This is a genomic window from Corallococcus carmarthensis (assembly GCF_003611695.1).
Taxonomy (GTDB): Bacteria; Myxococcota; Myxococcia; order Myxococcales; family Myxococcaceae; genus Corallococcus; species Corallococcus carmarthensis.
This window is the reverse complement of sequence record NZ_RAWE01000002.1, coordinates 55,497-164,450: the sequence shown is the minus strand read 5'-3', so window position 1 is coordinate 164,450 and position 108,954 is coordinate 55,497. Positions and strand designations below refer to the sequence as shown.

The window sequence follows — 108,954 nt, the reverse complement described above, 5'->3', positions numbered from 1 at the left end:
CCAACTGACATTCCCCCACCCCCTTGCCCCTTTCCGTCGATATGTCCGGCCCCCAGGCGCGTTTCCCGGGAAGCCCGGGGCAGGAACGGCCCCCGGGGGACGAGCGCGGCTCGCAACGGGAAGACGGCATGGATGCAGCCGTACAGGGCTTGGGGATGACGACCCTCCAGTCGCGGCAGGACACAAGCAGGGCCGCGCGGCCGGCGGCGCCGGACGAGGAGGCCTTGTCCCGGCGGGCGCTCGCGGGCGAGCGGGCCGCGTGGGACGCGCTCATCGCGCGGCACCAGCGCCGGGTGGTGGTGTCGCTGCTCGCGCGGGGCATCCGGGTGGACCGGGCCCAGGAGCTGGCGCAGGAGACCTGGGCGCGCCTCATCCAGCAGCAGCAGCGGGGCCTGCTCGCGGAGCTGCGCCTGCCGCACCTCGCGGTCGCCCAGGCGGCCTTCCTCGCCTCGGATGACGCCCGGCGCACGCGGCGAGAGTCGGTGGACGGCGCGGTGGAGGACCTGCCGGAGCGGCAGCAGCCGGTGGACCCCGCGCAGTCCGCGGAGAAGCGCCTGTTGTCGGAGGAGCAGCTCGCCCGGGCGCGCGACGCGCTGGAGCAGGTGTCGCCGGGCGCGCGCAACGTCTTCCTCCTGGCCTGTGACGGCCAGGGACTTCCCCATGCCGAGGTCGCCTCCCGCGTCGGGCTGTCCGTCCAGCGCGTGCGACAGATTTTGTGCGAGGTCCGCAAGAAGCTGCGCACCGCGCTCGAAGAGGAAAACCATGTCTAGCGCCACGTCCCATCTCACCCGCGAGCGCACGGAGCAGTACCTGCTGGGCGCGCTGCCGCCCGAAGCCGAGGCGGAGCTGGAGGCCCACACGCTCACGTGCGAGCCGTGCGCGCGGCTGCTCCAGGAGGAGGCCCTGCTGGAGGAGCAACTGTACGAGGTCGCCGCCGCCACGCCGCGCGACGCCGTCGTGGTGCGCCCCGCGCGCTGGCACCGTCCGGCCGCCGTCGCCGCCGCGCTGGTCGCGGTGGCGGCCTCCGTGTTCCTGCTGCTGCGGCCGGGCGGGGAAGCGGCGTCCACGCCCGTGACGCCCCTGGAGGCGCCGGTCGTCGCGGTGCTGGACGTGGATGAGGCTCCCCGGGACATCGTGGTCGCGTGCCCGGATCTGGCCACGCAGGAGCACTGCCTGAGGTCCGCGAGCGCGCGCGGGCTGCTCGTGTATCACCCTGGTGGACAGGGCGAGGTCCCCCGCTACGACGCGTCCAGCGGACGGACCCCGGTGGCGCTGAACTCGCGGCCGGCCGCCCTGTGAGGACTTCCGCGATGACCTTCCGAACCCGCATCCCCGGCCTGCTGCTGGCGCTCTGGGCGCCCCTCGCGGCGGCCCAGACACCGCCGCCCGCGGCCTCGGCCCCCGCGACGCCTCCCGCCACTTCGGGCGGCATGCCCGCCGCGTCTGACACCACGCGGGCGAAGCTGCCGCAGGGCTGGTACGTCACGGAGAGCGCGCCCCAGCACTTCGAAGCGGGGGTGGACGACAGCGCCCCGTGTGAAGGCACGCGCAGCGCGTTCCTGCGCTCGCGCACCCAGGCCACGGACAGCTTCGGCACCTTCATGCAGGCCTTCAGCGCGCAGGACTTCCGGGGCAAGCGCCTGCGCTTCTCCGCCGCCGTGCGCCACCTGGACGTGAAGGGCTGGGCGGGGCTGTGGATGCGCGTGGAGGGAGCGGACCCCAAGCAGCCGCTCGCCTTCGACAACATGCAGTCGCGCGCCCTCGTGGGCACCCACGGCTGCAAGCGCTACGACGTGGTGCTGGACGTGCCCCAGGAGGCCACCACCATCATGGCGGGCCTCATCATGAGCGGCACCGGCCAGGCATGGCTCGGCGGCGTGCGCTTCGAAACGGTGGACGCGTCGGTGAAGTCGACGGACCTGCTCGCCACCCCTCAGCCGCTGCCCTCCGGTCCCCAGGGCCTGGAGGAAGCGCCCCGTCCCCAGGGTGGCGCGAATGCCCCCCTGGGACGCGTGGGCACCGCCTGGTTCGACACGCAGCGCGTGCAGACGGAGACTCCGCTCGTGAAGGGCAAGGACGCCTCGTGGAAGGGCGAGTTCGGCGACGAGCTCTTCGAGCACGGCATCGAGGTGAACGGCACCTACGAACGGCGAGACCTCGCGGTGAAGGTGCGCGCCGGCGGCGCCGCCACCCTCATCGAGGGCACCTGGGGTGGAGAGCGGCTGTACATCCGGCTCGCCTCGGACTCGCTCGCCATCCGCTGGGGCAGCGACGACCAGCGCTTCCAGCGGGACCTGAGCGCCGCCACGCCGAAGGGCTGCAACGCATATCTGCAAACCACGGGGCGCTTCGAACGGCAGGGGCTGGAGGTGTGCGGCGTGGCGCTCGCCACCCGGCCGCCGCTCACGCAGCTCGTGGCGGCCTTCCTGTCCGGTGGCGTGCGGGCCGGCGCCTCCCGGCGCCCTCTTCCGCTGCCCCGCCAGCCGGTGCGCTCGGCCCAGCCGTACGACTCATCCGGCCGGGACGTGCCGTCCTCCCAGCTCCAGTGAGACAGGGCGGAGGCGGAAGGTTTCCACCCTCCGCCGCTCCGCTCCGCTTCAGAACGCGAAGTCGCGCTCCAGCGTCTCCTGCCCGGCCTGCACCGTGAGGTGGGCCGCGTGCGCGCCGGTCGCCAGCGCCGAGGACAGGTCGAAGGACAGCCCCTCCGGCCCCTGCGTCGGCTTGAGCGACGGACGCCCGGGAGACAGGAACACGGCGGCCGTCACGGCGCGCGTCCCCAGAGGCTGCACCAGAAGCCGCACCCGCTGACGCTCGCGCACCAGCACCACGCGGAAGTCGCGCCGCTCCTCCAGCACCTCGCGGTGCTCCGGCAGGCGGGCCGCGCCCGGGCGCCGGGCCACATCCGCGCGGGAATCACGCGCCGCGCGCGGGGCCTGCGCCCCGTCCTCATCCAGCTCCAGCGCCTCGTCGATGGCGGCGTCGCCCTCTTCCAGCGCCAGCACGGCCTGCGCGCACTCGCCACAGCCAGCCGTGTGGGCCTCCACGCGCTCGCGCTCCTCGCGGCCCATCTCGCCCGAGTCCAGGCGCCACAGCTCGTCGTCGGTGAGGTGACGGCGCGGGGGCGAGTCCACCACCGCGGTGTCCGCGCGGTCCGCGCGGCAGCTGGCACAGTCCTTCAGGTGCTCGGGATCCTTCATGGGGCGGCCCGTCCAGGACGCCACCAGGTCATCGCAACCGGCCCGCGCGGAGAACCACCAGGCGCCGGGGCGCTCCACGGGGTCCAGCAGGTCGCGCTCGGCGCGGCGCTCGGTGTTGAGCGGGATGAACCAGCGCGCCCGGGAGCGCAGCGCGGTGTCCAGGTGGCCCAGCGCCCCAAGGAATCTCTCGCGAGCGGCGAGCGCGTCCCCGTCCAGCGGGCCCTTCAGCAGCTCCCAGGTGGCGAGCGCGCGGGCGGCGGAGGCGGCCCGGTCCCGGGCGGCCAGTCCTTCCAGCGCGGACGTACGCCACAGCTCCGCGTCCTCCCCCTCCTCGCCCAGCGCCACCTCCATCGACTCCTCGGCGGCACGCAGGAGCAACGGCTGGAGCGCCTGCGGTTTCTGCTGGCGCACCCAGGTTTCCACTTCGGGGCGGTCCAGGCCCTTCAAGGCCTCTTCCACCCCGTCGGTGCCGAGCCGGTCCGAGCGGCGCAGCACATCCCCCACCACCTCCAACAGCTCGCCCACCGGGAGGGGGCCCGCGCCCAGGCGCGCGTACCGGGCCTGGTAGCGGGACAGCGCGTCGCCCTTCATCGCGACATCCCGGGCAGGGCGGAGGACTTCAGCCCCCCGCGGGGCATCACGACGGCTCCTCCGGCAGTCCGTCCCGCTGCAACTCCAGCAGGTACAGACGCAGGTATGCCTGGGCGCGGCTGACGCGCTTGTACGAATTCACCACGCTGATGTTCAAACGCCGTGCGCATTCCTCGTGATCCTCCACGTCCTCGTGGTGATACAGCTCCCATGCGGAAGCCTCCTTGGGGTGCTCCTGCTGGAGCCTGGCGTAGGCGGCCCAATACAGCTCCTGCGCCTCGGCGCGCTCCTCGCGACGCCGTGCGCCCTCCACCGCCCGGGCCACCTCGGACGGGGTCTCTTCCATGACGTCATCGGGCGACACCGGCGCGGGCGCCAGCTCCTCCCGGTGCCGCCGGTAGAAGTCGATGGCGACGTGCTTGACGATGCGCAGGAAGAACGTCTTGGGAGACGCGCTCCTGCCCGGCATCTGCTCGGACACGCCCCGGAACTGATCCAGGCCCCGGTCGAGGAACTTCCCCACCGCGTCCTGGAAGAGCTCGTCGGCGTCCGCCGGCGAGCCGCGTCCGTAGCTGCCCTGAATCCTGCTGATGACGTAGCGGGCCGGGCGCGCCCACCGCGCGCACAAGGCCCCCAGCGGGGTCCCCACGGCCTCGCCCGTGGCGCGGCGGCGGGACACCTCCGCGAACAATTCCTCATCCGTGAGCTGCTCGTACACCGGGAGACCCTGGAGGCTGTCCCGGGACGTCCTCATCCCGAGAGGTTGGGTTACGGGGATGTGGCGCGGCAAGGTAGCACGTTGCATCCGCGGACAGCCTCCGACTGGTTACCCGAACCCCCGACTCCGGCTCCCCGCGTTTCCTGACACGTTTTTTTCGCGGGCCCGCGAATGACGCGGCGGGTCTCCTCCATGAAGGCGCCAGGCGGCCTGGGGCAGGCCCGCAAGGCCCCGGAAAAAGGCCTGGAAATACGCCGTCAGGATTTCCGCCAGGGGGGCGTCCAGGGGCGCATCGCTTTCGAGCGCCCGGCCGAAGAGGCCCTACACGCCGTGGTTCGACTCCACCCCTCCGCTCGCAAGGCGGGGGGACCGCCGGCGGTCCGGCACTGAACTTGGGTTTCAGACAACCGGCTTCCTCACTCGGGCGCTCACTTTTTCCCTCCCAACCCCAGGCGGCCCTTCCGGGCATGCCTCCGTCCCGAAAGGGGGACGACCGCCATGACCACCGCTCGCACCCAGACGATCCTTCCGGAGACGCAGCGCGGACCGGCCGAGCGGCTGCTCGACGTCGTGCTCGGCGGCTCCGCCCACCTGTGGCACCACCGCCCCGGCCTGGACGTGAACGGCACCTGGGTGGCCGCCGCCGGCGCGGACGCCAAGGCGCTTTCGCGCGGCCGCAAGGTGGCGCCGGGCCTGTTCGTGCCCGCCGCGGTGAAGCTGTACGGCCAGCTGCTGGAGCTCCACCGCCTCAACCCGACGCTGATGGCGCACTTCGCGTCGTACGCGCTGACGCAGACGGACTGGCGCGACCTGAAGGTGGCCACCTGCGCGCTGATGCTGGTGCAGGAGCACGCGGGCCAGCCCGTGCGCGACGGCCAGGGCGCTGTCGCCTTCCACGACGACGACTACCGCGCCATTGGCGAGGCCATGGTGCTGCACTACGTGCGCCGCTCCACGCGGATGCTCACGCCCAAGGCCGTCTTGCGCGTGGCGGAGCTGCTGGAGACGCCGGAGATCGCGCGCCTCAACCGCGCCGCGGGCTTCGGAGATCCGGCGTCGCGCAAGCCGCCGCTGGGCCGCTGGAAGCGCGTGGCCCAGAAGTGGCTGGCCGCGCGTGAGGCGAACCTGCCCATGCTCCAGGGCCTGGTGAAGGCGGGCTACAAGGAGACGCTGAAGAAGCTGGCGCGCAAGGCCGGCTACAAGCCCCAGTCGCAGGGCTTCTTCGAGGTGCTCGGCTGGAAGCAGAAGCAGGCGGACGGGGGCCACCGGCAGGTGGGCCTCCAGGGCCTCGTGTTGGTGAAGCGCGAGCGCTTCGACGGCCTCTCCGAGGCGGAGATCTGCGAGTGGATTGAACTGGAGCGGCTCTCCTACAAGGAGGTCGTGGGCCGGTTGCCGAAGGACGTGGGCCTCACGCCCGCCATCCTGGCGACGCTGCTGCCGTCGTTGTCGGACCGCGACCTGCGGCTGATGACGCCCACGCTGGAGGACCTGGGCCTGTTGCAGGAGCCCTCCGTGAAGGCGCGCTGGGAGCGGGCGGTGGCGAACTCGACGGATCAGCGCTCGCTGAACATCGCGAAGAACGTCCGGAGCGAGGACGTGCGCCGCAAGCTGGAGGAGGCGAGCGACAACGCGGTGAAGAAGGCGGTGGCGGAGGCGACGGCGGAGACGGACGTGCGCGTGATGTTCCTCATCGACAAGTCGGGGTCCATGGAGGGCGCCATCGAGCAGTCCAAGGAGGCGCTGTCGCGCATCCTCGCGGGCTTCCCGATGGACAAGCTGCACGTGGCGGCGTTCGACACCATGGGCACGGTGCTCAAGCCCAAGGCGCCGAACCGCACGGCGGTGCAGCACATGCTGTCCGGGCTGAAGGCGTCCGGCGGCACGGTGCACGCGGCCGGTGTCCACGCGCTGCACCGCGACGGCGTGCGCATCCCGGCGGAGGCGAAGCTGGTGGTGATGGTGGTGGGTGACGAGGCGGGCGAGGCGGGCGACCAGTTCGCCAAGGCGTTCCACGCGTGTGGCTACAGCGTGGCGGCCCTGGCGTTGCTGGTGAGCGTGGCGGGGGCGCGCGGCAGCACGGTGCGCTCGGGCGCGAAGCAGCTGGGCGTGCCCTTCAGCGAGGTGAGCGTGGGGCAGTTCGCGGACCCGTACCAGGTGCCGCGCGTGCTCCAGGCGCTGATGGATGCTCCGCGCGAGGCGGGGGCCAGCCAGTCCGGCTGGGTGGACCGGGTGATGAGCACGCCGCTGTTGAAGGCGGCGTGAAGAAGGAGGCAGGGGCGTGGACTACCGGAAGCTGCTCGGGAAGGTGGAGTCGGCGGTGCTGCCGTATTTCGGCGGCGGGACCGTGGACGCGCCTTCACGCCGCCTGCGCGTCACCCAGCCCGTTGCCCCGGGCTGGTGGCGTTTCGAGGTGAAGGGCCGCGAGGCCACCGCGCGAGAGCTGGCGTCTCCTGAAGGGATGGAGGCACTGCCGCGCGTGCGGGGCCACATCTGGGGGACGCGGCTGGTGCGCGAGGGCGCGGTGGCGGAAGCCCTGGCGTTGATGCCGGAGGAGGAGCCGCCGCGCCTGTCGCCGGTGACGGCGCGCCGCTGGCATGACGGCACGCTGCTCTTCGAGGGCGTGGAGTTCGAGGGCGAGGCGGAGGAGACGGCGCGCCGGGCGCTGGAGGAGAACGGTGCGCTGGGGGACGCGCGAGGCGTCAGTGCGTCGCTGCGCGCGGCGTTCGGCTTCGCGGTGTTGGAGACCGTGTCACGAAGCACGGGCATTCCGTTCGCGCCCGTGGAGGCCCGCGCGCGGGTGCTCGACGTAGCGCGCGAGGGGCGCACGGAGGCGGAGCGCTGCCTGCGCGGGCTCGCGGAGGAGCGGGTGCGTTTCCTCCGGATGCAGGCGGAGCAGGAGTCCCGGCGCGAAGCGGAGGACCGCGCGCGGATGCTCCAGGAGCGCGGCACCTCGGAGGTCTGGCGGGACGCGGAGGGACGCGAGGTCGCACGGCCGTTGTCAGGGCGTGAGCGCGAGCGATGGGAGGCCCTCCACGCCGTGGGGGCCCCCCAGGGCCCCGGTGCGTGGGAGACCTGGCGGGACGCGCACGCCTCCTCCCCAACGCCGGGCGCGCGGCATGGACGGAGCGCCACGCGTCAGGAGCGCGGGCGTGCGGAGCCGGACGCCAGCGCTTGGGTGGAGCGCGCACTGGACAAGGCGGGCGCGCGGCTGATGGCCCAGCGCCGGCTGGGCGACGGCCTCCTGGAGGTCGTCTACACGTTCATGGGCGAGCGCTTCGTCACGGTGGTGGAAGCCGCGACGCTGCGCGTGCGCGACGCGGGCGTGTGCCTGGCGGGCGCGGACACCCAGGTCACGCTGGAGAGCCTGCCGTCCGTGCTCAAGGAAGCCATCGACACGGACGTGCTGGTCATCACCCGGCACGTCTGAAACCCGCGTGTCCGACCGGGCCCGCCCCGCACGTCGGTACGGGCCATTCGGGAGGAAGGACTGCATGTCGACGACGCGCGAGGTGTGCCTGCTCATCGGGCCGGAGGACCAGGTGCTGTGGGGCGATTCCTTCGACGACCCCCTGGCGCTTCCGGACTCGCGGGCGCGGTGGGAGGCCATCTGGAGCCTGCGGGACACGCTGATGGAGATCACCCACAGCCACCCGGAGGGCCCGTTGGGCTTCTCCCAGGAGGACGAGACCACCATGGCCGCGCTCCAGGCGGCGCTGGGCCGGCCGCTGCGCTTCTCCGTGGTGGCCCCCGACGGCATGGTGGTCCGCATCGGCGGCGAGGACGTGCTGGTGCGCGACGAGCCCTCGTGGGCCGCGCCGCTGCGCATCGCTTCGGGCCTCTTGTACGGCCGGCCCCGGCCCGGCCCGACCATCCTCCAGGAGGACGGCCTGCTCCTGGACAGCGCCCACCGCAAGCCGTGACCCGCTTCAGCCCGGCAACAGGATGATGCGGGCAATCTCCGGCGGCGCGGCGACGCGCATGGGCGGGCCCACGAAGCCACACCCGCGGCTGACGTAGAGCTGCGATTGAGCCAACTGGCTCAGGCCCGCGTTCTGGTCGCCCCAGATGAGCCGGCCCAGCACGTTGCCCGGGAACATCTGTCCGCCGTGCGTATGGCCTGAAATCTGGAGCCCCACGCCACGCTGGGCCACCACCTCGAAGTTGGAGGGCTGGTGCGCCAGCAGCACCGACGCGCGGTCCGGCCTGCGCCCCTTGAGCGCCGCGTCCAGGTCATAGCCCGCCTCACCGAACCGGCTCGCGCTCCAGTCGTCCACGCCGATGAGGTCGAAGGACGCGCCCGCGTCTCCAATGGACACGGCGCGGTTGCGCAGCACGGTGATGCCCAGCCCCCGCACGAACTCCGTCCACGCCTCCACGCCGGAGTAGTAGTCGTGGTTGCCGGTGACGAAGTACGCGCCGTGCCGGGCCTTGAGCGCGCCGAAGCCGCCCACGAAGCGCCCCAGCTCCGGCACCGTGCCGTCCACCAGGTCGCCCGTCACCGCGATGAGGTCCGGCTTGAGCGCGTTGGCGCGCGCCACCAGCTCGTCCACGAAGCGGCGCTGCAACACGCCACCGATGTGGATGTCCGTGAGCTGCACCAGCGTGAAGCCCTCCAGCGCCTTGGGCAGCCCGGGCAGCCGCACCGGGATGTCGCGCACGTCCGGCGGATGGAACGCACGCCACGCGCCGAAGCTGCTCACCGTCGCGCCCGCCACGGTGGCGCCCGCCGCGAGCCCTCGCGCGAGGAAGGCCCGGCGCTCGGGCGACGGCGGCTCCGGGACCTTGCGCACGCGGGCGAGCACGCCCCGCACCACGTCCAGCCCCAGGGTGAACATGAGCAGGTAGAGCACCAGCCCCATCCACACCAGCAGCGCGATGCCCGTCCACCACGCCACTTCGGAGGAGAACATCGCCCCCACCATCCGGGCGCCCAGGGAGCCGACGAGCCCCCCGGCGAAGAGCCCCATCCCCGTGCGGCGCAGCCCCTTGCTCGCCGTCACATCGCGCACCAGGCGGCGGTACAGATAGACGTGCGCCACCGCGAGCAGCGTGGTGACCGGCACGAGGAACAGCGCCATCCGGAGCCATTGAGGCATGAGGGCCGTGTTCTACCCGCGCAGGAGCCGGTCCACGAGCGCCACGTACTGCTGCTTCGCCGCGTCCTTCGCCAGCCCCTTGCGGCCGGCCCACGCGTCGTACTTCGCGCGGCCCTTGATATCGAGCATGCCGGGGCGCTTGCCCTGCACGTCCCCTTCGGTGCCCTGCTTGTAGAGCGAGTACAGCTCCAGCAGCGTGTCGTTCGAGGGGGCCTTGGACAGCGTCTTCACCCGGCTCTGGGCGGCGCTGAAATCATCATCGAGGGCCATGCGCGGTCTCCGGCAAGCGTGTGCCGGAGACCTTAACAGCCCTCTTTCACATCGTCGGCAGCCAAAGGTGGCGGATGTCCGCTGGCAGGTTGGCGCTCACGTCCTCCGCCTCGCCTTCGCTGATCTGATGGCGGACGGCGTCCATCACCGCGCGCACCACGGGCTCCACCGCGTCCGGATGCAGGGCCAGGTCGTCGCCCACCTGCTTCAGCAGCTCGTCGCGGCCGAACTTGTCCGGACGGGGTTCGGCGTCGTGGCGTTCGCAGCGGTGCAGCAGCTCCGTGAGCTTGCGCGGCAGCTGCGCCTCCAGGTCGTGCGCCTCCTCCACCTGGATGCGTTGCTCCAGGCCGCAGAGCACGGAGACAGCCGCCTGCTGGGCGACGCTCGGGGACATCCCTCCCCGTTCACAGAGGTGGTCGATGAAGCGGGCATACGTCTGACTGGCCCGCATCGCACTGCGCCGCGCACGCCGCTCCTCGATGGACAGCTCGCGCCGCTCCTCCGCATGCTCCTCGTCCTGGGGTGCACCCGAGCGGCGCTGCGGATCACGCTCTTCAGCCATGGGGGTCCTCCCTGTCGGTCCCGGTGGGTAACAGGGTGCCCATGCCCGTCCCGGAGGGCACGTCATCGCTGCCTGCTGCACTGTCCGCCGACTGCCCGGCCGCTAGGCGGCCACGCGCCGCACGTAGGTGTCCCAGAGCGCGCCGAAGAAGAAGCCGCCGAAGCGGGCCAGGGCCTCCGCGCGGTGCACGCCATCCCGGGCGTTGAGCACGCGCAGGGTGGTGAGCTGGCGGGCGAACTCCTCCGCCGTCAGCCGCAGGAAGCCCCGGCCGATGCACGGGGCCTCGGGCCCTGCCCCCCGGTGCAGGGACACGAGCAGCGTCGTGGTGTCCCTCCACAGGTCCGGACCCGGGTCGTCGTAGAGGTCCTTGTAGCCCTCCAGGTAGTACGCCTCGCCGGACTCGCTGAGCAGGTGGAGCAGGTACTCCATCCGCTGGCCGCCCGGCCGAGCGTGCTCGCGGGTCATCAGGCGCAGCTCGCCACGCGTCACCACCAGCGGGCGGGACGACAGCACCGGCGCCGTCACCGTGCCCATCAACTTCAGGGGGTGGCGCTCGTCGCGCAGCGTCGCGTCCAGGTTCTCCGACGTCACGGTGAGCACGAAGCGCAGGGGCGTGGCGTCGTCGCGCTCCGGGTCTCCGGCCTCCAGATGCGGGGCCTTCACGTCACCGGACACGAAGCCGTGCATCGTCTCCGTGAAGCGGACGCCCACGGGCCCGGGAGCCGGACGGGCCTCCGCCTCCGGCAGCGGCGAGTAGTCGATGGTCCACCCGTGGCGCCGGGCCATCAGGGCGCAGGCGCGCTCGGCGACGGCGGAGATGGTGAGCAGCGGGTTGATGCCCAGCGAGCGCGGCACCACGGAACCGTCGGACACGTACAGCCCCTCGTGCACCGCGCGGCCGGAGGCGCCGGAGAAGACGCGCCCTTCGTGGTCCACCACGCCGTCCTCCGCCCGGTCGGCCATGACACAGCCGCCCAGCGGGTGCGTGCACAAGAGCTCCTTGCCGAAGGCCTCGGACCAGAGCGGGTAGCGCACGAAGGTGCCGCCCAGCGCGGCGGTGGCCCGGCGCAGGCGCTCCTCGATGCGGGTGAGCTGCGGGTCGCGGCCGGCGTCCGGCCAGTGCAGGCGCACGCGGTCGTGCTCCAGCCGCAGCTCGCCCTTGCCCTCGTCGTGCGACATCACCATCAGCGTCTGCGTGTGCTCCACCGCGCCGTGGTCCGGGCCACGCACCAGGCTGTCCGCCTGGCGCAGCCGCTCCTGGACCCAGTCCAGGATGCCCTCGTCGGTGTCCTCGCCCACCAGCGCCGCGGCCCCCGCGAGCGCCGCGGGCATCAGCGACGCGAGCGCGCCGGGGATGACGCCCTCCTCGATGATCATCCCCTCGTCCAGCCGCGCGGTGTCGCGCTGGTCGATGACGCCCGCGATGCAGGGCCCCACCGGGTCCCGCGTCTCGTGGTCCTGCTCGCCGTGGCCCACGCCGTGGACGGGCATGTCCAGGTTGTAGCCGAAGGCCAGCACGTCGCCGTTGCTGCTGAAGCGGTGGCCCAGCTTCGAGGACACGGGCAGACCACGCTCGCGCGAACGCAGCAGGATCTCCGCCGTGCCCATGGTGCCGGCCGCCAGGATGACCCGGTCCGCGGTGAGCCAGGCATCGGGCGCGTCGAAGCGCTCGCGGCCGGTGTTGAGGGGGCGGTAGTAGACGCGCCACTTCGCGCCGTCCGGCACCACCGCGCGCACCGACACCTCGGTGAAGATGCGGGCTCCGTGCGCGTGCGCGTCCGGCAGGTAGTTCATCAGCACGGTGTTCTTCGCGCCGGTGTTGCAGCCCGTGGCGCAGTCGCCGCACAGCGAGCACCCCGGCTGCCGCACGCCCGCGGCGTTGACGCCCGCCTCGAACGTCACCGCCACCGGAGGCCGCGTCAGCCGTCCGCCCAGCTTCTCCGCGGAGATGCCGAACGTCTTGAGCTTCTGCAGGGGCGGATGGTCCTCCGGGTACGGCAGGGGCCGCAGCATCAGCTCCGCGTGCGCGAAGCCGTCTTCCAAGAGGCCGTGCACGTCGGCGCGCAGGGCCTCCGGCCAGCGGGGGTCCTCGAACACGCGGGGGTCGGGCCGCATCGTCACGCCCGCGTTGATGAGCGACGTGCCGCCCAGGCCGCAGCCGTCGATGACGGACACGTCACCGTTGCGGTGGACCTCGATGAGGCCCGTGGGGCTGCCCACGTCCAGGTCTCCCTGGCCCGGGGCGCAGTGGAGCTGGAACTCGGCCACGGCCTGCGCGGGCGTGCGCGGCATCTCACCGGGGTGCATCTCCCGGCCACGCTCCAGCACGCACACCTGCTGTCCCGCGCGGGCCAGGCGACTCGCGGAGATGCCCCCGCCATAGCCCGACCCCACGACGACCACGGGATAGTGTGAGGCCAGCTCGCTCCACGGGGATGACAGCCTGCGCATGCTCACTCCTGGCGGCCTGCCCGCCGCCGTCTTCCAATTGCAGCCTTTTATTCCGTACCGGTGACACCAGGGCGGGGGCCACATGCTGCGCGGTCTAACGGCGCGGATCCACTCCCCGTCCGTCCCGTTCCCCTGCCTGTCCCCTGGGACAGGCGCCACCCTGACCGCCCGGACAGCAGGCGGCCCACCTGATGGGTCGTTCCTGCCGGACAGACGCGAAGGGCGCGGGTCCTTGAGAGGAATTCCGCCGGAGCCCCCCAGGCCCCGGTCCTCCCAATGGATCCGACCGTCGGACCCGTTCGGCCGGTGCGCCGCCGACGGGGAGGCCCGGCAGGGTTCTCGCCTTCTCATCCAGTGACAGGCTTCAAGTCCGAGGTCCTTAGAAGAAGCGGCGCAGCACCCAGGCGCCCAGGCTGAGCAGCACGGAGATGAGGAGCATGGACGCCAGCGGCGCGTAGAAGCGCGTGTGGCCGCTCTCCACGCGGATGTCCCCCGGCAGCCGGCCGAACCAGGAGAAAGCGCCGGCCCACACCAGCAGGCCCACGACGACGAGCCCCAGGCCCACGGCCACCAGCATCAACCCCACGGGCTTCATCCGGGACTCCCCTCCTCCAGCTCCGCGGCCTCGCCCCCCGCGCGGCGGAAGGCATTCACCAGCCGGTGCGCGTGGCGCGTCGTCTCCGGTTCGCGGTAGCGGGGGCTCGCCTTCAACACCCACTCCACGGCGGTGTCCAGGTCCATGCGGTGGCCGGGAGAGACGTACACGGGGCTGACGCCCGCGCGGGTGCGGACCGCCATGCCCACCACCTCTCCTTTGTGGGTGATGGGAGACGTGGCGCCCCGCCGCTCCGCGAGCTTCCCGGGCGTGCCCACCAGCAGCGACTTGGCGCAGCCGATGGACGGGATGTCGAACAGCAGCCCTCCGTGGCAGGCGATGCCCAACCGTCGCGCGTGCGCGGTGCCCTGGCCGTCGAAGACGAGCACGTCGGGGCGGACCGTGAGCCTCTTCCAGACGGCGGCCAGCACCGGCAGCTCGCGGAAGGACAGCAGGCCGGGGACATAGGGGAACGTCAGCAACGCCGTGGCCACGGCGCGGGCCACGGGCGCAAGCGTCGCGGCGTCGAGCACCACCATGCCGCCATAGCCCGTGTCGTTGCCCTTCTCCGTGGAGATGTCCGCGCCCGCCAGGCGGGTGACGCGCAGGCCCGGGGGCGGTTCGAGGATGAGCTGCTCGCGCAGGCGCTTCTGCAGCGCCACGGCCTCCGTGGGCGTCACGTTCCAGCCATGCGGTGCTCGCGGTGACTCCATGGGTCTCCTCCCGTGCACCCAACACTGTGCATCGTCCGGCCGGAAGGTGACCGCCGCTCCCTTCCCCTCCGTCCAGGAGAGGACGGACATAGACTGGGCGGATTGTGAAGGAGTGCGTACAGAATGCGTGGGAATGACTTCGCGGACCTGAAGGCCTTCGCGGCCATCGTGGAGCACGGCAACTTCACGCGGGCCGCGGCGCACCTGCGCGTCTCCCCTTCCGCGCTCAGCCAGACGCTGCGGGCACTGGAGGAGCGCCTGGGGGTCCGCCTGCTCAACCGCACCACCCGGAGCGTCGCGGTGACGGAGGCCGGAGCGCGGCTGCTCACGCGGCTGAAGCCGGCCATGGAGGAACTGGAGGCCGCGGTGGCGGACGTGAAGGACCTCCGCGACACGCCCGCCGGCACGGTGCGGATCCAGGCGGCCCGCTTCGGCGCCATCTCCTACCTGGAGCCGCTGTTCGGGAAGTTCCACGCGGCCCATCCGGACATCGTGCTGGACGTCACGGTGGACGACGCCCTCACCGACCTGGTGGCGGGAGGCTTCGACGTGGGCATCCGGCTGGGCGAGTGGCTGGACCACGACATGGTGGCGGTGAAACTGGGAGGCCACCTGCGCCAGGTGCCCGTCGCCTCTCCGCGCTACCTGGCGAAGCACGGCACGCCCAGGCATCCCCGCGACCTGCTCAAGCACCGCTGCATCAACTGGCGCCAGCCGGGCTCCGGCGGCATCTACGCGTGGGAGTTCAAGAAGGGCGGTGGCGACTGGTTCTCCATCGCGGTGAAGGGGCCGCTCGTCGTCAGCGACCGCGCGCTCGCGCTGTCCGCCGCGCTCCAGGACGTGGGCATCGCGTTCTGGGAGGAGGAACGGGTGCGCCCCTTCGTGCAGTCGGGAAAGCTGGTGGCGCTGATGGAGGACTGGTGCGCCCCCTTCCCCGGCTTCTTCCTCTACTACCCGAAGCAGAAGCACACGGCGCCGCCGGTGCGCGCCTTCGTCCAATTCCTGCGACAGGCGTGGTCCTCCTGATTCTGTACGGCTTTCTTCACAAGCCATGAGGACTGCCGCGCATTCTCAACAGAATCCGCGCCGCTATCTTGAAGCCATCCCAGACACACACGGCTGCAAGAGAGGACATGGCGCCATGGCAACGAACGACTCGAAGGTGTGGTTCATCACGGGCATTTCGCGAGGCCTGGGCAGGGAGCTGGCGAAGGCCGTCCTGGCCCGCGGCGGCGGCGTCGTGGGAACAACGCGCGACGGAAAGTCGGACCTGGCGGCACCCGCTGGCGCGCTGCACGTGCTGCCGCTGGAGTTGACCGACGCGGAGCGGATTCCCCAGGTGGTGAAGCAGGCGCATGCGCTGCACGGACGCCTGGATGTCGTGGTGAACAACGCGGGCTACGGCCTGCTGGGCGCCATCGAGGAGGCGACGGCGGAGGAGGCACGCCACGTCTTCGACGTGAACTTCTTCGGGCCGCTGCACGTGGTGCAGGCCGCGCTGCCCTTCCTGCGGGCCCAGCGCCGGGGGCACATCGTGAACATCACCTCCATCGCGGGCCTGGCGCCCATGGCGGGCTCGGGGCTGTACGCGGCTGCGAAGTGCGCGCTGGAGGGCCTGTCGCTGAGCCTGGCGCAGGAGGTGGCGCCGCTGGGCCTGAAGGTGACGCTGGTGGAGCCGGGCGCGTTCCGCACGGACTTCCTGTCGCAACACTCGAGGCGGGAGACGCGGGGACACATCGAGGACTACGCGACGACGGCCGGCGCGGTGGTGCAGTACCTGGGCAAGATCTCCGGCAAGCAGCTGGGCGACCCGGCCCTGGGCGCGAAGGCCATCGTGGACGCGGTGATGACGGAAGCGCCGCCGCTGCAGCTGGTGCTGGGCACGGACGCGCTGCGCCGCACGCGCGAGCGGATGGGCATCCTGGGCAGCGAGCTGGACCGGTGGGAGGCCGTCACGAAGAGCACGGACCTCACCGGCCCCGAGGCCGCGGGCGCACTGCGTCCAGCCTGACGGGCCAGGTTGTCAGGAAGCGACTGGGGGCGCCGTCCCGGGCCTGGGTTCCCCTTCCTGGAGGCACGCAGCCATGGCGACGCTCAACATCACCTACGACGGACACTCGGCGGACGTGCCGGTGGAGCTGGAGCGGCACATCAGCGACCCGGACGTGCGCCGCATCGCGGTGGAGCTGGTGCGCTCGGGCGGAGTGCCGGGCATGCACCGCTTCCACCTGGGGGACGATGCCTTCCAGCACTACGTCGTGGACCGCTTCCGGGGCCCGCACGGCGAGGAGCGCATCTATCTGCGTCCGAAGGTGCCCTTCGGGGCGTGCTGAGGACGGCCACCATGCGCATCGTCTTCTGCGGCGTGGGGGCCATCGGGTCCGCGACGGCGCTGTTGTGCCGCAACCTGGATGCGACGCGGGTGTTCATCGACTTCGACCGGGTGGAGTCGAAGAACCTGCTGTCGCAGGCCTACGTGAAGCCGTCCGTCGGAAAGAACAAGGCGGAGGCGCTGAAGCTCCAGCTGCACAACCTGCATGGCGTGAAGGCGGAGGCCTTCGGCGTGCGCCTCACGCGCGACAACGTGGAGGCGCTCTGCAAGGACGCGGACCTGCTGGTGGACTGCTTCGACAACCAGGACAGCCGCCAGCTTCTCAGCGACCACGCCCGGAAGGCGGGCACGCCGCTGGTGCACGGCGCCGTGTCCGCGGACGGCACGTTCGGGCTGGTGCGCTGGGACGAACGCTTCACGCCGGACGCAGAGGACACGCAGGGCCAGGCCACCTGCGAGGGCGGTGAGCACCTGCCCCTCCTGGGCCTGCTGGCCGCGACGCTCGCGCGGGCGGTGCAGGACTTCCTCAAGCACGGGGTGAAGCGGGACGCCTTCGTGAACCTGAACGCCGTCACCCCGGTCGCGGGTCAGGGCTGAGCCTTCACGGTCAGCCCGCCCGCGCCAGGGTTTCGCGCTCCTGGTCGAAGCGCACCAGCGCCTGGACGATGTCCTCCTTCGAATCCGTGAGGAGCAGGTGGCGCGCGTACTCCTGCCCCCGGGCCAGGTGCTCCAGCAGCGGGTACACAGGCCGCGTCTTGGTCCAGAACTCGCGGCCCAGGAAGAGCATGGGGCTGATGACGCCCACGGTGTTGTAGTGGTTCTGGCAGGCGTCCTGGAAGATCTCCTGCACCGTGCCCGCGCTGCCGGGTGAGTAGACGACGCCACCCCGAGCGATGGTGAGCAGGCCCTCTTCGCGCACGCTGTTGGCGAAGTACTTGGCGATGCGCGTGGCGAAGGGGTTGGGCGGCTCGTGGCCGTAGAGCCAGGTGGGGATGCCCAGGCTGTCACCCATCGCCGCCGCGTCGCGCAGCGGCCACGTGGCTCGCACCTCGAAGGCTCGCGCCAGCCAGTCCCGGTCCTTGTAGGACGGAGCCCGCGCCAGGACCGCGAGCGCCGCGTCCAGGTCTTCATCCGCCCGCCCCGCGAACCACGCGCCCAGGTGCGTGGCCTCCATGGCGCCCGGGCCACCGCCGCTCACCAGGAAGAAACCCAGACGCGCCAGCGAGCGGGCCAGCTCCGCCACGGAGCGGTAGGACTCCTGTCCTCGCAGCATGGAATGCCCACCCATGATGGCCACCACCCGGCGGGGCTTGCCCTGGTCCAGCAGCGCCTCCTCCAGCGCGTCGCTGATGGCGTGGTCGTGAAGCCGCTGCGCCAGCGTCTCCAGGATGGACGGCGGGTGGGCCCCACCGCGCGAGTTCCAATGCGCGTAGATGCGCGCGTCCAGCGTGTCCGCGTAGGTGTCCGGACGGGTCGGGTCGAAGCCCGCGTACAGCTCCTCCGGCGTGTAGAGGCTGCCCCGGTACGGGCAGTAGGGCAGCCCGGAGAACGGCGGGAACACCATGGCGCCCCGCTCGATGACCCGGGCCAGGGTCGCGGGCTCCAGGAGGCAGCCCAGGAAGACGGTGCCGGTGAGGTCCGCCTTCACGAGCACGTCGCTCCACGCGCGCAGGTCCAACCCCTGGAGGATGACGTTGGCGAGGCTCCGGCCGTCGCGCAGGTGCTGCTCGAACGCAGCCAGAGTCTCGAGTTCCGTCATGGGTGTCTCCGCGAGGTGCGTGTCAGGAACGGATTATCTCCCCGTCAGCCGTCACCAGAAAGGAGGGATGCCCATTGCTGAACCGCAACAAGCAGAACCCGCAGCGACCTGCGACGAAGGTGCCCCCTCCGGAAAGCCTGGAGTAGGCCACCGCCTCCTCCGTGGCAGTCCGCCCGGCACCTGAACATCGCAGCGCCCCCCGGGACTCCCGGGACGGTGTGGACAGGGGCCGGGTTCCCGAGGGGGGACCCGGCCTTTGTCTTGTCCGGGTCCTCCTTCATGGGCCCACCCTTCGGGCGGGGCCTGCCGCGCCTCCAGGGTGATGTCCTCGGCCTTCCCGCGCCCCCCAGCTTGGGCGTCGTGAGGAGGAAGACGCATGGAGCCCACCGAAGGCCACGGCACGAACCTGCGCTTCGCGGTCATCACGCCCAGCGTGAGCGAGCGCTCGAAGTACCTGGCGGAGGCCGTCGCCAGCGTGCACGCCACGGTGCGCGCTCCGTTGGAATTCGACGTGAAGCACCACGTCCACGTCCAACAGGAGCACCTGTCGCCGGGCGCCGCGCGCAACGCCCTCATCCGCGAGTCATCGCCGGAGGCCTGGCTGGTGCCGCTCGACGACGACGATCTGCTGCTGCAGCGCACGCTGCATCACTACGCGGACCTCATCCTCCACCACCCTGGCCGGCGCTGGTTCGTCGCGGACTTCGTCCGCATGGACAGGGACCGGCGCTACCTGCCGGGGCAGGACTACGCGGCCTGGACGTTTCCGTCGTCCCTGGCGATGTTGACCTCCATCTTCCGGGCGGAGCACTTCCTCCAGGGCAACGTCTGTTTCCACCGGAGCCTCTTCGATGAAGTGGGCGGCTACGACGAGACGCTGGGGATGGCGGAGGATCTGGACCTGTACGTGCGCTTCCTCCTCGGCGGGCACCTGCCCTTGCGGGGCGCGCACCTGAGCCACCTGCACCGCGTCCACCCCGGCAACCTCAGCCGGGGTGTGGATGCCCGGCGGCACCACACGGACCTCGTACGGCTCTACCAACGGCACGCCCCGCGCATGGTGGCCCTGGGCGTGCCACCGCCGGCGGCCAGCACTCCCGACCGCTGACGCCCTTCCCGATGGACGCGGATGACTCCGCGCCGCGGCCCGCCGCTCATCATCACGCGACCTGCATTGATCCCGCGGTCACGCTCAGCCGCCTTGTTCCGGCTTGACGGGCGTCTTCTCCTTGTAGGCCTCCAGCTTCGCCGCGTCCTCCTTGGACAGCTTCGGGTCCAGGTCGACGGAGCCCTTGAGCAGGCGGTTGATGCCGCTGTTCTTCACCTCCGCCTTGTCCGCGTAGAAGGTGCGCTGCGGCAGGCCCTGCTCGTGGCGATAGGTGTTCTCCGAAGGCCGCGTCAGCTTGCTCTTGCCGTCGATGAACGCGCTGTCCTTGAAGCCATCCAGGCCCGCCGCGCTCATCTCGCTCAACGACAGGTCCGGTTTGTTGCCGCGCTTCACCGTCGTCTTCGTGTCGATGGTGCCGTCCACGTACTCCCGCGCGTGGTGCAGTTCGTGGAGGAGCGTGGAGTCAGAAGGCTTGTTCTGGGGCGTGCCCCACGCGCCGTACTTCTCCTTGTGCGACGCGTGCTTGGGGTCGGGGATGCCGTCCTGCGGGCTGTACTCCACCTTGGAGCCGGCCTTGATGCCGAACGCCTTGCTCTCGCCTGCCTTGTCCGTCGTGCCGCTCTCGTCCTTCTTCCAGATCTGCACGTGCTTCTCGGTGGTGCCGTTGAGCCCCGAGTGACGGTTGATGCCATTGAGCTCCATGCGGCCCGTCTCCGTGCTGGAGATCTTCTTCAGGTCCTGGAGCGCCGCCAGCGTGAAGCCCTGCTGCTTGTCCGTCTCGCCAATCTTGATCTGCCCCAGCGTGGTGATGCGCACCTTGCGGTTGTCCTGCAGGGCCACCTCCTCCGTGCGCACGGGCAGGCCGGGGCTCAAGAGGTCGCGACGGATGGAGTCGGTGAGCTTCTTCTCGTCGGGCGGCTGGCTCACCGGCTTCGGGTCCCCCAGCGGCTTCTTCATGAACCAGTCGTCCGGCTTCGCCTTCGCGGGGGACTTCGGCGTGGACGGCGCCTGCGGCGCGCTCGCGGTGGGCGTCTTCAACGACGGCAGCTTGAGCTTGGACGGCATGGGGGAAGGCCTCCTCGGGGGATGGAGCGAAGCCTACCTCAATGCCCGCGGTCCCTACTTCAACGCCACCTGACGGCTCGGCGGCTGTGCCACCGGGCGCTGTGGCAGGGCCTTCACGGACGCCTTCGCGCTCGCCACGGCGTCCGAGGTGGGCGCCACGCTGGTGTCCTGCAGCGGATTGCCCAGGCTGTCCGTGTAGACGCCATCCGAGAAGGGGCCCACGTAGAGCTGGGGCGACGCGGGCAGCGCCTGCGTGAGCACGGTGAGGTAGTTGTCCATCTCGTGCCGGATGGTCGCCTCCTGCGTGGTCGTGCTCCCGAGCGTGTTGTAGAAGAGCACGTCGAACTCCACGCCCACCTGCGCGTAGTTCGGCGCCATCCACGACGGCGGCAGCGTGGGCACCACGTCGTACTGGTTGACCACGCGCACCGTCGCCGGGTTCGTGACGTACTGGGCGTAGGCCGTCCCCCACGAATCCGCGAGCCCCGCCTTCGGTGCCGCGAACGTGACGGTGATGACGCTCAGCGACGACTGGCTCACCGCCAGGTCCAGCGCCAGGAGCTCCGCCAGGCCCCCGCCCAGGCTGTGGCCCGTCACGTAGAGCGTCTGGATGTTGTTCCCCTTCAGCCACGCGAACACCTGTGCCTGCAGCGACACCGGCACGCTGGTGCTCGTGCCCGTGTAGATGCCCCAGAAGCCGCTGTGCACCTGCGGCACCGGGGACAGCGCCGTACCGGAGAACGGCACGAAGGACGTGGTGGCGTACTGCTCGTCCGCGCTCGTGTCCGCCGCCGTCACGGTCCCGCGCAGCGCCAGCATCGCCGTGCTCGAATCCGCGTCGGAGGTGAACCACAGGCCAAACGCCTCCGCGACGCCGCCCTTCTGCGGCACCCACGCCGTGAGGTTGTCCGCCTGCGTCCAGCCCGAAGGCACGGAGTAGTCCTTGCCGTTGAAGGCGGAGTAGGCCGCGACCACGCCCTGCCCCATGCCCAGCACCTGGGTCGCGTTCAGTTCGGGCTCGGGCGGCGTGGACAGCGGCTGCGGACGGACGGAGGCAACGGTCGAGGTCGTCATGTGCAACTCCCAGTGAGATGCGGCGGTTGCCTGACCCTGATTGCAGCGCCCATGCCGCACGCCCCTCCCTCGGAAGACCTCGCGGAGAGGGTGTCCTCGCGCGTTTTCGACGCGTCGACCGACACGTCGTCCCGAACACCCGCGCGCCTGATGACTGGAAACATCAGCGCGTGACGGCAGTCACCAGGATGGCTGCCGTTGGCGAGGACGGCGCCACTGGCATTTCAAACAAGATCAACGACTTGCGCGCACCCTGCCGGGGCCGGGGCGTTGGCACATCGGCTGCTATGTGTGTCCTCGTCGCTGAACGCAACACTCACTCCCCTTCCTGAAAAGAGCTCTGCCATGGCCGTCTCCTCCGTTCGCAGCAGCCCCTCCTCCTTCCGTTCCCCCGTGCAGGACTCCGCTGCCTCGCGCCCCACCAGCGCTCCGGGCGCCGTGGGTTCTCCCGCCTCCGCCCAGAAGCCGGGCGGCAAGGGCTCCGACCTGATGTCGGCCCTGAAGACGGACGGCTTCGACGTCGGCGGCATCGGCGGCAAGGCCGCGGAGCTGGGCAAGGTGCTGGAGGGCGTCGCCTCCGTGCTGGGCAGCATCGCCCAGCTGGTGCAGGGCATCACCCAGGGCGTGCAGGGTGTCACCGAGGGCGTGAAGGGCGTCGCGGGGGCCGTGGGTGGCGCCGCGACCGGCGCGCTGTCCCTGGCCCAGTCGCCGCTGCAGGACCTGACGGCCGGCATGAGCCAGGCGCCGAGCCTGGAGTAGCCTGAAGCACCGAAGAAAAGAGGCGTGACGGCGATGAGCCGTCACGCCTCGTTGTCGTCACGTTACGGCCGGACGACCTAGCACTCGTTGATGTACTGCTGGAACGTCGACGTCCTGCCCCAGCTCTCCCACCAGCCGCAGTGACAACCCCGGCCGCCAATCTGCTCCGAGTAGCTGGCGTCCTTGAAGTACATGATCAACGAGTCCGGGCTGCCGGAACAGTCGGGGATCGTCGCCTCCTGCGATGCCAGGTCGGGCCCCTCCTCCTGCTCGACGGGCGCGCCACAGCCCACCGCCATCAACGCCATCGCTGCCAGACCACCGACAATGCTCGCTCGCATGCGCCGTCCTCCGTCAGGGTTGCGGCGGAAAGGCTAACAAGCTCCAGCATTGCTTGGAACACGCGCAAGCCCGGCCCTCTGCGTCACGCCTGCCGACGCATGGCATCATGAGCGGCCCGGGCCCGCGCGGTGTGTCACCGCGCTACTCGATGGTGGCGACCTTGTCGTCCTTGCCGAACTTCACGCGCACCTTGGCCGTCTTCGACTTCCAGTAGGTCCAGGTGGTGGAGTTGAACGACGGCGTCTCATGCGGAGGCGGAGGGCCCCACGCCATGCGCACGGCCTCGCGGCTCATGCCGGGCTCCACCTCCGACGCGGAGACCTTCTTGCGGTCGTCCGGCGACAGCGCCTCCAGCTTGCCGGCCTGGTCCTCCGGCGCGAACGCGGTCTGGAACAGCTTCCAGGTGTCCGAACCCGAGCGCGAGTCGTTCTCGAACGCGAGCTCCGCGCCGGTCTCCACGACCTTGAACTTCACGGAGGACGAGCCCTTGTCCAGGACCTCGACCTTCGCGTTGAACGGGATGATGGGGCCCTTGAGGTAGTTCACCCAGGACACGGTGCCGTCGTCGAAATGGAAGTTCGCGGTCGCGTGGTAGACGGTCTTCTCCACCGGAGGCGCCGGAGCGGGAGCCGGCGCGGGCTCGTCGCCAATCTGCACGACCTTGCCGTCCGGGCCGAAGACGACCTCGAACGTGGAGAACTTCGAGTTCCAGTACGTCCAGCGGCTGCCCTGGATTGACGGCGTGCGGTGCGGCGGCGGCGGACCGGCCGTCAGCAGCACGGCCTCGCGCGACATGCCCCGGGCCAGCTCTCCGGCGCGGACCTGCTTCTGCTCCTCGGGCGTCAGCGCGGCGATGCGCGGGGCGGGGTCCTGCTCGGCGAAGAAGCCCGCGAACAGCACGTTGATGGGCTTGCCCAGGCTCCGGTGCGTCACGAACCGGAACTCGACGCCCGACTCGACGACCTTGCAGCGCACTTCATCATTGTCCCGCTCGAGGACCGCGACCTTCGCGCCCACGGGGATGGCCACGCCCTTGCCGCGGTAGTTCACCGCGGAGAGCTGGTTCTTGTTGAGCAGGAAGGTGGCCTGGGCGAACAGCACCTCCGCCCGAGCACTCATCGCCGTCATCAACCCCAGCGCGAACAACGCGCCGAGAACATTCTTTCGATACACGCAAAACCCCCTCGGGTAGGCAACGGCGCGTTTGTAGTGGTGTCCCACGCACGGCCGCAAGGGGGTTCGCCGCGCCTTCGGAGCGCGCCACCGGGGCGGGCCGAGACCCGCGCCCGGTCCACCCCGCCCTACGCCTTGAGCATGCCGATGACTTCCGACGACGGCATGGGGCGCGAGAACATGGGGAAGTCGTACTTGAGCGCGTTCTTGTGCTCTTCCGCCGAGGTGGCGGCGGCGCAGTCCGTGAGGGTGATGACGTCGAAGCCGTGCTCGTACGCGGTGCGCATCGTCGACTCGACACAGCAGTTGGTGAGGAAGCCGCCAATCACCACCGTCTTGATGCCCTTGCTGCGCAGGATGAAGTCCAGGTTGGTGCTGGCGAAGGTGTCCAGACCGCGCTTGCCTTCAATCACGATGTCGCCCTTCTGCGGCGCCAGCGCGTCGATGATCTGCGCGCCCCAGCTCCCCTTCACGAACGCCTTCCCGTCCACCACGCCCTTCAGGATGCCGTAGGGGTGCCGGGTCAGCTCGCCGTAGCCCTCGGCGAAGGTGATGGGCGCGTGCATCACCGTCACGCCCTTCGCCCGGGCCGCCCGCACCACCGCGAGCGTGTTCTCCAGCATCCCCGTCTCGGCCATCACGCCCTTCACCGCCGGGTGCAGCACCCCGCCCTCGGTGGCGAACTCGTTCTGGTACTCAATCAACAACACAGCGGTGGTCGAAGGGTCGAGCGACATGGCGGACTCCGGGGTGAAGGGCCGGACCATTCCGGGCTTCCGCCATGTTTGTCAGCCATTGCGACAGGCCGTCAAGCCATCCTCTGCTCAGGCCGCGGCGCTGCCGCGCGCGCCGTCCCAGTCCTCCACTTCGTAGAGGAACTTCGTGCCGCCCTTGAGCTTCCGGTTGGCGGACGTGCTCTGGACGAAGACGACGTACTTCTCCAGGCTCGCGGGCCGGATGCGCACCGTCTCTCCCGGCGGCAGGCCCAGCATCTCCCGCGCGCGCTCGCCGCTGTAGAGGTCGCCGGACTTGCGGTCCATCAGCACCACCTCCTTGCGGCCCTGGATGGTCTCCGTCTTGGTGAACTCGTAGAAGCCGCGTCCCGTCTTGAAGCCCAGGCCGTTCTCCGTGACGAACTCCTTGATGGCGCTGTCCGCATCCACCTCCAGCACCTGGAAGCGCCCCGGCGGCACCGACCGAAGGTCCGTCTCGCCGAAGAGCGTGGACGAGGCCCGCTTGAGCATCGTGTTGAACATCGCGTTCAGGCCGCGGTTCATGCGGCCCTCGCGGGACACCTCCGCCTCATACTCCTGGAGCTGCGCGTCCGAGGACTGCTTGTAGCAGACGGCCAGCAGCATGTCGGTGATGTGCGCGAACTGATCCAGGCTCAGGTGGAAGCCGCCCGACTTCTCCGCCAGCTCCTTGTAGAACGACGTCGCGTGACGGCGGTTCAGCGCCTGGACGCCATACACGGGCACGCCCATGGCCCCCAGCGTGGACACCTCCTTGCGCCAGTCCAGCTTCTTCGGGTTGTGCTGGGGCGCGTGCGGCACGTCATCGCCAATGAGCACGAACGCCTTCGTGTAGCCCTTCGTCCAGGACAGGCCCTGGGCCTCGTGCAGCACCAGCTCGTAGCACTCGGGCGCGTCTCCGCCACCCGTCTGGCCCACCTTCTCCACGAAGCGGGTGATGGCCTTGGCGTCGTCGGTGAGGTCCAGCGCCTTGGTCACGTAGGTGGAGCCCGCGTCACAGTAGTCCCCGTGCGCGATGATGCCGATGCGGATGCCCGGAATCTCCTTCGTCAGCCGGGCCACGGCGGCCCCCAGCTTCTTCCGCACCTGCGCGAGACACGGATACATGCTGCCCGTGGTGTCAAAGCTGAAGACGACCTCGACGCGGTTATCAATCACAGACACGGCCATGACGTACTCCCCCTCGTTCGTTTCTCGCTGCGACGGGAAGAACAGTACTCGCGGGGTCTGACATGAAAGGGGGCTCCCGGCGTCGGATTCCGGGCGGCCTCGTACCTCCGTGCGTTGCCAGGACCGGGGGTTCGCTACGTAGTGCCCTGGCGGGGTGTCAGACCCCCGCGAACCACCCAGGGGGCACCATGAGGAACATCGGCATCATTGGAGCGGGCCAGGCGGGCCTGCAGCTCGGCTTCGGCCTGCTGGAGCAGGGCTACGCCGTCACCGTCTACTCGGACCGCACGCCCGAGCAGCTCTTCAACGCCCGGATCGCCGCGACCACCTACCTCTTCGGCCGCGCCTACCAGTACGAGCAGGAGCTGGGGCTCGACTTCTGGCAGGGCCCGGGGGAGTACGCCCGGGGTGGGGACCTGGACGTCTGCGCGGCGCCCGGCCAGCGGGTGCTCCGGGTCCAGGGGCGCATCCTCCATCCGGGCAAGTCCCTGGACCTGCGGGCGAAGTACTCACGCTGGCTCGCGGAGTTCGAGCGGCGCGGCGGCACCGTGGTGGTGCGGGACGTGGACGTGGACGGCCTGGAGGCGCTCGTCCCGGAGCATGACCTGGTGGTCGTGACGACGGGCCGCAACAGCTTCACCCGGCTGTTCGAACGGGACGCCGGGCGCAGCGTCCACACGCAGCCGCAGCGCAACCTCGCGGCAATGATTGTCACCGGCATGAAGCCGCTGCACGAGACGCCCTACCCCGCGCTCAAGTTCATCCTGGCGGCGGGCCACGGCGAGTACTTCTCCATGCCGTACTTCGACCGCATCCGGGGTCCGCTGAGCTGCCTCCTGCTGGAGGCCATCCCCGGCCAGGGAATGGACCGCTTCGGCGGCGTGAGCACCGCGCGGGAAGCCATGGAGCGGATGAAGGAGGTGCTGCGCGAATTCTCACCCTGGGTGGCGGAGCGGCTGGAGGGCGCCTCCATCGTGGACGAGTCCTCCTGGCTCACGGGCGCGTTCACGCCCACGGTGCGCAAGCCGGTGGGCAGGCTGCCTTCGGGCCGGGTGGTGATGGGGATGGGGGATGTCGTCCTGCTCAACGACCCCATCGCGGGCCAGGGGCTCAACAGCGCGTCGAAGCAGGCGCATGCGATGACAAAGGCCATCCTCGCGCACGGTGACCAGCCCTTCAGTCCGGACTGGATGGAGCAGACCTTCGAGCACTTCTGGCGGACGGAAGGCCAATACATCACCGCCTTCACCAACCTGCTGCTCCAGCCGCCTCCTCCCCACGTGCTGCGCTACCTGGGGGCGGCCTCGGCGGTGTCGACGCTGGCCGACACGTTCTTCGACAACTTCGGAGAGCCTCAACGCTTCTGGCCCTGGATTGCCAGCCCCTCCGAAACAGAGGCCCGCATCCAGCAGGCGTCCGCCGCGTAGCGGATGTAAGTCTTTGTCATTCTCACCTGGCCAGTTCTTCACTCCCTGTCCAGGTGGCAGAATCCTGTCAGTCCCGAGACAGGGGTGAACATGACGATTCAATTCGGGTTCATCGACCAGAGTGATGGCGCCAACCTGCGGACGCTTCCCGCGATGATGACGGGCTCCACCTGCCTGACCCAGGCGCCCCTGCCTCCGGGCACCCGGGTGACCGTCATCCGTGACCACGCCCAGGCCCCTGGCTGGTCCTACGTGTCGACCCTGGTGGGGGGCTATCTGCTGCAAGGCTATATGCAGACCCTGCGCATCACGACCGAACTGCCGGAGCCCGCGGCGACCCTCTACCAGGTCCGTCCAGGGGACCGGCTGGAGCCCATCGCCGCGCGCATCTACCGGCAGGCCATCCAGCCGGGACGCGACCTGCGCTTCTACGAGAATGTCATCCATCACGTGAACACGAAGGGTGGCCGCAAGGGGGTCCAGCGCATCGACGGTGACGTCCGGCTGGTCGCGGGCGAGCGCATCTGGCTGGTGAGCATCGCCTTCGCCAACCAGCTCCAGGGAATCGTGTCGAGCGGCTCCATCACCCACGAGGCGATGGCCAAGGCGCGCCGGGCCGCCCTGCACCTGGAGGACGTCATCTCCTCCGTGAAACAGGCGGACCTGTACTTCGGCGAGGTCGCCGGCCAGTACGGCCAGGCCATCAAGGAGCACTGGCTGGAGATCTCCGCCATGGTCGTGGGTTTCATCGCCGCGGAGGCGCTGTCCACCTTCCTGGCGGCGACCCCCACGGGGGTGGGGCAGCTGGCGGCGGCGCTCATCCAGTTGGGCCTGGCGGCGTTCGGCGCCTATGGCCTCGTCGAGGCCGGAGGGGAAGCCCTGAAGCACGCGCAGCTGTGGCTCACCCAGGCGTGGGAGGCCAACGGCTCCCCGGAGAAACTCAAGGAGGCCAGCAAGTCCTTCCTCCGGATGCTGGTGAGCATCGCGATGGCCGCGCTGGCGCTGATGGGCGCGAAGACCAACGCGGGACGTGGGCTCAAGCTGATGACGTCCGTGAAGATCACCCCACCCCGCATCTACATGATGGCGGCGGCGGGTCCCGGCGGGGCCTACGCGGGCGTCCCCGTGTTCCAACCGGGTGCCATCACCGCCGCCCCCGCCGTCCCGCTGCCCTTCAATCCCTCGGGACTCGGCACGCCGCTGATGTCGAAGGCCGTCAAGGAAGGCGGGAGCTCCAGACCGGACACCGAGCCCACCCTGACCGAGCGCACGGTCGGCGACGCCGAGTTGGAGAAGCTGCTGGAGAAGCTTCCCAACTGGGAGAAGCTCAAGGACTTCGTCGGACGCCGCATCCCGAAGGAGGGGACGCCGGAGTTCAATGCGTTCAAGCAGGAGCTCCAGTCCGCGGGCTACCGCCTGGAGAAGCTGAGCAATGGCCCCCAGCCCTATCGCCTGCGCCGTCCGGACGGAAAGGCCCTGGGCGACGAATTCGGGGCGCTCACGGTGACCGAGGACGGGCTGGTGGTGCTCAAGGTCGGCAAGGGCACGCCCCGCCTCAGCGTCTTCACCCGCTACCGGAAGAACTATTTGGATTGGGTGGAGAAGACCCAGGGACCGGCGGCGCGGGCGGCGGCGGAGGTCCGGCTCTCCGCCGGCCATCCCATGCACCACCTCATCCCCGACGCGGTCGCCCAGAGCCACCCGTTGATCCGCACGGCCATGGAGCGGCTCAAGGGTTATACGATTGACCGGGGGTCGAACATCCTCGACATGCATTCCGGCATCAACGTGGAGGGACAGCTCATCCACTCGGGCAGCCACCCGATCTACAGCAAGTTCGTGGAGGCCCGGCTGGACGCAGCCAGGAAAAAACTGCTCATGACGGGCCCCTCCTCCAGTTGGACGCCCAAGATCATCGAGGACGCGATCCTCAAGGTCGAGAACGAGCTTCGACAGGTCATCCAATCCGGCAACCTGAAGGAGCCGGTGATCAAGGTGATCCAGGAGCAGCGCGGCGGTAAGGTGCTCACGGGGAAGAAGCTGGCCTTGCTGGAGCTGTCCTCTCACGGGGAGTCACACACCGCATGATGTATGCATTGACGGCTGACGTCTCCCACTTCGAGGAGGAAGGTGTCTATGACGCCAAGATCATCGAGTTCGACGGCTTCGAGGACGTGACGTTCTTCGACCCCAGCATCGACTATCAGCGCCAGCAGGGCGCGCCCGGGGTCATCGAGTTCGTCGGCAACCTGGAGAACGCCGCCCGGCTCGACCACCTGAGCACCGCGCCCCTGGGGTGGACGCTCCTCTCCCGGCGCATGGTGCGCGTGCTCGAAGCGGTGGGCCGGTTCCCCCACCGCCTCATCCCCACGGTCATCTACTCGGAACACATCAGGCACCTCGTGCGTGACCGGTTCACCCGGCAGCGGACCTGGTATTCGGTGACGGACCCGGCGCTGAAGAACGAGGACTTCGTCATCCTCCAGTTGCTGGAGCAGACCGACTGCCTCGACCGGGAGCACACCCTCGTGAAGGGCGTGCCCTTCCATGAGTGCGGCGAAGAGTTCCTGGGCCCGGAGGAAGCCGAGCCCCTCGTGCTCCGCCCGCCACCCGGAGGCTTTCCTCCCGTGTTCTCCGTCCCCGAACTGGTCTTCTACTGCTTCACCGAGGAGGCGCGGCAGGCGTGTGAGCAGGCGGGACTGAAGGGGCTGTGGTGGCACCCCCAGCCTTGAGCCCGGACGTCCCCACCCCAGGCTGGCTTTGGGTGCCGACCTGCTCCCTTTAGGATGACATCCTCATGGGGAACGCAACTTGAGTGGCGAGGGCTCACGGCCGGTCGCGGCGGTGCTGGTGGGGCTGACGAACTTCCGGCTGGGACGCATCCTGCTGTGGATCACCACGGTGTTCCTGGGGCTGATGGCGCTCGTGCCGGGCCCGGACAGCGGCACCCTGTGGCGAATGGCCGCCATTCCGGGAGTGCTCGCCCTGATAGGGACGGGCACGGCGTGGTGGAAGGAGCGCCAGAGCTCCCGGTCCAGCCCCATCCCGTGGCTGCTGCCCAGGCTGGCCGTGGGGGCCGTGCTCTTCGGCGCCGCCGCGCTCCTGATGTGGTGGCGGCGCCGGCGTGAGCTGAAGGCCGATGTGCCGGTATCGCCGCCCTCCGCCGAACAGGTGGACCAGTGGGCCACGGCTGAGCTGGGCCTTGCGTCCGTGGAGCGCTCGTCATGAGTCACGCGGCGTTGAAGGAAAGGGCCGTGGACGCTGCACCTCCGCGTGAGTCCACGGGGAGCATCGTCCGCGCGGGCTTGCGAAGCCTCGTCGCCATGGTGCCCGCGTTGCTGGGCTCCGGCGTGAAGGGCGCACTGAAGGGCTTCTTCGTCTTCGGGTGCTTCGGCCTGGCGCTGGCCGGTACCTTCTTTCTCGCGCCACGTTGGACGGGCGCGGCCCCGACGCCCGCCTGGTTGAACGTCCTGAGCTTCATGCTCACGCCATTGGCCCTGGCCATCGCCGGAGGCTCCGTGTGGCTGCTCCACGGGGTCAGCTCGCGGCTCTCGAGTGAGGTCCGGGCACGAGGGCTGATGGGCTATGCGTACGCCATCCTCAAGCCCGCGACGCTGCAGGTCGCCCGGCGGCTGCGCGGGGCCGGCACGCCCAGTCGCGCGGAGCTCACGCGGGCCATCGAGCAGTCGGTGGCGGAGCGCATGCGGGAGCCCGAGGAGGTGCGCGAATCCGCCTCCTCCCGCGCCGGATGGTTGGAGGGCTTTCTCATGGACCAGTCCCGCCGGGTGCTGGGGCTCATCGCCCTGCGCGCGGTGCTGACGTCGCCGGACATGACTTCCGCGGTGCGCGAGCTGGAGCTGCTGGCCATCGACCAGCTGGAGGGAGTGTTGGAGGAGACGCTGGAGGACCTGTTCTTCCTCCAGATGGTGCTCACGCTGGGCGCGGGCATCCTCGTCGCCGCGGTGCCCACGCTCCTGCTGCTCTTCCTGCCCCGCTGACGGGGAGCGGGGACCCGCCGGCCTCTGCTAGCCTCCTGCCGTCCCGCCAGGGTGGGACAGGAGGCGACGCCGGGATGGACTCACTGGACGCGCGCATGGAGCGGCTGGAAGGCCGGCTCCGAAGGTGGCAGGGCCTCACCCTCGCGGCCTTCGTACTGGCCGGGGTGGGGCTGGGAACCGCGGCCCTGCGTGATGAAACGCCGCCGCAGCACGCGGGGGAGCTGGTCGCCTCCCGGCTGGTGCTCAAGGACGCCAGGGGCCGCACCCGGGCCAGCCTGGAAGCGAACCGCCAGGGTGGCGCGGCGCTGGTGTTGAACGACAGCGAGGGCCGTCCCAGGGCCCTGCTGGGCGTGGGCGAGGACGACTCGCCCCGGTTGCGCTTCTCCACGGCGGAAGGCGAGTCGCTGGCGGAGCTGATGGTGTTCTCGGACGAGGCGCCGCGCCTGACGTTGTCCAAGTCCGGCGGCGCGGAGCTGTTCTCCGTGGGGCTCCAGGTGGATGGCTCGTCGCGGCTGGAGCTGGCGGACGTGACGGGGAGGCCCCGGGCCATCCTGGGCGCGGACGAGGAGGGCTCGCCCGGGCTGCTCCTGGTGGACCGTCGAGGACAGGCCCGCGTGGAGCTGCGCGTGGGCAGCTCCGACGAGGCGAGCCTCGTGCTGGAAGGCCGCAATGGCCAGGTGTTCCGAGCGCCCGGCGTGCAGTGACGCCGCGTCGTCATTCCAGTGAGCCGCCGGACGTCGTCACGGGCAGGGAGGCACACCGGTGACGGCGCCCACGGACCGCATCCTGTTGATCCTGGACCTGGATGAGACCCTGGTCCACGCGAGCGAGAAGCCCCTGACCCGGGAGGCGGACTTCCAGGTCCTGGGGCACTTCGTCCACCTGCGTCCGAACCTGGAGCCCTTCCTGCGGGAGTGCGCCTCGCGGTTCCGGCTCGCCATCTGGTCGGCGGGGACCGACCCCTACGTGGCGGCGATCGTGAAGCGCATCGTCCCGCCGGAGCTCGAGCTGGACTTCGTCTGGGGGCGGAGCCGGTGCACGTACGCGCTCGACCGGGCCAGCGTCCAGCGGGACGGGTACCTCGACCCGCATGCGCACTACGACTGGGTCAAGAAGCTGCGCAAGCTGAAGCGGCGGGGCTACCAGTTGGAGCGCGTGCTGATGGTCGACGACAGCCCGGCGAAGTGCGTCCACAACCACGGCAACGCCATCTACGTCCGCGAGTACGAAGGCCAGGCGCACGACACGGAGCTGCTCGACCTGGGCCGGTATCTGGCGACGCTCGCGGGCGTGGAGAATGTCCGGTGCATCGAGAAGCGGAACTGGCGCAAACAGCTGTGTCAGGACTGATTTTCCGCCGCGTCACTCTCCCCAAGAAAGGAGTGATGCCCATGACGAAGCGCGACGAGCTGAACCCGAAGCCACCCACCGACATGGACCCCACTCCGGACAGCCTGGACCTGGCCATCGCCTCGTTCCGCGGCAGTCCACCCGGCACCTGACCCACGCCGCCACCCGGTAACCCCGGGACGGGCATGGACAGAGGCCGGGCTCCCGAGGGGGGACCCGGCCTCAGTCATGTCCGGGTCCTCCCTCGAGGGCGCAAACCCCATCGGGATGTAGCTCAGTCTGGTCAAGAGCGTGCGCCTCGGGCGCGCAAGGTCGCTGGTTCGAATCCAGTCATCCCGACTTCACATCAAAGACAAACCCCGCCGGGGTAGCCCAACTTGGTAGAGGCGCCGCGCTCAGAACGCGGAGGTTGCGGGTTCGAATCCCGCCTTCGGCACTGTTTCGCCCTGTATTTACGAGTGGTTGGCGGCGCCCTCCCCGCGTGTCGCACGTATGTCGCACGCCGGAGCGAGCGGACGGTCCAGGACGTTGACCGCTGACCTCCGGCTGTCAGGGCTCAGGTGGGCGTAGCGCATCGTCATTTCGATGGTGGCGTGCCCCATCAGCTCCTGAATCACCTTCAGCGGAACCCCGTTCATCGCAAGGTGGCTCCCGTAGGTGTGCCGCAGGTCGTGCCAGCCGATTTGCCCCACGGCGCGGGCGATGCCTGCATCCCGAAGGGTACGGCGAAGAGGCCCGGCCATTCGGCCTGGGGTGAGGTGTTCTCCATTCTTTTGGCAGAACACGAAGCGGCCCCGCAGGTGCCGGTGAGACTTGAGGGCATCCACCACCGACGCAGGCAGTTCAACTGACCGCTCACGCCCACCCTTCGGCAAGCCCTCAACCCCACGCCAGATGGTTCGGCGGACGTGAAGCGTGCCGCGCGGCAGGTCCAGATCGTTCCATTGGAGCCCGACCAGTTCGCCCTGCCGAAGCCCTGCTTTGACGGCTACCAGCAGCACGGGGCGCCACTCCGGATCAGCCGCGGAGACAAGTCGCTCGGCCTCCACGCGTGATCATCTTTCACCTTGGTTGTTGGGAGGACGGGCAGTGCGCGATGTTGCGCCGCTCTCAATCTCTAAATGGGTGCGGATTCCGGCCGTGGTTCAGGCCGCGCGCTTCGGGACTGGCGAGCGTCAAGGGCTGCTCATGTCAAAATCGCGTTCCCCAAAACTCCTAAACGCGCGTACCTCATACAGCGTTCAAGCCGCGGAGGATCTCCAGACTTCTCGTCGACCGTCATCGCCTCACATGGCAGACTCATCATTCATGGGAACGTGGCTGAACGTGGCCTTCATTCAGTGTGCGGATATAGCTCGGGTAGAGAGAGAACTCTCACGCTTGTTGGTGGAAGGAGGGCGGCGCCTGACAACACCCAAGCCGCGCACTCGGGAACGGCACGACCGCATGCAGTACGGGCTGGGTGACGAGGTGCAGCGCTGGGGTCTGGCGGGTTTTCACGGGGCCCCTGGATGGACCGTCTTGCGCACCGCCCCTTTCGAACTCCTGATGCAGGGAACCCCGCCGCTGCTCGCACGCCTCTCCTCGCGCCTGGGCGTGTCCGCTTTTCAGTACAACATCTATGACAGCACCCCAGAGTTCCTGATGGAGGCGGATGCCGACGGGCGCGTCGAACTCTCGGGATTCGTCGGTCAAGAAATAACGCGCTATTGGAACAGCGAACCGCCGATGGATCGTTTGCAGACACAGTTTCGTATCATCGATCCATCCGCAGTGGCCGCATGGGCAGAGTCGGCCATGCCGGAGGCGCGTGTTACCGGATGGCTCTACCTCTCCCGCGCCAATTCCCCCCTGACGGACTTCGACAAGCTTTGGGAGTCACAGCGGGCGGAGCTCGTGCGATGGCTCGGCCAGCTTGGCATCCGAATCGACCCCGAGAGCCATGAGTGGCGGGTACATCCCGCGCACATTGTTCGCCGGCTCGCTCAAGCTGGCAGCGCGTTTCTTCCCGCTGAAGAGTGCGTAGAGCCGGCCATCAAGACTGTATTTGGCGGACCGAACGCCAAGCACTGCGACAACCTCTTTCTCGTGGAGACACTCGTCCCCCATGCACCCATGCCCGTCGATGGGTTCGTGTTGTACGCGGAAGCGAGCAGCAAGTAGGCGTGGGCGCTTCATGACCGCTGGTGCGCTCCGGGCCATGCCGCCACGCTTCAGCGCCCTCATGATATCCATGGTATTCGTCGATGCTGGCATACTCCACATGCGTCCAGCATTGCCCCGCAGCTCGCTGGCTCGCCTGAAAGGACGTGACCATGCGACTCCGCGCCTGCGCCGCACTCCTACTCTTCCTCTCGGCTTGCGCCACGTCGGCACCGAGCCCAGCAGAGCGCGCGTCCCGGAACCCGAGGATCGCCAATCTCCAGCGTGCGGCGGTGCTGCCGTGGACTGACGGGGGACGGTGCGTCGTCCGTGAGGCTTCCCAGGCTTGGCCTGTGCTGGTGGAGACGTGCTATCGGACTCTCGACCATGACCGGCTCGAGTTCCATGACACCATGGGAAGATGCACGGTCGCGTCCGCTGATGCCGCAGCCGTGGGACTCGGGTTCTGCGTGCTGGCGGCTCCTGAGATTGCCGTGGGCGCCGTGATCGTGCTTGGAGTGGTGGTGGTCGGCGTCGCCATCAAAGAAGCGCTGGACGCGTATGAACTGCGGCACGCCTACCCCGAGGAAGCAGGGACCTCGCGAGGAACGAAGGTGGCATCCCGGGAAGCGGAAGCGCAACGCAAGCCCAGGTTGAAGCCCGAGCCAGCGGGGCAAGACTGGCAGCCCCCGGTGCCACCTGTGCCCGTAGACCGGACGGGGCGCGCCAGTTGCGAACCTGTTCCGGTGCCCCACGCGGGCGAGGATGACCCACACAATGAATGTGCCGACAAATTCCCACCCAACCGTTACCCCGGGATGGACGTGCTCGTTGGCGGTGTGCGCTTCGATGCGCTGCAAGTCGGCGTGCGCGTGCTGTGGGAGATCAAGACGCATCAATTCGACACATACTCCAAATTCATCCGGAGGCGGGAGATCGAGAAAGAGCTGGCGCAGATAGAAAAGGAGCAAGACGCGGCGGCGGCATGCGGATATGGCTACGTGATTGGGGTGAGTACCCAAGCGCACAAGGACGCGTTGCTTGAAGCAGATCCCCTACTTGATGTCGTCGTCACAGGGTGCAAACGATGACCACGCCTGATTCCCTCACCCTAATCGTTTACGCGCCCGCACTCGTGGGCAACGATGGCCGCACGCTGGATGTCATCCATGGGATGGAAAAGGCACTTCCCGGTTTGCGCCTGGCGTGGCACATCCCCGAGAGCGGCCCCCTCATTGCGTTGCCGCATCGCGACGCATGGCTCGCGGAAATGACGCAAGACGGGAAATTCCCCCTTTTGTGCAACGGGGATGAGAGCTACCCCGTGACGATTTCGGGAAGGGGCAGGTCGGGGCGACTTAGCCCGGGTAGACAAGCGCGGCTTGAAGTGCATGCGGAAATACCACTGGACGCACCCGCGATCGCGGCAGCGGCGGCTGTGCTTGAGGCTGTGGCCGAGGGCTCTCACGCGTACTGGGGGCATGTTTCGCCATACGGTTACGGCTCGGAGGTCGCACAGCAGTTTCGCCGTTCGCCTCATGGACCGGAGCGCTCACCCCGTGGGCTTCCCATGCTCAACCTTCCAGAGAAGCTCCCCACGCCTGCGACTCCCTGGTTCCTTGGGTGGCTGAACTATTGGTCTGCCGCCACAGCGAAGACCATCGGGTTCCCGGATCCTGCTCGCGATGCCGAGTTGCTCACGCGGGCGCGGCGTACGGCGTCGAATGGGTGGGTTGTGCAGCTCACGGATGAGCCGCTCGCATACGACAACCCCGCTCACCTGGATGCACTCAAGCGGACCTACGAGCGGTTCCCCGAGCTCGGCGGACGTGCAGCGCCTTGACTCGATTCAGGATCTCGGGATGCCGCTCCGCCTGTAGGAAAGAGACCCACTGCGCGGGCGTCCGCGATGGTAGCCTTCCCATTCGGGAGGTCATGCACCATTGCTCCAACCGTTCAGATTGGCTCTCGCGCTCGTACTTGTCTCGGGAGCTGCTGCGGGGGCTGAGCCGGCCACGGGGGCGCGCGTTGATCGTAAGCGCTCCGTGACCCTCGCCAGCACGCCCGCCGAACCGCTGCCCGTCGTCCATGTCGCGGCGGATGCCCGGACGGTGTTCCTGTTCTCTGCGCCGATCCAGCGGAAGACCGTCACCTTCGACGAATCCCGGATCCGTGTCCTGGACGCGGGCGAGCGGTCGATCATCGTTCAGCCCGTGGCCAACCTTGCAGACGGCGAGCGTCAGGAGATTGGGGTCTTCTTCGCCGACGGCCGAGCGCCCACCCGGGCCGCCTTCGTGCTCGTGACAGACCCGCGCGACGTTGATGCACTGATTGACGTGCAACGCCCGGAGCCGCCGAATACGGCCTGCCAGCCCACGGCCCAAGCCCCGGTGCCGAAGCCGGAAGACTTCGTGCTACTCGGCTACGTGGACGCGAAGGGCGTCACGACGTCCAGCCGCAAAGGCACGCTCGATGCTGTGCAGGGGTTGATTTTGGACAAGATCGTAACCTTTCGGGGCACGGGATGGATTCTGGCGGACGTGAAGATTGTGAACCGCCCTGACCACCCCGCTTGGACACCACGAGAAGCAATGTTCGTGGGGCGAGTCGGCATGCCCCTGCGGGCACGACTCGTAGCCGAGAAGCCGGGTGCAATCCTTCCGGGGGAGAACGGGCGAGTGCTGGCGGTCGTGGAAGTACCCAAGACGAAAGTAGACCTCGTCTTCACCCTGGAGGTGCGTGGTGATGGGGAGCGTCGGCTCACGATTCCAGACGTGCGCTTCCCGAAGCCCTCCGCGGAGGATGCTCAATGAGCGCGACGCTGCTTCACGTTCCGCCCGGTACGTTGATTGACGGGTGGCAGGTTTCCAAGCCACTCGGTGACGGAGGCTTTGCGTTCGTCTTCCTTGGCGAAAAGAACGGCAGGCACCGGGCCATCAAGGTGGCCCAGCACCGGGAGTCCAGCGGCGACCCCAAGCAGACCCATGCCCGGACGCTGCGGGAGTTGACGGCGCTGCTCATGCTGGACCACCCCCACATCGTCCGGCCGCAGGGGTACGGCCTGGCGGAGAGTGGGAACCTGTACCTCGCACTCGACTACGTGGACGGCTGGACGCTCGCGGAGTGGGCGGAGCGCAAGCACCCGACCGTTCGCGAAATCCTCGGGGTCTTTGAGAAGATCGCCGGTGCGCTGGCATACATGCATCGCCGGGGCATCCTGCATCGGGACTTGAAGCTGTCCAACGTGCTCATCCGTAAGAGCGACGGTGAGCCCGTCATCATCGATTTCAGTTGCGCGACCTACACCTTCGCCGAAGACCTGACGGATGGGGGGTTGCCTCCAGGGACAGACCGCTATCGTGCGCCCGAGCAGTTCAAGTTCCTGCGCGAGCACAAGGACGAGCACCGGGCCCGCTACGCCTTCCATGTCGCCGACGAAATCTTCGCGGTCGGCGTCATGCTCCATGAACTGCTGACCGACCCACGCCCGACGGAGTTTCGTCCGCGCTTCGACTTGAACAGCCCTGCCCTCCCACCGCCGCCCCCTCGATTGGCGAATGCGCGGGTGCCAGCGGCCCTGAGCGACCTCGTCGAGACCATCCTGGCCCGAGACCCCAAGGGGCGTCCGGTCGATACCGAGGCGCTGCGCCGCGAACTGGCGGATCTCCGTGGCGAGCGCTCCGCTGAGTATGATGTGCCGGCCCATCCACCCGCTGATCAGCGTCACGGAGGGCCAACACCTGGGGCACTGGCGATGCCCCCCACGCCGCAATCCCTCAAGCGGCATGTGGCCATGATGGAGCGACCGCTTCGCGCGGGAAGGTGGCTCGCAGGCGTCGTTTGTATCGTCGCGCTCGTCATGGCTGCGGCCCTCTGGCACTCGTCAGGGAGCACCACCGGCGGGCCTGCCGGGCCGCACGACGCCGCAGCCCCACGCCCTCCTCCTGCCACCCCCCATTCCGCACCGCCCGAAACACACCCTCCTGCTATGACACCTGCTGGCCCTTCGTCCGTGACAGTCCCGGGGCCAGCCATCGCCGCTGCCCCGAAGGAAGGATCCGCCTTGAAGACCCCAGCCCCCGAAGCCTCGCCCCCAGGACGTGCGCTCCGCCTGCCGAAGAAGTCCGTTGCTGCCGTCGAGTGCGCGTCGCTGTCGCTCGTCGCGGCGCTGGCGGCGGGTTGTCCGGGTGCCCAGATCCGTCCAGAGCGCTTCACCTGCCCGGCTGGGGCGGAAGAGGCCATGCGGGAGCAACTTCACTGGGAGGAAGGGGACAGCTTCTCCCTTCAACTCGATGAACGCCAAGCGGGTTTTGACAATGTATGGTTCACCGCTGGCGCGGATGTGGTGGGGGTGGTCCCCAAAGGCGTCAACGATGACCGGCAGGCGGCGGTCGCCCCCAAGGGCACACGCTTCTACGGCAAGGCTTATTACCTCTCCGACAAGATGGGGCGTGCGGAGGGGCCGGCACTCGTCATCCGGTATGACCGCGTGAAGCTCCCGGGGCAGGAGGAGTACCCCATTTGCTTCGTGCACGAGGGAACTGCCGTGGCGTTCAAGGACGGCAAGGTGATGGCGGTCAATCGAGGCTCCGGGACAGTGGTGGACCGCTGGCCCTGAGCGCGCCCGGGCGACGTGGTGGGTAGGTGCTTGATTTCGCCCCCTCCGCCTCAAACGCGACATGACCTCCCAGGGTCGTTCCACGACGGCCCATCCCACGGGTAACGTCGTCCACGACGCGTCGGCCTTCGGATGCCTGCGCGAAGAGGAGGAAAGAGCATGTCGGAAAGTGAGTTCAGGCTTCCACGCGGGGCGATTCTCTTCACGCGGGATGGCTTCCAGTACGAGTTCCGCGAAGACCTGGGAGAGGTCCACCACGGTCTGAGTCTCCTGCTGGCCCGGCGCCGCACCTCCGAGGGCAACATCCGGGGCAAGGTGCTGCTCAAGGCGGTGGGCGTACCGAAGTTGATGGAGCTGCCTCGCATCAAGCGGGCGCGGGCGAAGCTGGAAGAGCAGGTGCGCCTCGCGACGTACCTCGACCATCCGGGCATCCTCCGTGTCCATGGGCTGCACAAGGCGGAGGGGTGCTGGTACGTCATCACCGAGCATCCGTCGGGGCACAGCATCAACACCCTGTTGACGCTTTCGGGGGAGTGCGGTCGCCGGTTCTCTCCCCTCTTCGCCCTCCATGTCGGGGCGCGCGTCGCCGAGGCCCTGGAGCATGCCCACGAGGCGAAGGACGAACAGGGGCGCCCCCTCAACATCGTCCACCGGGCGCTCGACGTTGAGCACATCTTCGTCGATTGGAACGGCGACGTGCAGGTCTCCGACTTTGGGCTCGCCTTGTCGGACCTGCCCGGTCGCGTTTCGTCCACGGTGCGCCAGCCGCAGGGGGATGCGTTCTACTCCTCCCCGGAAATGCTCCTGACGGGCCGCGTGGATGCGAGAGCGGACCTCTTCGCGCTTGGCAATGTCCTGCTTGAACTCGCGACGGGGAAGAACCTCCTGGATGCCCCGGACGCCTTGACCGAAGAGGTGAAGGACTCGCTTTCAGTCAGGCAGCGCGTGCGGGTCCGACGTGCCGTCAGGAGGGCTCGGCTCGCTGGAAGCCCTGTTGGCGTGGAGGACGCGATCTGGCGCGCGGCGACCTACTCGCAAGCGGACCTGGAGGCGTTGACGGAGCCGCTTCCGCAGGGACTGGGCCTGGCACTGCGCAAGCTCCTCCAGCCCCGTCCGGAAGCCCGCTACCAGACCGCTCGGGAACTGGCGGCGGACCTGCGCCGCTGGCTCGGAGAGGGAGACGCCTACGGTCGGAGGGAAGCGGTATCGGAGCTGCACGAGATGGCGAAGCGATCCCGCGAGGTGATGGTCGAGCTGGGCATGCGGCGCCCCCGTGGCCTCCAGGCGTCCCAGGACGAAATCAGCACGAACTAGCCACGCTGCCTGCGAGGAGGCTCAACTCAAGTCCCGCCATGTTGCACGTATGTCGCATGAAGCTGCGGCATGGGGTGGAACATGGCGGGACAACAGGTCATGCGGCGGGATGTCGAATCCGAGTCGCTCCGAGCGGCAGCGAGGTAAGGGCGCGATCCTGCTGGGAGTTTCGCACCGCCCGGCGCGGGTTCGAATCCCGCCTTCGGCACATCATCTCCCAAGGAGCATGGAGACATGAATCCCACGAGGCATCCGGAGCAGGTCCTGCAGACCCTCCTGGAGCTGCTGGCCGAAGACCCGTCGCTTCGCGTGGGTCAGGCCATCGCCAACGCCACGGCCCGAAGACTGAAGGGACGAAGCGATCCCTTCTCGATCGAGGACGGTGAGCTGCTCAAGGGGTTGGACCAGCTCCTCACGGAGGCCCGCGCACGGAAGACCTCCAGATTGCCGTGACAACCACCCTACGGATTTTCCGCTATTTCAAGTCTAGCGAGATTGCACCATCATTTCTCATGGAACGGCGTGACAGTCATTGCCTGAGGCACGGGTCACGCTCGCGACGTCGCTCCGCTGAAGCGAGGAGGTCATCCGTGATGACATACAAGGTGATGCTGCGTCTGCTCGTGGTGCTCGGAACGTTTGTCATGGCACGCCCTGGAACCGCATCCGCGCAGCAATACGAGGACCACGTCATCCTCCTCCTGGACCGGAGCGCGTCCATGGCACTCCCGGCGGCCGGCGGTCTCACACGCTTCCAGGTGGCGGTTCAGCGAGCCCAAGCCGTCGTCGCGGCCGGCGGCAGCACCCCGCGGCATTACGCGGTGGTGTCCTTCAACGGCGCCTCATACATCATGCACCGGGGCTTCACGACGAACACCACGCTCATCCAAGTCACCCTGAACAGCCTCCAGGTGGGCATGGAGTCGGCACCGGTGGCACATGCCATCTGCGGCTCGGTGGACGAGCTCCTGGCCTACCGTCCCCAGGCTCTGGCGCGGAAGCGGATCGCCCTCTTCCTGGCCTCCGAGGACACCGGCACTCCCACGTCCTCACAGTGCTACGGACCGGCGAGCACGACCCCGTATCCCACGCCGACGCCCGGCTCCTGGCAGTACAAGGTCCGCAACAAGCTGGTGTCGGGGGACCCCAACACCGTGGGCAATCCCCAGTTCCCTGTCGTCCAGGACTTCGACATGCTCATGCCCGGTCCTTTGGAGTGAGGAGGAGTCATACAGAGCTGAGGACGGTCCAGTTGCAACCACGCAGCGACGTCCTTCTCCTTCAGCCACGCCAGGAGCGCTTGCGTGCGACGCAGCACGTAGAACGCATCCAGCACAAAGCCAAAAGGGACCTCCGTCCTCGGACGCCGTCGCCAGGAGCCGCTCCTGGCTGCTGACGGTGGCGCAAGCGCCCAACGCATCCAAGGAATTCCGGAACTTCACTTTTAGCGTCATTTTCTGTATTGATACCTCCTGGAGGGGGTTTCAATGCAGATGACGATTTCACGCCCATGGCTGGGATTGGCCCTGGGACTGATGTTGGGGATGTGGCCTCGCCTGGGAGCGGCACAGCTGGCGCCCACGGGTGGCCATTACGCGGCGCGTGCTTCCGACACCGGGACGGAGCTCGGCGCGGTCAATGCTTCCGGAGGCTACTCCGCCGCCATTCCCCTGGACCTGCCGGGTTCTCGCGGCGGTCTCCCCGTCCCCGTCTCCATCGGCTCTGGCGCCCCGGGCGTGGGCGCGGTGGGCCTGGGCTGGGACATCCCGCTCACCTACATCCGCCGGGACCTGTCCTTCGCCCACCGCAAGCCGCGCGTGGGCACGGGGGTCCCCGCGGGCCGTGAGCAGGTCACCCTCTCCCTCCAGGGACAGACCCTGGAGCTGTTCCCCCGGCAGGTCTCCGCGGGGCCGCCGCAGGTGCTGCACTGGGGCGCGCGCAACGGCGCGCCCGACCTGCTCCTCAAGGAGGTGGAGGGCGCCTGGGTGATGTACGACGGCGAAGGCTGGACCTGGACCTTCACGCAGCCCGCGCTGATCTACGGGGCGGGCCTCTGGCTGCTGACGTCCATCACCGGCCCGGACAACACCGCCGTCGAGCTCACCTACGACATCTCCAGCGTCACCACTCCCGGCGGGGGCGCGGGCACCACCATCGACCTGCGACAGGTGCGCTACAACAAGCACCCGTCCACCAACTGCTTCAAGAACGAGGTCACGCTCAATTACGGGGCCCCGGTCTCTGCGCCCCTCTCGCTGTCCCTGCTGGGCACCAGCGCCGTCCTGGCGCGCGTGCGCACGCTGAACACCCTGGACGTGTCCAGCCGCGCCACCTGCGCCAGCTCCCCCCAGCGGCTTCGCACCTATTCCTTCGCCTACCAGCCCGACGCCGACACCCGGCTGCCCCGCCTCGTCTCCGTCAACGTGTTCGGCCGCCAGGGCACCCCGGAGCAGTCCGTCGCGCTTCCCGTCGCCTCCTTCACCTACGGCGTCGCCACGACCAGCGGCAAGCTCACCTACGCCAAGACCGCTTCCATCCCGATGCCCTCGGGCGTGGACACCTCGAAGATCTCCAGCACCGGACGCGATGGCACGTACCTGCCGCCGCTCACGTCCGAAGTCGGCTCCGCGACCTGGCAGAGCCTCACCGACGTCACGGGGGATGGCCTGCCCGACTTCGTCTACGCCAAGAGCGGCAAGCTCTGGGTCGCCCTCAACAAGCCCGGCGGGGCGGGAGCCACCACCCTGGGCACCGTCAACGCCCAGCTCGCCGACGCCACCTTCGCTTCCGGCCCCTTCGGGTCGATGAGCGCCACGGAGATGCGCTTCCCTGCCAACCCCGCCGCCAGCGGCAAGGACCGGGTGTGGCGTCAGGCCCTGGACGTCAACGGCGACGGCCGCGTCGACTTCATCGACGCCGGCGAGTCCCCGTACAAGTGGGTCGTCTACCTCAACACGCCCGGCACCGGCTCCACGGGCATCCAATGGCAGCGCCGCACGATTTCCGTCAGCGCGCTCTACAACCACCTCGCCGGCCTGGGCCACTCCCTCAGCAATGGCTACCTGCCCCTCTCCAGCCGCTTCAGCGGCCGCGACCGCGTGGTCCGCCTGTGCTGGAGGTGGAACGCCAGCCTCACGAAGTGGGAGCAGACGTCCTCGAGCACTCCGGGGTGCGGCCCCACGGGCGCGGTGGCGTCCGCGGACCCGGAGAAGACCTACACCGAATGGGAGGTGACGGACGTCAACGGCGATGGCTTCCCGGACGTGGTCTTCAATTCCTCCCCCATCGAGGTGAAGGCCTACGCGCCCGGTTACAACGGCGGCAGCGATGGCCAGATTGTCTACGCGGATTTCGCCGTCAAGGTGCAGCCCACGCTGACCGACGGGAACGCGGTCCAGGCCGTCTTCAATACCTACGGCGTGATGCTCTCCGACAGCGTCACCGCCTTCTCCTCGCCCATCACCCTCAAGCCGAACGCCGCCTGCGGCGTGGGACTGTGGACCACGACCAACGACTCCCAGCTCGTCAGGTGCGGCCTCTCCGACGTCAACGGCGATGGCCTCCTGGACCGGGTGGAGAACTTCACGGTCTCCCTGGGCACCGGCAGCGGCTTCAGCGCCGTGACGCTGACGCTCCCGTCCCAGGGCATGCTGTCCGTGCAGGAGAACGCCCAGGAGCGCATCTGCACCTGGCCCAATCCGGATCCTCCGCTGAGCACCCCCTACGGCTCCGGCCAGACCCAGGGGCTGCGCGACCTGACCGGCGACGGCATCCCCGACTACGTGGCCAGCAGCATCGTCAATTCGGCCGTGCAATGGACCGTCGCGGTGGGCACCGGCGCGGGCTTCGCCCCGGCCGTGAACATCGAAGTGGCGGGAAGCGGCTTCTCCCTCTCCAACCAGACGGAGCGCTGCGACGGCCTGACGTCCTACACCGGGAGCGGCCTCTATGACCTCAACGGCGATGGCAAGCCCGAGGTCGTCCGCCTCAACGGCACCAACCTGGACGTCTACCAGCTCTCCGGCGGAACGCGCCCCGGCAAGCCCGAAGCGGGCCGCCTCATCCGCGTGAACAACGACTCCGGCGCGTTCACCACCATCGCCTACCGCTCCGCCAAGGAGGACGGCACCACGAAGCATCAGGTGCCCTTCCCGGAGGTCGTCGTCTCCTCCGTCGTCACCACCGGCGGCCTGGGCCTGGGCGGCACCCTGGCGGAGACGCGCTACGCCTACGGCGGCGCTGAGCTCGTCTACGACTCCGCGCTCCACGCCTTCACGATGCCCGGCTACCAGCGCTCGGTGTCCATGAACACCGTCACCACCCAGGGCAGGGGCGAGGGCTACGCCACCCTCACGGACACGTATCCGCAGCCCGCCTTCGACAACACCTCCCCGGCCGTGCGCTTCGCCCGCGCCCTGCTGACCGGCAAGGTGCGCGACGTCACCACCGTCACCACCGCCAGCCTGGACCCCTGGACACTGCTGGCCACCGACCTCACCACCTACGGCAACCGGCTGAAGGCCTCTCACGTCGAATGGGGCACGAAGTACTTCCCAGAGGCCGTGCCCGCCGGCACGCCCAACGAGGGCCTGGACTGCTTCGAGCTGGCCTATCCGCTCGACTTCCCGGCCTCGTACCTCGTCGTCAACGGCGGCTACGACGCCTGCCGCGCGCACGGCTTCGCCTACGAGCGCGTCACCGACTCCTGGCGCGGCAGCGCCGCGCCGCCGTCCACGGCCAACGTGGCCACCCGTTCAGAGGCGACGGACGTGGACGACTACGGCAGACCGCTCAACGTCAAGCACCTCAACGACGTCTACCGGAACGATGACGACCTCTGCGTGGAGACGAAGTACGCCACGCCCACCAGCACGGGCGCGGCCCCCCGGGTGCTCCACGCCCCCATGAGCCGGCGTTACTGGACGTGCGACAAGACGCCCTACGTGACGTACGCCTCCGAGTCCTGGCGCTACGACGGACTGGGCTCGGGCAGCGTCTCCGTGGGCCACCTCACCTCGCACCTGCGCGACCGGCGCGATCTCACCACCGGCGCGCTGCTGAACACGGTGACCGAGTACACCGCCGACTACGACGCCGCCGGCAACCCCGCCACCGTCACCCGGGTGCGCGAGGACGGCGCCACGCGCACCGTGAAGTTCACCTACGACGCGTTCGGGCTCGCGCAGGTGGAAGAGCGGGTGGACGCCACGGGCATCCCGACGCTCAAGACCACCGTCAGCGTGGATCCGCTCAGCCTGGTGGCACAGCTCGCGACCGACCCCAACCAGACCCAGTACGGCGTCGACCGGGACGGCTACGGGCGCAGGGTGCGCACCACCGCGCAACCCCCGGGCGAAGCCCAGGGCGTGCTCACGACGACCCGCTACCTGGGCTTCACCGGAGCGGATCCGCTTGGCCGTCGCGTGGTGGTCAAGACCTTCAGCGATCCCGTGACGCCTGGCACCGAGGACAGCGCCGTGGGCAATACCAGCACCACGTTCCTGGACGAACTGGGCCGCACCCGCCGCACCGAGTCCCCCCTGGGCAGCGACTACGGCACCGAGGTGATGATCAGCGGCGCGCGCACCTATGACGAGCTGGGGCGCGTGGTGTTCGAAGCGGACCCCTACCCGGCCTCGCAGAACGCGGCCACCGCCTACGGCACCAGCGCCTTCTTCAACGTGGATGGCTCCCCGTCGTGCACCGTCCGGGGCAACGGCCCGCAGGCGTACACCACCACGCCCAACGTGGGCACCGAGCTGCTCCCCACCTGCTACTCGCGCAGCTTCGCCAACCACCTGGAGACCGTGTCCTTCCGGGACACCGCGTCCATGGTCTCCACCGCGCCCCAGGTGAACGTCCTGCGCTCCTCCACCCTGACGGCGGTGGGCCGGATGCTGTCGCGCACGACGACGAAGAGCGGCACCCCGCTGGAGCACGCCACCTTCACCTATGACCGGCTGGGTCAGCTGACGGGGATGACCCGCTACCTGGATCCGGTGGGCCTCACCGGCCCGGTGACGTGGTCGTGGGTCCAGGACTCCTTCGGCCAGCGCCTCTCGTGGCAGGACCCAGACAGCGCCTTGAAGACGGCGAAGTACAGCGACTGGGGCGAGCCGCTGGAGGTGAAGTGGACCGAGTCCATCACGGCCCCCACCGGCGAGCGCAGCCAGCTCTCCCGGTACGACGCCCAGAGCCGCATCACGCACTCGGAGGAGCGCACCAAGGGCGTGACGGAGCAGGACACCGTCTACGACTTCCTCTACGACTTCGGCGCCAGCCCCACGTCCCTCGTCACCCCCACCTACGTCCTGGGACGGCTGGCCCAGACCAAGTCCTCCCTGGGCGAGGTCTTCTACAGCTATGACGCCTACGGCCAGTCCAACGCGCGCGTCTACACCGACGCCCAGGGCACCTACTACGTGGAGAAGAACGACCTGCACGCGGACGGGGAGCTCGACGCGTTCACGCTCTACCTGCCCGACACCGGCTACGAGAAGGAGGTGACCTGGTACGCGTACGACACCGCGCGCCGGCCCATGTACGTCAAGTACGAGGGCCCGGACCTCAGCCAGGAACTCTACGTGGCGAAATCCATCGACCCGTTCGGCCGGCCGCGCAGTGCCGTCCACGGGGGCGTGGTGGAGTTCATCGGGGACTACGCCGACACGGGGCGCCGGCTGCCGCGCAGCATGACCCTCGCTTCCAGCTACGGCTCCCGCGCCATCGGCATTGCGTCCTTCGACGCCGTGGGCCGCGAGCTGGTGCGCACGGAGACCGTCAACGGCGTCTCCCCCGGCGTGAAGACGAACAACGCCTACGACACGCTCGGCAGGCTCGCGACCTCCAAGCGCTCCACGGGCAGCACCTACTTCGCGGACTGGAGCTACACCTACGACGCGCTGGGCAACGTGCTCACGCAGAACGACCTGCTGGGGACCGCGGATGCCGCGATGAGCTACGGCACCGTGGACCGCGACCGGCTCTGCCGCATCGGCTACGGCAACGGAGGGCTGGGCGGCACCGCCTGCAACGTCACCCATGACAGCTCTGGCAACGTGCTCACCCAGCCCACGCGCACGGGCCTGCGCCAGCTGTCCTATCTGCCCTCCGGCGACGTGCGCTCCATCTCCGCGCCCGAGGGCACCGCCACCTTCCACACGGGCGCCATGGGCAGCCTTCGGGAGCTGGACCTGCGCGTCGCGGGCAGGGACGCCCGGCACGAGTGGGGGTTCGGCAGCCACCTGGAGCTGAAGGACCAGGTCATCGACGGCACGAGAACCCAGGTCCTCACCCGCCACATCCCGGGTCCGGGCGGCATCGTCGCCACCCGGCAGGGCTTCAAGGGCCCCTGGCGCTTCCCCTTTGGAGAGATGCGCGGCGCGCGCTACTCCGCGGACATCCAGGGCAAGTTCATCCAGGACGTGGACTACCAGCCGTTCGGCGAGGCGAAGTCCACGGGCTCCGTCTCACCGGGCGCCCTGCTCTACTCCAGCGACCAGTGGAACGGCGGTGAGGCCCTGGAGTCGCTGGGCGTGTCCCAGCTGGGTGCCCGCATCTACGACCCGGTCATCGGACGGTTCTTGAGCCGGGATCCGCTCCTCGTCGTCCGCACGGCGGCCACCACCCATCCCTACGCGTTCTCGATGAACGACCCGGTCAATCGCGCCGACCCGTCAGGCATGGATTCGGGGTGCATCGGCGCGGAGTGCCGGGGCCCGAATGGCCAGGGCTTCCCGGGCATGCCGGGCGGCGGAGGCGGCGCCAGTTCCATCAACAACCCGGGCTTGTACTTCCCCTCCGCGGGCGCGTCCGGCGGCGGCGCGAGCCCCCAGGCGGCCAGCCCCATCTCGGCCACGGCCACGTTCTCCCAGGGTCCCCAGACCCTGGATGGCGCGATCCTGAAGCTCATGGTCATCACGGCCACCGGCATCTCCGTGGGCCCCTCCTTCAACTTCGACTCCATGGCGGCACATGGCTTCACGCGCAAGGAGGCGGTCGAGCGGGTCCTCGCGACGGAGGAGGGCGCGGAGGCCGCCGCCGTCCAGGAGAACGCGTGGCTCGACCGGTGGTCGAGCTTCTCGCAGGGCTTCGGCGACTCGGTCCTGTTCTGGTGTCCGGGCTGCACGCAGAACATGCGCGACAGCTGGGGCGTCACTTCCGGCGGGGACAGCTGGTACTACGCGGTGGGGAGCTTCACCGGCATCATCGGATCCTCGTTGGGGACCGCGAGCATGTCGGGGGTCGTCAGGCCTCCCAAGGCCGACCTCGTCGCGGATTTCGAGCAGTATCAGAGAGTCAATGGAATTGATCTCAACGCCTTGACCATCAACCCAACGCAATGCAGAACCAACTGCTCGAAGGTGGTTGCCGCTGTCGACTCCACGTTGGCGGGGACCCCGAAGGTCGCGGCCGCCAGTCCGACGACCCCGCTCAATGTCGTGCAGCAGGAGTTGGGCGGTACGTTCGAGAGCATCGAGGGGAAGCGGGCCATCGAGAAGACCGTGACGGCCTGGGGCCCGGGCAGCCGCGGGGTCGTGGCCGGGGTGTTCAAGAGCGACCCGACGCAGGGGCATGTCTTCAACGTCTTCAACTTCGCGGGCAAAAGCTTCTTCCTCGACTCCCAGAGCATCTGGAGGCCCACCGTGAACTGGAAGAGCTACGGCGAATTCATGCTCATGCGGATGAAGTGAGTCCCCCGGGGAGGAGGAGGCCACGTGCCTCCTCCCCGGTCCTTTCGTCGCCCCACGGGGACTCGAGGTGGGCGCAGGTCAGCCCTCTGGCAAGCCCCCTGAACGGTGACAGGCAGTCTTCAGGCTTATTCTAGTTTTAAATGCTTTGCTGATTGGTGTATGGGGCCGCCATGTCCCTGAGATACCGACTCGCTGGCCTGCTGTGTGCCCTCTCATTCCTTACAAGCTGCGAACCGCCACCGGAGGTGGAGCTTGACAGTCAGGTGCTCGTCACCCGGCCGCAGGAGCAGCCCCTCTATCTGAAGACCGATACCGTCTGGGCAACGGATGCGATTCCGGTGTGCTGGGAGAACCCCACGGGCGCCGATGCCGCGGCGCGGGCCTGGACCCGCGACGCGGTCGAGCAGTCCTGGGCCTCCGTTTCCGGCATCCAGTTCTCGGGGTGGGGGACATGCCCGACGTCTCCGTTCATCCCCTTCCCGGGGCTCCGCATCCGGATCAACGACGAGGGTCCGCACACGAAGGGGCTGGGCAGCGCCCTGCTCGCGCTGCGGCCCGGCATGGTGCTGAACTTCACGTTCAACAACTGGAGCACCAGTTGCCAGTCCCGCCTCGAGTACTGCATCCGCGCCATCGCGGTCCACGAGTTCGGACATGCGCTCGGGTTCGCGCACGAACAGAACCGGCCGGACAGGCCCAGCACCTGCAATGACGTGCAGGGAACCAACGGCAACTCCGTCCTGGGTCCCTACGATGCGTTCTCGGTGATGAACTACTGCAACCCCTGGTGGAACAACGACGGGGAGCTCAGCGCGCTCGACGTCGAAGGCGCGCAGCTGGTCTACGGCGCCACCCGGACGGGCTTCGCGGCCACCTGGGCCACCTCGAACATCGGGGACGGGCCCATCGCCAACGCCTGGCTCGACGCGGATCTGGACGGGGATGGCCGGGGCGAGGTCCTCCAGGCCTTCAACAACAACGGGGCGCTCGGCTTCATCGTCTACCGATGGAATGGCTCCGCGATGACGCGGGCCTGGGCCACGTCCAACATCGGCCAGGGTTCCAACGCCGTGGCCTGGCTCATCAATGACGTGGATGGTGACGGCCGTGACGAGGTCGTCCAGGCCTTCAACATCAGTGGCCGGCTGGGCTTCAACGTCTACCGGTGGAACGGCAGCGGGCTCGTGCAGCTCTGGGGCACGCCCAACATCGGCCAGGGCTCCGGCGCCGTCGCGTGGCTCTCCAGCGACGTGGATGGCGACGGCCGTGACGAGATCGTCCAGGCCTTCAACAACACCAACGGCGCGCTTGGCTTCATCATCTACCGGTGGAACGGCAGCGGGCTCGTGCAGCTCTGGGGCACGCCCAACATCGGCCAGGGCTCCACCGCCGTCGCCTGGAGGACTGGTGACGTGGACGGGGATGGCCGTCAGGAAATCATCCAGGCCTTCAACAACAACGGCGCGCTCGGCTTCATCGTCTACCGGTGGAACGGCAGCGGGCTCGTGCAGCTCTGGACCACCAGCAACGTCGGCCAGGGTTCCAACGCCGTTGCCTGGCTCATCGCGGACGTCGACGGGGATGGACGCGATGAGCTGGTCCAGTCCTTCCAGAACACGGCCACCGATGGCCTGGGCTTCATCCTCTACCGGTGGAATGGGGGCCTCCAGCCGGCATGGACCACCCGGGACAGCGGGCAGGGCTGGCGTGCCGTGTCCTGGAAAAGCGCGGACGTGGACGGCGATGGCCGTCAGGAGCTCATCCAGGCTTGGGACAACAACGGGACGCTCGGGCTGACGGTCTACCGCTGGAATGGCAGCCGGCTCATGACGCAGTTCCGCAAGGCGAACACCGGGTATGGCTCCGGCGCCGTGGGCTGGTTCGCCCGGGACCTGGATGGAGACGGGCGAGCGGAGCTGCTCCAGGGCTGGAACAACAACGGCGCGCTCGGCTTCATCCACTACCGCTACGGCCCGTGAGCCCGCGGGCAACGCCGCCTCCTTCCGGTCCTACCGAGGCCGCCAGGGGGCGCCTTTGCCTCCGCCCACCGATTCATGAGATGGCACGAGCGTGTTCGACCCCATCACGCTCGACCAGCTTCGTGCCTTCGTTTCCGTCGTGGAGGAAGGGAGCTTCTCCGCGGCGGCGCGCAAGCTGCGCCGGGTGCAGTCCGCCATCAGCACGTCGATGGCGAACCTGGAAGCGCAGTTGGGCGTCACGCTCTGGGACCGCACGACGAAGGTGGCCCGCCTGACCAACGAGGGCCAGGCGGTGCTCGCGTCGACGCGGCGGGTGCTCGCCGAAGTGGACGGCCTGCGGCGGCTCACCACCGGGCTGACGATGGGGCTCGAAGCGTCCGTGTCGCTGTGCGTGGACGCGTTCTTCCCCCTGAAGGCGCTCATCGACCTCTGCGGTGCCTTCACCCAGGAGTTTCCCGCGGTCGATCTGCGCATCGACACGCAGGTCAGGTCCGCCGTCTCCGCGCGCGTGCTGGACGGACGGGCCACCCTGGGCGTGGTGAGCCCGGAGGGGATGGCGCGAGGGCTCGAAGCGCAGGCCCTGTCCCCCATCCGGATGCTCCCCGTCGCGGGCCCGGACCACCCGCTCGCCGCCATCCAGGGACGCATCGCGACCCGGCACTTCGCCGACGCGATCCAGATCGTGCTCTCCGAATGCACCGACGACGGCGTCAGCGATCAGGTCGGGCTGTCGCCGCGCGTCTGGCGCGTGGGCGACCTCTACACCAAGCACGAGATGCTTCGCGCGGGGCTCGGGTGGGGCAACCTGCCGGAGCACCTGATCCGCGAGGACCTGCGCGCGGGCACGCTGGTGGCGCTCCGGCCCGCGGCCTGGGGCAACCATGCGCGCGAGCTCAACCTCGTGGCCATCTACCGGAGCGACACCGAGTTCGGCCCCGCGCATCGCTGGCTGCTGGAGCAGCTCACCCTGCTGTGCGCACGCGAGGCACGCCGCCAGCGGTAGGCCGGTCCCCCTCACGCACCGTCGTGCACCGGCCGCATGTTGGCGCTCCACAAGGCCCACATGCCCGCGCACAGCACGAGGCTGAGGGGCAGGCGCCAGAGCGCGACGAGGGTCGCCACCAGGTACACCGGAAACCCGAGGCGGTAGTGCCACGTGAGCCGCTGTTCCAGCGCTCCCGGGAGCGCCTGCCGCCGCAGCAGGTGCCAGAGCAGGTTGAAGGCCCCGTTGATGAGGACGAACAGGCCCGAATAGAGGGCCCCGGCCATGGAGCCCGACGGCTCCGTCAGGTGCGCCGACAGCAGCGCCGTCGTGAACGGCACCAGCGTGGTCAGCAGCATCAGGAGCCCGTTCGCGAAGAGCACCGGCGTGTCCACGCGGCGCACGAACTTGAGCAGGCCGTGGTGGTCGATCCACATGATGAGGACCGTGCTGAAGCTCGTCACGAACGCGAGCCAGGTCGGCCACCTGGCGGCGAGCTGCCAGAGCAGCGCGTGGGAGTCCCGGGCGGAGTCGGTGAGCTCCGGCTTCAGGTCGAGCGCCAACAGCGTGATGACGACGGCGAAGACGCCATCGCTGAAGGCCTCCAGCCTCGCGCTGTCGGTTCGTTCGGTGTCTGGCATGGCAGGGCCTGTCACACCCGGCTGCGCACCCACAGCGCGAGTCCCAGGGGCGCGAGGAACGCCGCGAACCCCAGGTGCTGGACGCCGAACGCCCCACCCAGGCACCCCAGCGCGAACGCCAGGATGATGAAGCCCAGGGAGCGGTGTTTGACCGCGTTCTCGGGGGCTGCGGGGAGCACCTTCTCGACGAACCACTGCGTGACATTGCCGGTCATCACCGTCGTCATCGGCCCCAGCGAGGGCGATACCCGGTGCATCGCGTTCTGGATGCCCATGGCGATGACCGCGAAGACCACGACGAGCTGGTGCGCCGCGGGCCCCTTCACCAGCAGGGGCACGCCGGCCGCCAGACCGAAGGCCACCGCCTGGAGGAGCAGCAGCATTCGCGCGGAGCGCTCCACCCGGACATGCAGGTGCGTGGCCAGGAAGACGGACAGGACGAAGATGGGAAAGGTCGACAGCTTGAGCCATTCATCGGCCTTGGCGTTCCGGGCAAGGTCCGCCGCGAGCACGACGAAGTTGCCGGTGACATGCGCGCAGAAGATTCCTCCCGCGCCAACGAAGGTGACGGCGTCCGCGTAGCCCGCGACGAACGCGAGCGCGGCGGGAACCCAAACGGACTGGGACGAAGGACTGGGAGGCATCGAGCTGGGACCGTGGGTCAGTAGGTGAAGGTCGTCCATGTTCCGAAGAAGTCCACGTCTCCGCCAGTGACCGCCCGCAGCGCGGGCCCGGCGAAGACATGCGAGTACTCGGCGTTGAACTGGACGTGGCGTGTAACGCGATAGCCGAGCGACAGCGAGAGCTGCGCGCCGGTGTATCGCGCCGTCGACGCAGAGGGCGGCACGAGCACCTCCCCCGGCGGCGTGTAGACGGCGTCGTGGACCGACTGCCGGAAGAAGAAGACCGAACCCGCCTCCAGTGAGACGGCATCGCGCTCCCACTGAACGAGCGGATGCACTTCGTAGAGGTTCGAGGGGTAGATCAACGGCAGCGCGCTGAAGAAGGTCTGGTTCGGGAACCAGGCATGGAAGGTGGAAACCCGGCCGTCGCCGGCGCTGCGGTCACCGCTCAGCGCATCACCCCGCACGCCCACCCGCAGGGGCGCGAAGGGCAGCCGCTGCCACAGGCCTCCCGCCAATCCCCAGGCCAGGACCCGGTCACCGCCCACGGTGCCCGCCTGGATGAGCGCATGCCCGATGTACTCGAAGCCGCTCCCGGTCTCGCCGAACGCCCGCACGCCCACCATGTGGCGCACTTCGCGCCCCTCCACCTCGCCGTAGGTCACCGAAGGCCGGTCGCGCCCGAGATAGAAGGCATCGAACGAGAACTGCTTTCGCGGCAGGACGTCCACGGTCGCGTAGACGCCCCAGAACCGGCTCCGCCAGGAGGGCGCATCATCGAGCACGCCCCGCTCCAGCTGGGGCACCACGCCGCCAAAGCCCTCGACGTTCCAGCCGTCGCCGGTGGCCGAGAGGCGGGCAAGGTCGAACGCCTGCCGGACATTGGTCCCATCCCGCGTGCTCACCCACCGCGTCGACCCCAGCGCCATCTCCTGGCGTCCCACGCGGGCGACGAAGCGGACCTCCCGGGCCCTGGCGCGCCACTCGACGAAGGCCTGCTGCACGTCGAACAGGTCGCTTCCGGGCGGCGCGTCCCGGGACGGAGCCCCGAGCGCGAAGTGCGCCCCCAGCTGGACAAAGGCCCGCAGCGGTCCCGCGTGGGCGTCGACGTGCAACAGGTTGCGCGAGAGCAGGACGCTTTCGGGGAGCGGCCCCTCCCGTCCCTCGGTCAGCTCGTAGCGGAGCCGATGCTGGCCTCCGAACGAGAGATAGACCTGCTCCGCGAGCGGGACGTACTTCACGCGGTCGAAGGGATCATCCCCGGGCCGCCGCAGCGGATCCGCCCAGTCCTCGAGATAGCGGATCCCCGCGTACCGGGGCGCCTCGCGCGGCTCTGGCACGTCCTCGGCGTGGGCCGACACCGACAGGATCAGCAGCCCGGGGACGAGGCGGAAGAGTTCCCTATTGAAACGACATGGCATGGGGAGGGCCGCTCAGAACGCCCAGCAGGAGCAGCCCAGGAGCCCCCAGAACGCCGGCTCCTCCGCGACGGGCACCGGCCGCCGCCAGGCCGCCGTGCCGTGGGCATGCACGCCACACGCGTGCGGCGCGGCATGGACTGGCGCCGCGTCGTGCCCACCCCGGGCGTGCGCCGTGGCCTGCACCGCGCCGCCAAAGGTCCGGACCGGAGACCAGTCCGGCATCGCCGGGGGCAGCGGCGGCGCGAACTCCGCGAAACCTCCGGAGCCATGCACCACCTTTCCGCCAACAATGGTGAGCACGGACTCCAGGCCGGCGATGTCGTCGGCCGCGACGCGGAAGTAGTCCGCCGAGAGCACGGCCAGGTCCGCGAGCTGCCCCACGGCGAGCTGCCCCTTCTTGCCCGTCTCGGATGAGAACCAGGTGTTGCGCTCGGTCCAGAGCCGCAGCGCCGTCTCCCGGTCGAGCAGCGCGCGCTCGCCGTACAGCGGAGTCCCCGCGACGGTCTTGCCGGTGACCAGCCACGACAACGAGACCCATGGGTTGTAGGACGCGACCCGCGTGGCATCCGTGCCGGCCCCCACCGGAACACCCGCGGCGAGCATGCGGGCCACGGGCGGAGTCCGGCTCGCGGCCACCGCGCCATAGCGCTCCACGAAGTACTCGCCCTGGTAGGCCATCCGGTGCTGCACCGCGATGCCGCCGCCGAGCGCCGCGATGCGGTCGATGTTCCGCTCGGAGATGGTCTCCGCGTGGTCGAAGAACCAGTGCAGCCCCTGGAAGGGCATGTCGCGGTGGACCCGTTCAAAGACATCCAGGGCGCGCGAGATGCTCTCGTCGTACGTCGCGTGCAGACGCCACGGCCAGCGGTTCTCCACCAGCACCCGGACCACCTCCTCCAGCTGTCCTTCCATGTCCGCCGGAAGGTCCGGACGCGGTTCGCGGAAGTCCTCGAAGTCCGCGGCGGAGAACACCAGCATCTCCCCCGCGCCATTGTGGCGGAAGTGGTCGTTCCCCTGCCCCGGCTGGACCATCCGGGTCCACGCGCGGAAGTCCGCGGCCTCGGCGCCCTTGTTCTGGGTGAACAGGTTGTAGGCGATGCGCAACGTGAGCTCGCCCGCGTCCGCGAGCTTCCGCACGACGGCGTAGTCGTCAGGGTAGTTCTGGAAGCCGCCGCCCGCGTCGATGACGCCGGTGATGCCCAGGCGGTTCAGCTCGCGCATGAAGTGGCGGGTGGAGTTCTCCTGATACTCCTGGGGCAGCTTCGGGCCCTTCGCCAGGGTCGCGTAGAGCAGCTGCGCGTTGGGCTTCGCGAGCAGGAGTCCGGTGGGATTGCCGTGCCGGTCGCGCTGGATTTCGCCGCCCGGCGGGTTCGGTGTGTCGCGGGTGTATCCGCACGCGCGGAGCGCCGCCCCGTTGAGCAGCGCCCGGTCATAGAGGTGGAGGATGAAGACCGGCGTCTCCGGCGCGACGGCGTTCAGTTCCTCCAGTGTCGGCAGGCGCCGCTCGACGAACTGGAACTCGGTGAAGCCCCCCACCACCCGCACCCACTGCGGCGCGGGGGTGACGGCCACCTGCTGACGCAGCATGCGCATCGCATCCGCGAGCGACCGGACCCCATCCCAGCGCAGCTCCAGGTTGTAGTTGAGCCCACCCCGGATGACGTGGGTGTGGCTGTCGATGAGGCCGGGCACGACGCGCCGGTCCCCCACGTCGATGATCCGGGTGGCCGGGCCCCGCGTCGGGAGGATGTCGCGCGCGGCGCCCACCGCGGAGAACCGCCCGTCCGTGATGGCGACGGCTTCGGCCTCGGAAGCGCCAGGGTGCAGCGTGGTGAACCGGCCGTGGTGCAGGATGAGGTCAGGGGCCATGGAGCGTGTCCCTTCAGGGTTGAGGGCGGGTTGGCGGAGCGCCCACTGTAGACGCGGGGGGCACTCCCGTGACCTTCGGAACGCACTCCTCGGCGAACCACGCCGCGGTGAGCGGTTCACGGCGGAGCAGCCGGCGGCCGACGGGCACCAGCTGCTCCCCGAGCAGGATTCCCAGCAGGCCCGTCAGCGCGACGAGCGGCGGCGCCGGAGAGCGGACTCCGAGCAGACCGTAGAGGAAGCCAATCAGCGTCCCCGCGGCGATGGACACCAGATAGATTTTCATGAGCATCGACCCGACGCGGAAGACACTGGGAGTCAGTGACCGCCTTCGCCCCCACCGAACATGGTCTTCGCGTAGAGCAGGCCGAGCCCATAGGCGCCGCCCGACTCCTTCGCGAGGTTCACGACGGCGTCATACGTCTTGCTCCGGGCCCAATCACGCTGCAGCTCGAGCAGGTACTGGAGCGAGGTCATGGGACGGACGCCGGCCTGAATCATCCGGGCCATCGCGCGCTCATGGGCCTCCGTGGAGACGTCACCGCACGCATCGGCGATGACGTAGACCTCGAAGCCCTGATCCAACGCCGACAGCGCGGGACCGACGATGCACACCGACGTCCATAGGCCCGCCAGGACGATGCGCGACTTCCCGATGGCGTTGACGCGCTCGGCGATGCGCGGATCCTCCCAGGTGTTCATCGAGGTCCGGTCGATGAACTCGGACTCCGGAAACGCTTCCTTGATCTCCGTGAACATCGGGCCGGAGAAGGACTTCTCCGCGACGGTCGTGAGGATGGTGGACACGTTGAACACCCGCGCCGCGCCGGAGATGAGCGAGACGTGCGTGCGCAGCTGGTTCGCGTGGATGGAGTGGGTCGCGAAAGCCATCTGCGGCTGGAAGTCGATGAGGATCAGCGTGTGGTCGCCGGGGTTGAGCAGCGTCTTGCCAGGGGATGCGGTCGCGGTCGCCATGTGGAGTGCCCTTCCGTGGAATGGGGACACCCTCGCCTGCCCGCGACGCCATCACAATCCGCAAACTGGAGATGATTCCCATCGATTCCGGAGATGGCGCGGGGTGCGGATCAATGGGTCGTCTTGACAAGTTAGGAGTCCTAACTTACATCAAGGGCATGACTGGGAAGCTACCGGCGTACTTCGACGAGAACAGCGAGCCGATCTCCGCGCGCATCGCGACCGGGCTGCACAAGATCGGGCTCGCGATGAAGCAGCAGTCGTGGCAGCAGGCGAATGGAGCGGGCCTGTCCGCCACGCAGGGGCAGATCCTCGCCGCGCTGGTCGCGGACGGGCCCCTCACCGGCAAGGAGTTGAGCGAACGCCTCGGCGTGACGCTTCCCACCATCAGCGACTCCGTCCGCGTCCTCGTCGAAAAGGCGCTCGTGACCCGCTCCGCGGACCCGAGGCACCCACGCGCCAGCCTCCTGACACCGACGACGGAGGGCGCCGCACTCGGTGCCCGTGCGCGGTCGTGGCCCGAGTTCATGGCGGACGCGGTCGCGGACCTCTCCCCGGAGGAGCAGCGCGCGTTCTTCGCCGGCATCGTCAAGATGATCCGGATGCTTCAGGAACAGGGGCTCGTTCCAATCACTGGCATGTGTGTTACCTGCACGCACTTCCGGCCGAACGTGCGCCCAGGCACATCACCGCATCACTGTGCCTTCGTGGACGCGCCGCTCTCCAGTGAGCAACTGCGCATCGACTGCCCGGAGCATGAGCTCGCGGCTGAGCCGGCACGACGAGCGGTCTGGGAGCAGTTCATGCGTCGCGGCTGACGCCAATCCGTCTCACATACGAGCGAACACGAATTCCGCGGCCATTCCGGCCGACGGCGACAGCGGAGCTTTGCTCCACGAAGGAGAAGAAGAGATGAGCAATATCCCCGGCTATACCCTTGGCACGTCGTCCGTTTCGCGTTCTCCGGTGTCCCTCACCGACTTCGAACAGATGAAGGCCAGCGTCCTGTTCGGCGAAGAGGACGTGAAGTACCTCCGCATGTCACACGACATCGTGAAGGGGCGCGTGGAGGCCATCCTCGACGTCTGGCATGGGTTTGTTGGAAGTCAACCGCATCTGCTCGCCTCGTTCAGTGGAAAGACAGACGGTAAGCCCCTGGGCGACTACCTCGCCCCCGTCCGCAAGCGCTTCGGCCAGTGGATTCTCGACACGTCAAATGCCCGGTACGACCAGGCCTGGCTCGACTACCAGCACGAGATCGGCCTGCGCCACCATCGCGTGAAGAAGAACAAGACAGACGGAACCCCCTCCACGGACCTCGTGCCGTTCCGGAACCTGTTCGCGCTCATCTTCCCGGTCACCTTCACCCTGCGCCCCTTCCTGGCCGAGCAGGACCACTCCGCGGAGGACGTCGAGAAGATGTATGCGGCGTGGGTCAAGTCGTGCCTGTTGCAGGTGACGCTCTGGGCCCACCCCTACGTCAAGGACGGGGACTTCTGATGACGCCGCGCCCCGCACCGGCGTGGCGGACGACGACCGACTGGCTCAACACCCCGGAGACGCTCACGCTCGAGCGACTCCGCGGCAAGGTCATCCTCCTCCACGCCTTCCAGATGCTCTGCCCGGGATGCGTCGCCCGAGGCATTCCACAGGCACAGCGCGTCGCGGAAGTCTTCGCGGGTGCGCCGCTCGTCGTGGTCGGGCTGCACACGGTCTTCGAGCACCACGAGGCCATGAAGCTCGAGTCCCTTCGGGCGTTCCTCCACGAATACCGGGTGAGATTCCCTGTGGGCGTGGACGCACCCGGCGAAGGCGGAGACCCCATCCCACGGACCATGAGGGCGTACGCCATGCAGGGAACGCCAACGACGGTCCTCATCGACGCACAGGGACGTCTTCGCCGGCAGCTCTTCGGGGTTCACGACGACCTGCAGCTGGGCGCCGAGCTGCAGACCCTGCTGCTCGAGGCCCATACGGGCCAGGCGTCCGCTGCGCAGCGGCCTACAACCCAGGTGCTTCCCGCCGCGGGCTGCGACGACAGCGGCTGCGCCGTGCCTTCGGATGCCGCGCAGGGCTGACACCAGACCACATGGAAGGCATGCCCGAGCCGCAGCCCGAGCTCCGGCTTCGCGACGCGAGACCCGGGCCCGGGCCGGCATGCCGTCGTGCCCGCCCGTGCGTAGGTTCCCCCGGTGCGCCACGGACCTTCGAGCCCTTCCCACGAGCGCTGCCGGGTCGGCTGTGCCGGCTGGAGCCTGTCGAGCGCGGTGGGTGAATCCTTCCCCACGACGGGGACCCACCTGGAGCGCTATGCGCGCGTCCTTCCCGCGGTGGAGATCAACTCCTCCTTCTACCGGCCGCACCGGCCCGGCACCTACGCCCGCTGGCGTGACAGCGCTCCGGAGACCTTCCGCTTCGCGGTGAAGGTCCCCAAGGTCATCACCCATGAGCTGCGATTGCGCGACGCGCGCGAGCCGCTCGAGCGCTTCCTGGGAGAGGCGGGCCACCTGGAAGCAAAGCTGGGATGCCTGTTGGTGCAGCTGCCCCCCAGCCTCCAGCACGAACACGAAACGGCCCGCGCGTTCTTCCAGTCCCTGCGGGAGCGGACCCCGGTGGACGTCGTGTGCGAACCCAGGCATCGGACCTGGTTCACGGACGAGGCGCGGCAGGTGCTGGACGCCGCACGCATCCGCTACGTGCGAGCGGATCCGCCCGCGGTGAGCGCGCCCCCGCCACCCGACGCGGAGGTCGTCTACTACCGGCTGCACGGCTCGCCGAGGATGTATTACTCCGAATACCCTCCCGCGTTCCTGGAGGACCTGGCCGTGGAGATCTCCGGCCACGAGCAGGCCGGCCGCCGGGTGTGGTGCATCTTCGACAACACGGCGGAAGGCGCGGCCCTCCCCAATGCATTGTCATTGCTGCATCGCGTTCCGGAGTCCGCGCCGGGTTCGACCTCCCCGCGCGGAGCTACGCCGCCACGCAGGTGAACACGGCGGCGTGAGGCTGGCGCAGGTAGGCGTCCCAGTAGCTGGCGCCCATGGCGGAGAGCCCCTCGGGGGAGACCTCCGGCCTTCGCCAGGTGATGTCCCGGAAGCCCGCGTCCCGGAGCGCGGCCTCATAGGTGGGACGCGACCAGTGGTACGCGACGAGCGTGAAGGGCAGGTCGGGGAGGATGCCGGACAGCCGCGCCTCGTCGCCCTCCTGGCCGCGCGAGTGGACCTCGAAGCCGTAGGGCCGGTAGTAGCCGGGGTCCGCGAGCTGGACGTCGGGGTTCATGCAGATGGACACCAGCCGGTTTCCCGGCGCGAGCGAGCGCCGGAGCATGGCGCACATCGCCCCCAGGTCCTGTCGCGTGGGCGCGTAGTGCAGCAGGTACGTCGCCACCACCACGTCGAAGAGGCCCAGGGCTTCCGCGTGGGCCGCATCCTGGACGACGTATTCGATGCCCAGCGGGGACTCGCGCTCCAGGTGGCACGCGTAGTCAATCATCCCCTGGGAGGCGTCGACCCCGAGGACCCGGCTCGCGCCGCGCCGCTTCAGTCGCCGGCTGTAGAGCCCGGTGCCACACGCGACGTCCAACACCGTCCTGCCCGCGACGTCGCCCAGCGCATTGAAGAAGGTGAACTCCTCGAAGTACTTGCGGTAGGGCGCCGCGGCCGTGGCCTCGCTCAGCTTCGCCAGCAGGTCGTATTGGCTGCTCATCGTCGGTCTCCGTGGCGGGACAGTGCCGCACCGCGCAGCGTCGCATGGAGCAGCCAGGCAGTCCGCTGCGCCCCGGGGCTCCCGGCCCAGGGACGAAATCCGTTTTCGCTCCGCGCTGGCGCCCATTAACCTGGGTCCCCCAGCAGCCCTGTCCCACCCTGGAGACGAGATGACGACGCGCGAGTATCCCGAGGAGCAGCTCCTGGCGTTCGTCCAGGCCATGGCCAACGTGGCGGCGAGCGATGGCCGCGTCACCGAAGACGAGCGCCAGCAGCTCGATGACGTGGTGCGGGGGCTGGGGCTGTCGCCCCGGGATGAACAGGTCGCCGCGGTCATCGAAAAGGAGTTCAAGCAGCCCGGCAACCTCACGGACATCGTCCGCAAGATCGAGGTCCGCGAGCTGCGGGTCTCCCTGCTGCGCATGCTCGTCGAGGTGGCGTGCGCCGACGGCGAGATCGCGAACGAGGAGCGCGCGGCCGTGAAGGATGCCGCCAGCGCCTTCGGTTTCGACGTGTCGGCCGCAGACGCGCTCATCGGATGGACGCTCGACTCCATCAAGCTCGAGCAGCGCGAGCAGGAGATCATGGCCAAGCTGCTCTGAAGCGCGGCGGCCCCTGCATGATTCATCGGCCCCCCGGCGCCTTGGATCCCCTGCTGCGCTCCGGCCTCGTCTTCGCCGGAACGCGCGACCCGGCGCGCCCCGGCCCTGGCAACGCGCTGGTGACGGCGCTGGAGCTGGCGGGGCTGGACCTGTGGGGCACCCAGCTGGTCGTCCTGTCCGCATGCGACACGGGCCGAGGAGACGTCCCGCTCGGGCAGGGCGTGTACGGGCTGCGCCGGGCCTTCCTGGTGGCGGGCGCGGAGACGGTCGTGACGAGCCCGTGGAAGGTGGAGGATGAGACGACGAGCGCGCTGATGGAGCTCTACTATCGCCACCTGCTGGCGGGACGGGGACGGGGCGAGGCGCTGCGAGAGGCCATGCGCGCACTCCGTCAGCACCGGCCCCATCCCTACTACTGGGCGCCCTTCATCGTCGCGGGCCGGGATACACCCCTGCGGGGACTCACCGCCGGCGACGAGGCGCGAGTCACGAAAGGGCCGGCCGGGGTGGAGCCGTTCGTCCCGGCTCCGTGAGAGGCCTGCCGCGGTCGCAATCCCTGCCGTTCCGCGAAGTCGTCAAACGGCTCGCCGAAGAACAGCGTCAGAGCAAACGCGCGGATGCCGCGAGCGCGAACACAACGACCCGGTGCTTCATGGGGCGAAGTCGAGAACAGGCGAGACACTGAGCGTGGTGGATGCCTCGCTGGGGCCCTTCATGCCGCTTCCCACCGTGAACCGCTGGAGCAGGAGCACCTTCGTGCCACTCACGAAAGCGCCCATCACCTTCAAGCTGGCATGGCCTGCATAGGAGGCTGTGTAGGTGCCCCAGCTCTCATGGACAGGCTTGCCGTCGGCCAGGACGGTCACGATGAGGATTCGATCGTTCGCTTCGTCGCAGTGCGACGCCTTGACCTTCTCAGGCTGCGCCTCGGCGTCGCACGCCTCGTCCTTTTCGACCGCCTGAAGAACGACCGTGCGGTCGCCGAGCTTCAGGGACATCCGCCCCTTGGCGTCCGGCGTTGCCGTGAACGGGACCTCCTTGTCCATGGGCATGTTCGCTTTGGCGAACGCCGCCTTGGCCTCGGCGAGTCGCGCCTTGGAGACGGCAGGGGCCGTACACCCCGAGGCATGGTGCGTGGGCTCATAGACTTCCCACGATTCGTCGTCCGCTCCGGCGCGCAGGAGGGCGAGCATCACGCCATCGAACGGCGTCTTGTTCATGCCAGCGTACTGACAACGCGCGGGCGTGATGCGTTCGGTTCCAACGCTCGAACCATCCAGTTCGTCGTATGCCTTCGCGGTCGTCACGACCTTGAGGCCCACGAGGCCGCGATTCACGTCGACACCCAGCAGCGAAAGCGACCGGACCTCGACCGCCCCCGACGCGGCAGTCACTCCGGAGTCCACCGGGCTCGAAACCAATGGGGGGACCGCCAGGGCAAGACACATCAGGAGGATGTCCATGGAGCGTCATCCTACCGGTCGTCTCTCCGGCGTGGAGAAACGGCCCGGGAGGCGCGCCCCCCTGAACTTGACACCCGGGGAGGCCGCGTACTAACAAGTATTTGAGTAAAAACTCGATAACTCCATGGCCCGCCCCGTCTCCATTCGCGACGAAGACATCCTCGACGCCGCGCGGGAGATCTTCCTGGCGCATGGCGTGCGTGCCACCTCCGCGATGGTGGCCGAGCGGGCGCGCGTGTCCGAGGGCATCATCTTCCGCCGGTTCAAGACCAAGGAAGGGCTGTTCCGCGCGGCGCTCGACGTGGACCTCATCCCGCCCCCGGAGGTCGCCGAGCTCAAGGCACGCATTGGCGTGGGCTCCGTGGTCGAAAACCTCCAGGACGCGGGGGTCGCGCTCGTGGGCACCCTCCGGGTGATGATCCCCCTGTCCATGCTCGCGCTGAGCAACCCGAGCGCCCCCGCCGCGTCCGGCGGCTCCGCGAGCACCTCGCATCCACGAGACCCCTACTTCGACTTCCTCGTGGCCTATCTCCAGGGTGAGGTGGACCTGGGTCGCCTCCGGGCCGTGGACCCCGAGGTGTTCACCTACGCCTTCCTGGGCGGCCTCAAGGACTACGTCGTGGGGCAGATCTTCCGCACCCCCACCACTCCGTTCAAGCATCCCACGGCGCCCCTCTTCGTCCGGAGGCTCCTCGAGTTGCTGATGCACGGAGCCCAACGCCCGGCCGAGCCGGCCACCCGCCGCTGAAGCCCTCCGCATGACGCCCCAGGCCCCACATCTCCTTCGCTCGTCAAATTATTGAGCAGGAGCTTAGTAACACCTGCCTCCATGGGTGGTTCACAGGAGTCGCCATGTTCATGATGCTCTACATGCTCATGCTGTTGCCGCAGGGGACGCCTCCCAAACAGGAGCCCGCGCGCGGAGGCGAGGGCCGCCCGGCGAGGAAGTCTCCCCTCCCGGCCTCCAGTCCCCGGAAGCCCCTGGTGAAACACCGTCAAGAAGGCCGTCGCACCGCGCGCAAGCCGTGACACGCGCGTGAAATCGCTTCAGCCGCGGAGGGTGAGGGCCGGCCCCACCGCATTGTCTGCATCCCTTCAATCGCAGTGCAGCCCATTCCGAGGAGGCCGCGCCGGACCATGAACCTCACCCACGCCACCACCCTGTTGTCCCCCGTCCGCAAGGCGCCCTCCCGTGCCCGGAGTGAGGGGACCCGCCTTCTTCTCTTCACCGCCGCCCTGCTGTCCGCTGGCACCACGAGCGCGCAGACGTCGGAGGACCGCGGCTACGTGGGCTTCACCTTCACACGCGGCACGGAGATTGGCTCGCAGGGCGATAAGCTGGAGGGGCACCTCCAGCTCGAGGTGCGCCCCTTGCTGCCCTCCTTCACCCTGGGCCAGACGCGACTCGTTCCGCTGCTGGGGTTCGGGGGCCAGTGGATTGAAATGCAGCGCCGGGGCCGGCTGCTCACCGCTCCGGAGGGAAAGCTGGGCGGCAAGTTCCAGAACTTCCAGCTGGGCCTCACGCTCGTGCGCCCGGTGGCCCCCCGGTGGCTGCTGATGGCCGGAGCCTCGGGAAGCGCGAGCACGGACTTCACCAAGGACTTCAACCTCGGGACGGACGCGTCCTGGTCGGCCTTCGTCATGGCGAACTACTTCATTGGCGGAGACCCGAGGATGACGCTGACCCTGGGCCTGGCTTCGCAATATCCGTTCGCCATCGTCCCCATCTTCCCCCTGGTGGGCTTCGCCTACCGCAAGGAGCCCTACATCCTGGAGGTGGGATTTCCCCGGGCCTCGATGCTCATGAAGGTGGGCAATGGCTTCGAATGGGGCTTCACGGGCGCATTCGACCTCCAGGTCTTCCGCATCCAGCCACCGGGCAACAGCCCGCTGGAGGGTGCCTTTTTCGCGCGTGAGACGTCGCTGCGTTTTGGCCCCACCATGAATGTCCGCATGGGCACGGACAACCTGTGGCTGAGCTCATCCGTGGGCGTCGACTTCATGAATGACTACGCCCTCCTCGACGAGGACCGGAAGCGGATCTCCTCCACCTTCTCCCCCTCGACGAAGCCCGCGCCCTATCTGCGGATGATGCTGAGCTGGCGCCCGACGCATCCCACGGCCTCGAACAGCCGGCCTGCCGGCAACCCGGCTCCGTGACCCCTACCGTCCCAGCCGGGCCGCCAGTTCGAGCCGGGCCGCCACGGCCAGCGCATCCGCGCGGTTGTTCTCCACGTCATCCGAGTGGCCCCGAACCCAGTGCCAGGTCACCTGATGGGCGCGGACGGCGTCCAGCAGCTCGCGCCACAGGTCCGCGTTGGACACGGGCTTCTTGGCTGACGTGCGCCAGCCATTGCCCTGCCACGCGTCCAGCCACTTCTCCGCGAAGGCGTTGCACACGTACTTCGAATCGGTGAACACCTGGACGCGGCACGGCATCTTCAGGGCCTTCAGCGCGACGAGCGCCGCGGTCAACTCCATCCGGTTGTTGGTGGAGTCCGCCTCCGAGCCCTGGAGCTCCTTGCGGTAGTCCTTGCGCTCGGGAGCGATGAGGATGGCCCCCCAGCCTCCCAGGCCGGGGTTCGGCGAACAGGCGCCGTCGCAGTAGATGTGGACGAGGGGGAGCGACATCGAACGCGCACCCTACTCCATCCCTGAAGGCACCGGGCCTGCCCTGGACGCTGTGAACGCCGGCGCGCTATGGCTTGCGCCTCCCCACCGGAGGCACCGCACCATGGCCGCCCAGACGTCGCCCCAGGAAATCACCACGCAGGTGCGCGAACGCATCGTCGACCTGGCCCGGCAGGGCGGCTACTTCGACACGGTCCTGGGCGCGGGCCCGGAGCTGGACCGGCTGAAGCACTACCTGCGCATGCTCGCGGGCCAGGTGCCCACGCCCCCTGCGCGGCCCGAGCAGTCCCCCACCATCTTCCCTCCGTTCCCCGGCCTGGATGAGCACCCGTGGCGCGACCCGCCGCCCCCGGCCGCGCAGGCGCTGGAGGGCTGCCTGGCCGCCGTGACGCGCGACCTGGAGCGGTTGGAGAACGCGGACCTGCTGCACTACGACTCCGGCATCGTCGGCACGGGCCGCTGGTCCGTGCACCCCATCTACTTCGGCGGCGAGCGCACCGACCGCCTCTTCTGGCCCCAGCTCGCCATGGAGGAGACGGCCGCCGCGGTGCGGTCGCTGGACGGCGAGTGCACCGGCTTCCCGCTGGCGGACGTGCTCTTCTCCTCGCACGCGCCCGGCACCACGCTGACGCCGCACTGCTCGTGGGACGGCTTCCGGATGCGGCTGCACCTGGGGCTCAAGGTGCCGGAGGGCTGCGGCATCCGCGTGGGCTCGGAAGCCCGGCACTGGCAGCCGGGCCGCGTGCTCACCTTCCACGACTCCTTCGAGCACGAGACCTGGAACCGGGGCACCGAGCGCCGCGTGGTGCTCATCGCGGACTGCTGGCACCCCGGCCTCACCCTGCCCGAGCGCGAGGCCCTGCTCGGCCTCACGCGCAAGTTCGAGGTCCGCGCGATGCTCGCCCAGCTGCGCGTGCCTGAAGCCATGTCCGAGCCCCTCCTCGTCCGCTTCGCCGAACAGGAACGCACCGACGCCCAGGTGCGCCGCTTCTGGCGCATGTGAGCCCGTGCCACGGCCCCGGAGGCTAGATTCAGGGCCGTGAGCGCCTTCCCGACCACCCTCCCCTCCGTCGAAGCCATCCCCTTGCGCGGAGGTCCCACGCTGCGCTGGGGCGTGCTCGCGCCCGGCCGCATCGCGGGGGGCTTCGTCTGGGCCCTGCACCGGCACACCGACCAGCGCGTCCACGCGGTCGCCTCGCGCGCCCCCGAGCGCGCCCACCGCTTCGCCGCGCAATACGGCGTCGCGCGCGTCCACGAGTCCTACGAGCAGCTCGTCGCCGACCCGCACGTCGACATCGTCTACGTGGCGTCTCCCCACAGTGAGCACAAGCGCCAGGCCCTGCTCGCCATCGCCGCAGGCAAGCACGTCCTCGTGGAGAAGCCGCTCGCGCTCAACGCTGGCGAGGCCCGTGACATCGCCCGGGCCGCTCGCGCCGCGGGCGTCTTCGCCATGGAGGCCCTGTGGTCGCGCTTCCTCCCCCAGACGCTGCTCATCGAACGGCTGCTGCATGAAGGCGTGCTCGGAGACCTCCAGCTCGTCATGGCGGACTTCGGGGGCCGCTTCGACTTCGACCCCGAAGGCCGCATCTTCAACCCCGCGCTCGGCGGTGGCGCGCTGCTCGATATCGGCATCTATCCCATCTGGCTCGCGCACCTCGTGCTCGGCCCGCCCCCGCATGTGCACGCCACGGGCTCCTTCACCCAGACAGGAGTGGATGGACAGGCGGCCCTCGTCCTCACCTATCCCCAGGGTGCGCAGGCGCTGCTGCACACCACCCTCTTCGCGGAGACGCCCCAGGAGGCCGTCATCGCGGGCACGCACGCGCGCCTCGAAATCGACTCGCGCTTCTTCACGCCCGGCGGCTTCACGTTGAAGGCCGCCAGGTCGGACCAGCGGCTGCGCTGGACCGACCCGTCCGGCCTCCACGGCAGCGAGGGCCTCGCCTGGCAGGCCGCGGCGTCCGCACGTCACGTCGCCGAAGGGCGCACCGAGTCGCCCCTGCATCCGCTCGCGCACAGCATCGCCCTGCTCGAAACCATTGACGCGGCGCGAGCACAGCTCGAAGCCTCCCGCCATGACGGGCTGCGGCAGAAATAACCGGAAAAGCCACAAAACGATTATTCCTGTAACCTGAACCGTCACAGTCACCCGACGACAATCATTGTCATTCCAGGGCTTGCAAAGGCATGCGCCGTGGTCTGTCCATTGCAGATGGCTGCCGCCCGCTGTCCACACCCCAAGGAGACACGAATGTCGATGACGCGCGCAGGCATGTTCATGGGCCGGATGCTGACGGCCACGCTGGTGGGAGTGTTCGCGGGCTGCCAGGGGGACCCCGCGCAGGAGTCCGCGCCGGCCTCCACGTCACAGGAGCTCATGGCGGCGTCGAGGAACTGTGTGCAGCGCTTCGAAGGCATCACCCACTGTGCCACGGGCAACGCGACGCTGAAGTCCACCGACAAGGGCCTGGAGGTCACCGGCCTGGCCAAGCTGGGCCAGGACGGCGTCGCCGGGGTCGTGGGCCGCGCCGAAAGCTGGCGGCAGCAGTCCATCGTGGAGTTCGGCGCGAGCACCGAGGGCGTGACGTACTACGGCCGGAACGCGGATCAGGTCATCAGCACCATCGCGATGGCGCCGGAGCCGGGCGTTCCGGGCGGCATGCGGGTGCTGCCCACGTTCACCGGAAGCCCGGGCGGCTCCGGTTACGTCATCACCGTGCGCAACCAGGGCGAGCAGGTGGCCCGGATGCTTCCGCACGGCTGGTGGAACTGGACCTCCTTGCAGATCTGGGCGTACATGGACCGTGAGCGCCACCCGGACCTCTACTTCGGCCAGGAGGGCATGGCCGTGAACACGGGTGCGGGCGTCATGGGTGCCTGTATCTGGCGTTTGCGCTTCCAGGAAGGCGCGTTCCAGGTGACCCTGGAAGACGGCAGCCAGGTGACGGGCGATGAGATCGAGTTCGTGGAGCAGCTCGCGGACGGTGCCTACCCGTACTCCTACTTCACGCACATCGGGATGACGGGCGCGGTGGACAAGCTCACCATCGTGGACGAGCACATGACCCAGTCCTCCAAGTGAGGTCCCCGGGCCCGCGTCCGGCATGGGCGCGGGCCCGCTGTTATGGTCCGCGGGCCGATGCCGGGACCTCCCCATCCCCCGGCACATGCTTGGAGGATGTCATGGGATTCCTGCGGCCCCACACTGAACGCATCTACGCGCTGCTCCGGATCATGGCCGGATTGATGTTCATGCAGCACGGCCTGCAGAAGCTCTTCGGCTTGTTCGGCGGTGTGCCCGCCGGGGCGCCCCCCTTTGTCGTCTACGGCGCGGGAATCATCGAGTTCGTGGGCGGCGCGCTCATCGCGCTCGGGCTGTTCGCGGGCCCCGCGGCGTTCATCGCGAGCGGCACGATGGCGTTCGCCTTCTTCCTCGGGCACGTCGCCCCCAACGGGGGCAACCTCATCCCCATCCTGAACCAGGGCGAGCTCGCGGCGCTCTACTGCTTCGGGTTCCTCTACATCGCCGCGCGCGGCTCGGGCATCTGGAGTGTGGACGCCGCGCGCCAGGGCACACCCCGCCCGTAGGCCCTCGGGCGGTGGGCCGCCCGCGTGATGAACGTCCGCCCGACCCGACGGAGAGGGTGCGAGCGACCACACCGGGCGGCGGGGGCCGGAGGGCCGCCTTCCGGAACGTGCGTCGAGGGGCCAACCTTCCTTTCACACGCTCCGCACGGCCCTGAGTGCGTGTGATAACGAACGCTCTCGATGAGCTCCTCGACCCGCCCGCACGCGCCGGCCCCCAGCGAATCCGAGACGCCGGACGCACGCCACCGCGCGGGCTCGGAGGAGCCCTTCATCCAGCACGGCGGCGAAATGGGCGCCCTGATGCGGGCCCATGACTGGTCCACGAATTCGCTGGGCCCGTTGGAGCAGTGGCCCCAGTCCCTGCGGACCTCGGTCAGCACGATGCTGCGCTCGCCCTACCCCATCATCCTCTTCTGGGGCCCCGAGCTGCGGATGCTCTACAACGACCCGTTCCGGCCCATCCTGGGGGCGAAGCACCCCCAGACGCTGGGCGCGCGCGGGAACGAAGCGCTCGTCGAGGAGTGGGGGCAGCTGGGACCGCTGATGAAACGCGCCCAGGACACGGGCGAGCCCATCTACATCGAGGACGGGAACGTCAACTTCGCGCGCCGCCCCGGCGGCCTGCGCGAGGAGTCCTACTTCACCTGGTCCTACAACCCGACCATCGGCGAGTCGGGGGAGATCGCCGGCCTCTTCGCCATCGCGAGCGAGACGACGCGGCAGGTGGTGGGTGACCGCCGGCTGGGAATCCTCCGGGAGCTGTCCATCCGGATGGCCCTGGACAAGAAGGTCGAGGACATCTTCCGCTCACTGGAGGAGGTCCTGTCGCAGGCGGCGCACGACGTGACCTTCGCGCTGCTGTACGTCGTCAAGGCGGAGCAGGCGCGCCTGGTCAGCTGCGCGGGCCTGGGTCGAGGGGAGGCCGCCGCGCCCCTGACGCTGGCGGTGGACGCGACCTCCTCCTGGCCGCTCGCGAGCGTCGTGGAGTCGCGGCAGGAGGTCCTCGTCGAGGACCTCGCCCAGCGCTTCGGGCCCCTTCCTGGCGGGCCCTGGCCGGAGCCCACGACGCGTGCGCTCATCCTCCCGGTGCCCATGGGCGCGGACGCGGAGACCACGGCGGTGCTCGTGGCCGGACTGAGCCCCCTGCGCGCGCTGGATGACGAGTACCGCGGCTTCCTGCAGCTGCTGGCGCGGCAGCTCGCCGCCGGCATCTCCAGCGCCCGCGCCTATGAAGAGGCGAAGCAGCGGGCCGAGGAGCTGGCCCGGCTGGACGCGGCCAAGACGGCGTTCTTCAGCAATGTCAGCCACGAGTTCCGCACGCCGCTCACGCTCATCCTCGGCCCCGTCGAGGACGCGCTGGCGAAGACGACGAAGTCGCTGGAGGGAGAGTCGCTCGACCTCGTGCGCCGCAATGCCTTGCGGCTCTACAAGCTGGTCAACACCCTGCTCGACTTCTCCCGGATGGAGGCGGGACGGGCCCAGGCCAGCTACGCGCCCGTGGACCTGTCTGTCTTCACCACCAGCCTCGCGAGCGCCTTCCAGTCCGCGGTGGAGAGCGCGGGCCTGCGGCTGGTGGTGGACTGTCCTCCGCTGCCCGAGCCCCTCTACGTCGACCCGGAGATGTGGGAGAAGGTTGTCCTCAACCTGCTCTCCAACGCGGTGAAGTACACCTACCACGGGGAGATCCGCGTGAGCCTGCGGTGGGAGGACGCGCAGGCCGTCCTTCGCGTCGAGGACACGGGGGTGGGCATCCCCGAGGAAGAACTCCCGCGCGTCTTCGAGCGCTTCTACCGCGTCCGCGTCAGCCAGGGCCGCAGCCACGAGGGGACGGGCATCGGCCTCGCGCTGGTGCAGGAGCTGGTGAAGCTGCACGGGGGCAACGTCGGCGTGACGAGCCAGCTGGGAAAGGGCACCACCTTCACCGTGCGGCTGCCACGAGGGACGGCCCACCTGCCCCCGGAGCGCGTCGAGCGCACGTCCCCCCAGCAGACCCCGGTGCCGTCGGGTGCCGCGCCCTTCGTCGAGGAGACGCGCCGCTGGTCCACGGACGTCACCGCCACGGACACCGGCGCCCCGCCCGCCGTGGAGGCCCCCGCGGTGGAGGTCTCCCCGGAGCTCGCGCACTCCCGCATCCTCCTGGTGGACGACAACGCCGACCTGCGCTCCTACGTCACGGGGTTGCTCAAGCCCGGCTTCCCGCACGTGGAGACCGCCAGGAACGGGCAGGACGCGCTGGAGCAGGCGCGCCTCCGTCCGCCGGACCTCATCCTCTCCGACGTGATGATGCCGGTGATGGATGGCTTTGGCCTGGTGCGCGCGCTGCGCGCCGATGAACGCACGCGCGCCATCCCCATCATCCTGCTGTCCGCGCGCGCGGGCGACGAGGCCACGGTGGAGGGGCTGCAGAGCGGCGCGGATGACTACCTGGTGAAGCCCTTCTCCGCGCGCGAGCTGCTGGTGCGGGTGCGCACCCAGCTGGACATGGCCCGCGTGCGCCGGGAGGTGGTCCGCAACGAGGTGGAGAGGGATTCGTTGCGCGAGTCCGTGCGGACGCGGGACGAGTTCCTCCGGCTCGTCAGCCACGAGCTGCGCACGCCCGTGAGCGCCCTGTCGCTCAACATCCAGTCCCTGGTGCGGAGCCTGGACGTCCCGGCCGCGGACGTGACGCCGGAAGCCACACGGGTCAAGGCGCGGACGACGGAGAAGCACCTCCAGCGCCTGTCGCGGCTGGTGGAGCAGCTGGTGGACGTGTCGGAGTTCGTCACCGGGCCGCTGGACCTGTCACGGGAAGCGGTCGACCTGGCGGAGCTCGCGGCCAACGTCGTGGCGCAGGCGCAGGAGAAGGCCCTTCGCGCGGACTGTGTCCTCACCCTGGAGGCGCCCCTTCCGGTGGTGGGGAGCTACGACCGCGCCAGGCTGAGCCAGCTGCTCGCAAGCCTCGTGGACAACGCGCTCAAGTTCGGGATGGGCAAGCCCGTGGAGGTCGCCGTGGCGCGCGCGGCGGGCCGGGTGAGCGTCGCGGTCCGGGACCATGGCGACGGCATCGGGCCGGATGACCAGGAGCGCGTCTTCGAGCGCTTCGAGCGCGCCGTCCCCGCCAATCACCACGGCGGCTTCGGCCTGGGCCTGTGGATGGCCCGCCACATCGCGGAGGCCCATGGTGGGAGCATCCACCATGAGCCCACGGAGGGCGGAGGCGCCACCTTCACGACGGTGCTGCCGCTGGACGTGCCGCCGGGAGGATGACCTCCGGTCGCTGGAGCACAGCCCCCTCCAGCTGTGCTAATCCCGCGATGGCCACAAAGGCATTGGTCCCTCACTCCAGCCCGGAAGACTTCCATGGCAGGCAGCAGCCTGATTGCGCTCATCGACGACATCGCGACCATCCTGGATGACGTCTCCATCCTGACGAAGGTGGCGGCGAAGAAGACGGCGGGCGTGCTCGGGGATGACCTGGCGCTCAACGCGCAGCAGGTGACGGGCGTGAACGCGGACCGCGAGCTGCCGGTGGTGTGGGCGGTGGCGAAGGGCTCGCTGGTCAACAAGGCCATCCTGGTGCCGGCGGCGCTGGCCATCAGCGCGCTGGCGCCCTGGCTGGTGACCCCGCTGCTGATGGTGGGCGGCGCCTTCCTCTGCTTCGAGGGCTTCGAGAAGATCGCGCACAAGTTCCTGCACAGCCAGGACGAGGACAGCGCGCACCAGGCCGAGCTGCGCGAGGCGGTGGCGAACCCGAACGTGGACCTGGTGGCCCTGGAGAAGGACAAGATCAAGGGCGCGGTGCGCACCGACTTCATCCTCTCCGCGGAGATCATCGCCATCACGCTGGGCACCGTGGCGACGGCGGACTTCGCCACCCGCGTCACGGTGATGGTGGGCATTGCCCTCATCATGACGGTGGGCGTGTACGGGCTCGTGGCGGGCATCGTGAAGCTGGACGACGCGGGGCTGTACCTCAGCCGCAAGGGCGGAGGCTTCGCGAAGGGCCTGGGCGCGGGCATCCTCCGCGCGGCGCCGTTGCTGATGAAGTTCCTGTCCGTGGCGGGGACGGCGGCCATGTTCCTGGTGGGCGGCGGCATCCTCGTGCACGGCGTCTCCGGCCTGCACCACGCGGAGGAGTCCTTCACCGCCTGGGCCGCGGCCGTGCCGGGCGTGGGCAGCATCCTGGGCGGGCTCGCCCCCATGCTGCTCAACGCCGCGGTGGGCCTGGGCGCCGGCGCCGTGCTGGTGCTGCTCTTCACGCTGGGCCAGAAGCTGTTCAAGGGCCGGGGCGCGAAGAAGTAGCGCGCATCACCGGAGCCGGGGCGCCAGGCGCTCGCGCACGAACGACTCGAACGTCGTGGGCGTCGTCGTCTCCGGGGTGCGCGGCTCCGTGGGCCGGTAGTCCTTCTGGGCGAAGGCCTTGAACATGCCGGCGTAGGCGTCAGCGACGGAGGGACTCATCCCGCGCTTCAGGAAGGCGTCGCGGATGGCCTCGGGAGGAACCTGCTGACACCGCATGGGCGTTCCGAGCACGCGCTCCAGGATGCCCGCCAGGTCGTGCGCGCTCAGGTCCTCCGCGCCGTGCACGCCCCGGACGTGATGGCCAGTCCAGGTGGAGTCCAGCAGCCACCGGGCGGCCACGTCTCCGACGTCACGCGTGGCCACCAGCGGGTACTTCTTGTCAGGGGGGAGCAGGGTGAAGAGCTGCCCATGCTTCAGCGCCTCCACCGACGTGAAGAGGTTCTCCATGAAGCCCGCGGACCGGAGCACCACCGTGTGCGGCGCGGCCGCCTCCAGCACCTGCTCCACCTCGCCCGCGAAGGAGACATGGCCCAGGCCTGAGCGGTCCGCGCCGTGGCTCGATACGAAGACCACGCGCTGGATTGTGTTCTCCTGGAGGGCCCGCGCCGCGTTCCGCGCCAGGTCCAGGGTGTGGGCCCTGAAGTCCCGGGCGTCGAAGGTCGTCGGCGTCAGCCAGAGCAAGGCGTCGGCGGCGCGGGTCGCACGGGCAACGAAGGCGCCATCCTCCAGTGACCCCTGCTCCACCTGGACCCGGGAGCGGAGGGACTCCGGCAGCTTCTCCGGATGGCGGACCAGCGCGACCGTCCGCGCCCCCGCCTGAACGAGCTTCTCCAAGGCACGCCCCGCGACGTTTCCCGTGGCTCCCACCAGTGCGATCTTCATCGTGACTCCCGTCTTCGTTGAGTGGCTGCGGTGGTTCGCAGTGCCTTGACTCTCCGCGTAATGGTGACAGCCTGTGGCACCTTTGATGAAAGAGACCCACGAGAGCGTCAGTGAGCGCCTGGACCGGCTCCTGGGTCTGCTCGCCTCCCAGCGGAGCTGGAACGGCCCGCGGCTCGCCGAGGAACTGGGCGTCAGCCTGCGCACCCTGCGCAGGGACATGGCTCGGCTCGCGGCTCGCGGTGTTCCCATTGAAGCGGAGCGGGGACGCGGCGGCGGGGTCCGGGTGCCGGCGCGCATGGGTTTGGGCAGGCTTCAGCTCAACCACCGCGAGGCGCTCGACCTGCTCCTGGCGCTGGCGATTGGTGAGCGCATGCGCTCTCCCCTGCTCCTGTCGAGCCTCAAGGGCCTTCGCCAGAAGATCGCGATGGCCTTCCCTCCGGAGGAACGAAGCCGGGTCAACCGCCTGCGCCGCCGCATCCTCCATGGCCCGCTCGCGTCACAGCGGGTCTCCGAGACCTGGGAGAGTCCGCGTCCCGCGGTCCTGGGGCTCGTGCAGGACGGCTTCTTCGAGCAGCGCACCCTGGAGGTCGTGTACCGGAGCGCGCGCGAACGGACCACGCGGGTGGTGGAGCCCCACTACCTGATGCTGGCGTGGCCCGCCTGGTACCTGCTCGTCTGGGACCACCTCCGTGACGCCGTCCGCATCCTGCGGCTGGACCGCATCGAGTCCGCCCGCCTCACGGACAAGACCTTCCCGCTCCGCGAAGCCGACGCGATGCTGCTGGTCGCCAGGGACCTCTTCGCCTCGGTCTGAGCTGCGTGGGTGGGATTGCAATAAATCAGTAAATCGTGCATTCACGGGCATTGGATGTCTTCACGAGTCCGGCAGAGGGGGAAGTTCCATGCGATTGAATTCATGGCTGCGGGGCAGCCTTGTCTTGTTGTGTCTGAGTTGTGGTCCCACGTCGCCGGAGGACGCTCCGGAGCCCGAGAAGGCCCAGGCCCGGACCCGGGCCGAGCAGCTCGTGGCGGAGCGCGGCTTCGACCTGCGGGACGTGTCACTGGTGCCGGACGCGAAGGGGGCGCGGCAGGCGCTCCACTTCCGGGGCGTACCGGTCTGGGGATTGGAAGCGAAGACGACGCTGGACCAGACCTTCTTCTCCAACGCCCGGTTCCAGCCCACGGGCGCGGTGGAGACGGAGGCCCGGCTCACCGAGGCCCAGGCCCGGGACGCCGCGCTCGCGGCCCTGAAGGACCCCACCGCGCAGGTGGACTCCGCGCGGCTCGTACTCCTACCCATCCAGACGCGCCAGCTCCGGAAGGAGGCCGCCGCGCGGGTCGCCGGTCCTCGCAACGCCGAGGACTTCGAGCGGGTGGTGACGGGCCTGCGGCTCATCTACCGGCTCAAGCTCACCACGGGCGGGGACCTGCCGCGGCAATGGAGCGCGCAGGTGGATGCACGCACCGGAGAGGTGCTGCGCCTGGAGCCGCTCGAACACACGGGCTTGCAGGGGACGTTCAAGAAGGCCCGGGGGACGGGTTACTACGCGGGAACGTTCAACATGTCCGTGTTCACCGAATCCCTGGGGAACGTCACCCGGCTGCGGGACGTGTACACCAATGATTACTACGCCTATGTCCCTCAATCGGAGAGGAGCGGCACCTGGGAGCTCTATTACACCCCGGACCTGTATCTGGGTGACGGGCTCCGCTACAGCGGAGGGGGCACGCTCGGGACCAACGGAGAGACCGCGGCGGTGGACGCCTACTACGCCGTGGGCCTGGCGTGGACCGTCTACGAAACCTTCCTGGGGCGCGCGGGTCCGGCGGGAAACGGCATACGCTTCGAAGTCCAGGTGCACGCCAACGTCGCGAACGCCTACTACTTCCCCAGCGTGAGCAGGCCGAAGGTCCGGTTCGGCTACCGCAGCCTCAGCGGCAATCCCAAGACCCCGCTCACGACCACCGACATCGTGGCCCACGAGTTGGCCCATGACTTCTTCGCCCGGGAGCTGGCGGGGGACCCCTCGGATGTCCCCACGGAGTATTCGGAGCGGGCCGGGCTCAACGAGGGCACGGGAGACATCTTCGGGTTCGTCACCGAGCTGCTGCGCGACGCGAAGCGGATATCATCGACGTCGACGAACATCGATGGGGTGGTGGTGAAGCCCTCGAACCTCACCATGGGCGAGGAGACGGGCGAAACGTCCCGCAGCCTCCTGGAGCCTCAGTATCCGGAGTGGTTCGACTCCATCGGCGCCGCGAATGAGCACAACTCCTCGGGCCCCCTGAGCCGGATGTTCCTGCTGCTGGCCTATGGTTGCGCCAGCCAGACCACGAGCCCGTGGCACTGCGAGCTGGTGCCCGCCGGGTTCAGCGGCCTGGGGCCCACGGAAGCCTTGCGCATCTGGGCGCAGGCGGTGCAGCTGATGCCGCTGGACACGGACTACGTGCAGGCCCGCCAGGCGGCGCTCGCGGCGGCGACCGCGCGGGACGGCGTGCTGAACGGCCCCCGGATGAAGACCGTGGCCCGGGCATTCGCGGCCATCAACGTCGGCTACGCGCCGGACTCGGTACCTCCGCAGACGACCCTGAGCTGCCGGCAGCTGAACCAGGACATCGAATGCACAGGCACCATCACCGACGCCGAGGTGCCGGGGCAGTACACCACCGCGCCGCGGCTGGTGGTGGACGGCGGCGCGCAGATCAAGTCGCTGTCCGGCTGGCAGTTCGAGCAGGTCCTGCCGGGCGCCGCGCTGGCCCATGGCAACCACACCATTCAACTGCAGGCCTGGGACTTCTGGGGGAACCTGGGCACGACCACGGTGACGGTCGCGATGGACAAGCTGCCGCCCACCTACTCCGTACTCCGCTCCGGGACGCCGAAGCAGCCCCGCTACTCCGTCACCGCGAGCGACGCCTCCGGAATCCTCACCGTGGACTTCGGCGCCGACGGACAGTTCATGTACGGCATCTTCGAGCCCCCCTATGAGCAGGTGCTGGACACCTCCACCTGGACGGATGGCACCCATGACGTGTTCATCAAGGTCTACGACAAATACCTGAACACCGCCGTCCACCATGCCGACCTGAAGGTGGACAACACGCCGCCCATCTTGACGATGACGGTGGGCACGGGTGACGAGGCCCCGTTCCCGGTGAACATCACGGTGTCGGACATCTCCGCGGTGTCACGGGTGGACTTCAAGGTGGACGGCATCGTGTTCGCCACGAAGACAAACGACGCCACGACGTATCAGGCCGACTACACGCCGCTGGATGAGCTGGTCCACAACCTCACCGTGGAGGTGACGGACGCCTTCGGCAACAAGGGGACTACGTCCGGGGGGGCCCCGCTCGACCGCAGGCCCCCGGCGGTGACGTTCGCCAAGACGCAGCTGGGCTCGCTGGTGCGGCTGACCGTCAGCGCGACGGATGGCTGTGGCCTCGTGTATCCGTATGCGCTGTCCGTGGACGGGGCGCTGGTGGCGCAGCCCACGACACCGTCCTACGTATTGGAGTTCGGGGACGCGATGGCCGCGGGGACGCACACGTTCCAGGCCGTCGTTCGCGACCAGTGCGGCAACACGGCGAACTTCGTGACCACGTTCCTCAAGGACCTCACCCCGCCGGTCATCACGGGCATCACCCGGGACGACACCCTGCCGAAGAAGCCGAAGTTCACCGTGCAGTGCACGGACACGGAGGGCGTGCACCACGTGGAGCTGCGCGAAGGTGGCGTCGTCACCCAGACGGACACCACCGCGCCCTATGAGTTCGTGGTCGACACCACGGGCCGGGCGGACGGCGACTACTCCCTGCTGTTCCAGTGCACGGACATCAACGGCGTCTCCAGTTCGCCGGAGACGCGCACGGTGACGGCGGACAACACGGGGCCCACCCTCACCCTCACGGTCTACGGCGCGGGCCGCTCGTACCTCATCTCCGCGGAGCCCGCGAGCGACCCCCGCGGCATCAAGTCCGTCGCGCTCAGGGGAGGGCTGGTAACGCCCACCTTCTCCACCACGCTGACCCAGGCGCCCTGGTCGGCGTGGTGGAACATCCCTGGCACCACCCTCATCAAGTCCGACCTGCCGTTCTGGGTCGACGCCACGGACAAGTGGGGGAACACGTCCAGCAGGTTTCTCTATTGCGCGGTAGACACCTCCTCCACCACGCAAGCGTATCGGACCTGCCACCCGTAGCGAGCCGCCACGGCCCGGGAGTCCGTCCCCATGGAAGAGGGGGGCATGCTCCCGGGCCCAGGAACGCCGAGCCCCCTGCGCTGACGGACGGCCCGTTCGCCGCACGCGGGGGCCCGTTCGCCGCAGGCCCGTCACCACCGGCTGAACACTTCCCCAGCGTGGCGTCAGCGCAGGCACGGTGCCCCCGTTCACCTCCTGCCCTGAGGGCGCTCCATGCCGCGCAAGCTGCTCGTGTCGTCGTTCCTGTTCGTCGCGCTCACGTGTGCTCCCGCCCTTGCCGCTCCGGTCGCGGCGACCCTGCCCAGGGACCGCCACAAGCAGGTGGATGTCCTCTTCTCGCAGTGGAACAGCAAGACCCTGCCCGGCTGCGCCGTGGGCATCTCACGCGACGGCGTGCTGGATTACGCGCGAGGCTACGGCATGGCGGACCTGGAGCACGACGTCCCTGTCACGCCGCGTTCGGTCTTCTCCATCGCCTCCATTTCCAAGCAGTTCACTGCCTTCTCGATTGGACTGCTGACGCAGGAGGGCAAGCTCTCCCTGGACGATGACATCCGCAAGTACGTGCCGGAGCTGCCCGCGTATGAAAAGACGATCACGCTCGCGCACCTGATGCATCACACCAACGGGCTGCGTGAGCAGGGACAGTTGCTGAATCTGGCGGGCTGGCGCGGTGATGACGTGTCCACCGAAGCAGACGTCCTCTGGGCGCTGAGCCGGCAACGCGGCGTGAACTTCGAACCGGGCACGGAGGTCCTGTATGGCAATGCCGCATACACGTTGCTAGCGGTCGTGGTGCGGCGCGTCTCCGGTCAGTCGCTGCGAGCTTTCACCGACGAGCGGATCTTCAAGCCGCTCGGCATGGCGGACACCCACTTCCGCGAGGACCACACCGAGCTCTTTTCCCGGCGCGCCTGGGGCTACACCTCCCGCGAGGGCGGTGGCTGGCGCCTCAGCGTCTCCAATTCCGACCATTCTGGCGCGAGCAACCTGTTCTCCACGATTGGCGACCTGCTGAAGTGGGAGCAGAACCTGCTCGACGGGCGTGTCGGCGGGCAGGCGTTGGTCGCTTGGGCGCGGACCTCTGGCAGGTTGAACGACGGCACCGCGACGGGCTACGGCGGCGGCCTCCGGTTGGCGGGGTATCGCGGCCTGGACATGGTGAGCCACGACGGCATGGACGGCGGTTACCGCACCGAGTCCCTCCTCTTCCCAGCGCAGCGGGTCGCTGTCGTCACGCTATGCAACGGCGGCAACATCGAGGCCGGAGAGCTCGCGCGGAAGGTCGCCGACGTGTACCTGGGCGCGCACATGAAGGACGAGGTCCCGCCCGCCGTGAAGCTGGCGGACGCGCAGGTGTCAGCGCTGGCCGGCGACTACTGGAGCCCCCAGACGGATGAAGTGGTTCGGCTGGAGTTCAAGGACGGAGCGCTGCGCCAGGTCGGCGTGCCCACCGCCTTCGTGCCCATCGGCAACGGCGCGTTCCGTCCGGGTGAGTCGATGCACGTATGGCGATTCTCATCCCCGCGCGGGTTGAGCATCCAGGACTTCTGGCCGACGACGCGGAACTTCATCCGCCTGACCGAGCCCATGCCCTCGGCCTCCGCGTTGGCGGCGTTCGTGGGCCAGTACCGCAGCGACGAGCTCGATACGAGCTACACGGTGCGCGTCGCGGACGGAAAGCTGGCGGTCCGCTGGCCACGCCGGGATGAGGTCGTATTGGACGCAGTGGGTGGCGACCACTTCGTGGGCTCGCTCGGCGCGGTCACGTTCACGCGTGCGACATCCGGTGGAATCAACGGGTTGATGATCAGCAACCGCCGCCTGCGCCGCCTGCGCGCGGAAAGACTCGGGGGCGAGGTATCAATCGACCGGGCAATACCGGCCCCGCTCAGCCAATGACCACGCCGTATATTGGCTGGCTTGGAATACCCATGGGACAGCAGCCTCCCCTTCTTGCGGGGGGAGGAGACGGCGGCGCCGCCTTCCCGGGCGGTGGCAACGCGGGCCTGGTCATCCTGACGTACAGCGCTCCAGCCTGCCTGCTGTGAGCTGACGGGGGAGGAGGGACGGCATGTACTCCCTCCTCCTCTGCCTGGGGTTCAACATCCGCGAAGACGGCCCCAAGAGTTCACTTGAGCCCCATCCTGTAATCCTTGAAAGAGGTGGAATACCTAAGGAGGGCTTCAATGCACGTGCATCCCCTGCCCGTCGCCGTTCGCCGCACCGGGCTGGCCGTATTCTTCGTCGCCGTCACTGCCTGCGGAGGCAAGCCGGAGAACGACCCCGGCCCCCAGGCGCAGACCGCCGCGGTGACCGCGGGCACCCGGCTCATCGGCGTGCAGTCCGGCCGCTGCCTCGACGTGGCGCAGAACAGCCAGACGCCGGGGCAGGAACTCCACATCTATGACTGCAACGGACAGGCGAACCAACGGTTCCTGTTCACGCCCGAGGGCGAGCTGCGCGCGTTCGACGGCGCCCGGTGCATCCAGCCCGAGACCGCCAGCGCCGGAGCCCGGGCCATCAGCACCACCTGCGATGGGACCGCGAATCAGCGCTGGGTCCGCAACACCAACGGCTCGGTGGTCCATACGGCGTCCGCGCTGTGCCTCGACGTGTCCGGACAGGCCACCGCCAACAGCTCGAAGGTCGTCGCCTGGAATTGCAACGGCCAGACGAACCAGCAGTGGTCGTTGCCGCCCGACACCCAGCCCCCCACCGTGCCCACGGGGCTCGCGCTGTCCAACGTGACGTGCAACTCGGCCACGCTGTCGTGGTCGCCGTCCACGGACAATGAGGGCGTTGCCTTCTACGACGTCTACCATGACGGCCAGCTGATGAAGTCCGTCTCCGGCGCCACGGTGTCCACCGGGCTGACCGTGGTCCCCGGCGCGACCTGGGGCCTGTATGTGAACGCGCGGGATGCGGCGGGCAATGTCTCTCAGGGCAGCGCCACGCTCTCCATCACCCCGCCGCCGTGTCAGGTGGACACCCAGGCGCCCACCGTCCCGACCGGTGTCGCCGCCACCGCCTCCGGCACCAGCGTGACCGTGACCTGGACCGCGTCCACCGACAACGTGGGCGTGAGCGCGTACGACGTGTTCCGCGGGGGCGTGAAGATTGGCACCGTGTCCGGTTCGCCGCCGGGGACGACCTTCGTCGACAGCGGCCTGTCCCCCAACACGGCCTACAGCTATGCCGTGCTCGCCCGCGATGCGCAGAGCAACGCGTCCGCCCAGAGCCCGGCGGCGACGGTCACCACCGGTCAGGCCTGCGCGAACCCCGTCTGCTCCGTCACCCAGGTCGCCACCGACACGGACATCCCGTGGGGCCTGCTGAACCTGCCGGACGGCTCGGTGCTCTACGGCCGCCGGGACGCGCAGGACATCGTCCGCCTGGATCCGGCGACGGGCCAGAAGACGTCCGTGGGCACCGTCCCCAACGTGCAGAGCACCGACGGCGAGGGCGGGCTGATGGGCCTGGTCCTCTCCCCCACCTTCGCCACCGACCGCTGGCTGTACGTGATGCACACCTCCCCCACCGACAACCGCATCGTGCGCCTGCGGTATGAGAACGGCGCGCTGAACACCGCCTCGCTCCAGGTGCTGCTCCAGGGCATCGGCCGCAACAAGTTCCACAACGGCGGGCGCCTGCGCTTCGGACCGGACGGGAAGCTCTATGCGTCCACCGGCGATGCCCAGAACGGCGCGTACGCGCAGGACCTCAACAACCTGGCCGGCAAGGTGTTGCGGCTCAACGCCGACGGCACCATCCCTTCCGACAACCCCTTCGGCAACTCCGTGTGGAGCTACGGCCACCGCAACCCGCAGGGACTGGCGTTCGACTCCCAGGGCCGCCTCTGGGAACAGGAGTTCGGCAACTCCGTGATGGACGAAACCAACCTCATCCAGAAGGGCGGCAACTACGGCTGGCCCAACTGCGAGGGGACGGTGTCGCAGGGCGGTTCGGGCTGCGCGACGGCCGGGTACATCGCGCCGAAGCAGACCTACTCCACGGCGGATGGCTCCTGCTCCGGCATCGCGGTGGTCCGCGACGTGCTCTACGTGGCCTGCGCCCGCGGCACGCGCCTCTACCGGGAGGTCATCAGCGGCACCAGCCTGACCAACGTGCAGCAGTTCTTCGTGGGCACCTACGGCCGGCTGCGCACCGTCGAGCCGACCCCTGATGGCAACTTGTGGATGACCACCACCAACCAGGGCGACAAGGACAGCATCCCCAACAACAGCAACGAGAAGATCTTCCGCGTCACCCTGGGGCAGTAGCGCACGGCTCACGCATGGCGCCACCGCGCGCCATGCGTGAGCCTTTCTTCAATCCGGCCAGGTCCAGTCCGCGATTTCGGGGCGGTCCCTGCCGTGCTCGTGCGCGTAGGCCAGGTTGTCCAGGATGGCGTTCTTCATCTCTTCCTTCAGGTGCCCTGCCTTCGCGTGCAGCCCGGGCACGCGATCGATGACGTCGATGACCAGGTGGAAGCGGGACGTCTCGTTCAGGATGGCCAGCTCGAAGGGCGTGTTGATGTTGCCCTTCTCCCGGTAGCCATGCACGTGCAGGTCTTCGTGGTTGATGAAGCGATAGGCCAGCTTGTGGATGAGCGATGGATAGCCGTGGAAGCTGAAGATGATGGGCTTGCCCGGCGGGAACAAGCTTTCGAGCTCGCGCTGGGTGGAGCCGTGCGGGTGCTCCGCCGACGACTGCAGCTTGAACAGGTCGACGACGTTGATGAAGCGCAGCTTCAGGGACGGTGCGCGCGAGCGCAGGATGGAGGCGGCGGCCAGGGCCTCCTGCGTCGCGACGTCACCGCAGCAGGCCATGATGACATCCGGCTCCGCGTCCTCGTCCGTGCTGGCCCGCTTCCAGATGCCGAGCCCCTTGGCGCAGTGGGCAATGGCCTCGTCGATGTTGGTGAACTGCAGGTGCTTCTGCTTGTCCGCGACAATGACATTCACGCAGTCGGTGCTGCGCAGGCACTGGTCCGCCACCACCAGCAGCGTGTTGGCGTCCGGCGGCAGGTAGATGCGCGTGACGGAGCCGGACTTGTTGGTCACCAGGTCGATGAACCCCGGGTCCTGATGTGAGAACCCATTGTGGTCCTGACGCCACACCGTCGAGGAGAGCAGGATGTTCTCCGACGCGACGGACGCCCGCCACTTCACGTGGTTCTTGCTGATGTCCAACCACTTGGCGTGCTGGTTGAACATGGAGTCGATGACGTGGGCGAACGCCTCGTACGTGTGGAAGAGGCCGTGGCGCCCCGTGAGCAGATACCCTTCGAGCCAGCCAAGCAGCGTGTGCTCCGACAGCATCTCCATGACGCGGCCGTCCCGCGCCAGCTCGCCCCCGTCGGCGTCCTCCGGCAACAGGGTCGCCATCCAGACCTTCTTGCTCACCTCGTAGACGGCCTGGAGCCGGTTGGAGGCGGTCTCGTCCGGGCCGAAGAGCCGGAAGCTCGTCGGGTTGTCGCGCATGATGTCGCGCAGGAACTCGCCGAGCGGCTTCGTGTTCTCATGCAGCGTGGTGCCGCGCGTGCCGACCTTGACCGCGTAGTCGCGGAAGTCCGGCATCCTGAGCGCCTTGCGAAGCAGGCCGCCGTTGGCGTGGGGGTTCGCGCTCATCCGGCGGCGTCCCTTGGGGGCGAGCGACCGGAGCTCCGGCAGCAGCCGTCCCTCCGCGTCGAACAGCTCCTCGGGCCGGTAGCTGTGCATCCAGTCCTCGAGCGCCTTCAGGTGCGACGGGTTGCCGCGCACGTCGCCGAAGGGAACCTGGTGTGAGCGCCAGGAGCCCTCCAGCTTGTGGCCATCCAGTTCCTTCGGACCCGTCCATCCCTTGGGCGAGCGCAGGATGATCATGGGCCAGCGCGGGCGCGTCGGGGTGTCCGTCATCCGCGCCGTCTTCTGCACGGCCCGGATCTCCTCGACGGCGCGCTCCAGGGTCGCCGCCATCTTCTGGTGCATCTGGACCGGGTCGCTGCCCTCGACGAAGTAGGGCTTGTAGCCATAGCCGACGAACAGCGCCTCCAGCTCCTCCGGACTGATGCGGGAGAGGATGGTCGGGTTGGCGATCTTGTACCCGTTGAGGTTCAGGATGGGCAGCACGGCGCCGTCCCGGACGGGGTTGAGGAACTTGTTCGAATGCCAGGCCGTCGCGAGCGGCCCGGTCTCCGCCTCGCCGTCACCCACGACGCAGGCGACGATGAGGTCGGGATTGTCGAAGGCCATGCCATACGCGTGGGAGAGGCTGTAGCCCAGCTCGCCGCCCTCATGGATGGAGCCCGGCGTCTCCGGGGTGACGTGACTGCCGATGTGGCCGGGGAAGGAGAATTGCTTGAAGAACTTCCGCATCCCTTCCGCGTCCTGGCTCTTGTCTGGATAGACCTCCGAATAGGTGCCTTCCAGGTACGCCGGCCCGAGCACGCCCGGGGCGCCGTGGCCCGGCCCGGCCACGAAGATGACGTCGAGGTTCTGTTCGACGATGAGCCGGTTCAGGTGGACCCAGGTGAACGAGAGCGCAGGGCTCGCGCCCCAGTGGCCGAGCAGCCGGTGTTTCACGTCCTTCGGAACCAGGGGCCTGTACAGCAGCGGGTTGTCCTGGAGGTAGATCATCCCCACCGCCAGGTAGTTGCACGCCCGCCAGTACGCGTTCATCAACTCCACTTCCCTGGCGGTGAGCGGCCCGCCCTCCCGGGTCCGCTCCCGGCCTGGAGCGGAGGGCCCCGGGCCGTGCTCCCTGGCGGACAACGGTGGCTCATACTCCGACGCTTCCGTCCCTTCGGGGTGTGACATGACATGCCTCCCATCAGTGGTGGGTGTGGAGTGGTGAGTCGGATGGGCCGTGGATGGAGGGCGGTTCCGCCGCCTGGGCGAAGCCCGTCTCGTCCTCCATGTTGCCGCTGTACCTGCCCAGGGCCGCCGCGCTGTCGCACCAGGCGCGGTGGTGGAACACCTGCTGGGCGGCGGGCACCTGCTCACGCCGGCCCCGCCAGACCTCGAGCGCCTCGTCCTGCAGCGCGCGTCCGTAGGAGAAGCTCAGCGTCCAGGGCTTCGGGCCTTCCAGCGCATTGATGGCGTTGAGGTGCTCGGTGGCCAGGACATGATCCTGTCCGCCGGACAGGAAGACGACCCCGGGGACCGCGGGCGGCACATGGCGCGTCAGGGCGCGCAACGTCGCCTCCGCGACCTCCTCCACCGGGGCCTGCCTCGCGCACCCGTGGCCCGCGGTGACCATGTTCGGCTTGAGCAACATCCCCTCCAGGGACACCCGCGCGTCGAAGAGCTCGTTGAAGACCGCGTGCAGCACGCGCCCCGTCACGTCCTCACACCGCTCGAGCGCGTGTGCCCCCTCCATCAGGACCTCGGGCTCCACGATGGGCACCAGGCCCTGCTCCTGGCAGAGGGCGGCGTACCTCGCGAGCGCGTGCGCGTTCGCGTGGATGCACTGCGCGCTCGGCAGCCCCTCGCGAATGGAGAAGACCGCGCGCCACTTGGCGAAGCGCGCCCCCAGCTCGCGGTACTCCACCAGCCGCTCGCGGAGCCCGTCGAGCCCTTCCGTGACGGACTCTCCCGGTGCGCCGGCCAGGGGGCGGACGCCCGCATCCACCTTGATGCCGGGGATGATGCCGCGGCCCTCCAGCAGCTCGACCAGCGGGGTGCCTGTCGCGCTGTCCTGATGGATGGTCTCGTCCTGCAGTATGACACCGCCGATGAACGCGGCGATGCCGGGCGTACTGAAGAGCATCTCGCGGTAGGCGCGGCGGCTGTCCCGGGTCGACTCGATCTCGCGCGCGGTCAGGCGCTTCGTGATCGTGGAGACCGTCTCGTCCGCCGCCAGGATGCCCTTTCCATCAGCAACGATGGCTCGCGCGGTTTCGGCGAGCCCTGGCATCGTCGGCATGTGTTCCTCCCCTCCAATGGATGAAAACCTGAGGGCGTCCTGATGTGCCGACAACTGACGTCGGAGCGCTCGGCAACGGGGCTGCCTTCGAGCACCGGGCTGGATGGTGCGGCCCACGCCGCGATGCCATCTTGATTCTGGCCCCCGCTGTCACTGGCAACGCGCGTCCGGGGTGCGGTCGCGGCGGCGAACGGGCGGGCGCTGGGGACAGCCATGACCATCAAGTTGCTCATCGCGGATATCGACGGGACCCTGGTGACGCGGGACAAGGTCCTCACCGAGCGGACCCGCGACGCCGTCGCCCGGCTGCGAGCCAGCGGCATCCTGTTCACCCTCACGAGCGGGCGGCCGCCGAGAGGGATGGCAGGGCTGGTGGCCCCGCTGAAGCTCACCGCTCCCCTGGCCGCCTTCAACGGCGGCATGTATGTCAAACCCGATCTCACGACGGTGCTGGCGCAGCGGACCCTTCCCCCCGCCATCGCCAGACAGGCCGTTGATTTCATGCTCCAGTCGGGCCTGGATGTCTGGGTATACCAGGGAGTGGATTGGTTCCTCCGCGGCCCCGAGGCCTTCCGCGTGGCGAGGGAGAGGAGCAACGTCGGGTTCGACCCGGTCGTCGTCCCGGACCTGCACGGCGTACTCGACGCCGCCATCAAGCTCGTCGGGGTAAGCGAGGACACGGCGCGGGTCGCGCGCTGCGAGGCCGAGCTCGCCCTGCGGCTGGGTACCGAGGCGTCGGCGGCGCGTTCGACGCCCTACTACGTCGACGTCACGCACCCCGAAGCGAACAAGGGGATGGTCGTGCGCGAGGCCGCGCGCCTCCTCTCGCTTCCCCTGGAGCAGATCGCGGCCATCGGGGACATGGCCAACGACCTGCCCATGCTGAACACCGCGGGCCTGGGCATCGCCATGGGCAACGCCAGTCCCGAGGTCCAACGGTTCGCACGCCACGTCACCCGCCCCAACGACGAGGACGGGTTCGCCCACGCGGTCGACCTGTTCATCCTGGGCCAGCCGCCTCTCGCACGGACGAAGCTGGGGCTTCCGCCCCGTGCGCGCGCCTGCCTCTTTGGCCTCGATGGCGTCCTCACCCAGACCGCCAGCCTCCACGCCAGGGCCTGGAAGCAGCTGTGTGACTACTACCTGCGGCAGCGCGCGAAGTCCTCCGGGCAGCCCTTCATCCCCTTCGACCTGGTGCGCGACTACAGCCGCTACTTCGACGGCAAGCCCTCCCTGGAAGGCATCCACGCGTTCCTCGACGCCCGCGGCATTGAATTGCCGGAGAGCACGGTTCACGCGCTGAACGACCGCAAGTCAGGACTCCTGGCCGAGTTGCTCCGGCAGGAGCGTGTGGAGACGTACGAGGGAACGGTCCGCTACGTCCAGGCGGCACGCGCCGCGGGACTCCGGACCGCGGCCGTCTCCGCGAGCAGGCACTGCGCCGAGATGCTCCAGTCGGCCGGCATCGCGGACCTCTTCGACGCGCGGCTCGACGCCATGCCGCCTCCCGAGCTCTACCTCACGGCGGCGCGGGCCCTGGGTGCCAGCACCGAGGAAGCGGTCGTCTTCGAGGACACGCCCGCCGGCGCCGCGGCCGCACGGGCGGCCCACTTCGCCTATGTCATTGGCGTCGACCGGCTGGGCCAGCCCGCCGAGCTGCGCCGCCACGGCGCGGACATCGTGGTGGCGGACCCCGCCGCCCTCCTCGCGAGCGACGAAGCTCCCTGAGGGAGCGGTGCGGGCTCAGTACCTCTCGGGGATGAAGTTCTTCCCCTGGAGCGAAGCGTCGTCGTCGTACTCGCCCCGCGTGGAACGACGGGGCAGCTTCGCCTTGGGGCGCTTCACCCGCTTGTGGGGAATCTGCTCCAGCAGGAAGCGGATGCAGTTGAGCCGCGCCTTCTTCTTGTTGTCCGACCGCAGGATGTGCCAGGGCGCATGCGGCGTGTCCGTCGCGGCCAGCATCTGGTCCCGCGCCCGGGAATAGTCGTACCAACGCTTCCAGGACTTGATGTCCATCGGGCTCAGCTTCCACTGCCTGAGGGGGTCGTCGACCCGCGCCGCGAACCGCCGCTCCTGTTCCGCCTTGCCGACCTCGAGCCAGATCTTCAGCAAGATGATTCCGCTGTCGACCATGTACTGCTCGAAGACGGGACAACCTATCAGGAAGCGCTCGTGCTCCTCGGGGGTGCAGAAGCCCATCACGGGCTCGACCCCGGCCCGGTTGTACCAACTGCGGTCGAAGATCACGATTTCGCCCGCCGCGGGAAAGTGCGGCACGTACCGCTGGAGGTACATCTGGGTCTTCTCCCGGCTCGAAGGTGCCGGGAGGGCCACCACGCGAAACACCCGGGGACTCACCCGCTCGGTGATGGCGCGAATCGTCCCCCCCTTGCCCGCGGCGTCCCGCCCTTCGAAGACCACGATGACGCGCATCGCCTCCTGCTTGACCCAATCCTGAAGCTGGCAGAGCCGGGCCTGAAGCTTGCGAAGCTCCTTGTCATAGGCCTTGCGCTTCAGGGGCTCCGAGTGGGTGTCCTGTGCCATGCCCCCAGGGTCGTGCGAACCCACGACAAGCGCAATGCGTACCCAAGGGAGATGCTTCCTCCGGGCCGAAGGACGCCAACCCTGTGCGGCGGGCGACATCCACGTCGCCCCAAGGCCTGTGTCTGGCATTGATGAAAGGACATCTCGGACTGTCCCGCGGGGCATTCGGACAGCTCGTACTTCCGCGCGCTGAGCGACGTGCGGATCCTCCCCACCTATCGAGGTGTCGCGGATGCCGGGGACGGACAGCACCATGAAGGGCATGAAGCCGGGGTTCGCACCCTTCGTCGGCGCCTTGCCGCTGCTCGGCGTCCTGTCAGCGCTCTCAGGGTGCACGGTAGGACCCAACTTCACGAAGCCCGAGGCCGCGATCGCCAAGGAGTGGCGCACCCAGGGCGACCCGCGGCTGTCGACGCAGTCCGAGGTCGACACCCAATGGTGGAAATCGTTTGGGGATCCGTCGCTGGATCGACTCGTCGAGGTCGCCTACCGGCAGAACCTGCCGCTGCAGATCGCCGGACTGAGAATCGTGGAGGCGCGCGCCCAGCTGGCCATCCTCACCGGCCGGCAGTTTCCGCAGGTCCAGGTGGCCACCGGCAGCGCCGCCGCGGTGGGACGCAGTGAGAACTCCGCCGGGGCCAACCTGGTGGACCTGGCCAACCTCGGCTCCATCGACCGCCACTACCTGGAATACCAGCTGGGCTTCGACGCGCTGTGGGAGCTGGATTTCTGGGGCAAGTACCGGCGGGGAGTGGAATCGGGTGCAGCCAGCCTGCTCGGGTCGGTGGCGGACTACCAATCCTCACTCGTCTCGCTCACCGCGGAGGTCGCGCGGACCTATGTCCTGGTCCGGACCTTCGAGGTGCTCATCGAGCAGGCCCGGGAGAACGTCCGGATCCAGGAGGAGGGCTTCCGGATCGCCGAGTCGCGCTTCAACAACGGCGTCACGTCGGAGCTCGACATGACCCAGGCCGCGACCCTCCTGGAGAGCACCCGGGCCACCATTCCCCAGCTGGAAGGCGGGCTGGAGCAGGCGCGCAACGCCCTGAGCACGCTCCTGGGCCAGCCCACGGGAGCCGTGGAGGCCCTGCTGGCGGGCCCCAAGCAGATTCCGGTGGCGCCCGCGACGGTGGCTGTCGGCATGCCGGCTGAAATCCTGCGGCGGCGTCCGGATGTCCGCAGCGCGGAGCTGTATGCCGCCGCGCAGTGTGCCCGGATTGGCATCGCCGAGTCGGAGCTCTATCCGAGCTTCTCCCTCTTCGGGACGGTCGGGCTCCAGGCGAGCACCAGTGGCGCGGCCTCGGGCAATCTCTTCTCACTCGGCAGCCTGGCCTATTCCATCGGTCCCCGGATCGTCTTTCCCTTCCTGAACTACGGCCGCCTGAAGAACGGGGTGCGTGTCGAGGACGCGCGGTTCCAGCAATTGCTGGTCAACTACCGCAACACGGTGCTCAAGGCGGGCCAGGAGGTTGCGGACGCCCTGACGGGTTTCGTCAATGCCCAGAAGGCCATGGCGTTCCAGCAAGCCGCCGTGAAGGCCGCGCAGCGGTCCGTGGAGCTCGCGGTGGTGCAGTACCGCGAAGGCGCCGTGGACTACCAGCGCGTGCTGGACGCGCAACGCTCGCTCCTGGAACAGCAGAACAACCTGGCCCAGACGAGCTCCTCCATCGCCACGAACCTGGTCGCCCTCTACAAGGCGCTGGGCGGGGGCTGGGAGGTCCGCAAAAGCCAGCCCGTCGTGCCGGAGCCCATGCAAAGCGAGATGGAGCAGCGGACCCACTGGGGCGACATGTTGTCCAAGCCGCGGTCGCAGGAAGCCAAGACGCTTTCGCAACCGGGAAAGCAATAGAGAGTCCGCCATGCCCAAGCTCCCGAAAGGGAAGATGAAGTGGGTCATCGGGGTGATCGCCATCGCGATCATCGCGTTCATTGGTTTCCGGTATTGGAAGGGGAAGAAATCCGAGCTGCCGGAGGGGATTGTCTCGGGCAACGGCCGGCTGGAGTCGAAGCTGGCGGATGTCTCCGCCAAGGAACCCCTGCGGGTGAAGCAAATCCTTGTCAACGAGGGCGACCTCGTCAAGCCGGGTCAGGTGCTGGTGCAACTGGACACCACCACGCTGGAGTCCAGCCTGGCGGAGGCCAACGCGAACCTCGCGGCCACGCAGGAGAAGCTGGCGGTGGCCCAGGCGGGGATCGTCAAACAGAAGAGTGAAATCGAGCTCGCCACCATCGAGGCCGAGCGCGCCCGGAGGCTGGTGTCGCAGGGCGCCGGCTCGCAGCGGGACGTGGACGTTCGCACGAGCCAGCTGGAGACCACCCGGGCCAGCCTGGCGGAGGCGGAAGCCACGCTGAAGACGTCCAAGCAGGAGATCGAGGTCGCGCGAGCGAATGCCGCGACGATTCAAACGCGCATCGCGGATGCGACGCTCAAGTCTCCGGTGACGGGAAGGGTCCTCTACCGTCTGGCCGAGCCCGGCGAGGTGCTCTCGCCCGGTGGACCGGCGCTGACGCTCGTGAACCTGGAAGACGTCTTCATGGAGATCTTCCTCCCAGCCAGCGAGGCCGCCCGCGTGAAGCTTGGCTCCGAAGCGCGCCTCACCGTCGACTTCGAACCCAACCGCTCGATCCCCGGCTACGTGTCCTTCGTGTCCCCGGAAGCGCAGTTCACCCCCAAGCAGGTCGAAACGAAGAGCGAGCGGGAGAAGCTGGTGTTCCGCTTGAAGCTCCAGGTCCCCCGGGAGCTGGCCAGCCGCTACGTCGAGCGCATCAAGACAGGCATTCGCGGCGTCGGCTACGTCAAGGTGGACCCCTCCGCGGAGTGGCCCTCCCGCTTGCAGAACGTCATCACAGGCGAATCCGCATCCCGTTAGCCCGGCGACCCGGAAGGACTCAGCCATGGTCTCATCCGTGTCTCCAGACTCGCCGGGCGGCGCCTCCAGCAGGCTCGTGGTCTCCATCCAGGACGTGACCCACCGCTACGGCAAGGTCGTCGCGCTCGACGGCATCTCGCTCGACGTTCCGAGCGGCATCCGGGTGGGGATCGTGGGGCCTGACGGCGTGGGCAAGTCGACGTTGATGGCCCTGGTCGCCGGCTCCAAGAAGATGCAGCAGGGCCGGGTGACGGTCCTGGACGGGGACATCGCCGACGCCCGGCACCGCCGCGCGGTGGGGCCGCGAATCGCATACATGCCCCAGGGGCTGGGGAAGAACCTCTATCTGGAGCTCAGCGTCTACGACAACGTCGACTTCATGGCCCGGCTCTTCGGGCTGTCTCCCGAGGAGCGCAAGGTGCGCGTCCCGGAGCTGCTCGCGGCCACCGGACTGGGCAAGTTCGCGGAGCGCCCCGCAGGCAAGCTCTCTGGCGGCATGAAGCAGAAGGTGGGGCTGTGCGGCGCGCTGGTGCACGACCCGGACCTGCTCATCCTCGACGAGCCCACCACCGGCGTCGACCCGCTCTCCCGGCGGCAGTTCTGGACGCTCATCGACGATATCCGCGCCGGGCGTCCCGGAATGAGCGTCATCATCTCCACGGCCTACATGGACGAAGCCCAGCAGTGGGACTGGATCGTCGCCATGGACGCGGGGCGCGTGCTGGCGACGGGCACCCCCGCGGAGCTGATGGAGCGCACGGGGACCCAGGACCTGGAGAAATGCTTCATCGCGCTGCTGCCCGAGGAGAAGCGGCGGGGCCACAAGGAGATCACCATCCCGCCCCGCGTGTCTGGCAATGCGGAGCTGGCCATCGAGGCCCATGGGCTGACCCGCCGCTTCGGGACCTTCACCGCCGTCGACCACGTCACCTTGTCCATCGAGCGGGGGGAGATCTTCGGCTTCCTGGGCTCCAACGGCTGCGGCAAGTCCACGACCATGAAGATGCTGACCGGCCTGCTGCCTCCCACGGAAGGGACGGCGAAGCTCTTCGGCAGCTCCGTGGACGCCGGCAGCATGGAGGTGCGCAAGAACCTGGGCTACATGACGCAGGCGTTCTCGCTCTACGGCGAGCTGAGCGTCGAGCAGAACCTGGTCCTGCACGCCCGGCTCTACCACCTGCCGCCAGACAAGGCGAAGGCGCGCATCGAGGAGCTGGTCGAGCGGTTCGGCCTGGGCGCGCATCTGGGGGCGTTGGCCGGGGACCTGCCCATGGGCCTGCGCCAGCGGCTCTCGCTGGCCGTCGCCGTGCTGCACGGGCCGCAGATCCTCATCCTGGACGAGCCCACGTCGGGAGTCGATCCGGTCGCCCGGGACAGCTTCTGGGAGCTGCTCATCGACCTGTCGCGCAAGCAGGGCGTCACCATCTTCGTGACGACGCACTTCATGAACGAGGGCATGCGCTGCGACCGCATCTCCCTCATGAACGCGGGACAGGTGCTGGCGGCGGACACGCCCCAGAAGCTCATCGAGTCCCGCAACGCGGACAGCCTGGAGACCGCCTTCATCGGCTACATGGAAGACGCCATCGCCGAAAAGGCCCGCGCCGAGACCAAGGACGCGCCAGCCAAGGAGGTGACTCCCGCCCACGCGCCCGAAGCCCCTCCGCTCCAGCCCCCGGCCGCGCCACGAACGGACCGGGCCGGACTCCGGCTGCGGCTCGGCCGGATGCTCGCGTACACCCACAACGAGGCCATCCAGATCCTCCGCGACAAGGTCCGGCTGGGGTTTGCCTTCATCGGCTCGGCGGTGCTGATGCTCGTCTTCGGCTTCGGCATCACGACCGACATCGAGAACATCCGCTACTCCGCGCTGGACATGGACCAGTCGCCAGAGAGCCGCGCCTACCTTGAACAGTTCAGCGCGGCGAAACCCTACTTCGCCCCGACTCCGCCCGTCTCCTCCGCGGACGAGGCGCTCCGCCGGCTCCAGTCCGACGATGTCTCCATGGTGCTGGAGATTCCGCCCCGCTTCGGTCTGGAATTCCGCCGGGGCTCGGGACCGGAGGTGCTGGCGCAGGTGGACGGCGCCATGACCTTCCGTGGCGACACCGTCGAGCAATACGTCCAGGGGGTCCACAACCGGATGCTGCGGGATCCGGCGAGCGGCTTCGCTTCAGCCAGGGCCCAGAAGGACACGGCCAATATCGAGGAGCGCTACCTCTACAATCCAACCTTCGAGAGCGTCTACTCCATCGTGCCGAGTGTCCCGGCGCTGCTGCTGCTGCTGATTCCCGCGATCCTCATGACGGTCAGCATCGTGCGGGAGAAGGAGCTGGGGTCGATCATCAACTTCTACGTCACGCCCACGGGGAGGCTGGAGTACCTGCTCGGAAAGCAGCTGCCCTACATCGTCATTGGCATGATCAACTTCTTCATCCTCACCGCCCTGGCGCTGGTCGTCTTCAGCGTTCCCATCAAGGGCAGCTTCCTGACGTTGATGCTCTGCACGCTGTTCTACGTCGCGGCGACGACAGGCATTGGGATGGTGACGTCCACCTTCACCGGCAGCCAGGTGGCGGCCGTCTTCGTCACGGCCATCCTGACCATCGTGCCGACCATCCAGTTCTCCGGCTTGTTGCAGCCCGTCTCCACGCTGCAGGGCGGAGCCGGGGTCGTCGGGTCCATCTGGCCGGCCACCTATTACATGCACGCCAGCCTGGGCGCCTTCACCAAGGGACTGGGGGCGGGACTCCTCATGCGGGATGTCGCCTTCCTGGCCGCGTGCGTCCCCCTCCTGCTGGCGGTCAGTGTCATCGGCTTGAGAAAGCAGGAGAAATAGAAGTGAACTCGCTGCTGAACATTCTGTGGCTCGGGCTGAAGGAAATTCGCAGCCTGCTCAGCGACGCGGTGCTGGTCGTCTTCGTCGTCTACGCGTTCACGCTGGCAATCTACGTCCAGGCCACGGGGACCTCGAGCGAGGTGAACAACGCCTCGATTGCCTTCGCCGACGAGGACGGGTCCGCGTTGTCCAAGGAGTTGCTCAACGCCTTCTATCCGCCCCGCTTCAAGCTGCCGGAGATCATCTCCCCGGATGCGGTCCAGGCGGACATGGACCGGGGCCGGTTCATGTTCGTCGTCGTGATTCCGCCCCGCTTCGAGCACGACCTTCGCGCGGGGCGCAATCCGGACATCCAGGTGAACATCGACGCGACCGCCATGCAGCAGGCGGGCATCGGCTCCGGCTACATCAAGAACATCATCAACGACCGGATCGCCTCCTTTCTCAAGCGCACGGAGGAGGCGGGACCGAAGCCCGTCAACCTGGTCGTCCGCAAGCTCTTCAACCCCAACGGGGTGTCGTCCTGGTTCAAGAGCGTGGTGGCCATCATCAACCAGATCACCCTGCTGACCGTCGTCCTGACGGGCGCGGCGGTCATCCGCGAACGCGAGCACGGGACGCTGGAGCACCTGCTGGTGATGCCGCTGACCTCGTTCGAGATCGCGATGGCGAAGGTCTGGGCCAACGGTCTGGTGATTCTCGTCGCGACCGGGGCTTCGCTCCTCCTGGTGGTGCACATGGTGCTGAAGGTGCCGTTCGCCGGGTCGGTGGTGCTGTGGTTCGTCGGCGTCGTGCTCTACCTGTTCTTCGCCACGGCGCTGGGCATCTTCCTGGGGACGATTTCACGTTCGATGGCGCAGTTCGCGCTGCTGATCATCCTGGTGGTGCTGGTGCTGATGCTGCTTTCGGGCGGGAGCACACCCGTGGAGAGCCAGCCGAAGTGGCTGCAGTACATCACGTACCTGCTGCCAGCCCGGCAATTCGTCAGCTTCTCGCAGGTCATCATCTACCGCGGCGGAGGGATATGGGCCGTCTGGCGCCAGTTCCTGATGGTGAGCGCGGTGGGCCTGGGGTTCTTCGTCTACAGCCTGGCGCTCTTCCGCAAGTCCATCGCGGTGAGCAAGTAGGGCCCCCGGAGCCCTGGAGGCTCCGGGTTCATGGCGTGCACGCGCGCTACCATCCGCGCGCGGAGGCCGCGGAAGACCCATGAAGACAGGCGTCGTGCGCTGGCCCTATCCTCTTGGCGATGCGACTTCTTCCCCGCCTGCAACTCTTCGAGTTCCTCGACCAGCCGTGGCTGCCCGCGCTGTTGCGCCGGGGCGAGGTCGACTACCTGCGTGTCGTGCTCGACCGCGTGCGCCCCTACGACAGCGTGGCGCCGCAACTGGCGGAGCTGCTCCGCATGTCGGGCACCGACCGGGTCGTGGACCTCTGCTCCGGCGCGGGAGGCCCCTGGCGCACCCTGCTCCCGGTGCTGCGCAAGATGCACCCTGACGCCGAGGTGGTGCTCACCGACCTCCACCCCACCCCGGTGCCGGAGCTGCCCGCGGGCGCGCAATACCGCGACACCCCGGTCGACGTCACTCGCGTCCCGGAGGAGCTGACCGGTCTGCGCACCCTCTTCGAAGCGTTGCACCACTTCCCCCCGAAGCAGGCTCGCGCGCTCCTCGCGGACGCCGCCACGCGCGGAGTCCCCATCGCCGCCTTCGAGCTCACGCAGCGCTCGCTGCCGTACGTCCTCCTCCAACTCCTGCTCATCGTGCCACTCGTGTGGGGCTTCACCCCGCTCATCCGTCCCAGGAGCGGGTGGCGGCTGCTCCTCACCTACCTGGTGCCCATCATTCCCCTCCTCATCCTCTGGGACGGCGTGGTGTCGTCGCTGCGGACCTACGCGCCGGAGGACCTCGAGGAGCTGACGGAGGGGCTCGATACCGATGGCTACCGCTGGCACAACGGGGTTCATCGCGCGCAGGGAATGACCATCACCTATCTCATCGGGCTGCCTCGGCGCCGGCCCTGAGTCAGGCAGCGCAGGCACGGGCTTTCCAGCCACACCCGATAAAAACAGTCAAAAACTTCAAACAATCCTACCTCCTTGGGGTGCCCCTTGGAAGACAAAGCCTCGCATCCCACCCTCCGACCGCCGTGGGCCGGAAGGGGAAGACATGAATGCAAGGAATTGGAGCACCCTGCTGTGGTTCGGATTGGCAGGGGTGGGATGTGGGGGATTGCAGGGGGATGAACCGACAGGAGAGCCCGCGGCCACGCTGGAGGAGGACTCACGCGAGGTAGGTGCCCAGGCCTGCCCTCCGGGGGTGGCGTCCCGGGTGGCGGACATCACGCCTCCGGGCTTCGTGGGCTTCATGGGGGAGCTCACCAACGTCCAGGGGACGCTCTTCTTCGTCACCTCCGCCTTCGACACCGGTTCGGTCCTGTGGCGCAGCAACGGGACGGAGGCAGGGACCGTCCCGGTGAAGGTGTTTCCGGGGCCGCCCGGCGTCTACCAGCCGACGAACCTGGTCGCGGTAGGCAACAGGCTCTTCTTCCAGGTCCGCACCCCGGACACCGGCATGGAGCCCTGGATCAGCGACGGGACGGAGAGCGGGACCCACCTGATCAAGGACATCACCCCCGGCGCGGCCGACTCCATCCTGGAGGATGGCTACGAGGTCAACGGCCGCCTGGTGTTCTTCCGCTGGGTGCCGGTGTCGTCGAGCGAGGCGCGGCCGGAGCTGTGGCGGTCTGACGGGACGGCCGCCGGCACGCTGCGGGTGCGGAGCTTCAGCACCGTCCGGAACCTGAGCTACTACAAGTTGAAGGTCGGCAACGCGTTGCTCTTCTTCTTCTCCGAGGAGACGGGCACCACGCTGTGGCGCACCGACAGCACGCTGGCCGGGACCACCGTCGTCAAGCAGCTGGACGCGGGGTCCACCTTCGTCAGGGATGTGAGCAGCCCGGGGGAGGTTCCGCTGTTCATCCTGGATGACGGCCCCAACCACGAGGTGTGGAGGACGGATGGCACCGCCACGGGGACGGTCCGTCTGGACTCCTTCGGCAAGCCCGTGGACCTGCTCGGGGCGCTGGGCGCATATGTCTATCTGACGTCCGTGGACAGCCCGGTGACGAAGCGGCTGCGCATCGACCGGCTCTCGTTGAGCGGCGGTGGCAAGACGCACATCACCACCCTGCCCAACCCCTACGGCGCCGGCGAGTACGCGTATCCCTCCGTGCGGACGTCGGTGGTCTCCGGCGGCGACCTCTACTTCTCCATGGTCATCCAAAGCGACGCCCCCGTGCCCGAGAACGTGTCGCTGTGGGCGATGAATGGAACGGCCGCGGGGACCCGCATGCTCTTCAACAATCTCTATGTGGAGTACGGGTACCGCTACCCGCTGTTCGCCACCGGCACGGGCCAGGTCCTGTTCGGCGGCGATTCGAGCGAAAATGGGCCCACCCGCCCCTATTTCACCCGGGGCTCCGTGGCGACGCAGGGCCAGTTGGCGGACATCTCCCTGCCGGACTCGTTCACCCGCGTGGGCCATCGCATCTTCTTCACCGCCGTCGACGCCAGCGACGAAGGCCAGTTGTGGTCCGTCCCGGCCAGCTTCAGCTGCCCGCCAGGGCTGACCGAAGCGCGGGAGTAGGGCAGGGCCGGCGCCGGGGCGGTCACAGCGCCCCGGTGTCCCAGGGACGCGGCACGATGCGGGACACGCCACCGGTCCCACACCGGGCCCGCCCTCGCGCGGATGCGGGCCGCCCCCCGCCGAGGCGCAGCCATCCTTTCCGGACAGCCACTGGAGCAGCCCCCATGAGGGGGCCGCGAACCCGGCGCGTCTTCACCTTCGACGCGCCGGGCGGGCCTGCCGTCAGTTGACGGTCAGCGTGGCTTCAGCCGGAGCGGTATTGCTGCCCAGGTTGGTCTCCAGGGCACCGACATGCAGCTTGTTGCGGAACTGGCCCTTGCAATCGGTGGTCACCGCCACCTTCACCGTGCACGAGCCGTTGGCGGGGATCGATCCCCCCCACATGACCACCTTCGAGCTGCCCCAGTAGGCCATGAGGGACCCACCGCACGTGGTGGTGGCATTGCCGGCCGCCACCATCCCGTCGGGGAAGACGTCGTCCAGCGACGAGGTCAGGGAGGCGGGCTTGCCGTTCGGGTTGATCAACGTGATGGTGAGCAGGGAGGTCTTGCCTTCCTTGATGGTGGACGGGCTGAAGGACTTGGCGAGCCTGGGCGCGACCTTCATGCCGTTCTTGACGGTCAAGGTGGCTTCAGCCGGTGCCATGTTGCTGCCCTTGTTGGTCTGCAGGGCGCCCTTCGGAATCACGTTGCAGTAGCTGCCCTCCTTCTTCGCGGTCACGTCCACGGTCACCGTGCAGGAGCCGTTGGCCGGGATGGCGCCGCCGGTGAGCACCACCAGCGAGCTGCCCGGGGTGGCCGTGGCCACGCCCCCGCAGGTGTTGTCGGCGTTGCCGTAGACCAGCAGGCCGTCAGGCAGGACGTCCTTGAGCGGTGCCGTCAGGACCGCGGGCGTGGCATTCGGGTTGGTCAACGTGAGGGTCAGGGTGGAGATGCCACCCGTTCCAATGGTGGAGGGGTTGAAGTACTTCTTGACCGTGGGCGCCTTGTCCCCGCCCCCCTGCATGGGGACGACGGTCAGGGTCGCGACGGCGGGGGCGGCGTTGTTGCCCCGGTTGGTCTGCAGCGCGCCTGCGAGCAGCGCGTTGATGAAGCTGCCGGCGACGGGCGCGGTGACCGGCACCGTCACGGTGCAGGAACCGTTGGCGGGAATCGCCCCACCCGTCAGCGTCACCGTCGTCGCGGTGGTGGTGACCAGACCGCCGCACGTGGTGGAACCCGCACCCGACACCGTCACGCCCGCAGGCAGCGTGTCAACGAGCGGCGCCGTCAGGATGGCCGGCATCGCGTTGTTGAAGTTGATCAAGGTGATGGTCAGGGTCGAAGTGCCGCCCGCCTTGATCGTGGCAGGACTGAAGGCCTTGCCGAGCGTGACGGCCGAGGGGATGGTCACGGTCAGGGTCGCGATGGCCGGAGCGGCATTGTTCCCATTGCCGGTCTGCAGGGCGCCGGCAGCCAGCGAGTTGATGTAGTTGCCGCCGGCGGGCGCCGTCACCGGCACCGTCACGGTGCAGGAGCCATTGGCCGGAATCGTGCCGCCCATCAACGTCACTGTCGAAGCGGTGGTGGTGACAGCCCCGCCACACGTGGTGCTGGCCGCGCCCGCCACCGTCACGCCCGCGGGCAGCGTGTCCACGAGCGGCGCCGTCAGGACCGCGGGCGTGGCGCTGGTGTTGCTCAAGGTGATGGTGAGGGTGGAGATGCCGCCCGGGTTGATCGTGGAAGGACTGAAGGCCTTCCCGAGCGTCGGCGCGCCCCCGGCCGGAGCATTGACGGTCAGGGTCGCGATGGCCGGAGCGGCATTGTTTCCGTTGCCGGTCTGCAGGGCGCCGGCAGGCAGCGCGTTGATGAAGCTGCCCCCGGCAGGCGCCGTCACCGGCACCGTCACGGTGCAGGAGCCATTGGCCGGAATCGTGCCACCCGTCAGCGTCACCGTCGAAGCGGTGGTGGTGACAGCTCCGCCGCACGTGGTGCTGGCCGCGCCCGCCACCGTCACGCCCGCGGGCAGCGTATCGACGAGCGGCGCCGTCAGGACCGCGGGCGTGGCGCTGGTGTTGCTCAAGGTGATGGTGAGGATGGAGATGCCACCCGCGTTGATGGTGGCCGGGCTGAAGGCCTTGCCGAGCGTCGGAGCGCCCCCCGCCGGAGCATTGACGGTCAGGGTCGCGATGGCCGGAGCGGCATTGTTCCCGTTGCCGGTCTGCAGGGCACCGGCGGGCAGCGCGTTGATGAAGCTGCCCCCGGAGGGCGCCGTCACCGGCACCGTCACGGTGCAGGAGCCATTGGCCGGAATCGTGCCACCCGTCAGCGTCACCGTCGAAGCGCTGGTGGTGACAGCCCCGCCGCACGTGGTGCTGGCCGTGCCAGACACCGTCACGCCCGCAGGCAGCGTGTCGACGAGTGGCGCCGTCAGGACCGCGGGCGTGGCGCTGGTGTTGCTCAAGGTGATGGTGAGGATGGAGATGCCGCCCGCGTTGATGGTGGGAGGGCTGAAGGCCTTGCCGAGCGTCGGAGCGCCCCCGGCCGGAGCATTGACGGTCAGGGTCGCGATGGCCGGAGCGGCATTGCTCCCGTTGCCGGTCTGCAGCGCGCCAGCGGCGATCGAATTGATGTAGTTACCGCCAGCGGCCGCGGTGACCGGCACCGTCACGGTGCAGGAGCCATTGGCCGGGATGGAGCCACCCGTCAGCGTCACCGTCGAAGCGGTGGTGGTGACAGCCCCGCCGCACGTGGTGGTGGCCGCGCCCGACACCGTCACGCCCGCAGGCAGCGTGTCCACGAGCGGCGACGTCAGGACCGCGGGCGTGGCGCTGGCATTGCTCAAGGTGATGGTGAGGGTCGAGGTGCCACCCGCGTTGATGGTGGCCGGGCTGAAGGCCTTGCCGACCGTGGGCGCGATCGCGGGCTGGGCCACCGTCAGGGTCGCGGCGGCCGGAGCGACATTGCTCCCGTTGCCGGTCTGCAGCGCGCCGATAGCCAGCGAGTTGATGTAGTTGCCGCCGGCGGTCGCGGTGACCGGCACCGTCACGGTGCACGAACCGTTGGCCGGGATGGCGCCTCCCGTCTGCGTCACCGTCGAAGCGGTGGTGGTGGCGGTCCCACCGCACGTGGTGGTGGCCGGGCCCGCCACCGTCACGCCCGCAGGCAGCGTGTCGACGAGCGGCGACGTGAGGGTGGCAACCGTGGGGTCCGGGTTGCTCAAGGTGATGGTGAGGGTCGAGATACCGCCCGCGTTGATGGTGGCCGGGCTGAAGGCCTTGCCCACGGTAGGAGGGAGGGGCGTGACCGGTCCGGCACACGCGGAGATGGTGACCTCATTGGAGTCCAGCGTGACCGCGCCATTGCGCGCCAGGGCCCTGCCGGCGACGGTCGCGTCGGTCGTCAGGGTGATGCTCGTGAGCGCGAGGATGTTCCCGACGAAGTCCGAGCCCGTGCCGATGGTGGCCGAGCTTCCGACCTGCCAGAAGACGTTGCAGGCCTGCGCGCCATTGATCAGCAGCACGGACGAGTTGCTGGCCGTGATCAGGGTGCTCGCGATCTTGAACACCCAGACGGCGTTGGGGTTGCCCTGGGCGTTGAGCGCGAGCGCGCCGGTGAGCTGGGCCGAGGCCGAGGAGAAACAGTAGACGCCCGGCACGAGCGTCAGGCCCCCGAGCTCCGCGGACGGGAGCGTGAAGTCACAGGGCTGCCCTGCCAGGTTGTTGTACGCGGCCGTGGTGTCGCTCTGGGCCTGGGCCGCCACCGCGTCAGCCGCGTGGATCACCCCTCCGACCACGAGCCCCGGAGGAAAACCCGTGATCGCGGTGCCTGGGCTGACGCCCAGGTCTCCCGCGATGACGGTCGGACCGGTGTTGGTCACCGTGGAAGCCCCCAGCACGGCGAAGCTCTGGGCCGTGCCCAGCGAGGGCGCGACAGCAATGGCCGCCTGGGAGACGCCCATCTCCTCACCTTCGCTTGCCTCCCGCACACTGCCGCAGGCGGAGAGGAGCGCCAGGCTCAAGACGAGGGAAGCCAGTCTTGAAAACAGGCCTCCAGCGGCTTGGGTTTGAATCATGGATCTTCTCATTCTCAAATCTCCTGAGTGATGACGGATGGTTAATGCAGGCAGGTATCTGAGTTTGGGAAAGGCATTCCGCAATCGTCCGGGCAGGGCAGGGCCATGTGCCCGCACCGAACGACAGGGCCTCCGCGTCAGCAGCCTCCGCGTGGTGGATGGGCGTCCCTCGCGGATCACCGCGCCGCGAGGACGACCGCATCCATCTCAACCGCCAGGTGCGGCTTCTTCCGCGTCTCCATTGCCTGCGACCTGGAACTGGACACCGCGGCCGCGGCCAATGTCATTCCCATCCCAGGAATCAAAACCATCCTGGCAATACAGTCTTTCTGTTGAATGCTGGAGCCGTCCCCGGACCGCTGGGATGGGCGGCACGCTCGCCCCCTGTCAGCCGCGTCGGCGCGTGCGATGCAGTACACTCCGCCGGCCACACCGCCACCGTCACCGTGCCCGCGCTGGAATGCCCTCCGACCTGCTGGAAATCTCAGACCTCATCGTCGACTACGACGTCGCGACGCTCCAGCCCCGGCCGGTGTCCCGCGAGTCCGTCGTGGCGCGGCTCATGGCGAACGGGCAGCGCTCCGCCGCGCGGTTCGTGCAGCGGCTTCCCGCCTCCAATGACACGCTCGACGTCGAGGCCTGCAACCTGGCCCTCCTGCGCTCCCACATCGAGCTGCAGCGGCTGAGCGAGGAGTTCCTGCAAGCGGACCGCATCCGCTGCGTGCTGTTGCCCCTGCTGCAAGTGCTGCGCGACGCCGGCGTGAAGCCGCCGCTGCGCATCGTCGACGTCGGCTGTGGGCTTGGCTACGTCGTCCGCTCGCTCGCGGCGCATGGGCGGCTGGGGCGCGATGTCGAAATCATCGGCTGCGACATGAACGTGACGCTGGTGGAGAACGCCCGGCGGCTCGCGGAAGAGGAATCCCTCTCATGCGAGCTCAAGGTCGCGAACGCGTTCCAGCTCGAGCAGCCTGGACACATCTTCATCTCCACGGGTGTGTTGCATCACTTTCGCGGCAACGACCTGAACGCGTTCTTCGCCGGCCAGCGGCAGGGCCTGGCCTTCTTGCACTACGACATCCAGCACTCGGTGCTCTCGCCCTGGGGTTCGTGGATGTTCCACCAGGCCCGCATGCGGGAGCCGCTCGCGCGCCATGATGGCGTCGTCTCCGCGCGGCGCGTCCACTCCACGCAGACCCTGCTGTCGGCGGCCCGCGCGGAGACCGGGTTCACCTGCGCGTCCCTGGACGGTGCCCGGAACCTGCTCGGCGCCGTGCTGCGTCCGATGACCGCCACGCTGGGGGCCCGCGCGGAGCTGTGGGAACCGCTCATGCGCCACCTGGGACCGCTGCGCGCACGGCTGGGACCCGCGCGATGAACGCCGTCCTTCCCGTGCTGCTGGCGCTGCTCGCCATCACGGATGCGTCGTTCTGCGGCTTCCGGGTCGCCGCGGGACGGGATGCCCGCATCTTCAAGGCCGACGTCTACCGGGCCGCCATCCGCCGGGGGATGCTGCGAGGGGTCTTCACGACCTCCGTGGTGGGCTGCGGCATCGCCGGGGCCTGCCTGTTCGCGCCGGGCCTGTTCGCGCAACTCCTCGTCTGCGCGCAGGCGATCCTCTGGGTGCTCCTGCCGTACGCGACCCTGACCCTGGTGGGCATGGGTGTCTGGGCCGCCGCGGAGGCGGATGCGCGGACGCTCGCGAGCGTGGTGGTCCTGGGGCCGTTCACGCTGATCCGCCCCTGGGTCATCGCCGCGGCGGCCGTCGTCGGCGCGTGGAAGGCGCCAGGCTTCACGGCCGCGCTCGTCACCGTCGCGGCGTGCGGCGTGCAGCTCGCGCTCGAACCCTGGCTGAACGCAGGCATGCGTCCCAGGATCCCGGGCGGTGGGTCCGGTGAGACCGTGAAACAGGAATACACGCGGGTTTCCTGACACTTCCAGACCCCCTGCCCTCCCCTGGCTTGCCCGCTCCCCGGTCCCTTCCTAGGATTCACGGCTCCGCCTGATCCCCCCTCAACACCTGGAGTCTCACCATGCGGTACACGCGCAAGAACATCTCCGAGCTGCTGGGCACCGTGCAGGGCACGCCCGACGTGACGGGCTTCTGGACGTCCACCGTCGGTGGCACCACGTACAACATCACCCCGTCGGCGGGCGGCAACATCTACCAGGACATCTACAACCCGAACCACCGGATGTGCGAGGACGGCGGCCAGGTCATCTACGAGGACGCGTCCCAGGTGGGCTGCTACTAGCGCCCCCGCGTCCCTCCCCTCCACGCCACACCCGGAGAACCCCCCATGCGTTACACGCGCAAGAACGTCAGTGACCTGTTGAGCTCGGTGCAGGGCAGCCCGGATGTCCAGGGCTTCGGCACCTCGACCTTCGCCGGCTCCACCTGGAACATGGTCCCCTCCTTCGGCGGCGGCGCCGTCTGGCAGAACTCCTGGACGTACCAGTGGACCTGCGAGGACGGCGGCACCGTCACCGCCGAGGACCGCTCCACGTTCGGCTGCTACTAGCCCGCGGTCCGCCTTCCCCCTGCCTTTCCACACGCAACACGGAGGTTCCCGATGCGATTCACGCGCAAGGATGTCTCGGAGCTGCTGGAACGGGTCCACGGAGGCCCGGACGTCCAGGGCTTCGCCACGTCGAACTTCTCCAGCACCACCTATTCGCTCGTCGCCTCGGGACCGGGAACGGTCTGGCAGGACCTCTACAACTCGGCCCACCGGCTGTGTTCCGAGGACGGCGCGACGTCGCCCTCGGAGGACTGCGGCGGCGGCGCCTAGCCTGCCGGCACCGCCGTTCGCCGTACCTCCCCCCGCTTCCCCCCGTCTCGCGGTCCCCTCATGAACACGCGCCTCACCCTGATCCTCAACACCCACATGCCGCAGGTGTTGGGCGAGGGGCCCCTCTTCGATGAGCCGGAGAACTGGCTCTTCGAAGCGCTGACGGAGACATACATCCCCCTGTTCCGGATGATGGAGCGCTGGGACTCCCGGCGCTTCGCCGGCACGCTGGTGATGTCCTTCACCCCGTGCCTCGTGGATCAGCTCGTCGCCTGCGAGGAGCGCTACACCGGCTACCTCCAGCTGCTCAAGCGCATCGCCACGCGCGAGCTGGAGCGCACGTCCCAGCGGGAGCTCTACAACCGCTACGAGAAGTATCCCCAGGCCCTGTCGGACGAGGCGCTCGCCCGGGTCCACGGCACCGCGGGCATGTACCTGCGGCGCGTGGAGGACAGCCTCGCGTTCCTGCGCCAGCACAGCCTGCGCGACGTGTTCGCCTCGCTGGGGCGCTCGCGGCCGCCGGGCGTGCAGCTGTGGACGTCCACGCCGCAGCACAACTTCCTGCCCTTCTTCCAGCCCGCCATCGCGGACCGGCTGGTGGCGCGGGGCGTGGAGTCCTTCCAGGACGTCTTTGGCCGCGAGCCGGACGGCATGTGGCTGCCCGAGTGCGCCTTCCAGCCCGGCCTGGAGCGCGTGCTCACGCGCCATGGCATCCGCCGCACCGCGCTCAGCCTGACGGGCATTGGCGCCTCCCAACCCCAGGACCCCAGCGGCGTGTTCCGCCACGAGGACCTGGAGGTGCTGGTCCACGACTACCGCATCGGGCTGTACCTGTGGAAGTCGCCCGAGTCGACGTTCCCCGCGCACCCCGTGTACCGCGAGTTCTTCCGGGACGTGGGCTTCGACCTGCGCCCCGAGTACTTCGAAGAGCTGGGCGTGCCCGTGCCCGCGAACAAGCGGGGCCACGTGTGGACGGGCCTCAAGTACCACGCGGTGACCGGCCAGAAGGTCGACCTGGGGCAGAAGGCGCTCTACGACGTGGACGCCGCCCGCGCGCAGGTGTCCCGGCACGTGCGCGAGTTCTGGGAGCTGTTGGACTCGCGCCGCTCGCTCGTGCAGGACGGGCAGACGTTCGTGCTCGCGTTCGACACGGAGCTGTTCGGCCACTGGTGGCACGAGGGCGTCGAGTGGCTGGAGGGCGTCATGCAGCCCGCCGCGCCGCTGGAGGTTCCGGCCGCCCCGCCGGCGCCCGAGCCGCCGGCGCTGCCGCGGCTCTACTATTCGACGTGGGGGCGCGACTTCTACAGCGAGCACTGGCTGACGCCGGGCAACGCGTGGATGTACGCGCTCATCAAGCTGGTGGAGGCGCAGCTGCCGGAGCCGGTGGACGCCCAGACGCGGGAGACGTGGCGCCGCTTCGAGGTCTTCAGCGGCAGCGACCTGCTCTTCATGATTCCGGACCCGACGCAGCGGGACCGGGCGCGCTCGCTGTTCCTCGCGCGCTACGCGGACGTCGTGTCGCGGCTGAAGGACTTCTCGCCGGAGCTGCTCACGTCCTTCCCGGTGGACCCCTTCAAGTGCGTGCTCATCCACGTGAGCCGCGCCGGCGGGCAGGAACAGCCGCCGTTCCTCCTGCGCCGGCTGTCGCTGGAGGGCGTGAACACGGAGGCGCGCCGGGAGCTCACGCTCGACGCGGAGGTGCTGGAGGTCGCGGGCCTGCGCGTGGCGTTCCAGTACTTCCTCTTGCACCCGCAGGGCCGCTACGCGCTGCGCGTGGAGGGCTCCGAGCGCGAGCACGTCTTCCAGATGCCGGACTACGGCGTGCCGCTGCTCATCGCGCCGGACACCCGCACCTATCCCAAGTACGACCCGGAGGTGCTCTACCGGAAGTTGGGTGAAATCTGGGAGGGCGACCAGCGGCTGCCGCTCAAGCTGAACCCCACCCTGCGCAGCCGTCACATGTACACGCGCGAGCAGGTGATGGAGGTGCTCGCGGGCAAGCGGACCGCCGTCTTCAAGTACAACAAGGAGGGCTACGCGCTCCTGCGCTTCCGCGACCGCAGCCCGGCCCCGGCGTCCGTCGTCTTCGACGACACGGTGACCCTCAGCGACGCGGGCGCGTACATCCAGGCCGGCGCGCTGTCCGTGCCCGTGGTGAGCGACCCGGCGGACATCGCGCGCCACGACTTCGACGCAGTCGTCTTCACCTGTTCGCTCAACTTCGAGACGGAGGTCCCGCACGTCCGGGCGCTGCTGGAGGTGGCCACGCGCAAGCGGCTGCCGGTGGTGTCGCTGTACGACGACATCCTCTATTACGACCTGTTCGACGGGCTGGAGCCGGACCCGGACCTCTTCTTCCGCGTGGCCGTGCCGGAGCAGGTCGCGCTCGCGCACCCGGGCCCGGTGGCCTACGCGCCGCGCAACCTGCTGGGCGTCTTCGGCACGGACACGGTGCAGGGCAAGTTCACCACGCAGGTCTACCTGCGCGAGGCGCTGGCGAAGCACGTGCGCGTGCGCCACCACGCCACGGAGCCCACGGGCATCCTGCTGGGTTCGGACACGGGCTACTCGCGCGTGCTGCGCGTGGAGCCGCCGCAGCGGCTGGCCTTCGAGCGGCGGCTCATGGCGGACCTGGCGCGGGACTGCGACGTGGTCATCACCGGCGGGCAGAACGGACTGCTCTACACGCCAGCGGGGCTGGACCGCCGGGCCAACGCCTCCACGCTCATCTACGAGACGTTCCTGCCGCGCCTGGTGGTGCTGACCGTGTCGGTGGACACGAAGCCGGAGGACGTGGTCGCGACGCGCGAGTACCTGGAGACGCTGGCCCGCGAGCACGGCGTGCCCTGCACGGTGGTGGGGCTGGCGATGATGGGCGGGCGCAAGCTCCTGGGCAGCCGGTGGACCGAGACGTGGTTCCTGGGCGTCCGGGATGAGGTCCTGGAGGAGGCGCGGCGCAAGATGGAGCAGCACACCGGCCTGCGTGTCCACGCCATCCCGGAGGAAGTGGACGCGCTGGCCCAGAGCGTGCTCACGCACCTGTGATGGAAGCGGGCGGCGCGATGCAGCAAGAAGGGCCTCCCGGGCTGCGGCGGTCGGCGCATTACCTGGCCGAGTTGCTGCGGCTCCTGCGGCCCGCGTGGGGTGCGCTCGCGCGGAGCGCGCTCCTGGGCCCGGTCATCACCGGGCTCTGCC

General features: G+C 68.9%; 90 protein-coding genes, 2 tRNA genes and 2 pseudogenes (1 of these 94 cut by a window edge). 64 read left to right on the top strand and 30 right to left on the bottom strand.

The features are described from left to right. Nucleotides 1-128 precede the first annotated feature (128 nt). From D7X32_RS01395 to D7X32_RS01385, 3 genes are read left to right on the top strand one after another with little or no spacing between them, the layout of a single operon-like run. Entirely contained in the window at nucleotides 129-770 is a 642-nt protein-coding gene (locus tag D7X32_RS01395; RefSeq protein WP_244238796.1) for an RNA polymerase sigma factor, read from the top strand. Continuing rightward, nucleotides 763-1,299: a zf-HC2 domain-containing protein gene (locus D7X32_RS01390; RefSeq protein ID WP_120600662.1), complete on the top strand. Its 537-nt coding sequence runs from the start codon at nucleotides 763-765 to the stop codon at nucleotides 1,297-1,299. Before D7X32_RS01395 ends, D7X32_RS01390 begins: the two co-directional genes overlap by 8 nt. Before the next feature lie 11 nt (nucleotides 1,300-1,310). Further along, entirely contained in the window at nucleotides 1,311-2,549 is a 1,239-nt protein-coding gene (locus tag D7X32_RS01385) for an AraC family transcriptional regulator (RefSeq protein WP_120600661.1), read from the top strand. Between the two features lie 48 nt (nucleotides 2,550-2,597). Here D7X32_RS01385 and D7X32_RS01380 read toward each other — a convergent pair whose 3' ends face one another. Further along, nucleotides 2,598-3,788 carry a zf-HC2 domain-containing protein gene (locus tag D7X32_RS01380; RefSeq protein ID WP_120600660.1) on the bottom strand — a complete coding sequence of 397 codons (1,191 nt, stop codon included), beginning with the start codon at nucleotides 3,786-3,788 and terminating at the stop codon, nucleotides 2,598-2,600. Between the two features lie 46 nt (nucleotides 3,789-3,834). Further along, nucleotides 3,835-4,506 carry an RNA polymerase sigma factor gene (locus D7X32_RS01375; protein ID WP_120600659.1) on the bottom strand — a complete coding sequence of 224 codons (672 nt, stop codon included), beginning with the start codon at nucleotides 4,504-4,506 and terminating at the stop codon, nucleotides 3,835-3,837. 498 nt (nucleotides 4,507-5,004) lie between these two features. Here D7X32_RS01375 and D7X32_RS01370 point away from each other — a divergent pair, with 498 nt between their 5' ends. From D7X32_RS01370 to D7X32_RS01360, 3 genes are all read left to right on the top strand, one after another. Next, nucleotides 5,005-6,768 carry a VWA domain-containing protein gene (locus tag D7X32_RS01370; RefSeq protein WP_120600658.1) on the top strand — a complete coding sequence of 588 codons (1,764 nt, stop codon included), beginning with the start codon at nucleotides 5,005-5,007 and terminating at the stop codon, nucleotides 6,766-6,768. A gap of 16 nt (nucleotides 6,769-6,784) precedes the next feature. Continuing rightward, a complete protein-coding gene (locus tag D7X32_RS46445; protein WP_244238795.1) occupies nucleotides 6,785-7,933 on the top strand; it encodes a hypothetical protein in 1,149 nt (382 codons plus the stop codon). 64 nt (nucleotides 7,934-7,997) lie between these two features. Beyond that, nucleotides 7,998-8,426 (top strand): hypothetical protein, encoded by a 429-nt coding sequence (locus D7X32_RS01360; protein WP_120600657.1) that lies wholly within the window; start codon nucleotides 7,998-8,000, stop codon nucleotides 8,424-8,426. A 6-nt stretch (nucleotides 8,427-8,432) separates the two neighbouring features. On the opposite strand, the gene D7X32_RS01355 is transcribed toward D7X32_RS01360, so the two are convergent. The 6 genes from D7X32_RS01355 to nfi all read right to left on the bottom strand — a co-directional run bounded on the left by D7X32_RS01355 (nucleotide 8,433) and on the right by nfi (nucleotide 14,193). Continuing rightward, nucleotides 8,433-9,602, bottom strand: a complete 1,170-nt coding sequence (locus D7X32_RS01355) for a metallophosphoesterase (RefSeq protein WP_120600656.1) — start codon at nucleotides 9,600-9,602, stop codon at nucleotides 8,433-8,435. Between the two features lie 12 nt (nucleotides 9,603-9,614). Continuing rightward, nucleotides 9,615-9,872: an acyl-CoA-binding protein gene (locus D7X32_RS01350; protein ID WP_120528614.1), complete on the bottom strand. Its 258-nt coding sequence runs from the start codon at nucleotides 9,870-9,872 to the stop codon at nucleotides 9,615-9,617. Between the two features lie 46 nt (nucleotides 9,873-9,918). After that, nucleotides 9,919-10,434 carry a DUF2267 domain-containing protein gene (locus tag D7X32_RS01345; RefSeq protein WP_120600655.1) on the bottom strand — a complete coding sequence of 172 codons (516 nt, stop codon included), beginning with the start codon at nucleotides 10,432-10,434 and terminating at the stop codon, nucleotides 9,919-9,921. A gap of 102 nt (nucleotides 10,435-10,536) precedes the next feature. Then, complete coding sequence (locus tag D7X32_RS01340) at nucleotides 10,537-12,885, bottom strand: GMC family oxidoreductase N-terminal domain-containing protein (protein ID WP_120600654.1); 2,349 nt, start codon at nucleotides 12,883-12,885, stop codon at nucleotides 10,537-10,539. 379 nt (nucleotides 12,886-13,264) lie between these two features. Continuing rightward, entirely contained in the window at nucleotides 13,265-13,480 is a 216-nt protein-coding gene (locus tag D7X32_RS01335) for a DUF2905 domain-containing protein (RefSeq protein ID WP_120600653.1), read from the bottom strand. Beyond that, nucleotides 13,477-14,193, bottom strand: a complete 717-nt coding sequence (gene nfi, locus D7X32_RS01330; RefSeq protein ID WP_120600652.1) for a deoxyribonuclease V — start codon at nucleotides 14,191-14,193, stop codon at nucleotides 13,477-13,479. The genes D7X32_RS01335 and nfi overlap by 4 nt, the downstream gene beginning before the upstream one ends. Nucleotides 14,194-14,316: 123 nt before the next feature. Here nfi and D7X32_RS01325 point away from each other — a divergent pair, with 123 nt between their 5' ends. The 4 genes from D7X32_RS01325 to D7X32_RS01310 all read left to right on the top strand — a co-directional run bounded on the left by D7X32_RS01325 (nucleotide 14,317) and on the right by D7X32_RS01310 (nucleotide 17,122). Then, the gene (locus tag D7X32_RS01325; protein WP_120600651.1) at nucleotides 14,317-15,219 is read left to right on the top strand and encodes a LysR family transcriptional regulator; all 903 of its coding nucleotides are present in this window, start codon (nucleotides 14,317-14,319) and stop codon (nucleotides 15,217-15,219) included. 115 nt (nucleotides 15,220-15,334) lie between these two features. Continuing rightward, on the top strand, nucleotides 15,335-16,204 hold the full coding sequence (locus D7X32_RS01320) for an oxidoreductase (RefSeq protein ID WP_120600650.1): 870 nt from the start codon (nucleotides 15,335-15,337) through the stop codon (nucleotides 16,202-16,204). Between the two features lie 73 nt (nucleotides 16,205-16,277). Further along, nucleotides 16,278-16,526: a hypothetical protein gene (locus D7X32_RS01315; protein WP_120600649.1), complete on the top strand. Its 249-nt coding sequence runs from the start codon at nucleotides 16,278-16,280 to the stop codon at nucleotides 16,524-16,526. 11 nt (nucleotides 16,527-16,537) lie between these two features. Then, nucleotides 16,538-17,122 carry a HesA/MoeB/ThiF family protein gene (locus D7X32_RS01310; protein ID WP_120600648.1) on the top strand — a complete coding sequence of 195 codons (585 nt, stop codon included), beginning with the start codon at nucleotides 16,538-16,540 and terminating at the stop codon, nucleotides 17,120-17,122. 10 nt (nucleotides 17,123-17,132) lie between these two features. Here the strand turns inward: D7X32_RS01310 and D7X32_RS01305 are convergent, their stop codons facing one another. Then, complete coding sequence (locus D7X32_RS01305) at nucleotides 17,133-18,284, bottom strand: LOG family protein (RefSeq protein ID WP_120600647.1); 1,152 nt, start codon at nucleotides 18,282-18,284, stop codon at nucleotides 17,133-17,135. Between the two features lie 376 nt (nucleotides 18,285-18,660). Between D7X32_RS01305 and D7X32_RS01300 the strand changes: the two genes are divergently transcribed. Then, nucleotides 18,661-19,392: a glycosyltransferase family 2 protein gene (locus D7X32_RS01300; RefSeq protein ID WP_120600646.1), complete on the top strand. Its 732-nt coding sequence runs from the start codon at nucleotides 18,661-18,663 to the stop codon at nucleotides 19,390-19,392. A gap of 84 nt (nucleotides 19,393-19,476) precedes the next feature. Here D7X32_RS01300 and D7X32_RS01295 read toward each other — a convergent pair whose 3' ends face one another. Further along, complete coding sequence (locus D7X32_RS01295; RefSeq protein ID WP_120600645.1) at nucleotides 19,477-20,457, bottom strand: M91 family zinc metallopeptidase; 981 nt, start codon at nucleotides 20,455-20,457, stop codon at nucleotides 19,477-19,479. A gap of 54 nt (nucleotides 20,458-20,511) precedes the next feature. After that, nucleotides 20,512-21,531: a lipase family protein gene (locus D7X32_RS01290; RefSeq protein WP_120600644.1), complete on the bottom strand. Its 1,020-nt coding sequence runs from the start codon at nucleotides 21,529-21,531 to the stop codon at nucleotides 20,512-20,514. A gap of 345 nt (nucleotides 21,532-21,876) precedes the next feature. Between D7X32_RS01290 and D7X32_RS01285 the strand changes: the two genes are divergently transcribed. Then, nucleotides 21,877-22,290 (top strand): hypothetical protein, encoded by a 414-nt coding sequence (locus D7X32_RS01285; protein ID WP_120600643.1) that lies wholly within the window; start codon nucleotides 21,877-21,879, stop codon nucleotides 22,288-22,290. Nucleotides 22,291-22,367: 77 nt separating this feature from the next. Here D7X32_RS01285 and D7X32_RS01280 read toward each other — a convergent pair whose 3' ends face one another. The 4 genes from D7X32_RS01280 to D7X32_RS01265 form a co-directional block, all read right to left on the bottom strand. Then, complete coding sequence (locus D7X32_RS01280) at nucleotides 22,368-22,631, bottom strand: hypothetical protein (protein WP_120600642.1); 264 nt, start codon at nucleotides 22,629-22,631, stop codon at nucleotides 22,368-22,370. A 142-nt stretch (nucleotides 22,632-22,773) separates the two neighbouring features. Beyond that, entirely contained in the window at nucleotides 22,774-23,805 is a 1,032-nt protein-coding gene (locus D7X32_RS01275; protein WP_120600641.1) for a hypothetical protein, read from the bottom strand. A 128-nt stretch (nucleotides 23,806-23,933) separates the two neighbouring features. Continuing rightward, nucleotides 23,934-24,572: a cysteine hydrolase family protein gene (locus D7X32_RS01270; protein ID WP_244238794.1), complete on the bottom strand. Its 639-nt coding sequence runs from the start codon at nucleotides 24,570-24,572 to the stop codon at nucleotides 23,934-23,936. 57 nt (nucleotides 24,573-24,629) lie between these two features. After that, entirely contained in the window at nucleotides 24,630-25,727 is a 1,098-nt protein-coding gene (locus D7X32_RS01265) for a vWA domain-containing protein (protein WP_120600640.1), read from the bottom strand. Nucleotides 25,728-25,915: 188 nt separating this feature from the next. Between D7X32_RS01265 and D7X32_RS01260 the strand changes: the two genes are divergently transcribed. The 9 genes from D7X32_RS01260 to D7X32_RS01210 all read left to right on the top strand — a co-directional run bounded on the left by D7X32_RS01260 (nucleotide 25,916) and on the right by D7X32_RS01210 (nucleotide 32,938). After that, complete coding sequence (locus tag D7X32_RS01260) at nucleotides 25,916-27,154, top strand: styrene monooxygenase/indole monooxygenase family protein (protein WP_120600639.1); 1,239 nt, start codon at nucleotides 25,916-25,918, stop codon at nucleotides 27,152-27,154. Between the two features lie 90 nt (nucleotides 27,155-27,244). Next, nucleotides 27,245-29,242 (top strand): AHH domain-containing protein, encoded by a 1,998-nt coding sequence (locus tag D7X32_RS46130; protein WP_208752270.1) that lies wholly within the window; start codon nucleotides 27,245-27,247, stop codon nucleotides 29,240-29,242. Continuing rightward, a complete protein-coding gene (locus D7X32_RS46125; RefSeq protein ID WP_171446018.1) occupies nucleotides 29,239-29,886 on the top strand; it encodes a hypothetical protein in 648 nt (215 codons plus the stop codon). The genes D7X32_RS46130 and D7X32_RS46125 overlap by 4 nt, the downstream gene beginning before the upstream one ends. Nucleotides 29,887-29,965: 79 nt before the next feature. Then, the gene (locus D7X32_RS01235) at nucleotides 29,966-30,382 is read left to right on the top strand and encodes a hypothetical protein (RefSeq protein WP_147449964.1); all 417 of its coding nucleotides are present in this window, start codon (nucleotides 29,966-29,968) and stop codon (nucleotides 30,380-30,382) included. A 26-nt stretch (nucleotides 30,383-30,408) separates the two neighbouring features. Continuing rightward, nucleotides 30,409-31,152, top strand: coding sequence for a hypothetical protein (locus tag D7X32_RS01230; RefSeq protein WP_244238793.1), 744 nt, complete (start codon nucleotides 30,409-30,411; stop codon nucleotides 31,150-31,152). Nucleotides 31,153-31,226: 74 nt separating this feature from the next. Next, nucleotides 31,227-31,856, top strand: a complete 630-nt coding sequence (locus D7X32_RS01225; protein ID WP_120600636.1) for a hypothetical protein — start codon at nucleotides 31,227-31,229, stop codon at nucleotides 31,854-31,856. A gap of 58 nt (nucleotides 31,857-31,914) precedes the next feature. Next, nucleotides 31,915-32,502: an NIF family HAD-type phosphatase gene (locus D7X32_RS01220; RefSeq protein ID WP_120600635.1), complete on the top strand. Its 588-nt coding sequence runs from the start codon at nucleotides 31,915-31,917 to the stop codon at nucleotides 32,500-32,502. 263 nt (nucleotides 32,503-32,765) lie between these two features. After that, nucleotides 32,766-32,841, top strand: a tRNA-Pro gene (locus D7X32_RS01215). Nucleotides 32,842-32,863: 22 nt separating this feature from the next. Continuing rightward, a tRNA-Leu gene (locus D7X32_RS01210) sits at nucleotides 32,864-32,938 on the top strand. A gap of 16 nt (nucleotides 32,939-32,954) precedes the next feature. Here D7X32_RS01210 and D7X32_RS01205 read toward each other — a convergent pair. After that, nucleotides 32,955-33,548 (bottom strand): annotated as a pseudogene (locus D7X32_RS01205) (tyrosine-type recombinase/integrase); the annotation flags it as partial. Nucleotides 33,549-33,948: 400 nt separating this feature from the next. Between D7X32_RS01205 and D7X32_RS01200 the strand changes: the two are divergent. The 11 genes from D7X32_RS01200 to D7X32_RS01150 all read left to right on the top strand — a co-directional run bounded on the left by D7X32_RS01200 (nucleotide 33,949) and on the right by D7X32_RS01150 (nucleotide 52,251). After that, complete coding sequence (locus D7X32_RS01200; protein WP_120600633.1) at nucleotides 33,949-34,665, top strand: hypothetical protein; 717 nt, start codon at nucleotides 33,949-33,951, stop codon at nucleotides 34,663-34,665. Between the two features lie 152 nt (nucleotides 34,666-34,817). Further along, nucleotides 34,818-35,735, top strand: a complete 918-nt coding sequence (locus tag D7X32_RS01195) for a DUF6310 domain-containing protein (RefSeq protein ID WP_120600632.1) — start codon at nucleotides 34,818-34,820, stop codon at nucleotides 35,733-35,735. After that, the gene (locus D7X32_RS46440; RefSeq protein WP_120600670.1) at nucleotides 35,732-36,487 is read left to right on the top strand and encodes a DUF5953 family protein; all 756 of its coding nucleotides are present in this window, start codon (nucleotides 35,732-35,734) and stop codon (nucleotides 36,485-36,487) included. Before D7X32_RS01195 ends, D7X32_RS46440 begins: the two co-directional genes overlap by 4 nt. 100 nt (nucleotides 36,488-36,587) lie before the next feature. Next, on the top strand, nucleotides 36,588-37,457 hold the full coding sequence (locus D7X32_RS01185) for a DUF2381 family protein (RefSeq protein ID WP_120600631.1): 870 nt from the start codon (nucleotides 36,588-36,590) through the stop codon (nucleotides 37,455-37,457). Further along, a complete protein-coding gene (locus tag D7X32_RS01180; RefSeq protein ID WP_120600630.1) occupies nucleotides 37,454-39,262 on the top strand; it encodes a serine/threonine protein kinase in 1,809 nt (602 codons plus the stop codon). Before D7X32_RS01185 ends, D7X32_RS01180 begins: the two co-directional genes overlap by 4 nt. 159 nt (nucleotides 39,263-39,421) lie before the next feature. After that, a complete protein-coding gene (locus D7X32_RS01175) occupies nucleotides 39,422-40,576 on the top strand; it encodes a serine/threonine protein kinase (protein ID WP_120600629.1) in 1,155 nt (384 codons plus the stop codon). A gap of 234 nt (nucleotides 40,577-40,810) precedes the next feature. Then, a complete protein-coding gene (locus D7X32_RS01170) occupies nucleotides 40,811-41,029 on the top strand; it encodes a hypothetical protein (RefSeq protein WP_120600628.1) in 219 nt (72 codons plus the stop codon). Between the two features lie 137 nt (nucleotides 41,030-41,166). Beyond that, nucleotides 41,167-41,796 carry a vWA domain-containing protein gene (locus D7X32_RS01165; protein WP_158625571.1) on the top strand — a complete coding sequence of 210 codons (630 nt, stop codon included), beginning with the start codon at nucleotides 41,167-41,169 and terminating at the stop codon, nucleotides 41,794-41,796. A 273-nt stretch (nucleotides 41,797-42,069) separates the two neighbouring features. Then, nucleotides 42,070-49,269 (top strand): RHS repeat-associated core domain-containing protein, encoded by a 7,200-nt coding sequence (locus D7X32_RS01160; protein ID WP_158625570.1) that lies wholly within the window; start codon nucleotides 42,070-42,072, stop codon nucleotides 49,267-49,269. Between the two features lie 245 nt (nucleotides 49,270-49,514). Then, nucleotides 49,515-51,248, top strand: a complete 1,734-nt coding sequence (locus tag D7X32_RS01155; protein WP_208752268.1) for an FG-GAP-like repeat-containing protein — start codon at nucleotides 49,515-49,517, stop codon at nucleotides 51,246-51,248. Nucleotides 51,249-51,339: 91 nt separating this feature from the next. Further along, the gene (locus D7X32_RS01150; RefSeq protein WP_120600624.1) at nucleotides 51,340-52,251 is read left to right on the top strand and encodes a LysR family transcriptional regulator; all 912 of its coding nucleotides are present in this window, start codon (nucleotides 51,340-51,342) and stop codon (nucleotides 52,249-52,251) included. A gap of 11 nt (nucleotides 52,252-52,262) precedes the next feature. Here the strand turns inward: D7X32_RS01150 and D7X32_RS01145 are convergent, their stop codons facing one another. Genes D7X32_RS01145 through D7X32_RS01120 form a run of 6 tightly spaced genes read right to left on the bottom strand, consistent with a single transcriptional unit; the run spans nucleotide 52,263 to nucleotide 57,756 of the window. Then, nucleotides 52,263-52,871 carry a TMEM175 family protein gene (locus D7X32_RS01145; protein WP_120600623.1) on the bottom strand — a complete coding sequence of 203 codons (609 nt, stop codon included), beginning with the start codon at nucleotides 52,869-52,871 and terminating at the stop codon, nucleotides 52,263-52,265. Between the two features lie 11 nt (nucleotides 52,872-52,882). Continuing rightward, the gene (locus D7X32_RS01140; protein WP_158625569.1) at nucleotides 52,883-53,515 is read right to left on the bottom strand and encodes a YoaK family protein; all 633 of its coding nucleotides are present in this window, start codon (nucleotides 53,513-53,515) and stop codon (nucleotides 52,883-52,885) included. A gap of 17 nt (nucleotides 53,516-53,532) precedes the next feature. Further along, the gene (locus tag D7X32_RS01135; protein ID WP_120600621.1) at nucleotides 53,533-54,915 is read right to left on the bottom strand and encodes an alginate export family protein; all 1,383 of its coding nucleotides are present in this window, start codon (nucleotides 54,913-54,915) and stop codon (nucleotides 53,533-53,535) included. A 12-nt stretch (nucleotides 54,916-54,927) separates the two neighbouring features. Continuing rightward, on the bottom strand, nucleotides 54,928-56,784 hold the full coding sequence (locus D7X32_RS01130; protein WP_120600620.1) for an amidohydrolase: 1,857 nt from the start codon (nucleotides 56,782-56,784) through the stop codon (nucleotides 54,928-54,930). A 13-nt stretch (nucleotides 56,785-56,797) separates the two neighbouring features. Further along, nucleotides 56,798-57,067, bottom strand: coding sequence for a DUF1427 family protein (locus D7X32_RS01125; RefSeq protein WP_120600669.1), 270 nt, complete (start codon nucleotides 57,065-57,067; stop codon nucleotides 56,798-56,800). Nucleotides 57,068-57,099: 32 nt separating this feature from the next. Beyond that, nucleotides 57,100-57,756, bottom strand: coding sequence for a hydrolase (locus tag D7X32_RS01120; protein ID WP_120600619.1), 657 nt, complete (start codon nucleotides 57,754-57,756; stop codon nucleotides 57,100-57,102). Between the two features lie 113 nt (nucleotides 57,757-57,869). Here D7X32_RS01120 and D7X32_RS01115 point away from each other — a divergent pair, with 113 nt between their 5' ends. The 4 genes from D7X32_RS01115 to D7X32_RS01100 all read left to right on the top strand — a co-directional run bounded on the left by D7X32_RS01115 (nucleotide 57,870) and on the right by D7X32_RS01100 (nucleotide 60,746). Continuing rightward, nucleotides 57,870-58,574: a MarR family winged helix-turn-helix transcriptional regulator gene (locus D7X32_RS01115; protein ID WP_244238792.1), complete on the top strand. Its 705-nt coding sequence runs from the start codon at nucleotides 57,870-57,872 to the stop codon at nucleotides 58,572-58,574. A 94-nt stretch (nucleotides 58,575-58,668) separates the two neighbouring features. After that, entirely contained in the window at nucleotides 58,669-59,256 is a 588-nt protein-coding gene (locus D7X32_RS01110; protein WP_120600617.1) for a protoglobin domain-containing protein, read from the top strand. Then, nucleotides 59,256-59,834 carry a redoxin domain-containing protein gene (locus D7X32_RS01105; RefSeq protein ID WP_120600616.1) on the top strand — a complete coding sequence of 193 codons (579 nt, stop codon included), beginning with the start codon at nucleotides 59,256-59,258 and terminating at the stop codon, nucleotides 59,832-59,834. Before D7X32_RS01110 ends, D7X32_RS01105 begins: the two co-directional genes overlap by 1 nt. A 114-nt stretch (nucleotides 59,835-59,948) precedes the next feature. Continuing rightward, entirely contained in the window at nucleotides 59,949-60,746 is a 798-nt protein-coding gene (locus D7X32_RS01100) for a DUF72 domain-containing protein (RefSeq protein WP_120600615.1), read from the top strand. On the opposite strand, the gene D7X32_RS01095 is transcribed toward D7X32_RS01100, so the two are convergent. Next, the gene (locus D7X32_RS01095; protein ID WP_158625568.1) at nucleotides 60,727-61,461 is read right to left on the bottom strand and encodes a class I SAM-dependent methyltransferase; all 735 of its coding nucleotides are present in this window, start codon (nucleotides 61,459-61,461) and stop codon (nucleotides 60,727-60,729) included. The genes D7X32_RS01100 and D7X32_RS01095 overlap by 20 nt on opposite strands. Before the next feature lie 169 nt (nucleotides 61,462-61,630). On the opposite strand from D7X32_RS01095, the gene D7X32_RS01090 reads away from it, so the two are divergent. After that, entirely contained in the window at nucleotides 61,631-62,062 is a 432-nt protein-coding gene (locus tag D7X32_RS01090; RefSeq protein ID WP_120600613.1) for a tellurite resistance TerB family protein, read from the top strand. 32 nt (nucleotides 62,063-62,094) lie between these two features. Continuing rightward, nucleotides 62,095-62,595, top strand: a pseudogene (locus D7X32_RS01085) (CHAT domain-containing protein); the annotation flags it as partial. Between the two features lie 117 nt (nucleotides 62,596-62,712). Here the strand turns inward: D7X32_RS01085 and D7X32_RS01080 are convergent. After that, entirely contained in the window at nucleotides 62,713-63,525 is an 813-nt protein-coding gene (locus tag D7X32_RS01080) for a hypothetical protein (protein ID WP_147449963.1), read from the bottom strand. 124 nt (nucleotides 63,526-63,649) lie between these two features. On the opposite strand from D7X32_RS01080, the gene D7X32_RS01075 reads away from it, so the two are divergent. Both D7X32_RS01075 and D7X32_RS01070 read left to right on the top strand, forming a co-directional pair. Beyond that, complete coding sequence (locus tag D7X32_RS01075; protein ID WP_120600611.1) at nucleotides 63,650-64,273, top strand: TetR/AcrR family transcriptional regulator; 624 nt, start codon at nucleotides 63,650-63,652, stop codon at nucleotides 64,271-64,273. Between the two features lie 389 nt (nucleotides 64,274-64,662). After that, entirely contained in the window at nucleotides 64,663-65,685 is a 1,023-nt protein-coding gene (locus D7X32_RS01070; protein WP_120600610.1) for a hypothetical protein, read from the top strand. Between the two features lie 3 nt (nucleotides 65,686-65,688). Here the strand turns inward: D7X32_RS01070 and rnhA are convergent, their stop codons facing one another. Next, nucleotides 65,689-66,156 (bottom strand): ribonuclease HI, encoded by a 468-nt coding sequence (gene rnhA, locus D7X32_RS01065; protein ID WP_120600609.1) that lies wholly within the window; start codon nucleotides 66,154-66,156, stop codon nucleotides 65,689-65,691. 103 nt (nucleotides 66,157-66,259) lie between these two features. Between rnhA and D7X32_RS01060 the strand changes: the two genes are divergently transcribed. The 6 genes from D7X32_RS01060 (at nucleotide 66,260) to D7X32_RS01035 (ending at nucleotide 74,025) form a co-directional block, all read left to right on the top strand. Then, on the top strand, nucleotides 66,260-67,159 hold the full coding sequence (locus D7X32_RS01060) for an aspartyl/asparaginyl beta-hydroxylase domain-containing protein (RefSeq protein ID WP_120600608.1): 900 nt from the start codon (nucleotides 66,260-66,262) through the stop codon (nucleotides 67,157-67,159). 36 nt (nucleotides 67,160-67,195) lie between these two features. Further along, the gene (locus D7X32_RS01055; protein WP_167506422.1) at nucleotides 67,196-68,254 is read left to right on the top strand and encodes a Gfo/Idh/MocA family protein; all 1,059 of its coding nucleotides are present in this window, start codon (nucleotides 67,196-67,198) and stop codon (nucleotides 68,252-68,254) included. 153 nt (nucleotides 68,255-68,407) lie between these two features. Next, nucleotides 68,408-69,238 carry a hypothetical protein gene (locus D7X32_RS01050; protein ID WP_147449962.1) on the top strand — a complete coding sequence of 277 codons (831 nt, stop codon included), beginning with the start codon at nucleotides 68,408-68,410 and terminating at the stop codon, nucleotides 69,236-69,238. A 101-nt stretch (nucleotides 69,239-69,339) separates the two neighbouring features. Next, on the top strand, nucleotides 69,340-69,744 hold the full coding sequence (locus tag D7X32_RS01045) for a DoxX family protein (protein WP_120600606.1): 405 nt from the start codon (nucleotides 69,340-69,342) through the stop codon (nucleotides 69,742-69,744). Nucleotides 69,745-69,924: 180 nt separating this feature from the next. After that, nucleotides 69,925-72,990 carry a hybrid sensor histidine kinase/response regulator gene (locus tag D7X32_RS01040; RefSeq protein ID WP_120600605.1) on the top strand — a complete coding sequence of 1,022 codons (3,066 nt, stop codon included), beginning with the start codon at nucleotides 69,925-69,927 and terminating at the stop codon, nucleotides 72,988-72,990. A 93-nt stretch (nucleotides 72,991-73,083) separates the two neighbouring features. Next, entirely contained in the window at nucleotides 73,084-74,025 is a 942-nt protein-coding gene (locus tag D7X32_RS01035; protein ID WP_120600604.1) for a DUF808 domain-containing protein, read from the top strand. A gap of 6 nt (nucleotides 74,026-74,031) precedes the next feature. Here the strand turns inward: D7X32_RS01035 and D7X32_RS01030 are convergent, their stop codons facing one another. Next, entirely contained in the window at nucleotides 74,032-74,907 is an 876-nt protein-coding gene (locus D7X32_RS01030) for an NmrA family NAD(P)-binding protein (RefSeq protein ID WP_120600603.1), read from the bottom strand. 85 nt (nucleotides 74,908-74,992) lie between these two features. On the opposite strand from D7X32_RS01030, the gene D7X32_RS01025 reads away from it, so the two are divergent. From D7X32_RS01025 to D7X32_RS01010, 4 genes are all read left to right on the top strand, one after another. Continuing rightward, a complete protein-coding gene (locus D7X32_RS01025) occupies nucleotides 74,993-75,721 on the top strand; it encodes a helix-turn-helix transcriptional regulator (protein ID WP_120600602.1) in 729 nt (242 codons plus the stop codon). 88 nt (nucleotides 75,722-75,809) lie between these two features. Continuing rightward, entirely contained in the window at nucleotides 75,810-79,112 is a 3,303-nt protein-coding gene (locus D7X32_RS01020; RefSeq protein WP_120600601.1) for an Ig-like domain-containing protein, read from the top strand. A 213-nt stretch (nucleotides 79,113-79,325) separates the two neighbouring features. Then, complete coding sequence (locus tag D7X32_RS01015; protein ID WP_120600600.1) at nucleotides 79,326-81,014, top strand: serine hydrolase domain-containing protein; 1,689 nt, start codon at nucleotides 79,326-79,328, stop codon at nucleotides 81,012-81,014. Nucleotides 81,015-81,301: 287 nt separating this feature from the next. Then, entirely contained in the window at nucleotides 81,302-83,395 is a 2,094-nt protein-coding gene (locus tag D7X32_RS01010) for a PQQ-dependent sugar dehydrogenase (protein ID WP_120600599.1), read from the top strand. A 48-nt stretch (nucleotides 83,396-83,443) separates the two neighbouring features. Here the strand turns inward: D7X32_RS01010 and D7X32_RS01005 are convergent, their stop codons facing one another. After that, nucleotides 83,444-85,912 carry a phosphoketolase family protein gene (locus D7X32_RS01005; protein WP_120600598.1) on the bottom strand — a complete coding sequence of 823 codons (2,469 nt, stop codon included), beginning with the start codon at nucleotides 85,910-85,912 and terminating at the stop codon, nucleotides 83,444-83,446. A 13-nt stretch (nucleotides 85,913-85,925) separates the two neighbouring features. Next, nucleotides 85,926-87,020 carry a class I fructose-bisphosphate aldolase gene (locus D7X32_RS01000; RefSeq protein WP_120600597.1) on the bottom strand — a complete coding sequence of 365 codons (1,095 nt, stop codon included), beginning with the start codon at nucleotides 87,018-87,020 and terminating at the stop codon, nucleotides 85,926-85,928. A gap of 213 nt (nucleotides 87,021-87,233) precedes the next feature. On the opposite strand from D7X32_RS01000, the gene D7X32_RS46435 reads away from it, so the two are divergent. Next, the gene (locus D7X32_RS46435; protein ID WP_244238791.1) at nucleotides 87,234-88,748 is read left to right on the top strand and encodes a Cof-type HAD-IIB family hydrolase; all 1,515 of its coding nucleotides are present in this window, start codon (nucleotides 87,234-87,236) and stop codon (nucleotides 88,746-88,748) included. Between the two features lie 15 nt (nucleotides 88,749-88,763). Here D7X32_RS46435 and ppk2 read toward each other — a convergent pair whose 3' ends face one another. Continuing rightward, complete coding sequence (gene ppk2 / locus D7X32_RS00990) at nucleotides 88,764-89,564, bottom strand: polyphosphate kinase 2 (protein ID WP_120600596.1); 801 nt, start codon at nucleotides 89,562-89,564, stop codon at nucleotides 88,764-88,766. Nucleotides 89,565-89,817: 253 nt separating this feature from the next. Between ppk2 and D7X32_RS00985 the strand changes: the two genes are divergently transcribed. From D7X32_RS00985 to D7X32_RS00960, 6 genes are all read left to right on the top strand, one after another. After that, nucleotides 89,818-91,413 carry an efflux transporter outer membrane subunit gene (locus D7X32_RS00985; protein ID WP_244238790.1) on the top strand — a complete coding sequence of 532 codons (1,596 nt, stop codon included), beginning with the start codon at nucleotides 89,818-89,820 and terminating at the stop codon, nucleotides 91,411-91,413. A 10-nt stretch (nucleotides 91,414-91,423) separates the two neighbouring features. Beyond that, on the top strand, nucleotides 91,424-92,434 hold the full coding sequence (locus D7X32_RS00980; RefSeq protein WP_120600594.1) for an HlyD family secretion protein: 1,011 nt from the start codon (nucleotides 91,424-91,426) through the stop codon (nucleotides 92,432-92,434). A gap of 25 nt (nucleotides 92,435-92,459) precedes the next feature. Next, nucleotides 92,460-95,273, top strand: coding sequence for a ribosome-associated ATPase/putative transporter RbbA (gene rbbA / locus D7X32_RS00975; protein WP_120600593.1), 2,814 nt, complete (start codon nucleotides 92,460-92,462; stop codon nucleotides 95,271-95,273). A 2-nt stretch (nucleotides 95,274-95,275) separates the two neighbouring features. After that, nucleotides 95,276-96,400 (top strand): ABC transporter permease, encoded by a 1,125-nt coding sequence (locus tag D7X32_RS00970; RefSeq protein ID WP_120600592.1) that lies wholly within the window; start codon nucleotides 95,276-95,278, stop codon nucleotides 96,398-96,400. A 119-nt stretch (nucleotides 96,401-96,519) separates the two neighbouring features. After that, nucleotides 96,520-97,293, top strand: a complete 774-nt coding sequence (locus D7X32_RS00965) for a class I SAM-dependent methyltransferase (protein WP_147449961.1) — start codon at nucleotides 96,520-96,522, stop codon at nucleotides 97,291-97,293. A gap of 145 nt (nucleotides 97,294-97,438) precedes the next feature. After that, nucleotides 97,439-98,917 carry a hypothetical protein gene (locus D7X32_RS00960; RefSeq protein ID WP_120600590.1) on the top strand — a complete coding sequence of 493 codons (1,479 nt, stop codon included), beginning with the start codon at nucleotides 97,439-97,441 and terminating at the stop codon, nucleotides 98,915-98,917. A 222-nt stretch (nucleotides 98,918-99,139) separates the two neighbouring features. Here the strand turns inward: D7X32_RS00960 and D7X32_RS00955 are convergent, their stop codons facing one another. Next, entirely contained in the window at nucleotides 99,140-102,916 is a 3,777-nt protein-coding gene (locus tag D7X32_RS00955; RefSeq protein WP_208752264.1) for an ice-binding family protein, read from the bottom strand. A gap of 514 nt (nucleotides 102,917-103,430) precedes the next feature. Here D7X32_RS00955 and D7X32_RS00950 point away from each other — a divergent pair. The 7 genes from D7X32_RS00950 to D7X32_RS00920 form a co-directional block, all read left to right on the top strand. Next, nucleotides 103,431-104,345, top strand: coding sequence for a class I SAM-dependent methyltransferase (locus D7X32_RS00950; protein ID WP_120600588.1), 915 nt, complete (start codon nucleotides 103,431-103,433; stop codon nucleotides 104,343-104,345). Further along, a complete protein-coding gene (locus D7X32_RS00945; RefSeq protein WP_120600587.1) occupies nucleotides 104,342-104,899 on the top strand; it encodes a hypothetical protein in 558 nt (185 codons plus the stop codon). Before D7X32_RS00950 ends, D7X32_RS00945 begins: the two co-directional genes overlap by 4 nt. Nucleotides 104,900-105,000: 101 nt before the next feature. Continuing rightward, nucleotides 105,001-105,222 (top strand): hypothetical protein, encoded by a 222-nt coding sequence (locus D7X32_RS00940; protein ID WP_120600586.1) that lies wholly within the window; start codon nucleotides 105,001-105,003, stop codon nucleotides 105,220-105,222. Nucleotides 105,223-105,267: 45 nt separating this feature from the next. Beyond that, a complete protein-coding gene (locus D7X32_RS00935) occupies nucleotides 105,268-105,489 on the top strand; it encodes a hypothetical protein (protein WP_120600585.1) in 222 nt (73 codons plus the stop codon). 51 nt (nucleotides 105,490-105,540) lie between these two features. Beyond that, nucleotides 105,541-105,759, top strand: coding sequence for a hypothetical protein (locus D7X32_RS00930; protein ID WP_120600584.1), 219 nt, complete (start codon nucleotides 105,541-105,543; stop codon nucleotides 105,757-105,759). A gap of 60 nt (nucleotides 105,760-105,819) precedes the next feature. Then, nucleotides 105,820-108,804: a DUF1611 domain-containing protein gene (locus D7X32_RS00925; RefSeq protein WP_120600583.1), complete on the top strand. Its 2,985-nt coding sequence runs from the start codon at nucleotides 105,820-105,822 to the stop codon at nucleotides 108,802-108,804. Nucleotides 108,805-108,821: 17 nt separating this feature from the next. Beyond that, a protein-coding gene (locus tag D7X32_RS00920) for a peptidase domain-containing ABC transporter (RefSeq protein ID WP_158625567.1) crosses the window boundary here: on the top strand, nucleotides 108,822-108,954 show its beginning. It continues 1,652 nt past the right edge of the window; only the first 133 of its 1,785 coding nucleotides appear in the window; the start codon lies at nucleotides 108,822-108,824; its stop codon lies off the right edge, out of view.

Bases quoted from the DNA above. Each gene is read 5' to 3' on its own strand.
- D7X32_RS01395 (WP_244238796.1), top strand. From the start codon at position 129: ATGGATGCAGCCGTACAGGGCTTGGGGATGACGACCCTCCAGTCGCGG.
- D7X32_RS01390 (WP_120600662.1), top strand. From the start codon at position 763: ATGTCTAGCGCCACGTCCCATCTCACCCGCGAGCGCACGGAGCAGTAC.
- D7X32_RS01385 (WP_120600661.1), top strand. From the start codon at position 1,311: ATGACCTTCCGAACCCGCATCCCCGGCCTGCTGCTGGCGCTCTGGGCG.
- D7X32_RS01380 (WP_120600660.1), bottom strand. From the start codon at position 3,788: ATGAAGGGCGACGCGCTGTCCCGCTACCAGGCCCGGTACGCGCGCCTG.
- D7X32_RS01370 (WP_120600658.1), top strand. From the start codon at position 5,005: ATGACCACCGCTCGCACCCAGACGATCCTTCCGGAGACGCAGCGCGGA.
- D7X32_RS01360 (WP_120600657.1), top strand. From the start codon at position 7,998: ATGTCGACGACGCGCGAGGTGTGCCTGCTCATCGGGCCGGAGGACCAG.
- D7X32_RS01355 (WP_120600656.1), bottom strand. From the start codon at position 9,602: ATGCCTCAATGGCTCCGGATGGCGCTGTTCCTCGTGCCGGTCACCACG.
- D7X32_RS01350 (WP_120528614.1), bottom strand. From the start codon at position 9,872: ATGGCCCTCGATGATGATTTCAGCGCCGCCCAGAGCCGGGTGAAGACG.
- D7X32_RS01345 (WP_120600655.1), bottom strand. From the start codon at position 10,434: ATGGCTGAAGAGCGTGATCCGCAGCGCCGCTCGGGTGCACCCCAGGAC.
- D7X32_RS01340 (WP_120600654.1), bottom strand. From the start codon at position 12,885: ATGCGCAGGCTGTCATCCCCGTGGAGCGAGCTGGCCTCACACTATCCC.
- D7X32_RS01335 (WP_120600653.1), bottom strand. From the start codon at position 13,480: ATGAAGCCCGTGGGGTTGATGCTGGTGGCCGTGGGCCTGGGGCTCGTC.
- nfi (WP_120600652.1), bottom strand. From the start codon at position 14,193: ATGGAGTCACCGCGAGCACCGCATGGCTGGAACGTGACGCCCACGGAG.
- D7X32_RS01325 (WP_120600651.1), top strand. From the start codon at position 14,317: ATGCGTGGGAATGACTTCGCGGACCTGAAGGCCTTCGCGGCCATCGTG.
- D7X32_RS01320 (WP_120600650.1), top strand. From the start codon at position 15,335: ATGGCAACGAACGACTCGAAGGTGTGGTTCATCACGGGCATTTCGCGA.
- D7X32_RS01315 (WP_120600649.1), top strand. From the start codon at position 16,278: ATGGCGACGCTCAACATCACCTACGACGGACACTCGGCGGACGTGCCG.
- D7X32_RS01310 (WP_120600648.1), top strand. From the start codon at position 16,538: ATGCGCATCGTCTTCTGCGGCGTGGGGGCCATCGGGTCCGCGACGGCG.
- D7X32_RS01305 (WP_120600647.1), bottom strand. From the start codon at position 18,284: ATGACGGAACTCGAGACTCTGGCTGCGTTCGAGCAGCACCTGCGCGAC.
- D7X32_RS01300 (WP_120600646.1), top strand. From the start codon at position 18,661: ATGGAGCCCACCGAAGGCCACGGCACGAACCTGCGCTTCGCGGTCATC.
- D7X32_RS01295 (WP_120600645.1), bottom strand. From the start codon at position 20,457: ATGCCGTCCAAGCTCAAGCTGCCGTCGTTGAAGACGCCCACCGCGAGC.
- D7X32_RS01290 (WP_120600644.1), bottom strand. From the start codon at position 21,531: ATGACGACCTCGACCGTTGCCTCCGTCCGTCCGCAGCCGCTGTCCACG.
- D7X32_RS01285 (WP_120600643.1), top strand. From the start codon at position 21,877: ATGGCCGTCTCCTCCGTTCGCAGCAGCCCCTCCTCCTTCCGTTCCCCC.
- D7X32_RS01280 (WP_120600642.1), bottom strand. From the start codon at position 22,631: ATGCGAGCGAGCATTGTCGGTGGTCTGGCAGCGATGGCGTTGATGGCG.
- D7X32_RS01270 (WP_244238794.1), bottom strand. From the start codon at position 24,572: ATGGTCCGGCCCTTCACCCCGGAGTCCGCCATGTCGCTCGACCCTTCG.
- D7X32_RS01265 (WP_120600640.1), bottom strand. From the start codon at position 25,727: ATGGCCGTGTCTGTGATTGATAACCGCGTCGAGGTCGTCTTCAGCTTT.
- D7X32_RS01260 (WP_120600639.1), top strand. From the start codon at position 25,916: ATGAGGAACATCGGCATCATTGGAGCGGGCCAGGCGGGCCTGCAGCTC.
- D7X32_RS46130 (WP_208752270.1), top strand. From the start codon at position 27,245: ATGACGATTCAATTCGGGTTCATCGACCAGAGTGATGGCGCCAACCTG.
- D7X32_RS46125 (WP_171446018.1), top strand. From the start codon at position 29,239: ATGATGTATGCATTGACGGCTGACGTCTCCCACTTCGAGGAGGAAGGT.
- D7X32_RS01225 (WP_120600636.1), top strand. From the start codon at position 31,227: ATGGACTCACTGGACGCGCGCATGGAGCGGCTGGAAGGCCGGCTCCGA.
- D7X32_RS01200 (WP_120600633.1), top strand. From the start codon at position 33,949: ATGCAGTACGGGCTGGGTGACGAGGTGCAGCGCTGGGGTCTGGCGGGT.
- D7X32_RS01195 (WP_120600632.1), top strand. From the start codon at position 34,818: ATGCGACTCCGCGCCTGCGCCGCACTCCTACTCTTCCTCTCGGCTTGC.
- D7X32_RS46440 (WP_120600670.1), top strand. From the start codon at position 35,732: ATGACCACGCCTGATTCCCTCACCCTAATCGTTTACGCGCCCGCACTC.
- D7X32_RS01180 (WP_120600630.1), top strand. From the start codon at position 37,454: ATGAGCGCGACGCTGCTTCACGTTCCGCCCGGTACGTTGATTGACGGG.
- D7X32_RS01175 (WP_120600629.1), top strand. From the start codon at position 39,422: ATGTCGGAAAGTGAGTTCAGGCTTCCACGCGGGGCGATTCTCTTCACG.
- D7X32_RS01170 (WP_120600628.1), top strand. From the start codon at position 40,811: ATGAATCCCACGAGGCATCCGGAGCAGGTCCTGCAGACCCTCCTGGAG.
- D7X32_RS01160 (WP_158625570.1), top strand. From the start codon at position 42,070: ATGACGATTTCACGCCCATGGCTGGGATTGGCCCTGGGACTGATGTTG.
- D7X32_RS01145 (WP_120600623.1), bottom strand. From the start codon at position 52,871: ATGCCAGACACCGAACGAACCGACAGCGCGAGGCTGGAGGCCTTCAGC.
- D7X32_RS01140 (WP_158625569.1), bottom strand. From the start codon at position 53,515: ATGCCTCCCAGTCCTTCGTCCCAGTCCGTTTGGGTTCCCGCCGCGCTC.
- D7X32_RS01135 (WP_120600621.1), bottom strand. From the start codon at position 54,915: ATGCCATGTCGTTTCAATAGGGAACTCTTCCGCCTCGTCCCCGGGCTG.
- D7X32_RS01130 (WP_120600620.1), bottom strand. From the start codon at position 56,784: ATGGCCCCTGACCTCATCCTGCACCACGGCCGGTTCACCACGCTGCAC.
- D7X32_RS01125 (WP_120600669.1), bottom strand. From the start codon at position 57,067: ATGAAAATCTATCTGGTGTCCATCGCCGCGGGGACGCTGATTGGCTTC.
- D7X32_RS01120 (WP_120600619.1), bottom strand. From the start codon at position 57,756: ATGGCGACCGCGACCGCATCCCCTGGCAAGACGCTGCTCAACCCCGGC.
- D7X32_RS01115 (WP_244238792.1), top strand. From the start codon at position 57,870: ATGGGTCGTCTTGACAAGTTAGGAGTCCTAACTTACATCAAGGGCATG.
- D7X32_RS01110 (WP_120600617.1), top strand. From the start codon at position 58,669: ATGAGCAATATCCCCGGCTATACCCTTGGCACGTCGTCCGTTTCGCGT.
- D7X32_RS01105 (WP_120600616.1), top strand. From the start codon at position 59,256: ATGACGCCGCGCCCCGCACCGGCGTGGCGGACGACGACCGACTGGCTC.
- D7X32_RS01095 (WP_158625568.1), bottom strand. From the start codon at position 61,461: ATGAGCAGCCAATACGACCTGCTGGCGAAGCTGAGCGAGGCCACGGCC.
- D7X32_RS01090 (WP_120600613.1), top strand. From the start codon at position 61,631: ATGACGACGCGCGAGTATCCCGAGGAGCAGCTCCTGGCGTTCGTCCAG.
- D7X32_RS01080 (WP_147449963.1), bottom strand. From the start codon at position 63,525: ATGGACATCCTCCTGATGTGTCTTGCCCTGGCGGTCCCCCCATTGGTT.
- D7X32_RS01075 (WP_120600611.1), top strand. From the start codon at position 63,650: ATGGCCCGCCCCGTCTCCATTCGCGACGAAGACATCCTCGACGCCGCG.
- D7X32_RS01070 (WP_120600610.1), top strand. From the start codon at position 64,663: ATGAACCTCACCCACGCCACCACCCTGTTGTCCCCCGTCCGCAAGGCG.
- rnhA (WP_120600609.1), bottom strand. From the start codon at position 66,156: ATGTCGCTCCCCCTCGTCCACATCTACTGCGACGGCGCCTGTTCGCCG.
- D7X32_RS01060 (WP_120600608.1), top strand. From the start codon at position 66,260: ATGGCCGCCCAGACGTCGCCCCAGGAAATCACCACGCAGGTGCGCGAA.
- D7X32_RS01050 (WP_147449962.1), top strand. From the start codon at position 68,408: ATGTCGATGACGCGCGCAGGCATGTTCATGGGCCGGATGCTGACGGCC.
- D7X32_RS01045 (WP_120600606.1), top strand. From the start codon at position 69,340: ATGGGATTCCTGCGGCCCCACACTGAACGCATCTACGCGCTGCTCCGG.
- D7X32_RS01040 (WP_120600605.1), top strand. From the start codon at position 69,925: ATGAGCTCCTCGACCCGCCCGCACGCGCCGGCCCCCAGCGAATCCGAG.
- D7X32_RS01035 (WP_120600604.1), top strand. From the start codon at position 73,084: ATGGCAGGCAGCAGCCTGATTGCGCTCATCGACGACATCGCGACCATC.
- D7X32_RS01030 (WP_120600603.1), bottom strand. From the start codon at position 74,907: ATGAAGATCGCACTGGTGGGAGCCACGGGAAACGTCGCGGGGCGTGCC.
- D7X32_RS01025 (WP_120600602.1), top strand. From the start codon at position 74,993: ATGAAAGAGACCCACGAGAGCGTCAGTGAGCGCCTGGACCGGCTCCTG.
- D7X32_RS01020 (WP_120600601.1), top strand. From the start codon at position 75,810: ATGCGATTGAATTCATGGCTGCGGGGCAGCCTTGTCTTGTTGTGTCTG.
- D7X32_RS01015 (WP_120600600.1), top strand. From the start codon at position 79,326: ATGCCGCGCAAGCTGCTCGTGTCGTCGTTCCTGTTCGTCGCGCTCACG.
- D7X32_RS01010 (WP_120600599.1), top strand. From the start codon at position 81,302: ATGCACGTGCATCCCCTGCCCGTCGCCGTTCGCCGCACCGGGCTGGCC.
- D7X32_RS01005 (WP_120600598.1), bottom strand. From the start codon at position 85,912: ATGTCACACCCCGAAGGGACGGAAGCGTCGGAGTATGAGCCACCGTTG.
- D7X32_RS01000 (WP_120600597.1), bottom strand. From the start codon at position 87,020: ATGCCGACGATGCCAGGGCTCGCCGAAACCGCGCGAGCCATCGTTGCT.
- D7X32_RS46435 (WP_244238791.1), top strand. From the start codon at position 87,234: ATGACCATCAAGTTGCTCATCGCGGATATCGACGGGACCCTGGTGACG.
- ppk2 (WP_120600596.1), bottom strand. From the start codon at position 89,564: ATGGCACAGGACACCCACTCGGAGCCCCTGAAGCGCAAGGCCTATGAC.
- D7X32_RS00985 (WP_244238790.1), top strand. From the start codon at position 89,818: ATGAAGGGCATGAAGCCGGGGTTCGCACCCTTCGTCGGCGCCTTGCCG.
- D7X32_RS00980 (WP_120600594.1), top strand. From the start codon at position 91,424: ATGCCCAAGCTCCCGAAAGGGAAGATGAAGTGGGTCATCGGGGTGATC.
- rbbA (WP_120600593.1), top strand. From the start codon at position 92,460: ATGGTCTCATCCGTGTCTCCAGACTCGCCGGGCGGCGCCTCCAGCAGG.
- D7X32_RS00965 (WP_147449961.1), top strand. From the start codon at position 96,520: ATGCGACTTCTTCCCCGCCTGCAACTCTTCGAGTTCCTCGACCAGCCG.
- D7X32_RS00960 (WP_120600590.1), top strand. From the start codon at position 97,439: ATGAATGCAAGGAATTGGAGCACCCTGCTGTGGTTCGGATTGGCAGGG.
- D7X32_RS00950 (WP_120600588.1), top strand. From the start codon at position 103,431: ATGCCCTCCGACCTGCTGGAAATCTCAGACCTCATCGTCGACTACGAC.
- D7X32_RS00945 (WP_120600587.1), top strand. From the start codon at position 104,342: ATGAACGCCGTCCTTCCCGTGCTGCTGGCGCTGCTCGCCATCACGGAT.
- D7X32_RS00940 (WP_120600586.1), top strand. From the start codon at position 105,001: ATGCGGTACACGCGCAAGAACATCTCCGAGCTGCTGGGCACCGTGCAG.
- D7X32_RS00935 (WP_120600585.1), top strand. From the start codon at position 105,268: ATGCGTTACACGCGCAAGAACGTCAGTGACCTGTTGAGCTCGGTGCAG.
- D7X32_RS00930 (WP_120600584.1), top strand. From the start codon at position 105,541: ATGCGATTCACGCGCAAGGATGTCTCGGAGCTGCTGGAACGGGTCCAC.
- D7X32_RS00925 (WP_120600583.1), top strand. From the start codon at position 105,820: ATGAACACGCGCCTCACCCTGATCCTCAACACCCACATGCCGCAGGTG.